The following is a 112,991-nucleotide window of genomic DNA, read 5'->3' as shown; positions in this document are numbered from 1 at the left end:
GACTTCGTATCTGATCGCCGAAATTCTCGTAATTCCGATGTCGGGCTGGCTCACGCGCGTGTTTTCCACACGCTGGGTGTTCGCGTTTTCCGCCCTGGGTTTCACTATCACGAGCATGTTGTGCGGCCTCGCGTGGGACATCAACTCGATGATCCTGTTTCGCGGCCTGCAGGGCGCACTCGGCGCCGCGATGATTCCGACCGTGTTTACCACGGCATTCGTGCTGTTTCCGGGCAAGCAACGGTTGATCGCATCGACGACGATCGGCGCGCTCGCTTCGCTTGCGCCGACCGTTGGCCCCGTCATCGGCGGCTGGATCACGTCGCAATGGTCCTGGCACTGGCTTTTCTATCTGAACCTCGTGCCCGGACTCGTCGTTGCGTTGATGGTGCCGAAATACGTGCACATCGATCGGCCCGATCTTTCGCTGCTGAAAAAAGGCGACTATATAGGCATTCTGCTGATGTCCGCATTTCTCGGCTGCCTCGAGTATGTGCTCGAAGAAGGGCCGCGCAAGAACTGGTTCGGCGACGACGCGATCATTCTGTGCACATGGATCTCGGCAATCTGCGGCTTTCTGTTCATCGTCCATGCGTTCACGGCCAAGGAGCCGATTGTCGATTTGCGTGCGTTGGCGGTTCGCAACTTCGGTATCGGCAGTCTGCTGTCGTTCATCACAGGCATCGGGATCTTCTGCACGGTGTTTCTGACGCCGGTGTTTCTGTCACGCGTGCGCGGCTTCGATTCGTTGCAGATCGGCTTGGCGTTGTTGTCGGTCGGCTGTTTCCAGTTGCTTGCGCTTGCCGCATATTCGACCCTCGCGCGCTTTATCGACATGCGTCTGCTGATGGTGTTCGGCCTCTTGCTGTTCGGCGCCGGTTGTTACCTGTATGTGCCGTTGACTCATGAGTGGGGCTGGCAGGAGTTGCTGATACCGCAGGCGCTGCGCGGCATCGGCCAGCAGTTCAGCATTGCCCCCATTGTCACGATGGCGCTCGGCTCGTTGCCGCCGTCGAGGCTTCGTTCCGCAAGCGGCCTTTTCAACCTGATGCGCAATCTGGGCGGCGCGATCGGCATTGCGGTGAGCAGCACGATGCTGAACGACCGCCTGAATCTGCACTATCAACGGCTCGACGAACATCTGACGGCGGGGCGTCCCATAGTCGAATCGATCTTGCAGCAGCAGACCGCGCATTTCGCGGCTGTCGGGGCAAACACGCTGAATGCGGCCAACGCGGGGCTCAGCGCATTGCACACGGTATTGATGCGCGAAGCATTGGTGCTGACTTTCTCCGACACTTTTCTCGCAGTGTCGCTCTGTTTTGTCGTGGGCTTGTTCAGCGTATTTTTCTCGCGCCCGTTCGGCAATACCGCGCCGCCGCCCGATGCTCATTGAGGACCTAAGATGAAAACGATTGCTATCAAGATGCTGGCAAGCGCTGCATTGCTGACGCTTGCCGCGTGCGCGGTCCAACCCGCTACGCACGCGGATTTGCCGCAAACGGTCGGGACACTGGCGCCCGATGCGTGGGGCGTCGACGCACCGCAAGACAGCGTCAACGCGAACGCGTGGTGGGACCAGTTCGGCGATCCTGTCATGCATCGACTGGTCGACTCGGTGCTGACCGGCAATCTCGACGTGCAGGCGGCAATGGAGCGCGTCAAGCAGGCGCAGGACCTCGTCACGCAGAATCGCGCGGCGTTGCTGCCCGAGTTGAATGCGAGCGCCCACGCATCGTATTCACGTCAGAACACGCCGCCGCCGCTGGGTTATGTGCGTCAAGCGGGCGCCGGCTTGTCGGCGAGCTGGACGCCGGATGTGTTTGGCGGGGAACGTCTGGCTGTGTTAGTGGCGCAAGCGCAAGTCACGGGCCGTCAGTCCGCGTTGAATGAAGTGCGGCTCGCGCTCGCCGCCAATGCGGCAGCCGCTTATGTCGATCTGCGCTGGGCGCAGACGCAATTGCAGATTCTCAGCGAGAACGAACAGATTCGCGCTCGCGCGTTGAAGCTCACGCAACAGCGTCTGCATTACGGACTGTCGACGCAACTCGATGTCGCGCGCGCACAGAACCAGTTGCAGGAATTGCAGGCGCAAATCCCACGTGTTCAGACGGCTGTGCAGCATCAGCTCAGTTTGATCGCGGTGTACTCGGGACGCGCGCCGGAGAGCGTGGATGGATTGCTGCTCGCCAACGCGCGCGAGATTCCCGTGCCCGCGCAACGCGTGCCGCAAGTGCTGCCTTCCGAAGCGCTATTGCAGCGACCCGACGTGCGCACGGCGTACGCAACGGTCGAACAGCGCGCGGCGGAAGTGGGCGTCTCGAAGGCGGAGCGCTATCCGAAGTTCAGGCTCAATCTCGCCGATGGCCTGCTGGCCTCGTCGTATCTTGGGCTGCCTACACTGACCGACAACCTGTTTAGCGCCGCACTGAACGCGACCAGCCCGATCTTCAACGCGGGCCGCATCACCGCGAATATCGATGCAAGCGAGAGCCGCATGCGCGAATCGCAGCTCGGCCTGCGGCAGACGATGCTTCAGGCGTTGAAGGAAATCGAGGACAACCGCAGTGAGCTGGTGAATGGCGCTGTGCAAGTGGAGCGTCTTGGCGGCGCGCTGGAGGCGTCGAACCATGCGTTGCGTCTGTCGAGCGAACTGTACAAGGGCGGCGCGTCGAGTTTCCTCGATGTACTGACCGCGCAAGAAGCATACTTGCGCGACGCCGAATCGTTGAATCAGGCCAAACGCGAACATGCGCTTGCCGCAGTCGCGTTGTATCGTGCGCTCGGCGGCGGCTGGGATGTTCCCGAAACGGTGGCGGAGGTCTCGGCGAGCAATTGATGCAGTGAGTTCGCAATGAGCCGCGGCTCCTGGGTCACGGATCGTGCAGGCACACGGAATGCGGGCGGACAATGCAGGCAGGAGGCTAGTCGATTAGCGCTTTCTGGAGATACTATCCGATGCATACCACCAAGCCGACGAGGTCACGATGACGCGGCCATTTTTCACGATCGGGCATTCCACGCGCGCGCTGTCAGAATTCATCGACTTGCTCAAAGCTTCGGAGATCGAAACGTTGGTCGATGTGCGCAGCATCCCACGCTCGCGCACCAATCCCCAATTCAACCGCGACACCCTGCCGGACTCGCTTTTGCCCGCGCATATCGACTATCTGCATCTCGCGGAACTCGGCGGACGGCGCAGCCGCCGCAAGGACGAGGGCCCCTCCGTGAATGCATACTGGACGCATCCCGCGTTCCGTAACTATGCCGATTACGCAATGACGAGCCCCTTTCAGAAGGGGCTTGCGGAACTTCGTGAACTTGGCCATCGCCACCGTTGCGCGATCATGTGTTCCGAAGCGGTGTGGTGGCGTTGCCACCGGCGCATCATCACGGATTACCTGCTGCTGCACGGCGAAACCGTATGGCACATCATGGACGCGCACCACGTCAACGCGGCAACCATCACGCCGGCGGCGCAAGCGCAGCGCCATGGCTTGCTCGTCTATCCGGCAGAATCCGCTTCACACTGAAACGGACAAAAGACACTATCCGGCTTTGCCAACGGGCGCAAATCGACGCTTGCCACGCGCGGGTGTCAGGCGACGGAATCGCTCCTTCTTGTGTTCTTCTTCGAAGTGACTGAGCGACGGCTTGACGAGATCGCTGCGCGAGACGATGCCGATAAGACGCATCGACTTTGCATCGGCCACTACGGGCAATCGTTCAAGGCCGTGCACGGCCAGTCTCGTCGCGACAAGGCGGCAGGTCTCGGACGGCAAAGCGAACGCCGGCTCCCGTTGATTGAAAACGTCGGTCACGCTCATGGCCGGGCGCAGGTTCGGGTCCTCGTCGCGGAACTGTTCGAGCAACGCGCGATCGGCCACCCCGACCACCATGCCTTCACGCACGACCGGATAGGCGCGGCGTGTTTGCTTCGCGCCGAAGAACTTGTCGAGTGCCGCGCCGACTGTGATGCTCGCGTCGATTGATTCGACTGAGGCGGTCATCACTTCGTCCACATGATGACGTTCGAGCGGATCGACGCCATATTCACGGTAGATGTGATAACCGCGCCGCGCGATTTTTTCGGTCATGATCGAGCGGCGCATCGTCACCGTGGCAAAGCCGTGAGCGACCAGCGTTGCGGTCAGCAGCGGCAACAGCGCGTTGCTGTCGTGCGTGAGGCCGAATGCGAACACGATTGCGGTTAGCGGCGCACCGAGCGTCGCGCCGAGCGTGGCGGCCATGCAGACGAGCGGCCACAACGCCGGCTGGTTGCCCGGCAGCCAGTGCGAAAGGACCGTGCCGAGTCCCGCGCCGAGCATCAACAGTGGCGCGAGCACGCCGCCCGATGTGCCGGAGCCTAGCGCGACGACCCATATGACGGCCTTCACAGCGAGCAGCACCAGTGCGATCTGCAAGGCAATGTGTTGATGCAGCAGATCGCCGATCACGTCATAGCCCACACCGAGCGCGCGCGGCTCGAGCCATCCGCCGATGCCTACGACGAGTCCGCCGAGCGCGGGCCACCACATCCAGTGGATCGGCAACTTGCCGAACAGGTCTTCCGTCTTGTACAGCGCAGCGGAAAGCCCCGACGCGAGCGCGCCCGACAATAACCCTGCAATCAGGCAGGAAAACAGCGACCAGCCATCGGGCGCGGCGGTTTCCAGCGGAAACAACGGACCTGTGCCGAAGAATGCCGCGCGAGAGAAACCGGCCACCGCACACGCGACGGCGACCGGCAGAAAACTGCGCGGGCGCCATTCGAACAGCAGCAATTCGACCGCCAGCAGCACCGCGGCTACGGGCGTGCCGAACACCGCGGTCATGCCCGCAGCGGCGCCGGCGACGAGAAGCGTCTTGCGTTCGGCCGACGTCACCTTGAAGCATTGCGCGATCAGCGAGCCGAGCGCGCCGCCGGTCATGATGATCGGTCCTTCAGCGCCGAACGGACCGCCACTGCCGATCACGATGCCCGACGACAGCGGCTTGAGCACGGCCACTTTCGGCGACATCCGGCTCTTGCCGAACAGGATTGCTTCAATAGCCTCGGGAATGCCGTGCCCGCGGATTTTCTCGGAGCCGAACCGCGCCATCATTCCGACGATGAGCCCGCCGGCCACCGGCACGCCAATGACCCAGACGCCGAGGTTGTTATGCGCGGGGGAATGTTCGACGAACGACAGCGTGCCGAAGAAGAACAGGTTCGTGAACAGATGAATCAGGTTCAGCAACACGTAGGCTGCGAGCGTGCTGACCGCGCCGATGCAGGCTGCCAGAGCGAAAATGCCTGGCAGCCGTGCGTTCGCGGAGAAGTCCCGCTTGTGGGAGTCAATGTGCATGATTACTCGAGGTCGATCTGTGGAACGCGGAATGCGCCTTCAAGCGATTTCAGCTCGGCGCGGTGAAGCTCCGCAAGTCTTGCGAGCACCCGTTCGCCCGCTTTTTCAATGTGGACTTCAACCTGGCGGCGATCGGTTTCGCTAGTCTGGCGGCGTACCAGCTCGAGCGCTTCGCAACGGGACACGAGCGCGACGACGCCGTGATGCTGGGCCTGGAGCCGCTCCGCCAGCTCGCCGACGGTCGCCCAGTCGCGCTCCGGATATCCCTTGATATGCAGCAGCAACAGATATTGCAGCGGCGTGATGCCTTCGCTCTGCGCGGCCTGTTCCGAGAAGCGCTCGAAGCGCCGCATCTGATAGCGAAACTCCGACAGCTGCTCAAAGTCGATTTTGCGTAGCCCGCGAGCCCGTTCTTTCATTGATCGTCCGCCAATGCGAATAAACGAGAATTATATCATTTGATGATACATTCAGCCGCATACCGTTTAGCCACGCGTAAAACGGAAGACGTGTTGCGCAATTCGATGCCGCGATCAGGCGGCCTGCTGCGCCTTGACCACGGTCTGCCGGTAAAGCCCGGAAATCAGATCCACCTGCGTAATCATTCCAACCGCGTGTCCGGCGGTATCCAGTACAGGGATATGGTGGTGACCGTAGTTGGCGAACATCGGCACGAGGTCGGTGATCGGCGCACTCGCCTTGACGGTGCAGACGTCGGTCGTCATTACGTTGCCGACTGTCGGCGCGCGTAGTGCATCGCCGCGTAACCAACCGTCGAAATAGGTAATGAACGGCGAGAACGAACCAAAGATTCTTTTATCGACGAGGTCGGCACGCGTCACGATGCCGATCAGACTGTGGTCGGCGTCGATCACGGGAAGGGCCTTCACCTTGTTGCGCTTTAACAGCGCCCATGCGGCCACGGCGCGCGTCGTAGCCGCGACAGACACGACGTGACGCGACATGATGTCTTCACAGGTCAGTTCATTGAAGCTGCGCGAGAACGCCTGAAGCTGCGTTTCCCGCAGCAATGATTCGAGATCGTCCGGGTCGATGTCGAGCATTTCGCTGCGGCGCTTCAGCACGGCTTCCAGATCGGCGCGTGTAAAGCCGGCACGCGAGCCGGCGTCCGCCGCGTTGCCCGCGCCGCGGGCTTGCCGCATGGAGTGCGGATAGCGGTGGCCGGTGGCCGCGTGATAGGCGATCGCGGCGGCGAGCAACGCGACGGACTGCACCGCGATCGGCTCGAGCACGAACCGGTAGCCCAGCGCATGAATGGCGGGACCGCCGAGTACCGCGGTCAACGCGACGGCGCCGGAGGGCGGGTGCACGCATCGAAGCGCGAACATTCCGCAGATGGCAAACGCCACGGCCAGCGCGGCCGCAAGCGTTGGGTCCGCAATGACGTTCGCGCACGTCACGCCAATGATCGCGGACACGAGATTCCCGCCGATGATCGACCATGGTTGCGCGAGCGGACTGGCGGGCACGGCAAACAGTAACACAGCCGAAGCGCCCATGGGCGCGACCAGCAGCGGAATGTTCGCGCCGGGTCCTAACAGCAGATACATCGAACCGCCGGTGAACGCGATGCCGAGCAGCGCTCCCAGACAGGAACGCGCGCGTTCCTGCCATTTAACGGTGACCGGTACGGGGAGGAAGCTGGAAAACCAGCGCAAAACGAGAGAGCGGGACAAAGTACGAACGGAGAGTTAGTCGATTGTGCTGGGTTGCGACGATACGGGGAAACCCCTGGCAACGCGAATATCGTCTCGTCATAATTATATTTCAATATGATATAAAACGCCGACGCTGCATGTTGCGGAGCGCAAATATGCAGCGGGCTTGCACACCCGAGCCACGCGAAAAACGCGAGATAGAGTCAGCCCGTCAAGGGTCCGTTGTGTGCATGTTGAACTTCGCCAACGCGATGAGCCGCGGCGTTCTCCGCATACATGTACGTGCGATTGAACGGATAGTCACTGCGGGCAGAGGCGATGCGACCGGCGGAACGGCCATCCGTCTTCGGCAATTCAGCAGGACGCGAGGCGAGGATCTGGAATAGCGACGTCCACCCGCGCTCGAATCCCATCGCCGATCCTGCCAGATACAGCCGGTACGCACGGATCACCTTCTCCGCGTCCTTACCCAGAATACGGCGCGCCTCGTCGAGGTGGGCTTCGAGCGCATCGGCCCAATGCCAGAGCGTTCGCGCGTAATGCGGACGCAGGCACTCGGCGTCTACCGGTTCGAGATTGCCGCGCGTCATGGCTTCCATCATCACGCTAACGTGCACGAGTTGACCGCCCGGAAAAATGTACCTGTCGATGAAATCGCCCATGCCGCCGCCGACTTCCGGGTTGTCGGCGCCGCCCGCGGTGATGCTGTGATTCATCATCAGACCGCCGGGTCGGAGCAAGCGCCGGATCTTTGCAAAGTACACAGGCAGATTCGGTCGGCCAACGTGTTCGCACATGCCGACTGAAGCAATCTTGTCGAAGGGCGCCGATTCGTCGACGTCGCGGTAGTCCTGCAAGAGCATTTTGACGCGACCCTGTAGCCCTTTTTGCTCAATGAGCCGGTTGACGTACGCGTGCTGGTTCTTCGACAGCGTGATGCCGGTGGCGGCCACGCCGTAATGTTCGGCAGCCCACAGCAGAAGCGCGCCCCAACCGGCGCCCACGTCGAGAAAGCGCTCGCCGGAACGCAGCATCAGTTTCTTGCAGATGTGGTCGAGCTTCGCCTGCTGAGCCTCGGCGAGCGACATATCCGGCGTCGAAAAATACCCGCACGAGTACACGCGCAACGGGTCGAGCCACAGCGCGTAGAAGTCGTCGGAGATATCGTAGTGATGCTGGATCTGTGCGGCGTCCTTCGCACGGCTATGATGCGTGTGCTCCCAGATTGTGCGGCGAGTGCGGCTGATCGGGCCCATCAGCCATCCCTGCGCTTCCTGTGTGGGATCGCTGCGGAGCAACGCCGGTGCGGCCGCCATCAGGTCGTGCATGTTCCCTTCGATTTCAAGCCGGCCTTCCACGTAGTCTTCCGCCAGCCGGCCGATCGCGCCTTGCGTCAGATGCAGCAGCGCCCGCATGTCGCGGATCACGAACGACAGACGCGGCTGCGGCGCTCCGATGCGCTGGCCGTCGGGCAGGGCCACGGAACAGGGCAGCGGCAGACCGGCGATCTGCTGTTCCGCAGGCGAACGCAAAAGGCTCGATAGCGTCATGGCGTGTACTCCTGGCAGCAACGTTCCCGTGTTTCTACCGAGCATCATTCATGCCGCACCGGCAAACCGTCTCGCGCGTTCGCGCGGGTCGCCGTCCGGCTGCAATAATGGAGCGCTTCCAAATCCGTTAGCTATCCGGAGCTTTTTGACCCATCCCATTCGAGTGGCGAAAAACACGCATTGCGGCTGCAGCTACTGCATTCGTTCCAGCCGAGGATTTCCTCATTGCAAAGCGTTCATGGTAGTGACAGCATACTTACATCAGCCGGGCGCCAACGGGGACGCTCGGACGCACTTCATTAGACGTCGATACATCATGCAGCGCAGGAGCTTCGTACTCGCGGCGTTGGGCGCGGCCGGCATGCTGCGCCGGGCGCATGCCGTGTCGATAGCCGATTTCCACATCGTGCATCCGCGAATCCGCCCCGGGGCGGAAGTCCATGCGGCGTTTGCGCTTGCGGTGCTGGACGTGGCCATGAAAGCGGCCAACGCTACCTATTCCATCCGTCAGGCCGATGTCGCGATGGAGCGCGGCCGTGCCTTGGCCGAACTCGCTGACGGCGGTTCGATCAACCTGCTTTGGACCAGCATGGACAGTCGGGCAGAAAGCGGCCTGAACGTGGTCCCGATTCCCGTGAATCGCGGCTTGATCGGCTATCGCGTTTTCGTCATAAGAAAAGACCGGCAAGCCGAGTTTGACCGCGTCGGAAATCTTGCCGATCTCCGGCGGTTGACCGCCGGCCAGGGGCTAGGCTGGGTCGATACGGATATCCTGGTGGACGCCGGTCTGAAGGTCGACACATCCACGACCGAGACGTTGTTCGCCATGACCCGCGCCGGACGGATCGATTATTACCCGAGAGGTGTCATCGAGGCGTTCCCCGAACTGGAGGCCCGGAGTCAGACCGAGCCGGATCTCACGGTCGAGAAACGTTTGCTGCTGAAGTACCGGTCGGACTTTCTGTTCTATGTGGCCCGCCACTCTCCGGCACTCGCCGGGACGATCGAGCGCGGCTTCACTGCGGCTTACAAAAACGGCTCGTATATGCGGCTGTTCAATTCGCATCCGTACATTCAGCAGGCGCTGGTGCAAGCCAATTTGCGCGAGAGGAAAGTCATTGAACTGGACAACCCGTATCTTTCCGCGGCGGACCGAAAGATTCCGGAGAAATACTGGGAGCAGTGGCCGATCGTGGCGCACGATCGTACTGCGTAGCGGAAAGCGAGCCCCCAACGCGGTTGGTGGCGCGACTAGCGAGCAGCGTCAGGATTTCCTTACCCCGGAATCGGGATACCCTTGGCGCATTCTCCGCGCTGCCTGACTGTCGTGCGATTACTGTCGCTCTATGATGGACAGGTCATAATGGCCCAGCCAGGTAAACAGCCATGATTCCCTATCTGTCGGAGCGTGAAAATGAGGTGGAGCATATCAACTCGATCTGCTTCCGGCTATTCGATATCTGGTGTGAACGGCGGAGCATCACGCCGTTGGGATATCTGATGCATTGCTGGCCGCTGCTCGACAGCGGACCGAAGGCAATCAGGCGGATTGGGGAGACGTTGCGCGAACTCAGAAAATCGCATCCGACGGAACTGGATGGCGACACCGCGGCGATGCTTCTGGAACTGGCCGATTGCGTCGACGACCTGCTGCTGCGCGCAGTCCATGAGCCAGCAGGCGCAATGGCAATCCGGCTGTCGTCCTGAGTCGAATGCAGCAGGTTGGAGCGAGGAATCGGGCGGTGCTCATGCATGGCGTCAAAACGCAGCAGCAACCGCTTTTTCAGAGCGGGCGCTGAAAAACCGCAGTCGCCGCACGAGCGCAGAACAGCAACTGACATCACCATGCTTGCGGGGGCAATATGGCTGTCAAGCCCATGGGGGAGTGGTGGTATCCGCTGAGGCGGTTCCGGCACAGTGTCGTGCTCCGGCTTCTTGCGATCGCGATACTGTTTAGCTGCGTTCTCACCCTGTTGCTGACCGCGCTGCAAATTCACCGCGATTACAGCGCGGGAATTGCGCGCATCGAGAACCGTCTCGCGGATATCGACAGAAGCTACCGCGATAGTCTTGGCGAGGCGCTGTGGCGGCTCGACGAAGCACAGCTGCGGCTGGAACTCGGCGGCATTGTGCGCCTTGCGGATATCAGCGTCGCTCAGGTGCGCCAGTCCGGAAGCGGCACCGCGCCGTTGCTGATCTCCGCCGGTAAACTTACGAGCGGGCCTGCGATAGCGCGCGAATACCCGCTGGTGTATCGCGTGCAAGGCAAGGAACAGCGTATCGGCACGCTGTACGTGCAGGCAACGTTGAGCGATCTGTACCACGACCTCACGCATACAGCGCTTCTCATTCTGGCGACTCAAGCCGCCAACATCTTCCTGGTTTCCCTTTTCACCATCTACATTCTGACGCGGCTCGTGACGCGCCACCTCGTGGTTCTTGCACGAACCGTCGATAGCTACGATTTTCGTCAGCCCGCTAGCCCGTTGATGCTGAATCGCCGCCCGCCGCGCGAGCCGGACGAACTCGAGCGAGTGGTCACGGCGTTCAATTCGATGGGCCCCCGGCTGCATCGCGCGTATCTCGACGAGCGTGAGGCCGCCGTCGAACGCGAAGCGCGCCGTTCAGCCGAAGCGGCCAATCGCGCGAAGGGCGAATTCCTCGCCAATATGAGTCACGAGTTGCGCACGCCGTTGAACGCGATTCTTGGTTATGCGCAGATCTTGCGGCGCGACGCGAGTCTGAGCGAGAGGCATCGCGAAGGCGTCGGCGTGATTCAACGCAGCGGCGACCACCTGCTTGCATTAATCGGCGATGCGCTCGATTTTGCGCGGATCGAAGCGGGCAGGCTGCGCGTGGAAATGGACGATGTGCCGCTTGCCGGCACGCTCGACGCCATCCGCGAGATCATTGAAGTGAAGGTCGCGCAACACCATGTCGAGTTTATCTGGCGCGTTGCGCCCGATGTGCCGGATGCCGTCCGCGCGGACGAACGGCGCTTGCGCCAGGTGCTGCTGAATCTGCTGGTGAATGCGTTCAACTTCACGGATCACGGCAGTGTAAGCCTGCTGATCGAAATGAGCGCCGCAGGCAGGGTCTGTTTCGAGGTTCGCGATACGGGCATAGGGATGGACGCCGATAAACTGCAGACCATTTTCGAGCCCTTCGAACAGATCGAGCAGGCCGAACGCGGCGCGGGTGGCACGGGCCTGGGTCTGACAATCAGTCAGCAGTTTCTTCGCGCGATGGGCAGTGAAATTCACGTGCAAAGCCAGCCGGGCCGCGGCAGTGTATTCTGGTTCGAACTGGAGCCGGCATCGGGCGCGCCGCCTGCGCCGGTCGCCGCGGATGTGCGCATGGTGTCGGGCTACAACGGACCGCGCCGCAAGGTGCTGGTGATCGACGACGTCGCCATGAACCGCGCGGTGATGGTCGAATTCCTCGGCCGGCTCGGCTTCGAGATCGTCGAGGCGACAGGCGGCCGGCAAGGACTCGCGAAAACGTTGAGCGAGCGCCCGGCGCTAATTGTGACTGACATTGTGATGGCTGACATGGACGGACTCGAAGCGACCCGCAGATTGCGCCAGATTCAGGGCTTCTCTGACGTGCCGGTCATTGCGACATCGGCGAGTCCTTCGGGCGCCGACGAACAGCGCAGCCTCGACGCCGGCGCCAATGCATTCCTCTCCAAACCGATCGACTTCGATCAACTGCTCGCGCACGTCGCGCGTTTGCTGCACCTCGAATGGATTTACGCACCGTCGGACAATCTGGCCGCTGCATTGGATGCCTCCGCTGCGCCGGTTTTCGCCGTACCCGACGACGAACTCGAAGAATTGCATCTGCTGGCGCGTCGCGGCGACATGCAGGAAATCGCGCTGTGGGCGGAACGCGTCGCGAAGCAGAACGCGCAATACACGCTGTTCACCGCGCGGATTCTCAATCTTGCGAAGGGCTACCAGTCGAAGGCGCTGCTGAATTTCGTCGAGGAACACCTCGAACGCAAGGCCGTCCCATGAACGACGCGTCTCTTCCCGCCGACCATCCGGCCACCGTATTGATTGCTGACGACAGCCCGGCCAATCTCGCCATCGTCGTCGAAAGCCTGGTAGCGCGCGGCTTCAGGGTGCTCGTCGCGCTCGACGGTCCCGAGGCGATCCAGCGCGCCCAGTTCTCGCAGCCCGATCTGATTCTGCTCGACGTGAGAATGCCCGGCATCGATGGTTTCGAAACCTGCCGGCGCCTGAAGTCCGACGAGCGCACGCGCGATATCGCCGTGATCTTCATGACGTCGCTCACCGGCAGCGAGGACATGGTCGAGGGATTCTCGGCGGGCGGTGTCGATTACCTGACGAAGCCCGTGCACGTCGACGAGATGATGGCGCGCATCAGCACGCATCTTGCGTTAAGGGGCATGCATCAGAAACTGATTGCGCAGAACCGGCAACTACAGGATGAAGTGCTTGTGCGTCAGCAAGCCGAAGCCGCATTGTCACGCGTGCGCGACGGGCTCGAAGCCAGCGTCGCGCAGCGTACCGACGAACTCGCGCGCGCGAATGCGACGCTCCAGTCGCAGATCGAGGAACGCCGACGCGCCGAAGCGCGGCTCCTCGCGAGCGAATTCCGTTTCCGCACGATTGCCGAGACAAGTCCGGTGCCGCTGTGCATCACGTCAATGCCGGAAGGCCACATCCTGTATACGAACAAGCCTTTGCGGGAACTGTTCGGCATTGACTATGTGAGGACCCACGTCGCCAATATCGTCGAGCTGTATGCGGACACCGCGGATCGCGACCGGCTTGTCGAACATTTGCGTCATGAAGGAAGTTTTCGCAATACCGAGGTTCATTTCAGGCGAGCGGACGGCACCACTTTCTGGGCCATCGCGACGGCACGTGTCGCTACCTACGACGACGCGCCCGCGATTTTCGTCGGCATCAACGACATCACGGAGCGCAAGCGGATCGAGCAGGAACTGGTGGAGTCGCGCGAGCAGTTGCGCGAATTGTCCGCGTATATGGAAGCCATTCGCGAAGAGGAGAGAAAGCGTATCGCGATGGAAATTCACGACGAATTGGGCCAACTGCTGACGGCGCTCAAGATGGATGTGTCGCTGCTTAAAATGCGTCTCTCAGGCGATCTGGAACTCGCCAAAAGAACCGACGATATGCGCGAACTGGTCGAAAGAACCATCTGGATGGTGCGCAATGTTGCGAGCCATTTGCGGCCGGCCGCGCTCAATTACGGTATTGTGTCGGCGCTCGAATGGCTCGTCGACGATTTCGGGCGGCGCAGCGGGTTAGCCTGCCAGTTCCGCCTGAACGGCAACGAGCCTGTGCTTTCGGATGCACACGCAACCGCGATGTTCCGCATCGTGCAAGCCTCGCTGACCAACGTCGCGCGCCATGCCTGCGCGACGCGAGCGGACGTCACGCTGACGAGCACTGCGACGGCACTCGATCTGCACGTGAGCGACGACGGCTGCGGTTTCGATCAGGACGCGGCGCGCAGAGACTATTCGTACGGATTGCTCGGCATGAGCGAGCGAGCGCGTCTGATTGGCGGCACATTGCTGATCGACAGTGCGCCGGGTACGGGCACCTCGGTTTCAATCCATATACCGCTTCAGGATGGGCCTTAGAATGATCAACCTTTTGATTGCCGACGATCATCCGCTGGTGCGCGGAGGTCTCAAGCAGATAATCGAAACGACGCCCGACATTGTAGTCGCCGGCGAAGCGGCTCAAGGCTCGGAAGTCATCGACAAACTGCGTACATGTCAGGTCGATCTGCTGCTGCTCGACATGACGATGCCCGGCATCAGCGGTGTCGATCTGATCCGCCGCGTGCGCGCAGAACGTCCGTCGCTGCCGGTGCTCGTGCTCAGTATCCATAACGAGGCACAGGTCGTCTCGCGCGCACTGCGTGCAGGTGCAACCGGTTATGTCACGAAGGACAGCAACCCCGACGTGCTGCTCGCTGCGATTCGCAAGCTCGCCGAAGGCGGGCGTTTCATCGACCCGAAACTGGTCGAGGGAATCGTCTTCGAAACCTATTCGGGCGATGCGCCGCCTCACGAAATTCTTTCCGACCGCGAGTTTCAGGTTCTGCAAATGCTCGCGCTCGGCAAGAGCCTGAACGAAATCGCCGACGCGTTTGCGCTGAGCGCGAAAACGATCAGCACGCACAAGATGCGGCTCATGCAGAAGCTCGGGCTCGCCAATAATGCGGACCTGATTCGCTACGCGATCAGGCACGGACTCGTTGCCGAATAGGCAGGATAAACATGTCAGGGAATCCTGAGACGCAAAACAGCCATTCCTGAGCCGACATTCCGCCGCCGCCGATGGAGGCGCTGCCAACGGGGGCCTACGATGCATTATGGGAACCGGCGGAGGGCATATGGCAGCGTCAGAGCGATCATTGCGCGAACTCATCGAAAAGTGGCTGGACGCAAGCGGCGCGGCCTCCGCCCGCGTGCAGTTGCAGCCGGGCCCGCGCCAGGGGCTGAGGCGCTGTATCTGCGTTGAAGCGCAACGCGAAGCGGGTATGCTGACGCTGTTCTTCTTTCGCCATGGCGACGGATTCTGGCACGTCTTTCCGCCCGACGAACGGCCGGCGATGAGGGTCAATACGATTGCCGCGTAGGCGGCGAGAACCGTGACGGAGACAGGATCATGACCCACCACGATTGGGGTTTCGTGTCACCGGAGGTGCTGGCCCTGCGCATGTGGATGAGCGTGTGGTACGACCATGCCGTCGATTCCGGCTTTATTCGCCCGCCTTTCACGCTCAAGGACGCCGATGCTGAGCGGCTCGAAGGCTACTTCAGCCTTGGCCTGACGCCGGAAGAAGGCGCGTTCGTGTTCTTTTCCAAATCCCACTGATTCCTTCTCCAAAGCATTTTCTCCCACATCAGTTTCGTTTAGCATCAGTGCCACTTTCATATGAAGAACACGATACATGGCACTCATCGCGCGGAACCTCCTCGGCATTGCCGTCCTACGGTTGATCGTTTTTCTCTTTTCGACTAACCGGCGCGACATTCGCTTACGGACTGTAAGTGGTGCACTGCTCGCGCAGATCTGTATCGGCGCGTTTATTCTGTTTGTGCCACTCGGCAAGACCGTCGCGGCCACGGCGGCCGGCCATCACCTTCGTGACCGCGCTGATTCCGTGGTGGACTACCTCGGCGTGATGCGCTCGATGGTGATCGGCACAATTGATTCGAGGATGTCGGCATGAACATGGAAGAACTACTGGCACGCGCGGGCGTCGCGCGAGAAAGGGCCTATGCGCCGTATTCGAAATTCAAGGTCGGCGCCGCATTGCTGACTAACGACGGCCGCGTGTTCGACGGCTGCAACGTCGAGAATGCGTCGTACGGTTTGTGCAATTGCGCGGAACGTACCGCGTTTTTCAGCGCTATCGCTGCCGGTTATCAGCGCGATCAGTTTGCCGCGCTGGCCGTGATCGGCGATACGGACGGCCCGATTGCACCATGTGGCGCGTGCCGTCAGGTGATCATCGAACTGGGCGGCCCTGAGTTGCCGATTCGTCTCGGCAATCTGCATGGCGCAACGCGCGATACGACCGCACGCGAGCAACTGCCCGACGCCTTCTATCTATGAGCAAGCACAAGCTGATCTACGACACCGATCCCGGCGTGGACGATGCAATGGCGCTCGTGTTTCAGGCGCTGCATCCGGACATCGAACTGCTTGGCCTGACGAGCGTATTCGGCAACGCGACCATCGAGACCACGACGCACAATGCGCGCTTTCTCGCGGGCCGATTTGCGCCGGGCGTGCCCGTCGCACAGGGCGCGGCGGCGCCGCTCAAACGCCTCGCGCCGCAGCCGCTTGCATCAATTCACGGCGACAACGGACTTGGCAACGTCGTGCTGGGCGACTCCGAACATGCGCCACTCGATGCGCGGCCCGCGCACCGGTTCATCATCGACACCGTGCGCGCGCATCCCGGCGAAGTCACGCTGCTTGCAGTCGGCCCGCTGACGAATCTCGCGCTCGCGCTTGCCGATGATCCGCAAATCGCGCCGCTCGTGAAGCAGGTGGTGGTGATGGGCGGCGCATTCGGCACGGACGGCGTACTCGGTAACGTCACACCCGCAGCCGAGGCCAACATTCTGGGCGACCCCGACGCCGCGGACATCGTGTTCGGCGCGCCGTGGCCCGTCGCGATTGTCGGGCTCGACGTCACCCAGCGCACCGTCATGAGCCAGGACTATCTGGCGTCGATCCGCGATCGCGGCGGCGCGGCGGGCCAGTTCGTGTGGGACGTGTCGCGGCATTACGAGGCGTTTCATCGGCAAAGCGCGCAGCTCAAGGGCATCTATGTGCACGACTCGTCGGCGGTGGCTTACGTGCTGGCGCCGCATCTCTATACGACGCGCAGTGGTCCGGTGCGTGTGCTGACAGACGGCATTGCGGTCGGCCAAACCATTCAGAAACCTTCGACGATGCCGGTGCCCGCGCCGGACTGGGACAAGCGGCCCGAGTGCAAGGTGTGTATCGGCGTCGACGCGGACGGCATGCTCGCGCTGTACGAGAACACCGTTTGCGCGAAGCGTTAGCCGTCTATACGCCTGCGAGCTTGTCCGATGCGTTTCGCCAATCTTTGCTACATTGCAGCGAGCGACGACACTCTCTGAAGAGGCCAAAGATGCGAATTCTAGTGGTAGGGGCGGGCGCCGTGGGCGGCTACTTCGGCGGACGACTCGCAGCGGCGGGACAGGACGTGACCTTCCTCGTGCGCGCGGGCCGGGCGGAAAAACTTCAGCGCGACGGGCTGGTTATTAGAAGCCCGCGCGGCGATCTTACGCAACACGGCGTCAAAACGATCCTTGCCGGCGTTAGCGCCGAACCGTTCGATGTCGTGCTGCTGAGTTGCAAGGCATACAGTCTCGACGACGCCATCGATTCGTTCGCACCGCTCGTCGGCGAGTCGACGTTGATTCTGCCGATGCTCAACGGCATGCGTCATATCGACGTGCTTATTGAGAAGTTCGGCGAATCGCGCGTGCTCGGCGGTCAATGCGTGATCGCCGCGACGCTCAACGCCGATCAGCAGATCGTGCATCTGAACGAGATGCATGCGGTCACTTTCGGCGAACTGGCCGGCGGCGTATCCGAGCGAGTTCAGACGATTGCCGACGCAATGGCCGACGCGAATTTCGACGTCACGGTCAGCGAGAACATCCTGCTGCGCATGTGGGAAAAGTGGGTGTTCCTCGCCACGCTCGCGGCGAGCACGTGTTTGATGCGCGGTTCGATCGGCGACATTCTCTCCGCGCCCGATGGTAAGCGCGTGATCGAAAACCTGCTCGGCGAGTGCCGCGCCGTTGCGGAAGACCAGGGCTTCACGATGGCGCCGGACTTCGACGCGCGCGCCATGCAAACGCTCTTCACGCCGTCGCCGCTCACGGCGTCGATGCTGCGCGACGTGGAAAACCACTCGCATACCGAGGCAGATCACATTCTCGGCGATCTGATCTCGCGCGGCGGTGATGCACAAAGCAGCGAGCATGGTTTGTCGCTGCTGCGCATCGCCTATAGTCATCTGAAGACGTATGAAGCGAGGCAAACACGCACCTCGTAAGTCGTGAGTCGTCAGAGTGATGGTTTGCCGTAACCGCTCAATGACCGGAGGTGAACATGCCGGCTCCAATCGGATCAGTGCCCGCGCTCAGTGCCGCGTCGGCCACGATCTTCTCGATCGGTATCGCGTTTCTCGGCTACTGGGGCATGTACGAACCGACCGGGTGGCGCGTTGCGGACGTCATCGTGTTCGTGCTCGCGCTGATCGGCTTCGGCTGCCTGGGGCTCGTCCCGTGGATGGCGACAAGTCCTGTCGAGCCCGAAACCAGCGACGTCAGGATACGCATTGCGCGACATCTGTTTCTGTCAGGCGTCATGGCGATCTGGTTTGCAGTGGCGATCTCGGTGATCTTCTAAACCGGCAGTCACATGAGGCAAAGAACGCGCGCCTTATAGCAGTTCAAGGCGCGCGTTTTCATTCAGGCGAAGCGCGAAACTTAACGTTCGATCTGCCGGTTCCAGCGCGTGTCCCATTGCGCGCGATGCGCGTTGATCGTGTCCCAATCCACCACCGTGACTTTGCGCACGAGGTCTTCCACGTTACCGAGGCTTTGCTGCATCGGCGGTGTCATCTTCGCGAGACGGTTGGTCGGAATCTGCTTGCCGGCTTCGGCGGCTTTGGTCTGCGCCGGCGCAGACAGCAGGAACTGCGCGAGCTTCTGCGCCAACTGCGGGTCGGGGTTGTTGTTGACCACGCACAGGTCGACGAGCAGCAGCACCGGACCTTCCTTCGGATTCACATAGCCAACCGGAATGCCCTTGTCAGCCAGATCGCCGACGGCGGTCGGCGTCAACGGAAAGAGGCCCGCTTCGCCGGTCTGCACCATTTCCGAAATCTTCGCCGAGTTCGGCACATACTCAACCACGTTCGGCCCCACCGTGCTCGCCCATTTCGTGAAGCCGGGTTCGACGTTCTGCTCGCTGCCGCCCATCAAGCGGTTGATCGCGAGAAAGCCGTGCAGGCCGAACGTGCTGCTCGACGCCGACTGGAACACCACCTTGCCCTTGTATTTCGGGTCGGCGAAATCCATCCAGGACGTAGGCGGCGCCCAGCCTTTCTCAGTGAACAGTTTCTTGTTGTACGCAATGCCGGTCATGCCGAGTTGCACGCCCGCGCCCATGTCGTCCTTCATGCGCGCGAACGGATAGAGCTCCTTGAGCACCGCCGAGTCGTCGAGCTTTTTGCACACGCCCATGCTGACCGCGCGCGCCATGACGCCGTCGTCGAGAAACACGACGTGAATCTGCGGACTCGCCTTGTTCGCAAGCAGCTTTGCGAGAATATCCGACGACGTGCCCGGCACCACGACCACTTTCACATTGTTCGCTTTCTCGAAGTCGGGCAGCACCTGGCTCGTATAGGCTTTTTCCATCGGACCGCCATTCATGCCGATGTAGATCGTCTTCGTTTCCGACCATGCCGGCGCGGCCGCGCCGAATGCACACAATGCGGCCAGCGCCGCGATGGTCCTGAACAGTTTCATTGAAGGGCTCCTGAGTTTCATTAAACGTGGGTTCTAAGCGACGGATGAGGTAGCAAGCTGCGCGAAGCGGCCAATCGAAAAAGCGTCCAGAGGTGTGGCCGTGGCGCCGTCGATGACGAGATCGGCGAGCACCTCGCCAACACCAGGCGCGAGCAGAAAGCCCCCGCCCGAAAAACCGAATGCATGCAACAGACGCGGCACCGAGCGGCTCGGCCCGATGATCGGATTGCTGTCGGGCGTCTCGCCCTCGACGCCGCTCCATGTGCGAATCAATAGCGCCTCGCGCAACGCGGGCAGCAGCGCGCACGCGTCGCGCATCACGGCCCGCGTGGTTTCCGTCGACGGTTGACCGTATTCGCCGTCGCCGTGTCCGCGTCCGCCGCCGATCACGCAATTGCCGCGCGCCACTTGCCGCGCGTAGATGCCGCCGCCGTACACGCCGAGGTTGTGCGTGATGAAAAGCGGCAGCGGCTCGGTGACCCACATGTTCGGATAGATCGGCTTCATCGGCGCTCGCTCGCCGAAGTAACCCGCGACGGTGTTCGCCCATGCGCCGGCGGAATTGATGAGCCAGTCGGCGCTGATCCGCGTATCGCCGGCGCGCATCTGGAAACGCTTGCCGTCGTGATGAATGCCGGTCAGTTCGGTCTGTTCGCGCACGTCCGCGCCTGCGGCATGTGCGGCGCGCGCGAATGCAGGCGAGACGAGACGCGGGTTCGCATGACCGTCGGTCGCACATACCGAGCCGCCGATAGCCGCGGCGCCGAGCCATGGATAGCGCTCGCGAAACTGCGCGCCGCTAATCAACTGCGCGTGCAGTCCGTAATCGCGCGCCATGTCGGCCCATTGCTGAAGTGCGGCAAGATCGCTCTCGCTGCGAGCAAGGCGCAAATGTCCCGACACGGTAAATTCACCGTCGATGCCGATCAACTCCGGCAAGCGGTCCCAGATGCGTCGTGCGCGCATCGCGAGCGGCATCTGTTCGACCGGACGGCCCTGGCAGCGTACGCCGCCGTAGTTCACGCCGCTCGCCTGTGCGCCGCAAAAGCGCCGCTCGAAGAGACCTACGCGCAAGCCGCGTTTCACAAGCGCGAGTGCCGCCGATGAACCGACGAGGCCACCGCCCGCAATCGCCACGTCGTAGTGCAGCGTGTCACTCATCGCGGGCCTCCACGGGAATCTCAGCGACGTTGTCGGCATACATGGCGGGGGACAACGGAATCGGCTTGACCGGCGGTTGGCTGCGCAGGCGGCCAACTGCCTCGAGCGGGCGGCCGGTCTCTTCGGCGAGCAATAGAAGCGCGGCTTCGCCGCACATGCGTCCCTGGCAACGGCCCATGCCGACGCGTGTGAGCGCCTTCAGACGGTTGATCTCATTCGCCTCGCCACCGCGGATGCAACGCCGCAACGTACCCGCGTCGACTTCCTCGCAGCGGCAGACGGTCATGTCGTCGGGCCATTGCGCGGCGCATTGTGCGGGTGGCGCGAAGGCGGTTTCAATGCCCGCGCGAAAAACGGCGATACGTTGCAGGCTGCGTTCCAGCGAGGCGGCATCGCGCATGCCGGGTCCGCGTGGATGCGGTATGGCCAGGTCGTCGAGCAACGCCAGCGCGGCACGGCGTCCGGCAAGTTCAGCGGCGTCGGCGCCCGCAATGCCGGCACCGTCGCCAGCCAGATAGAGGCCGCGCACGGAGCTGCGTCCGGCAGCGTCGAATTCGGGCAGCCAGCAACGGTTGAGTGCATCGAAGCGGAAACGGCATCCCGCGAGATCGGCGAGTTGCGTTTCGGGCCTCAGGCCGAAGCTGATGCCGACTGCGTCGCAGGAAATTGTTTCGGTTACCGAATCATTCTGCGAAGCGCGCCATTCGATTGCTTCGACGTTTTGCGCACCACGAATGCCAACCAGTTTCACACCACGCTCGATTCGTATGCGGTGAGCCTTGAGCCAACCGACGTAGTACAAGCCCTTGGCGAACGTCGACGGAACGCGTGCGAGCCTGGGTACGGCGGCGAGCTGTTGCGAAAGCGGGCTGGTGTCGAGCACGGCCACCACCTGGGCGCCGGCTTTCACGTACTGATATGCCACGAGATACAGCAACGGCCCGGTGCCCGCGAGCACCACGCGTCGGCCGATTGCACAGCCTTGCGCTTTTAACGCGACCTGTGCCGCGCCGAGCGTGTAGACGCCGGGCAAAGTCCAGCCTGGCATCGGCAGAACGCGGTCGGTCGCGCCGCTCGCGATGATCAGATGCGAGAACGGCACACTGATTTCGCGTCCCGCCTGAAGCGTGTCGAGGCGGTCCGCTTCGCAAGCCCATGCCAGTGTGTCGGGGCGATAGTCGATGTGAGGCAGCAGCGCGGCCATTGTCGTATGCAACGCGTCGGCCTTGCGCGCTTCGAAACCGTAGAGCGTTTTTTTCGAGCGCTGAAAACCGCCGTATGCCGGCGGCTGTCGATAAATCTGTCCGCCCCAGCGCGCATTCTCATCGATGACGATGGGGCGCACGCCTGCCGCGACCAACGTTTGTGCAGCGCGCACGCCGGCCGGTCCCGCTCCGACAATCACGACTCGGCGATCGTCGCTCATTGTGCATCTCCGCTTGGTGTTTGCGCTTGCTCGGCCACCGAGCCGATCCGCGTCAGCACCCGCAATCCTTCGGCGGCGAGCGTCGAGCAGGCGCGCAGACGCTTGCCGTCCTCGGTGCGCATCCAGCAGTCCTGGCATGCGCCGATCAGACAGAAGCCGGCACGCGGCGCGCCGCTGAATTCGCTGTCGCGCACGCGGCGCTGTTGCATCAGCACAGCCGTCAGCAACGTATCGCCTTGCAGTGCGGAGACCTCACGGCCGTCGAGATAAAAGCGCAGCGGTTCGCGCTGCGTTTCGGCGACGCGCACAAATTGCGGCTCGCGCGTGAGCGCAGCGGTTTCAAGTGACGGCAAGTTGGACGGCATGAGAGCGTGAACAGAAGATGACATCAGTGCTGGCCGATCAGAATGCGGTTGAGCCCATATACGCGATCGAGCAGCAGCATCGCGCCGGCGGTAATGAAGATCACCAGCGCGGAGACGGAGGCCATCATAGGATCGATGGATTCGGTCGCGTACATGTACATGCGAACCGGCAGGGTGACGGTTTGCGGCGACGTCACGAAGATCGACATCGTGAGTTCGTCGAAGCTGTTGATGAAGGCGAGCAGCCAGCCGCCCGTGATGCCCGGCAGAATCATCGGCAACGTGATGCGGCGAAACGCCGTCCATGGATCGGCGCCGAGCGAATGCGCCGCATGTTCGACGCTGCGGTCCAGGCCGCTTACCGAAGCCAGCACGAGCCGCATCACGAACGGCGTGATGATGATCATGTGCGCGACGATCAGCCATGTGAACGAGCCCGTCGCGCCGATCAGCGCGAAAAAACGCAGCAACGCAATGCCGAGCACGAGACCGGGGATCACGAGCGGCGACAACAGCAGGCCATTGAGAAATGCGCGGCCCGGAAAGCGCGCGCGGCCGATAGCGAGCGCGGCGGGCAGTGCCACGATCAGCGAGAGCGTCGCCGAAGCAAACGCGAGCTTCAGGCTGTTAGCGAACGCCGAGATGAAGTCGGGGTAATTGAGGATCGCTCGAAACCAGCGCAGCGATACACCGTGCGTAGGTAGCGTGAGCGTTTCGTCGGGCGTGAAGGCGACCAGCACGACGATCACGAGGGGCGCGAGCACGAACGCAATGACGAGCGTGTGGAAAATCAGCGCAATGGGACCGTTCTTTCTCATGTTGTTTTCGCGCGGAGCCGTGGTATCAACCCAGGCTTCTGGTGTACCTGCGCTCCAGAACCCGGTAGTAAGTGAGCATCACGATCAGGTTCGCGACCAGCAACAGCAGCGCGATGGTCGCACCGAGCGGCCAGTTCAGCGAACCAAGGAATTCGTCGTAGACGGCGGTTGCAGCGACTTTCAGGCGGCGTCCGCCGAGCAGGCCCGGAATCGCGAATGCGCTCGCCGACAAGCCGAACACCATCAGGCTGCCCGACAGAATGCCAGGCGTAAGTTGCGGCAGCACGATGCGGCGCAGCGTCGTGGCGGGCGAGGCCATCAGCGAAAGCGCCGCGTTTTCTGTTTGCGGATCGAGCTTTTGCAACGCGGTCCACACGGGAATCACCATGAAGGGCAGCATCACGTGCACGAGTGCGATGACGATGGCAAAGGTCGTGTATTCGAGCTTGTATGGTCCGAGCCCGACGAGGCCGAACGCCTGGTTCACGAGACCGTTGCTGTTGAGCAGCATGCTCCAGCCAAACGCGCGCACCACCACCGAGACGAGCAGCGGCGCGAGAATCACCAGCAGAAACATCGAACGATACGGATCGCGCATGCGCGACAGCACATACGCTTCGGGCGTGCCGATGGCGACGCACAGCAGCGTGACGAGAAACGCGATGCCGAACGTGCGCAGAAAGATTGTATGGAAATACGATGAACCCAACACTTCCGCGTAATTGCCGAACTGGATCGCGGCCAGCGGGCCGCTTGCCGGATCGAAGCGATAGAAACTGAGCACCAGCGTCATGACGAGCGGCACGAGCACGAGCGCGACGAACAGCAGGAACGCCGGCAGGCACATCAGCCACAGCGGCAGGAACGCGCGCCACGGCGCGCGCCGTGCGCCGGCAGACTGCACTTTGCCGTTCTCCGTTGCGGGCAGCGCGCTAGCCATGATGTGCGTCCCGTTGAATGAAGCGGATCGCTTCGCTATTCCAGTCGACGCCGACCGTCGCGCCTTCCGGTAGCGGCTCATTGCCTTCGTTCTGGCAACACACGAGCACTTCGCCGAGCCGGCTGTCGAGGCGATACAGCCATTGGCTGCCGAGGAAGAAGCGGCTCGACACGGTAGCGGGTACCCGTCCCGCGTTCGGCGCGCACAGGCGCAGTTTTTCCGGGCGAATGCAGAGCGTCACCGCATCGCCCACGTCGACCAGGCGCTCGCGCATCGGCAATTGCGCGGTGCGGCCGGTCTCGCAGAGATCGTGTCCGAGGTCGATGCGGATCGCGTCGCCGTCGCGCGCGATCACTGTGCCCGGCAGCATATTGGCCTTGCCGATGAACTGCGAGACGAAGCGATTCTCGGGCCGCTCATATGCCTCGTATGGCGTGTCGATCTGCGTGATGCGGCCGGCTTCCATCACCACGACGCGGTCGCTGATGGATAGCGCTTCCGATTGATCGTGCGTGACCATGATCGTCGTCGTGCCGATCTTGCGTTGAATGCCGCGCAGTTCGAACTGCATGTCTTCACGCAGCTTGGCGTCGAGATTCGACATCGGTTCGTCGAGCAGCAGCACGGGCGGCGCGATCACGATGGCGCGCGCAATCGCCACGCGTTGCCGCTGGCCGCCCGACAGTTCACGTGGAAAGCGATGCGCGAGTTGATCGAGCCGCACGAGCGAGAGTGCTTCGCGCACTCGCTCCTTGCGCTCCGCTTTGTCGATGTTGCGCATTTCGAGCCCGAAGCCGACGTTCTCCGCCACGCTCATATGTGGGAACAGCGCGTAGCTTTGGAACACCACGCCGAGGCCGCGTTTGTTCGGCTTCATATGCGTGATGTCGCGGCCGTCGAGCGTGATGCGTCCACGTGTCGTTTCGAGGAAGCCGGCGATCATCTGCAACGTCGTCGTCTTGCCGCAACCGGACGGCCCGAGCAACGAAACGAACTCGCCTTTTTCCACCGACAGGTTGACGTCCGCGACTGCCTGAAGCTCGCCGAACGATTTCGTGACGTCTGTGAGTGTGAGGAACGACATGATGTGGCCTTTGGATGCCTCGATGGAGCCGACTCTAGCCAGCCAAATTACGAGACGTCAATTTGAAATTCCGTTTGCCGGTATAAGATTAAAAAATATTCCAGAGAATGGAACGAACGGTGAATGCATGGGCCGGATCGTTCCGTCAGACGATGTCGGGAGAATCCCTATGAAATGCAGACATGAGGCCACACGCGTGTGAGGTCGTGCATCATTCCACTTGCGGACGAAACGCTTTATAGTGTTCCGGCCAATGGAATAAACACGAGCCTACGAGATGAATGCTGCCGCCAGACGAGATACTGCTAGCAACACTGCGGAAACCGGCGCGTTGCCCGGCACGGGAATGCTGGAACGCGCCTTCGCCGTGATTCGCGCATTGTCAGACGCGCAACCGGATGGTGGCCGCGTCACGCGTCTCGCGAAAGCGGTGGGGCTAACGCAAGGCACGGTGCATCGCATCCTGCACGCGTTGATCGCGGAAGGCATCGTCGAACAGGACGAAAGCTCGAAGCTTTACCGGCTGAGCGTCAATTTCTTCGCGCTCGCGGCGCAAGCCGGCAATCCGAGCGGCATGCGTACGCTATGCCGCCCTGCGTTGCTGAGGCTTTGCGCGAGTCTTGGCGACACCATCTTTTTGCTCGTCAAAAGCAGTTTCGATGCGGTGTGTCTCGACATCTGCGAAGGGCCGTTTCCCATTCGCTCGTTCACGGGCGATGTCGGCGGACGCGTGGCGTTGGGTGTGGGGCAGGGGAGTCTTGCGATTCTCGCGTTTCTGCCCGAGGCGGAGCGCGAGGAAATCATTCGCTTCAACGTGCCGCGCATTCGCGGCTACGGCGTGCTCGACGAAGTGTATTTGCGCACCGAAATCGAACGCGTGCGGCAGTTGGGTTACGCGGGCCGCAATAGCGGCGTGCTCGACGGCATGGCGGGCGTGGCCGTGCCGATTCTCGATCGTACCGGCGTGGCGGTCGCTGCATTGAGTGTCGGCACGCTGGCCGCGCGTTTGGGCGACGACCGCCTGCCGATGGTTGTCGAACTGCTGCGCCGTCAGGCCGAAGCGATCGGCCCGCAAACCAATCCGTTCGACGTCGCGTTGCGGCGGCCCATGCATGGTCTGTCGCGCGCGATGACAAGCGCGCGTATTGCCGGCTCGGTGCAGGAATAAGCCAACACCTTCACCGGCGCGTTCACGATTTCGCGGACATCTCAGGTTAGCCAGTCACAATGGAAATCCACATCGCCGTCGAAGGTCATCACGATCTGTCCGGACAGATTTATCGGCAGTTGCGAGCCGGCATACTCGAAGGACGTCTCGCGGGCGGCACGCGTCTGCCGTCCACGCGCGATCTCGCCACGCAGTTAGGCGTGTCGCGCAAGACCACGCTCGACGTGTTCGAGCGGCTTCTCTCCGAGGGTTATCTCACCGCGCGGGCCGGCTCTGGCACTTTCGTCGCCGATGGTCTCGAGCGTTTGCCGGTCGAGCGCTCGCCGCATGCGCGCGCCGCCGAGTCGTCGCGCGAACGTGCGAAGGCAAAGAAGGACGCCGCGCGCGCACAACCGCTGTGGGAACAGATGCCCGACAGCTTGCCGTTGCCGCGGCCTTCAGTGGCCTCGCCGTACGATTTTGTCGGCGGCGCGACCGACAAGACGCTGTTCCCATTCGACGTATGGCGTCGCTGCGTGAATCACGCGCTGCGTGCGCAGGCGCGCGGCTCTGGAACCTATCGCGACGCGGCCGGCGAACAGGAATTGCGGCTCGCGATTTCACGCTACCTGGCGTTCAATCGGGCGGTGTCGAGCAATTGGGAAGACGTGATCGTCACGCAAGGCGCGCAGCACGCGCTCGACCTGCTCGCGCGCATTACGCTCGGCCCCGGCGAAATCGCCGCTATCGAAGACCCTGGCTATCCGCCGGCGCATGCGTGCTTCATGGCGACCGGGGCACGCGTGGCGCACGTGCCGGTGGATAGCGAAGGTCTGATCGTGAGCAAGCTGCCGGATCATGCGCGGCTCGTCTACGTGACGCCCTCGCATCAGTTTCCGCTCGGTATGCCGATGAGTCTCGAGCGTCGTGTCGAACTGCTCGAATGGGCGCAGAAACGCGGCGCCGTAATCATCGAAGACGATTACGACTGTGAGTACCGTTTCGAAGGCCGGCCCATGGAGCCGCTGAAAAGCCTCGATCGCGCAGGACTGGTCGCATACGTGGGCACATTTTCGAAGACCATCTTTCCGGAGTTGCGGGTCGGCTATGTGGTGCCGCCCGCGTCGCTTTTCGGGCCGCTTTTCAAGGCACGGCAGATCGCGGACTGGCACGGCTGCACGCTGACGCAAACCGCGCTCGCGTCGTTCATGCTCAACGGCGATTTCGCCAAGCACTTACGGCGCATGCACAAAACGTACGCGGCGCGCCGCGGCAAACTGCTGGAACATCTGCAAGGCGGCCTCTCGCCATGGTTCGAGCCGATCGTGCCGACGGCCGGCATTCATGTGGCGGCGCGTCTGCGAGCGCCGCTTACCGAGCAGGCGGTGGTGATGGCCGCGCGTGAAGCGTCGATCGGTCTTTATGGGCTAGCGCCATTTCATCAGCGCGCGAAGCCGCAAGCCGGTCTGATTTTCGGCTACGGCAATATTGCCGAGGAACATATCGACACGGCGCTCACGAAACTCGCCGGCATACTGCCGCGCCTCGCTCGTCAACCGTCCAGTACAGGGCGATGAAAACGGCCCGGCAATGGAGGCAGCGGTGATGGGCGCCGCGCAGAATGTGCCGTTATTCATGCATTGAAACCGCTTGTAACGCACGTTACCTGTCCGTGTTGGCAGCGGCGCCGAAGCAGTTTACCCCCTGAAACAAGCATCAAAATGTGTTGTGCAGTCTGCGCCGCGCAACAAACCTGCGCTGTTATACATAAAAGAGTCGCGCAAATCGCATTAGCGCTTGTAGAATCCGGCGTTGAAGCGTGCACATACCGTATGCGCTTCGTGCAATTCACTGACCACAACAGGTAGGAGAAACATGCCGACTTCCGCAAAAAAGGTGGCCAAGAAGGCTGCTGCCCCGGTACCGACCAAGAAGGTTGCTGCAAAGAAAGTCCCTGCGAAGAAAGCTCCCGCAGCTAAGAAGGTCGCCGTGAAGGCTTCCAGCGCAACGTCGCCGATCAAGGACACCTTCACGAAGGCCTCGCTGGCTGCACACGTGGCTGAACGCGCCGCAGTGGAACCGAAGGCCGCCAAGGCCGTCCTGGCCGCGCTCGAAGACACGATCCTCGGCGCTGTTCACAAGAAGGGCGCCGGCGAATTCACGCTGTCGGGTCTTCTGAAGATCGTCGTGCAAGCTGTTCCGGCGAAGAAGAAGCGCTTCGGCAAAGACCCGTTCACGGGCGAAGAGCGTTGGTTCCCGGCCAAGCCGGCTAGCGTGCGCATCAAGGCACGCCCGCTGAAGAAGCTGAAGGACGCTGCAGCAGGCTGATCGCGTTCGTGCGTCGTTCAACGTAATTCAACGTGGCTCAACGTAGCTCACGTTAGTTGACGTTGAATCGATCGGCAGTGCAAGTCGTATGAATCCCCATGGATGCAGATCCATGGGGATTTTTTATGCGCTGCTCCCGCGTGTCATCTGCCGTAAAGCGCGGCGCGGTGCATGGGCGGTGCCGCGTGCACTGTACTGGCGCATCGTGTGCCGCCGCAGTACGATGGCAGCCAGGCGCTGCTCGCCGCGATGCGCTGTTCGTGTGCATGTCTCCGTATCCCGCACGCCAAAAGCTAAATGGCATAGCGCTTGCTTGAATGAATGTCGAACACCGAATGCGCAGCGCATTCGCCTTCTATCCGACAACAAGAGCGGGGCGTGACATGCGATGCTATGACGAGATGCGTCATCATGACGATGCCGTGCGGCCACACTACGCACGCTTCGAGCGGTGGCTCTCGAAGCAGGGTAATGAAGCAATCGCACGCAAGCGTGCGGAAGCCGACCTGCTGTTTCGCCGGGTCGGCATTACGTTCGCGGTGAACGGCGATCTGTCCGGCACCGAACGGCTGATTCCCTTCGATCTGATTCCACGCATCATTCCGCGCGGCGAGTGGACGACATTGGAAGCCGGCCTACGCCAGCGGGTCCAGGCGCTCAATCTGTTTATCCATGACGTCTATCACGATCGCAAGATCGTGCGCGCCGGTATCGTGCCGGCCGAGCAGGTGTACACCAACGCGCAATACCGGCCTGAAATGCAGGGCGTGAATGTGCCGCTCGGTGTTTACGCGCATATTGCCGGTGTCGACGTGGTGCGCGCGGGCGACGACGGCGAGTTCTACGTGCTCGAAGACAATCTGCGAGTGCCGTCGGGCGTGTCCTATATGCTCGAAAACCGCAAGATGATGATGCGGCTTTTCCCCGAGCTATTCGTACAGAACCGCATTGCGCCGGTCGCGCATTATCCCGATCTGTTGCTCGATACGCTGCGCTCGGTGGCGCCCGAAGGCGTCGACGACCCAGTCGTGGTCGTGCTCACGCCGGGCATGTACAACTCCGCGTATTTCGAGCACACGTTCCTCGCGCAGCAGATGGGCGTGGAACTGGTGGAAGGCAAAGACCTTTTCGTCGACGACAACTATGTGTTCATGCGCACGACGCAAGGACCGAAACGTGTCGACGTGATCTATCGCCGTGTCGACGACGACTTCCTCGATCCGCTCGCATTCCGTAACGATTCGGCGCTGGGCGTGCCGGGTTTGCTGACCGCGTATCGTGCGGGGCGCGTCGCGCTCGCGAACGCAATGGGCACCGGCATCGCCGACGACAAATCGATCTACCCGTACGTGCCGGAGATGATCGAGTTCTATCTCGGCGAAAAGCCGATCCTCAACAACGTCCCGACGTTCCAGTGCCGCAAGCCCGATGATCTCGCGTACACGCTCGCGCATCTGCCGGAACTGGTCGTGAAGGAAGTGCATGGCGCGGGCGGCTACGGCATGCTCGTCGGACCCGCTTCGACGAAGGCCGAAATCGAAGCATTCCGCGAGCGTCTGATCGCGCGACCGGCGGGTTATATCGCGCAGCCGACGTTGGCGCTTTCTGCGTGCCCGACTTTCGTCGAAGCCGGCATCGCGCCGCGCCATATCGATCTGCGTCCATTCGTGCTGTCGGGCAAAACCGTCACGATGGTCGCCGGCGGACTCACTCGCGTCGCGTTGCAGGAAGGTTCGCTCGTCGTCAATTCGTCGCAGGGAGGCGGGACCAAAGACACGTGGATGGTCGACTGACGCGGTTGCCGCGCGGTTGCCAACCACCGCGTCCGCAACCCAGCGCGCCGGGGCATCCAGCAGGACGCCGCCGGCGCATACGGATAACCAGCGCGAGCTTTTACCTCATAGAGCTTCGCGTCATCAGATACGGAATGCCGTCATGCTAAGCCGCACCGCCGATCACCTTTTCTGGATGGCCCGCTACATGGAGCGCGCGGAGAACACCGCCCGCATGCTCGACATCAATCTCAAGGCGCTGCTGTTGCCGCAGACGCCCGAGCAGGAGGCGCGCGCGCAACGTTCGGTACTGCGCATCTCCGAACTCGAAACGGCGTTTGCGCAACGCTACGACGAACCGACGCGCGAACACGTGCTCGACTTCATGGTGGCGGACGCGAACAATCCGTCGAGCATCCACTCGTGTCTGCATGCGGCGCGCGAAAACGCACGTGCAGTGCGCGGTACGTTGACGACCGAATGGTGGGAGACGATCAACGATACATGGCTCGAATTCAACGAGCGCATTTCGTCTGGCCAGGCCGCGGCGAATCCGGGCGCGTTGTTCGAGTGGGTGAAGTTCCGCTCGCACCTTTCGCGCGGCGTGACGATCGGCACCGCGTTGCAGGACGACGCGTTTTTCTTCACACAACTGGGCACTTTCCTCGAACGCGCCGACAACACCGCGCGGATTCTCGACGTGCGCTTTGCCGACGTGGAGCCCAATTCACGCGACGCCGCGCGTCAGCTCGAAGACTTCTATTACTGGACTTCGATACTGAGTTCGGTGTCGGCGCTGGAAATCTATCGCAAGGTTTATCGCGATGTCGTCACGCCGGCGCGCGTCGTCGAACTGATGATTCTGAACCAGCAGATGCCGCGTTCGCTGCTGGCGTCGCTCGAAGGCGTCTGCGCGAATCTGGCGATGCTGCGCACGTCGGGCTCGAACCAGTGCGAACGTTTCGCTGGCAAGCTGCGCGCCGAACTCCTGTACTCCGACATCCGGCAGATTTTCGAAGCCGGCCTGCACGCCTACCTGACGCAGTTCCTCGCTCGCGTGTTCGAGCTGGGCAATCTCGTCGCGCGTACCTATCTCATGTTGCCAGTCGCCTGACGGAGTTCTTATGTACCTGACGATCCGCCACGACACGTCCTATCGTTATGAAGCGACTGTCCATTATTCGATCCAGCAATTGCGCCTGACGCCTGCCAACGGCGCTTCGCAGATGGTGCGGCGCTGGAGCATCGACGCGCCGGGCAAGCTCGACGCGGCCTTTGACGCCTACGGCAACGCGCTGCATACGCTCGTCATCAACAAGCCGCATAGCGAGATTCGCCTGCAGGTGTCGGGAGAGGTCGATACGATTGCGCTGATCGACGGCCGTCTTCCCGACGATGTCGGCGCGATTCCGCTCGAGCATTTCACCTGCGCGACGCGTCTGACTGAAGCCGACGCGGCGATCCGCGAACTCGCCGAATCTGTTCCGAGCCTCGCGAGCTCGGCGAATCTGATTGCGCTGTCCGAACGGATTGTGGAGCGCGTGAAGTACCACCCCGGCATCACCGAGGTGACCAGCACGGCCGGGCAGGCGCTTGCGCTCGGCAACGGCGTCTGTCAGGATCATGCGCACCTGATGCTTGCGTGCTGCCGCGCGCGTGGGATTCCGGCGCGCTACGTAAGCGGCTATATCGAACCGGGCGACGTGCCACATGCGGCGAGCCACGCATGGGTGGACGTGTGGCTCGACGGCACAGGCTGGATTTCCGTCGACGTGACGCACGCGGCCTTTGCCAGCGATATCTATTGCCGGCTCGCGGTCGCGCGCGACTACGAGGCTGCCGCGCCGGTGCGCGGCCGCCGGATCGGCGGACGGGAAGAACAACTGGATGTGTCGGTCACCGTGAGTGCGCAGATGTCTCAGTAGTTCGTTTGTGCGATCGCCTGTCGAGCGCGTGCGCCGCGGCGCGCCTCACGCCCGCTGCGAGGCGCGCGACGGCTCTCTTGACGCGCGCCAGCGCTCACAACTATTCGGATCGGACCCGGCGAGGCGGTAATACGGCATAAAGGCGCGTCTGCGCCGCATTACAATAGCGCCGTTCAGTCGTTTTTCGCGGGTACCTTTTCTATGACTTACTGTGTAGCGATGTCCGTCGACGAAGGACTCGTGTTCCTTTCGGATACGCGAACCAATGCGGGCGTCGACCACATCAGCACCGCGCGCAAGATGTCGGTGTTCGAGCAGCCGGGCGAACGCATGCTCGTGCTGCTGGGCGCCGGCAACCTGTCGCTCACGCAAGCGGTGCTGCACGAGTTGTCCGAGCCGACCGATGCGTCGCTGCCCACGCTATGGAGCGCGCCCACCATGGCCGACGCAGCCCGTGTGATCGGCCGCGCGGTGCGCTCGGTGCATCAGCGGGAGGCGCAAGCGCTGCAGGAATTCGGCGTCGACTTCAATTGCAGCTTCATTCTCGGCGGGCAGATTGCCGGCAACCGGCCGCGCCTCTTCATGATCTATGCGGCGGGCAACTTCATTGAAGCGTCGGCGGTGAACCCGTATTTCCAGATCGGCGAAGCGAAGTACGGCAAGCCGATTATCGATCGCGTGCTGACGCCGTCCACGCCGCTCGACGAGGCGGCGAAGTGCGCGCTGATTTCGATGGACTCCACATTGCGCTCGAACCTGTCGGTCGGGCTGCCGCTCGATCTGCTGGTCTACGAAAAAGACGCGCTGCGCGTCACGCGCTTCGTTTCGATCGACCACGACAACGCTTACTTCGAGATGATTCATCGCACGTGGGGCGAGCGGCTGCGTCAGGTGTTCGGCGAGATTCCCGATCCCGACTGGCAGGAATCGCCGGACGTGCCGGTGTTGCAGCGCGAGCGGGCGCTGGTGCTGCATCGCGCGCCGGTGGGGGCGGACGGCATCGAGCATGAACTCGACGCAAAGCCCGTGCAGACGTTGGCGCAGGCGGAGAAGGGCAAGGCGCAGCGGCGGTAGGAGGGGTTCGCGGCGGTTCGTGCACCGAGACCGCTGAATCTATTTCAGTCCTGACAAAGGTCGTCACGGGCCCACTTTTGGGGTGCGTCGGCGGCCTTTTCTGTTTGCGTTTCTGCCCGGCGTTGCTGACTGCACGCGAAAACCGGAGGACGAAAAAAAACCAGCCACCGGCTTTCGCCCGTGGCTGGTTTTGAACTGCGTAAGCTTCAGCAGTCCGTCAAGCTCGATTAGAACTTGTGGCGGATGCCCAGGCTGACCACTTCTTGCGAGCTGGAAGCCGAGTTGTAGCCGTACGAACCGACTGCCGCGCCTGCAGTGACCAGTGCGCCGTTCGAAGCGCGCTGATCGCCACTTGCGTGCTGATATGCGCCGACCAGGTAGATGTCCGTGCGCTTCGACAGGTTATAGTCGCCGCCCAGGGAGACCTGGTGATACGTTGCGCTCGCGTCGCCGCTAGCCTTCGTGTAGATATAGCCCACGCCAACCAGCATTGCCGGCGTTGCCTGGTAGCCCAGGTACGCGCCTACGACGTTGTACTTCTCGGTCGAACCGAAGCCCGACTGTGCGTCCGGCTTGTACTGCGCATTGCTGTAACGCACGTTGCCCGTGAACGGCCCCGCGACGTACTGAACGGCAACCGAAGCGATGCCGATCGACTTGGCGCTCACGTACGGGTTGATCTGGTTGTCGCCTGCGGTGCCATCCGACGTGCCGGTCCAGCCCGTACGGGTCGGAACCGTCGTGTGCGGGTTGTCCGCGCGGAAGTAGCCGGCTGCAATGCTGAACGGACCCGTCGAATACGTTGCCGCGCCCGACCACGTTTGGCCGGCACCCGTCGAACCTGCGACGCCGCCGAATGCGTACATACCTTCGAACTGCAAGCCGCCCCACACCGGCGAGGTGTACTTGACAGCGTTGTTCGTGCGCGACGTGTTGTCGTTGTTGTCCACGTCGCCCGGCGTCGTGAACGTCGAACCGAAGTAGTTGTCTGCCGTCAGCGGCTGGACCAGGTCAACCACCGGATCGTACTGACGACCCAGCGTGACCGTGCCCCACTGATCGCCGCTCAAACCGACATACGCCTGACGACCGAACATGCGGCCACCCTGGTTGAGCCGACCGTTGTTCGGATCAAAGCCGTTTTCCAATTGGAAAAGCGCCTTCAGACCGCCGCCCAGATCTTCCGTGCCCTTCAAGCCCCAGCGGCTGCCTTGCAGGTTGCCTGCAACCAGACCGACCTGATTCTTGTTGGCGCCCGTCGCGTCAACGGTGTTGTGCGCGAACTGGATCGATTCGTCGATCAAGCCATACAGGGTCACGCTGCTTTGAGCGTGTGCGGCGCCGGTGGCGCTCAGGAGCGCCAGCGAGAGGGTAGACAGTGCGATTCGTTTCATCCATTTCTCCACGCAGATGATTAGTTTACTTGTTGCGGAAAGGAGAATAGCTCACCGCGTCAATCGGCAAGAACTGGAAAAAAAAGAGTGTCGCCAAAAACTGACAACCGCGCAAAGCCTTGAATTTAAAGCCCGTTCGGGATTGTTGCCATTTTTGCAATATTGATTCATTGCGTTCGCACTATTGTTGTTTTGTTGACAGTGACGGTGTCGACCCACCCTGTTTGCGCATTTGTTTGTAGGCGTATTGTAATGAAGTTGCCTACGTTCACGCTTCGGGTTTGGGAGTGTGTCGGAAGGCCGCAACGGGTCCTGGCCAAAAGCGGACTAGACAGGCTTGACCGATTGTGGTCAGCGTGCACAAGAAAGGGGCAGCCGCTAGCGCGACCGCCAGGACCGGCCTCACTCTTTCCGCTCGATGTCGCCCTGGTTGTGGCGCGCCATGGCCGCCGCCGCGAGACCCGCCGCCGCGGCGAACACCACCGATTTCCACGGATGCTGGCGCACATAGCGATCGGCCGCGACGGCTTTGCGGCCCGCTCGAAGCAGCGTGACCGCCGCGATATGGGTCGCCCGCGCTTCCGCTGACACCATCGAGCGTCCAACCTGAAGGGCCGTCGCTCGCGCGGACGCCTTTTTTCGGTGTTGCGATCGCCCGCCGACCTCAGCCGACGATGCCGCTCCCCCTACCGCGAACGCCATGCCGGCGGCAGTGGCTGGCTCGCTGCCGTCGAACGCGTGTTCGTGCGCGTGCAACGCCAGGTTCGCCGGTACCGTCGACGCCGCGAGCACCGACGCGAGTTTCGCGCGGCTTCCCGGTGGCGAATCGGCCTGCATGGCCCAGCCGCCGCGCGGATCGTGCAGACGGGCGCGCGCGGCTGAAAATTCTGCGCCGAGTAGCAGCACTGCGGCCGAGAAGTACAGCCACATCAGCAGCACGGCAAGCGAACCGGCCGCGCCGAATGAACTCGCCATGCCGGCATGCGCGAGATACAGCGCAAACAGCTTCTTGCCCGCCGAAAACAGCACGGCCGCGACGGCCCCGCCGACCAGCGCATCGCGCCAACGCACCCTGGCGTCCGGCAGAAACTTGAGCAAGCCGGCAAACGCAAACGCCAGCACCACCAGACCGACGCCGAGTTGCAGCAGATTGCCGATCACGACATACGGCGAGTCGCCCCACAGCCATTTGCCGATGAACGTAATCACTGTGTCGAGCACCAGCGAAACGATCAGCAGGAACGCGACGCCGAGCACGAGCCCGAACGAAATCAGCCGCACGCGCACCAGCGCGATCACGCTCGACGTGCGCGGTCCAGTGTTCGGCCATACGACGTTGAGCGCGCTGTTCAGCGACGAGAACGTGGCTGAAGCGCCGATCGCCAGCATCGTGAACGAGATGATGGCCGCGATGCCGCCCGCGCTGCCACTGTGATGCGCATTCTCCACGATGGTCTGTACGCCTGCCGCGGCCTGGTCGCCGAGCAGTCCGTGGATGTGGTCGAACAGTTCGCCGCGCGCGGCCTCCGCGCCGAAGAACCAGCCGGCCACCGCGATCACCATGACGAGCGTCGGCGCGAGCGAGAAGGCGGCGTAGAACGCGATGCTGGCCGCCATCGCGGTGCAGCGGTCGTCGGCGAACTGCTTGAGCGCTCCGATCGCCCAGTTCGCCTGCGTGCGAGCCACCTGCTGGAGGTGCTCGGCGGAAAGCGTGTCGATGTCCATGGTCGAAGTCTCGATGGGTATGGGCGCCGGATAAGGCGTGCGCGAGCCGTTCAGGCCGGCCCGACGCAGTCTTCGCATCACTGTCTTTCGCAAACCCTGTGCCTGTCACTATAGCAAGCGGGGTCCGGTCGTGGTCCGCGCGGCGACGTGCGCGTGCCGCTAGAATGCGAGAGCTTTCTTCGTCTACTTTTATTGAGCGCCATGCACTCGCACGAACCCATCAAGCAGTTGGACGTGATTCCGGCGGAAGACCTCGCCGCATGTTTGCCCGCGCATGTTCTCGCGCAGTTGCCATCGCCGGGCGTGACGGTATTCGCGGTGACCGACGACGCGTCGGACACGGCCGCCTTCAGCGCGCGCTACGGCTTCGGCCTGGCAGATTGCGCGAATACGATCGTGGTGCGCTACAGGAAAGATGGCGGCGAGCACCACGCAGCGCTGATTTCGCTGGGGTCGTTGCGGCTCGACATCAACGGTGCGGTGAAGGCGGCGCTCGGCGCGCAACGGCTGTCGTTCGCGAGGCGCGAGGACGCAGTCGAACTCAGCGGAATGGAGTTAAGCGGCATTACGGCATTTGGCTTGCCACCGGACTGGCGTGTTCTTGTCGATGCCGCTGTGATGGAGCGTGCGCAGATCGTGATGGGGGCGGGTATCCGCGCGGCCAAGCTTCTGCTTGCGCCGGACGTGTTGCGTCAGTGGCCCCGCTGCGAGGTGGCTAACATGACGCTCGCGGCTGAATAGCTCTCAGGCAAACCCGACGCCCGCGCGGCTCAGCAAGCGCTGGTTACGCTCCGACAGGTTTTTCACGCGCAATTGCTTGCCGGCTTTGCGGTAACGCTCGTCAAGACCTTGCAACGCCGCCAGCGCCGAATGGTCGGCAAGCAGCAAATGACTGCAGTCGATCGTGACGTGTCCGGGATCCTGCTGCGGATCGAAAAGCTCATGAAAACGCGTGGTCGACGCGAAAAACAGCGTGCCGCGCGGCACGTAGGTTTTGTCGCCGGCGCGGTCTTCGACATATGCGTGGATTTCGCGTGCGTGCTGCCACGCGAAGTTCAACGCGGCAATGACGATGCCACACAACACGGCAATCGCCAGATCCGAGAACACCGTGATGATGGTGACCGCGACGATCACCAGCGCGTCGTTGCGCGGCACCTTGCCGAGCACGCGCAGCGACCCCCATGCGAAAGTCTGCTGCGCGACGACTAACATCACGCCGACTAGCGCCGCCAATGGAATGCGCTCGATCAGCGGCGACAGAAAGAGGATATACATCAGGATCATCACGCCGCTTACGATGCCGGACAGGCGCGAGCGTCCACCTGAGTTCAGATTGATCATGGTCTGGCCGATCATCGCGCAACCGCCCATGCCGCCGAACAGACCCGAAGCGATATTCGCCGCGCCCAACGCGAGACACTCGCGATTCGGCTGACCGCGAGTCTCGGTGATTTCGTCGGTCAGATTGAAGGTCAGCAGCGTTTCTAGCAGCCCGACAATGGCTATCAGCACCGCGTAGGGCAACACCAGTTGCAGCGTCTGCCAGTTCAGCGGCACGTCCGGCATATTGAAGCTGGGCAGACCGCCGGCAATATGCGCCATGTCGCCGAGCGTGCGCGTGGGCAGATGCAGCAGTTGGGCGAATACGCCCACGCCGACAATAGCGACTAGCGCAGGCGGCGCGGCACGTGTGATACGCGGCAGCACATAAACGATCAGCATGGTCAGCGCGACGAGACCGCACATCATCGCCAAGGCACTGCCGTGCAGCCATTGTTCGCCTTGCGGCGAGCCTTGCCTGAAGTGCGCGAGCTGCGCCGTGGCGATCACAATCGCGAGTCCGTTGACGAAGCCGAGCATCACCGGATGCGGGACCATGCGGATCAGTTTGCCGAGCCGCAATGCGCCGAACAGCGTCATGAGAATGCCGCTCAGTATCACGGTAGCGAGCAGATATTGCGCGCCGTGCTGGACGACCAGCGCCACGATGACGACTGCCATCGAACCGGCTGCGCCCGAGATCATTCCCGGACGGCCGCCGAACAGCGCTGTGATCGTGCAGATAAAAAATGCGCCGTACAGGCCCATCAGCGGGTTGAGGTGCGCGACCAGCGCGAAGGCGATGCATTCGGGCACGAGCGCGAACGACGAGGTCAGACCCGCGAGCACATTGCCGCGGATGGCGGAAAGCCTGGCAGGCCAACCGTGAGTGGAGCTAGCGGTATTCATCTTGAACGGGTGAGTTGCCGCGGCAAACGCTGCATCTGAGGATGCGCAAGGCCGGGCAATATGAGCGTCCCCGCCTGAGGGTTTCGATGGCGGGGAGTTTGCGAAAGGGTGGATTTTACAGCAGGTCAGTCATTTCGACGGGCAGCGCAAGTAGCACTGCGCGCCATGTGTGCAGATGAATGATGCAAAGGCCGCGCCACGCAGTCCGCGAGGCGGCTGCGTGGCGGTCATCCTGAGAGATCAGATCATCAGGCGCGAAACCTTTGTGCCTTCGAGCGATACACCAGCCATCAGGCCGCCGTTCGTGAGCACGAATGCTTCGACGGGGCTCGTTGCAGTCGAAGTATCGATTGCGCCGTTTGCGCCGACCTTCAGCAAGGCGACGGTCGCGTCCGCGCCCGCTGCCCAACCCTGGCTGCTGAGGAATTTGTCGAGCGCTTCCTGCGTCATGAACAGGAAGATAAGCGCTTTCGACTGCGCGCCGATCTGCAAGCCGAACGAGCCGGCCACCGTGCTGTAGTAGCCGGTTGTTTTGCCGCCCACGCGCAGCGCGCCTTCGCCGTATTGGCCGCCGACCCAGAAGCCCGCCGATATCACCGATGGGAACACCAGCACCCCGCGCGCTTTCGCCACGAGTTCGCGCGAGCCGCCGACGTTCGCGTACAGACGCGAAAGCGTCGAGTCGATACCCGCATTGATCGTGTCGCGCTTGCTGGCGTTGGCGGACGCCGACCCGCTCGAAGACGGAGACGTGGTGGTGCAACCGGCGAGGCCGAGACCCGCGGTAGCGAAAGCCGCGCCGGCCGTCGTGATGAATTGTCGTCTGCGCATGATAGTTGTCCTTTTACGTTATGGAACTGGCTTCTTTATCGATGGAACGGGAATGCCGTGACGCCGGCCGCAAACCAGCGTCCATGATAGAGCAGCATTTGCCGTGCCTGACACACGCCGCCCGCGCAGAGGCAGCATGGGTGCCAGTGAGGCGAGGAATCCGCGCCGGCCAGTGCGCGAATTCCTCGCTATGCAAGCGTTACGTGGCCGGGCGAATGTTCTGGTTATGGCAGAACAGGTTGTGCGGATCGTAGCGGCTTTTCACCGCGACGAGCCGTTCGTAGTTCGGCCCATAAGCATCGGCGATGCGGCCGGCCTCTTCCTGCGTCATGAAGTTGACGTAGACGCTGCCTAGCGCGAACGGCGCCGCCGAATCGAAGAACGCGCGCGCCCACGCGATACAACGTTCGTCGTCGGCCGGATCTTCCCAGCGGCCATGCACGTTCATCGCGTAGAGCGTGTCGCGGCTCGAATAAGCGGTTGCGTCGACGGCAACGCGCTGCGTTTGTCCGCCAATCTGCCCGAAAAAGATCTCGCATTGCGGAGAAGGCAGATTCTGGATCGACTGAAGGAGCGCCTCGATCAGGCCATCGTCGATGCCGGCGAGATTGTGCGATTTCCAGTAATTGCGCGATCCCGGCGCGAGCAGCGGATCGAAAGCCTGTTGCCACATCGCGTAGGGCATTTCGCCGAGATGTTCGCCGACCGGCGTGCCGAACGTTTTGACTTGCGCCACCGCGGACGGACCGTTCGCGGTCGGCCCCGTGTAGCACATCGCGAAGATGACTACCGGCTTTCCATGCACCTCCGCAGGGAGGAACGGTAGTGGCGGCGCGAGCCGCAGAACCGCCCATACGCTCAGATCGTCCGGCATGTCATTGGCCGCGACGCGATATTTGACGAGGGCGTCCCTTGCCTGATCGAGCGGCATGACGACAAGGCCGCCATACACCATCGGGCCTATCGGATGCAGCGCGAACTCGAATGATGTGACGACGCCGAAATTGCCGCCGCCACCACGAATCGCCCAGAACAGATCTTCATTCGATTCGGCGCTGGCGCGGAGCAACTCGCCGTCGGCGGTGACGACGTCCGCTGAAATCAGATTGTCCACCGTCATGCCGTATTTGCGGCTGAGCCAGCCGAATCCGCCGCCGAGCGTCAAGCCCGCGACTCCTGTAGTCGAATTGATGCCGAGCGGCGTGGCGAGTCCGAAGGCTTGCGCTTCATGATCGAAATCCGCGAGCGTTGAGCCGGGTTCCACGTATGCACGCCTCGCGACAGGATCGATACGCACGGATTTCATCAACGAAAAATCCAGCACCAGACCGTCGTCGCACAGCGCGCTGCCGGCGATGTTATGACCGCCGCCGCGCATCGCCAGAGGCAAATTGTTATCGCGCGCGAATGCCACGGCGCGACGCACGTCGGCGACACCGGCGCAACGCAGGATCATCGCCGGACGGCGGTCGATCATTGCATTCCAGATGCTGCGCGCGTCGTTGAAATTCGAATCCTCGGGCAGAACGAGCTGCCCACGTATAGCGTTTTTTAGTTCTTCGATGACGCTGCTCGACACTTGAGCCATGGCTTGTCTCCAGGGTTTTGTGAGGGCGCTCTTTGAGCACCGTTGGCTGACCAACGCAAACCGAAAGAATGCTGACAGGTTTGTTCTGCGTCCAGTAAACGGGGCTGTCTGGCTCAGTCAAACACAGGTATACCCGCGCTCGGCGCGCTGTTGTCGCGCAAGGCCGCACGGCGGGCGTGTGTGGGAATCTTTTCGGCTGCCAACGGCATGAGCGCCGAAAATGGTGCATGTGCTTGCGAAAAAGATCGCGTGAGGAAGTGTTGGGTATGGGTTTATTTGAGCGTTTTGCTACGACACGTATGAGGAAAGGATCGGCCGTGGTGCGCACGAAGCTTCAGCGCGGCACTTCGATTACCTTATCCTGTGCCACGACAAAAACCTTCTCGTCGCCAACTTGACCATCGTCGCGCGCACCCCCGGTAAAGCTGCCAAACGCAGGCAACACCCCGCATTGCGCTCCGAATCGAAAGCACGGCATGCGAACCGAATCGTTGCGCGTCGCGATTCGATAGACGGGATGCAAATGACCGGCGAGTGCATAAGCACCGTCGACCGTCTGCGGGTGGTGACACAGCGCCCAAGGTCCAATGCGCCACGGCTCCTGCACATACTCGACGCTCAGCAACTCCGGCAATGCGCCTGCATGCCGGTCATGGTTGCCTTCGACCAGCACGACCTGCAAATCCGCGTGCCGCGCGCGCCACACATGCAGCGCGTCGAGTGTCTCTTCAGCGTGAGCTTCGCGCGCGTGCAGCAGATCGCCGAGAAACACGAGCATGGCCGGTTCGAATCCGGCGATCAGGATATCGAGGCGCATCAGGTTGTCGGCAGTCGAACCGATCGGCACGGGAATGCCGCGCGCGCGGAACACGGCGTCCTTGCCAAAATGGGCATCGGCGACGAACAGACAACGCAGCGCGGGATCGAAGGCTGCGCGCAAGCTCGACAGCACGAGCGGGTGTCCGGCAATTTCAACTGGCAACGAGGCAGGTTTCATGTGCGAGCCGCCCTCTCGAGTTCCGCCAGCATCCGTTCAACGCGATCTGCGAGCTTTTCGGTGCTGACTTTTTCGCGCAAGCGTCCCACGATTAGCGGAAACGCGAACGGCGTCGCTTTCTTTGGGCGTGTGAGCACGAGGCGGCTGTCATTCATACGTTCGAGGGCGGCGCGAATGCGTTTGGCGTCGAGTTCCTGCAAGAGCACTTCGGCGTCGGCCTGATCGAGTAACAGATTACCGCTGTCGTGATTGCGAAATACCTCGTAGAACAGGCCACTGGAAGCCTGCAATTGCCGCGCGCTTTTTTGCTGTCCCGGATGTCCCTGAAACACGAGTCCCGAAACACGTGCAATTTCGCGGAAACGCCGCCGGGACAGTTCCGACGAATTCAGGCTCGCGAGAATGTCGTGATCCAGTTCTTCCGGCGACAGTAAACCGCTCTCGAATTCCGCGGCCCAATCGAATGGTTGCGCGGACAACAGCTCGAAACCATAGTCGTTCATCGAAATAGAAAAGGTGCCCGGTTTCTCGCGGGCAACCCGCCATGCCAGCAACGCGCCCAGGCCGATATGTGCGATGCGCCCCGCAAACGGATAACAAAAAAAGTGATGCCCTTCGCGCGATCTGAGTACTTCGGCGACGAGCACGCCAGGCTCCGGCAACGCCGACCACTTCTGCTGCAATTCCAGCAGCGGCCGAACGGCGCGCATTTCCGGCTCATCATAGATGCCGTTGGCGGCGCGCGCGAGCATGGTCAGTGTGGCGTCGGCGAGTTCCGACGAGAGCGGCATGCGGCTGCCCGCCCATTGCGGCATCGCTCCACGCGAGGACGTGGCGCGCTTGACCCACGCGGTCATGTCCTGCACGCGAATCAGTTCGAGCGCGCGTCCGCCGAAGGTGAAGATATCGCCCGGTTTGAGCCGCGAAATAAATGACTCTTCTATTGCGCCGATACGTCCGCCCCCGAGATAAGCGACATTCAACGTGCCGTTCGCGACGATCGTCCCGACGTTGTTACGATGCCGCCGCACCAGATCTTCGCGCGGCACACGGTAGAGTCCGTCGCTTTCGCGCACCACGCGATGATAGTCCGGGTACGCGCGCAGCGCGGTGCCGCCGCCTTCGACGAAACCTAACGCCCAATCGAATTCGCTCTGCGTCAGATGCCGGTAGGCATAGGTGCTGCGAATTTCAACATACAGTTCGTGCGCGTCGAAGCCGCCGCCTATCGCCACGGTCACGAGATGCTGCACCAGCACGTCGAACGGCTTTTCGGGCGTTTCCCGGCCTTCTATTTGCCGCTTGTCAACGGCCTCGCGTGCAGCGGCCGCTTCGACGAGTTCGAGCGCATGCGTGGGCACGATCGTCACGCGCGACGGACGCCCCGGCGCGTGGCCCGAGCGGCCGGCGCGCTGCATCAAACGCGCGACGCCTTTTGGCGAGCCGATCTGGAACACGCGCTCAACGGGCAGAAAGTCGACGCCGAGATCAAGGCTCGATGTGCATACAACCACTTTCAGCAGGCCACTCTTCAAGCCGCGCTCAACCCATTCGCGCACTTCCTGATCGAGCGAACCATGATGCAATGCAATGGCGCCGGCCCATTGGGGCCGCGCTTCGAGCAGCGCCTGATACCAGACTTCGCATTGCGAACGCGTGTTGGTGAATACAAGCGATGTGTGCGCCTCGCCGATTGCATCGGCCACCGCTTGCACCTGGCGCATGCCCATATGACCGCCCCACGGAAATCGCTCGATGGTCTCGGGAATAACCGTATCGACGATCAACGCCTTGGGCAAATTACCGTGCACGCTGACGCGTGGCGTGTTGACCGGCGCGAGCAAGACATCGGCTGCGAAGGGAAGGTTGCCGAGCGTTGCCGACAAACCCCACACCTGCAATTCGGGCCGCCAATGCGCGAGGCGCGCCACGGCCAGTTGCGTTTGCGTGCCGCGCTTGTTGCCGAGCAGCTCATGCCATTCGTCGACGATCACAAGTCTCACGTGCGAAAGTACTTCGCGCGCGTCGGGCCTTGTGAGCATGAGCGACAGGCTTTCGGGCGTCGTCACCAGCGCGGACGGCATGCGCCGGTTTTGCCGTGCGCGTTCGGCGGTGGACGTGTCGCCGGTTCGCAAGCCCACGGTCCATGGCACGGCGAGTTCGACCGCCGAGCTTTGCAATGCGCGGGCGGTGTCGGCGGCGAGCGCACGCATTGGCGTGATCCAGAGAACCGTGAGCGGCTCGGGTTGCGTGCTCGTGCGTTTGCGTGTGGATGCGGACTTCGATACGGATGGCGTGCCCGGCGCGAATGCTGCGAGCGCGCCGAACCAGACGGCCCACGTCTTGCCCGCGCCGGTGGTCGCATGCAGCAAACCACTGGCGCCTCGTCCTATTTCGCGCCAGACGTCGCGCTGAAAATCGAACGGTTGCCAGCGGCGTGCTTCAAACCACGCGTGAAGTTTGTCCGCGAAAGGGCGGCGCGCCGCATCTTCGTCGATGGCGAACGGCAGCGGCTCGAACGCGGGTTCGCGCGCGTCGAGACGCGCCTGCTGCTCGCGGCTGCGCGGAATGCGCCGTGGGCGGGGCGCGCGGCGCTGCGCCGGCATGACCGAAGGCGACGGCACGTCGTGTTTGTCGGGATCGACCGGCTCGTTCATCGAAAGCGCTCGTTAGCATCGGGTCGCACGGCGGCGATTGCTCGCAGTGCATCTTCTATGTGGACCGTGCGGGCACGTCGCCGGTTCACGACATCCTGGCACTGACACGCGCATGCCGTCCGTGTTTAAATGCCGTGGCTTCACGCGCGCCGGATTTCAGGCCGTCGGCAATCGCGTCGGCGCTCAACCCGCGTTTGATTCAATAACGGAGTTTACGGTGGACAACAACACGGCATCGTTGCCTCAAGTGTCATTGCAAATCGCGGCCGCGCAGGCACAACCGGTTTGCGGAGACGTGACGGCGAACATCGCCAAAACGGTCGAATTGACCGGCCTTGCCGCTGACCGCGGCGCGAGACTGGTGGTTTTTCCCGAGAAGTTCCTGAGCGGCTACGAACCCGGCCTGATTGCCGGCGACCCTGGCCGATATGCGTTCGAGGTGTCCGATGCGCGCCTCGATCCAATCCGCGAAGTTTGCCGCGAGCGCGGCATTGCGGCGATTGTCGGCGCGGCCACTCGCGGTGTGGACGGTTTGCATATTTCGTCGCTCGTATTCGATCGTCGCGGCGAAGATGTTAAGCCGTATCACAAGCAGTATCTGTATAGCGGCGAAACGGAAATGTACCGGCCAGGCACGCGAGGCTGCATCCTCGAACTCGACGGATGGCGGCTCGCACTCGGCGTCTGCTACGACTCGGGCTTTCCCGAGCACGCGCGCCTTGCGGCGGTCAATGGAGCGCACGCCTATCTGGTGAGTGGGTTATTCAGCGTCAAGTCCGGCTATCACCAGTCGCGCATCTGGTTTCCCGCACGCGCTTTCGACAACACACTGTACGTGCTCCTGTCGAATCATATCGGCACTACCGGCGGCTGGGACACGTGCGGTGCTAGCGCGATCTGGGGTCCCTACGGCGATGCGATAGCGCAAGCGAGCCGCGACCGCGAAGAAGTGATTACCGCGCTACTTGACCCCGCGTCGCTCGCGAATGTCCGCGAACGGGAAACGGCACTCGCGGACTTTATCGCGCGTGGCGATGCGCCTGCGGGCAACTATGAAGTACTGCGTCTGGATTGACTGCGCGCTGCATTCGTTGCGCTAGAATGAGCTGTACTACCCATCTGGAGATTCGTTTTGAAATCTATCGTTGCACTGCTCGCCGCTACTGTTCTTTCTTCCACGGCAATGGCTGCCGCTCCCACTACCGAAAAGCTGCCTTCAGGCGTGGTTGTCGAGCACCTGGTGCAGGGCACCGGCGCCCAACCGGCTGCCGCCGATGTCGTTAAGGTCAACTATCGCGGCACGCTCGCCAACGGCGCCGAATTCGACAGCTCCGCGAAGCATGGCGGCCCCGCAACGTTCCCGCTCAATCGCGTGATTCCCTGCTGGACGCAAGGCGTCCAGACTATGAAAGTGGGCGGCAAAGCCAAACTGACTTGCCCGGCCGCTACCGCTTACGGCAGCCGTGGCGTCGGCACCATTCCGCCGAACAGCGACCTGACGTTCGAAGTCGAACTGGTCGACGTCGTGAAATAAGGCGGCGTGAAGTGCGCTGAAATCGAGCCCCGCTATCACACAGCGGGGCTTTTTTTGTGGCTATCGCAGTGGCCAACGGCCGGCGCTCACTGTACCGCTGCCACCGGCGGCTTGCGGTCGAGTACCTGAATTTGCAGTGGAATGGGCGCATGAAAGTGACCGATCTGTCTTTACGCGCTTTGACCAAGCTTGAAAGACGAAACAGCGGCATCTATTTTTAAAGTCCCGGCACACTCGCTCGTTTACCAATGCCGCTGTCATTCATCGTGCATCAGGAGCGTCTGCCATGAATATCGACTTTCACTACGGCGTGATCTATATCGTCGCCCGGATTGGCGGAATGACTCCCAGCCAGGCGCTCACCGTCGCTCATGCCTGCCAGTATGTCGACGACGCAACCACGTCGGGCATCCTTCGTTTTCACGGTGGGGAAACGTTCGAACGCTTCGCCACCGCACACAAGATGTTCGACTACGCCAACACCGTCAGCGATCAGAACCGGCTCGTGTGGGCGCCGTTTCATTTTCTGCCGGCAGGACAGGGCGAAACGCTCGAGGAAAAGGCCGTGTGCCGAGCGGACAGCGCAGTTGCGCGCGAGGTCGTGCGGCGCGCAATCCGGCAGCGCGACACGGAGACCGGCTTGCATCGTCTCGGCGTCACGCTTCATACGTATGTCGACACGTGGGCGCATCAGGGATTCGCGGGCATAGAAAGTCCGGGGAATCGGGTTCATTCGCTGGAGGCGCAAGACTGCACGCCCATGGGCTGGCTTGCCAACCTCACGCTCGCGATGCAGCACCTGATCCAGCATGTCGAGGAAGACGTACTGACTCTGGCTCTGCCGGTCGGCCACGGCGCTGCTTTGCACTACCCCGATCAGCCGTGGGCTAAATGGCATTACATCGACGGCAGGAACATGTTGGTAAAGAGACACAACTTGCCCGAATTCGTCCAGGCAGCCGAAATGGCGTGTCGGGCGGTGCGCGCGTATGTGGCCGGGCGGGAAGACTTCGAAAACGAGGAGGGAATGCCGGCAAACGTGAAAGAGGCGCTCACCGAATTGCTCGATACTAACCGTATCATGGATGACAACCAGCGGCTCCGCGCAATCTGCGAGGTGATAAAGACGGGTGGCATTCCCGGCTTGAAAGAGCCGATCCCTGACTATGTGCCCAAAGGAATCGGCTCGTGGAAGTACAAAGCCACCGGTCTGCGCTCTGACGACGACACCGGCGATAAGCCACTATGGACCGAGGCGTTTGAGAAGAGCGATTACCGGCTCTTTCACGACGCGGTAAAAGAGCACCGCTTCGTGACGACCCAGGAAGTCTTGCCGGCTTACGGCTTACGAATTGCATGACGCATTGGCGTGAGAGACAGCAGCGTTCCCGTGCCGACCGCCGCCCAGGCGAGCGCGGCCGCCCCGAGGGCGGCCATCATATGACTGACTTCAGCTAGAAGTACAGTTCCTTGAGTCGCTCAAAGTGGCGCGAATCCCGTGTCGTTTCAATAGCCCCAGCGGTCACGTTCGCGCCATCCGTGTTCGCGCCAATGTTCGCGACGCCATTCGCGTTCCCGCCATTCGCGGCGTTCGCGCCACTCGCGTTCCCGCCAGCCGTCGCGCTCGCCGTAATTGCCGTAGCCCACTACAACCGGAGCGGGACCATAGGCAACCGGCGGCGCCGCATAGACAGACGGCGGCGCATAGACGCCGACCGGAATGCCGACGCCGACGGCCAGATTCACCTGTGCCGAAGCGGCCGACGATGCCGCCAGAACTGCCAGACCGAGTGCCGCGCCAACGATCTTCCTGTTCATTTCCCTTCTCCTTGCACTTGAAGTGCGGTGCCAAAGCTTTGTCTCGATGGACGGTTCGAAGTGTAGAAGCGCTCCACGGACACAGGTGAAACAGCGCTGCGAGATTGGTAACGCACGGTTACCGGCCAAAGCGGCGTCAAAAAATGAATCCGGAGGCTTTGAATCTCCGAATGCCTGGCTATAGTAGAAGCGGCTATTGCGGCAACGCACAGTGGCCGCCTTTCTGATCTGTATTGGCCACGGGGAACCGACATGACGCCATCGAATGCTGCGATCTATCAGTCCCAGACTTGCACGCCCGAGTCATTGCGAACGCTGGCGGGCTACCTCGAACTGGCGCTCGACGAGGGCGAAAGCGTCGTCCTGATGAGGATCGGCACACACGTGCGAAGCGTGTACATCGGCGATCCGTCTGGCGCTCTGGAAGATTTGCACGACGAGGGTGTCGTGCCGGCGCAGCAGGCAGACGAGATGCTGGCCTTGACGAGAATAGGGCTTAACCGGATCACCGCCGATGACCAGCAGTACCGCTTTTTGCGCAGCGTCAGATATATTGCCGACCGTCAGGTGGTGGTTTTTACGCCAACCTGAGCAGTGCGGAAACAATTGGAAAGATTGAAGAGAAAGCGACTAAAGCGAAAAAGAAGAGAGCCGGAATACGAAAAGGCAAAAAAGATCAAGAGAGCGCGGAGAACGAAGGCATGCAAAAGGCGTCTATCGAGTACGTCAAAGAAAGTTTCGTACTCCGGTACGCGCAGCGGAAATAGACTGGGGGTTTTTACGGTCACGCGACTATGCCTTTCTGACGCTATTCATGGCATAGTTCGATCGATTACCACATAAGGAGCAATCAAATGCCCACGTTAGAGCAAATCCAGGCAAAACTTAAGAAGCTCCAGGCGCAAGCTGACATCCTTATTGCAAGGAAAGCACAAGTCGCAATCGACCAGATTCGCGACTTGATGCTCAAGCACGGCCTGACCACCGCGGATATCGAAGCCAAAGCGAAAGCGAAGCGGGCTGCCAATAGCCTCAATGGCCATGCAGCAAGCGGTATGGAAAAGACCGCCGCAGCCGGCGCGAAGGTGCCCAAGTATCGCGATCATAAAACCGGCGCGACCTGGACTGGCCACGGCCGCGCGCCTGGTTGGATTGCCGGCGCGAAAGACCGGACTGCGTTCCTGATCGACGGCGCGAGCGAATCAAAGTCATCGGCTAAGGTTGTCGCCAGTGGCGCGAAAAGCAAAGGTCAGCCGAAAGGCGCGCAGCCGCCCAAGTATCGCCATCCGACCACCGGCGCGACCTGGAGCGGACGCGGTCCGGCGCCCGCATGGCTCGCGGCCGTGAAGGACCGTACCAGGTTTCTGATCGACAGCGGCGCAACGCCGACGGCGAGCGGCGTGGGCCAGAAAGCAGCGGGTAAGGCCGGCAAGGTGAAATCCGCGGCGACGAGCGGCGCGGTCAGCAAGAAGGCCGTGGCGAGAAAGGTCGTGGCGAAAAAGGCCAAGGCGGGCACGCAATCGGTAGTGGCAAAGAAAGCCGCCGCAAAGCCGGGAGCGAACAAAACCACTGCGCGAAAGACCGCCGCGAAAAAAGCAGCAACGAAAGTGGCAAGCAAAGCGCCGGGTCGCAAGCGGGCCTCGAAAACGGAAGCCCCGGCAGTGAGCGCGGTAGCCCCGCAAGCTTCGACCGTACAAGCGAACGCGTGAGCGCACTGGACTAGCGAAGTACATGACCAGCGCGCTTGAATCATCCCGGCAGGAGGACCAGGTCGTCCTGCTGGAGTCTGTTCCTCACCCCGCAGCCGATGCGGCCGAACCGTTCATCGTCGCCAGCGATCGGCGGGTGATTCTCGCTTATCCGATTGCGGAATCCGACTTTGAGCGGTTTGGTCCGTTCGATTCGGACGACGACCCTTTCTGTGCAGTGCTATTTCCCGACACGGTGTTTCATCGGCTAGGGCCGCCGGGCGACCGCGATCTCGACGTTCATCCGCTCGCGTCGCAAGGTCTTGTCGCCTATTCGGTTCACGAAGTCATTAATTCGTCTCTTGCCGACGAGCTTTCGGCAGTCGCATCGGCGGGATTCGCTCAACGCCATTTCGTCATCACGTTTCAGGAGTCGACTTTCGAGTGCGTGGCGTCCGACTACACCGTGGTCGGCGTATACGGCGCGGCCGAAATTGCGAGCCGCGAAGCGTTTTCGCTGGTACGGTAGGCCGATCAGCTCGATTACGCCGGAAGGGCGATAGAACAGCTGGGGCGTTCTGCTTTTAGTCGGACGCTAATTGCCCGGATCGAGTACTGGCTGATCCGGCGCCGCGAGCGTTTTATAGGGCAATTGCGCGGCATGCGGGTTCGTCGTCGTATCGTCGATAACCCGTTCGACGTCTGCCGTTTTAGCGAGTTCGGTCAGAAACGCCGGCTTATCGAAACCCGCTGCCACGCAGCCTTGCACATAGATGAAGCGCCGTTGCAGCGTAAGCCACAGCGTCGACTGTTCGCGCCAGTGCGTCGCGGCATTGATGTTGGCAAGACGCCGCTGCACGGCATCGGCGATTTCCGCGTCGTATAGATAGGAATTCGATAGACGGCAGCGGCCTTCTATCCAGCAATTGTTGCCGCGTTCAATGCGGTAATGGCTGTCGCCAAGCCATTCCTGTTCTGTTTCTAGCGGTCCCAACGGCACCGGACATCCGGTAATCGCTTTCGATATCTGAAAGAACGGATCATGCCCGCGATTGATGCGTTGTTCATCGGCGTAAGCGCGAGGCGGCAATGGACCGAAAGACAGCCATAGACATAAAGTCGCGCAATTCAATACGCCCGCTGGCCTCGGCATTAATCGTCTCATCGTCGTTGTCTCCACGTGGTGCGCAGCGACACGTTCTTTCGTATTAGCGGCTCGTGCGCCGGTTCTCAACCGCGAATTTGATCAACTCGGCCTGACCTTCAATATCGAGCTTGCGCTTCAGATTCAGACGATGCGTCTCGACTGTACGCACCGACAAATCGTTGCGTTGAGCGATCTGCTTGCTCGACAAGCCCTCGGCGAGCGCATCGAGAATATCGCGCTCGCGCGGCGTGAGCCGTTCTATCGGCGATTGCATGGCCGACGCCTGAATTAGCCTCGCGCCGAGTCCGGCGCTGAAATATGTCTTGCCGTCGAGTACCGCGCCAATCGCCTGAATGATTTCGGTCGCCGGCGAATCTTTGAGCACGTAACCGCTGGCGCCGGCGCGCACTGCCTGAGTAACGTATTCGAGGTTGTCGTGCATCGACAGCATCAGTACCCGGATTGCTGGAAAGCGCTCATGAAACATGCCGGCCAGCGCAATGCCGTTCATCCCGTTCATGCCCACGTCCATCAGCACCAGGTGAGGCTCGTGGTTCGCCGCGAGCGCGAGTGCTTCCTGCGCATTGCCCGCTTCGCCCACGACCTCGATATTACGCACCGCTTCGAGCCGCGCACGCAAACCGTCGCGAACAAGCGGGTGATCGTCGACGAGAATCAGGCGGGCAGTAGCATGTGAGATGTCGTTCATGAAGAGCTTTCCTGCAGACTCTGCGTATGGAGCGCCGTCGCGCCGGGCGACGCTTGGCCGAGCGGCACGCGTACGGTGACGAGCGTGTGGCCGGGTTGTGAACTGAGCGCGAGCGTACCGCCTAGCGCCTCCACGCGCTCGCGCATGTTGCGCAGGCCAACGCCCGAGCGACGGCCGACAAACGCGTGCGTCACGTCGAAACCGCATCCATTGTCGGCGATTGTGAGCGTGACCGCATCGTTGGAGACTTCGAGTGCGAGTGCCGCATTCGACGCGCGCGCGTGGCGCACGATGTTGGTCAGCGCTTCCTGCGCGATACGAAACAGCACGGTGTTGACCGCATCGGGCAAAGACGCGGCGTGAGTGTGCGCAATCTGCGTGAAGCCAATTTCGATGCCCGACTGTTCGCTGAGTTCGCGCGTAAGTTGTTCGAGCGCTGCCGCGACGCCGAGATCGTCGAGCATCGACGGACGCAGCGCGTGAGAAATGCGGCGCACTTCGCGCAGCGTATCGCCGAGACGCGTGAGGCTCGTGGAGAGCGCGGCTTCGGCGGCAGGCACGCGGGTTTCACTGCGCTCGAAGCGGGCCAGCGCGGATTCGAGAAGCAGTTTCACTGACACCATCATCTGACTGATGCCGTCGTGCAATTCTCGCGACAGCCGCGCGCGTTCGTTCTCCTGCGATTCAACCACCTGTTGCGCGAGCCGCTTCAGTTTTGCGTCCGCACTGCGATATTCGGTGACGTTGAGCACCAGCGCACACAGCGCGATCGCGGCAAGTCCGGCCAGTGCAATCGCGTCGATCCACATCATCGTGCGGTCGATATTAATTGCCGCCCGTTCGTCGATATGCGCGAGCGTCGTGTCCACGTCGTCGAGATAAATCCCTGTGCCGATCATCCAGCCCCAGCGCTGGAGCGGCACGACATAGCCCAGTTTCGAAGCGAGCTTGCCTGTGGACGGACGGTGCCAGAGGTATCGCACATAACCGCCGCCTTGCGAGGCCGCGGCGAGCAGCTTCTGAATAGTGGGCACGCCTTGCGGATCGCGCAGCTCCGATAGATCGCGTCCCACCAGATCCGGCTCCCGCGGATGCATCAGCGAGCGGCCATGCATGTCGTATACAAAGAAATAACCATCCTGGCCGAAGTCCATCTTTTCGAGGATGTCGAGCGCGCGGGTGCGGCGCAGCGCGTCGTCGCGCGCATTGTCGTGGCCCGCATCGTAGAGCGGAGCGATGGCGGAAGTGGCGAGCTCGACGTAATGCTTCAGTTCGATCTCCTTGCTCGCCATATACGCAGCCTGGGTGGTCGCGTGCTGCGTTTGCGCGAGCGCGGTCGCTTCCCGGCGCACGCCGATTTCGATGCTCGCGATAGCAGCGAGGAAAGGCACGATCGCCAGCAAAACAATCTTGGCTTTGAGTTTCATCGTTGAAAAGTCGGCCGGTGGGCTACGTAGTAATACGTAGCCGGCTTACGTAGTTGCGCGCTTGTGAGGACGCTTACGAAGGCGAATACTACATCCCCGCGGCGTAGTGCGTCTTGCGGGCCGCTTTCGCCGCCATGCCGGTGCGCAATTCGTATGAACGTTCTGGGCTGGGGCTTGTTAATGCTCGGGCTCATTGGACCTTAGCACTGCGCAAAAGCAGCTTCCGGTGTTGCATCAGGTATTGCAACTGATACCAGGTACCGGGTTTCCGCGTGCCGGACCACGAGTCCGGACGCGCGGTGTCAATAATAGACCTAGGAGAAGTACATGGAGACCTCCCCATCCGCCGGCCGGTCATGGCTATGGCTCATTCTTTTGCTCCCGTATATCGCGCTTTTATGGTTGCCGTTCTATAACGACACACGTCCGTCGTTCGCTGGTTTTCCGTTCTTCTACTGGTATCAGTTCTTGTGGGTGCCGTTGACCTCGCTACTGATTTACGTCGTGTACCGAGGTGTCAAATGAGCGATCTGAATCCCGTCAATCCGGTGGCGATGACCGTCTTCATCGCGTTCTTTGTTCTTGTCACGGTGATCGGTTTCTTTGCCGCGCGCTGGAAACGTGGCGACCTCACGCAATTGCACGAGTGGGGCCTCGGCGGCCGGCAGTTCGGTACGGTCATTTCGTGGTTCCTCGTTGGCGGCGACTTCTACACGGCCTATACGGTGATCGCGGTGCCCGCGCTCGTGTATTCCGTGGGCGCTTATGGTTTCTTCGCGCTGCCGTACACGATCATCGTTTACCCGTTCGTGTTCGCTGTAATGCCAAAACTGTGGAAGGTCGCGCATGCGAAGAACCACATTACGGCAGCAGACTACGTGCAGGGCGAATACGGCGGCAAGTGGTTCCCGGCAGCGGTCGCGATAACCGGCATTGTCGCGACGATGCCGTATATCGCGCTGCAACTGGTCGGCATGCAAGTGGTGATCAAGGGTCTCGGCGTGACTGGCGAACTGCCGTTGATCGTCGCCTTCGTGATTCTCGCGCTCTATACGTATGCAAGCGGCTTGCGCGCTCCGGCCATGATCGCGTTCGTGAAGGACATCATGATCTATATCGTCGTGATCGCGGCGGTGTGGCTGATTCCGGCGAAGCTCGGCGGCTACGCGCATGTGTTCGACGCAGCCGATACGTATTTCAAGGCGAAGGGCGGCGCAACCGGCATCATCCTGAAGCCGACGCAATTCACCGCTTATGCATCGCTCGCCTTGGGGTCGGCGCTCGCGGCTTTCATGTATCCGCATACGATGACGGCAGTGCTGTCGTCATCGTCCGCAACGACGGTGCGCAAGAATGCGATCTTCCTGCCGGCTTATACGCTGCTGCTAGGTCTGATCGCGTTGCTCGGCTATATGGCGATTGCGGCCGGCGTGCATGTCAAGTCGGCTTCGGATATGGTGCCGGCGCTTTTCAACACGCTGTTCCCGTCGTGGTTCGTCGGCTTTGCGGCGGCGGCGATCGCAATTAGCGCGTTGGTCCCGGCAGCCATCATGTCGATCGGCGCGGCCAATCTGTTCACGCGCAATTTGTGGCGTCCGTTGGTGTCGCCGAATATCACGCCTGAAGCCGAAGCGGCGAACGCGAAAATCGTGTCGCTGGTGGTGAAGTTCGGCGCGTTGCTGTTTATCGTGTTCCTGCCGACGCAATATGCGATCGACCTGCAATTGCTCGGTGGCGTGTGGATCCTGCAGATCTTCCCGGCTATCGTGTTCTCGCTGTACACGCGGCGCCTCAACACGCCGGGTCTGTTCATCGGCTGGCTCGTCGGCATCGTGCTCGGCACCGGCCTCGCGATTTCGCAAGGGCTCAAGCCAGTGTTCGCGTTGCATCTCGGCGACGCGGTGTATCCGGTTTATATCGGCCTGATCGCACTGGTGGTGAATGTCGCCGTGACGTTTGCGGTATCCGCCGTGTCGCCGCGACGAGTGGCTGCTGCCGTCTGATCGCGTTCTGACTCACCGGCGCCGCGAGCTGTTGCGCTCGCGGCGCTCGCTTTGCTGAAGCGGATCTATCCTCTATACGAGTACTTCTACCGATTGCATTGCCCGGCGAATTTCCAATGTCCGGGCCCACGATTCGTCGCGGATCGTCTCGATCAGACAATCGATAAAGCAACGCGAAGCGGTGTCCGACGGCTCGCCTGTGCGCCTGATGATGCCCACCGTGGAATCTTCGAGTTCTTCCCGCAGCGGAATCGCGCATAGGCCGTCACGCGCCGCGCATAGTTCTATGAGCGGCCACGGAAAATTGCTGATCATGTCCGTGCGCTTCAACAGCGCGATAGCGACGGTCAGCGAGTGCAGAAAGTGAATGCTGCCCGCATCCGTAATCGCGGTGAGAGTGCGTAGTTGATGAATCTTCATGTGTGGCCTGCAACTTCGCGACGGCATGCGGTAAGGCGTTTGCCTTTGCTTTACGCGTTCATCAACGCGAGCCGTTCTCAAGCGGGCTATGCCGGAATATTGTGGAGGCACGCTCACAACGTTGCAGTGCCTGATCGTTCATCTCATCGTGCTGCAAGTTCTGCCCTCGGTAGTCCTGACGGTTATGCGGTTCGCTAAGTGTATAAAACAGGTTATCCAGATTGAATGTCCGGGCTGCGTCAGCGCCTCGAACACCGCGCGCCGGTCTTGAATGTTATTAGCATAGGAGGGTAAAGATGACTGAGCAAGCCCTCATGCCCGCGGCAACTTCTGCCGGTGTTGTAAAGCGCCTCTCTTGCGGGGATACATCATCGGCGCATTATCCGCACGACATTGACGTGGCGGCTGCGGTATCTGGGGGACACGCCGGCTGCTCGTCGTTTGTCGATTCCCTCACCGGTGTGCACAACCGGGCGTACGCAGTCGGGCGCGCTCAGCAGTTGCTGAAATCGGCGCACGCCGCGCGCGTGGCGGTGTTGATCGTCAATCTCGATGGCTTCAGCAAGATCAACGATATTGCCGGCTACGATCTCGGCGACCGCGTCTTGCGCAGCGTCGCGCAGCGGCTCGCGGGCTCGATCGATCAGGACGACCTGCTCGCGCGTATCGGCGGCGACGAGTTCGTGATCGTCGCCGATGATCATGGCGATGCTTCGACGCTGACCGCGTTCGCGCAACACGTGCTTGCATTGTTCAGGGAGCCGTTTGTGATCGGGGGCCATGAGTACCGCGTGAGCGCGTCGGTGGGCGTTGCGCTTTCCAACGGCGAGCCTCGCGATGCCGCCGCGTTGATGCGCGATGCCGGCTCGGCGATGCGTCGCGGGAAGCTGTGCGGCCCTGGCAGGCTGCGCATTTTCACGGGCGACGTGCAAGAGGATGTGCAACGCCGCTTCCGGATAGAAGAACTGTTGCACCATGCGTTGAGCGCCGGCGAACTGAAGCTTGCGTATCAGGCCGTGATCGACGCTGCGTCGCGCGAAACGATAGGCGCTGAAGTCTTGCTGCGTTGGAGCAGCAGCGAGCTTGGCGACGTTGCGCCCGCCGAGTTCATACCGGTCGCAGAAGAAGCGGGATTGATGGAAAGCATCGGCGATTGGGTGCTGGAACAAGCGTGTGCCCAGGCCGCGGATTGGCGCTGGAGTATCGCGCCGAGCTTTGCGGTGTCGGTGAACATCTCTCCGGTCCAGTTCAACGAGCGCCTCGTGCGGCAGGTCGCTGCCTGTCTCGCGAACAGCGGCCTCGAAGCATCGGCGCTGCAACTCGAAATCACCGAGGGCATGCTGATGCCGGATGATGCTGCCGTGCGTGCAACCACCGCGGCGCTTGCGACGCTTGGCGTCAAGCTTGCGGTCGACGACTTCGGCACCGGCTACGCATCGCTGTCGTATCTCAAGCGTTTCCCGCTGCATAGCCTGAAGATCGATCGCTCGTTTGTTGCTGGCTTGCCGCGCGATACGGATTCGCTCGCCATCACGCATGCGCTCGTAAAGATGGCCCACGCGTGCGGTATGTGCGTGACGGCGGAAGGCGTGGAAACCGAAGAGCAGGCTACGGCGCTATGCGAGATGGGCTGCGACATGCTGCAAGGCTATCTGTTCAATCGCCCGGGCAGCGCAGCCGACCTTGCCGGCGTGTTGTCGCGCGCCAGTCGCTTAAATAGACGACGTCGTTTGTCAAAATAAGGTATCCGAAATAAAAATAGAGTTTTTGGCCGTGCCTTCTAGAATGACTCCATAAAGAAGACGAGCCTGTGTGCCGCCAGATCGAGCGGCGTTGTATAAGTCAGGAGAGAGACCATGTGTGATGCGGAAATCGCTGCAGTGCTGTTGAACCGTTGCGCAGTTCAGCCAGTCGACGAAGGCGAGCCGATTTATCTCGGCGTATTGCGTGAAGGAAATCTGTCGTTCAAGCGCGAGCTAGGCTTCGTGGGTGCGCGCGATGTTCCCGATATCAAGGCATGCCGTACCGAGTCGCTGATTTTCGACGACGGTTCGCGTGCGTTGCGTATCAGTGTCGAAGAGAGTGAAGGCGGTTGGACGCGATGGACTGCGCTACAACCGCTTCATTGAAGGGAGCGGCACGATGCCGGCACGAGCCGGCATCCGTACAACAATGCGACCCAACAAAGCGGCAAGGCCACTCACGTTTATGTCCTGCGCTAGAACCTGTCTACTCTGAATGGACGCGGGTCCACGAGCGTTTCTTCACCTGTCATCATTTCTGCGATCAGGCGCCCCGTCACCGGGCCTAACGTGAGTCCGTGATGCGCGTGGCCGAATGCGAACCATAAGCCCCGATGTTTTTCAGCTCGGCCGATGACCGGCATCATGTCGGGCGTGCAAGGACGCGCGCCCATCCACGGCTGAGCGTCCAGACGTTTATCCAATGGGAACAGTGTGCGTGCAATCGGTTCGACGGCGGCCAGTTGCGTAGGCGTTTCCGGCGCATCGAGCAGTGCGATTTCCGCGCCGGTCGTCAAGCGAATGCCGCGCGCCATGGGAGCGAGCAGATAGCCCTTTTCAACGTCCAGTACCGGATGATTGAGGCGCGCTCCTGCCCGCGGCGCATAGTGCATGTGATAGCCGCGCTTGACGCCGAGCGGCAGCCGATAGCCGAGCCGCGAGCTCACGCCGTCGGACCACGGCCCCAATGCCACCACCACCGATGAAGCCGCGATCGTGCCCGCGTCCGTGGTGACTTCCCAGCCATCGCGAAGCGTGTTGGCATCGCCGGTGAAAAAGCGTCCGCCCAGTGTCTCGAAGTATTTCGCATAGGCCGTGACGAGCGCGTTCGGGTCGCTCACCGAATCGGATTGCGTATAACGCAGGCCGCCTTGCAATGCCGTGTCGAGATCGGGTTCCGCCTGCTGCAAGCGAGCGGCGTCGAGCAATTCGAACTCGACGCCATATTCGCGGCGCCACTGCTCCGCGAGCCGTGTTTCGGCGTCTTGAGCCGCGCTGCTACGAAACACCTTGATCCAGCCGGTGGGGCGCAGCAACGCGCTCGCTTGCGCACCGGCAGCCAATGCGCAGTGCTCGGTCACACAGTGTTCGATTAGCGTCGAATACGACTTCGCGATTGCGGCGTGTTTCGCCGGGTCGGAATTGCGCCAGTATTTCCACAGGAACGGCGCGGCATGGAAGAGCGCATCGGCGTGATAACGCACGTCGAGCGACTGGTTGCGCGCATAGCGAAGAAGGGCACCGAGTCCGCGCGGAAATGCATATGGATAGACGCCTTCGCGCTGGATCAATCCGGCGTTGCCGAACGATGTCTCGTTGCCGGGCGGCTTGCGGTCCACAAGCGCGACCTGGCGGCCGCGTTTTTGCAGATGCACGGCCACGCACACGCCGACAATGCCGGCGCCTAGGACCACGGTATCGAATTTGATTGCAGTCATCTGTTAAACCGCTGAGAGTCCGGAGCCGTTGGAGCCGGACTCATTCAGAATAGGAGGCGAGGTCACGATCGATTTCAGCGATGCATCCGGCTTCGTGAGCTTCGACAGGTCGGGACGCGGCCGTCGCAACACCGGCGACTGCGCGAAGACCTGTTCCATTGCGTGCGCGACAGCGAGCGTTTTGCGGTCGCCATGAAACGGCCCGACGATCTGCAACCCGAATGGCATGCCCGCATCATCCAGGCCGCATGGCAGCGATACGGCCGGATGCGTCGTCAGCGTGACGACATAGGTGAGCGCGAGCCAGCGGTAATAGTTGTCCTGCTCGCGTCCATCGATTTGCGCGGCGTATAACTGCTGCCATGGAAACGGCGACACCGGCGTAGTCGGCGACAGGATCACGTCGTATTCCTGGAATGCGTTCTGAAAGCGTTTGAAGATGCGCGTCTGTTCAGCTTGCGCCCACGCGCTATCCGTGAGGCTCATGCTTGCGCCGAGTTCATAGTTGGCGCGCGTGTTCGGACCAAGCTGCTTCGGGTCGCGCGCATAGGCATCGTGCAAACCGGCGACGAAGCTCTCCGCGCGGATCACGTCGAAACAGCGGTGCACGTCGCCGAGATCGAAGCTCACTTCTTCGCATGAACGGAACGACGGCGCGATGAGCGCAATGCGCTCGCGGAACACCTGGCGGATGGATGCGTCGACGTCGCAACTGCCGAAGTCTTCGGTCCAGCCCACCCGCAGAGAGCCGGGATCGACGTCGGCGGGTGTTGCGAAGCTGAGCGGATCGACGGTAAAACTTAGCGGATCGCCCGCGGATAGGCCGGCCGTGGCAGCAAGCTGCAGGCACGCTTCGGCGACGGTGCGGCCCATTGGACCCACCACCGAGATCGGCGTCCAGCCCAGCACTTTGCGGGAGTTCGGCACGAGCCCCGGCGTCGGACGAAAGCCCACCACGCCACATTTCGAAGCCGGAATGCGCAACGATCCGCCGGTGTCCGAGCCGGTGCAGACGGGCAGCATGTCGCACGCCAGCGCGGCGGCAGACCCGCCCGACGAGCCGCCCGCATTCAACGCGGTATTGAATGGATTGCCGGTCGCACCCCATACCGGATTGCGGGTGTTGGCACCCGCGCCGAGTTCCGGCACATTGGTCTTGGCGGTGACGATTGCGCCGGCGGCGCGCAGGCGCTCGACAAGCACCACGTCGTGCGTGGGGACGTTGCCGCGCGACATCGGCGAGCCGTAGGTCGTTAGTAGTCCGGCTGTGTTTTCCAGATCCTTGACGCCTAGCGGCAAGCCGTGGAGCAGGCCCAACATTTCGCCGTCGAGCACCTGTTTTTCGGCGCGCTTCGCGGCAGCTCGCGCGGCCGGAAAATCCGTCGCGGTGATCGCGTTGACTGCGGGATTCACGGCTTCGATTCGCGCGATGCACGCCTCGAGTAATTCAACCGGCGAGATCTCTTTCGCGCCGATCATCCGGCGCAATTGCACCGCGCTGCGGCCGGGCAATTCGTTGTCTTGACTCATTGCATTCTCGCTCATTGCTTCGTCCTCATCAGGCGAGCGCTTCGCCCGTACGGTCTTTTAGCCAGATCACCGGCACGAGAGAAATCGCGCACGCGGCGGCGACATACCAGGCTGGCGCAAGCGGATTGCCCGTGCGCACGATCAGCCAGCTTGCGACAAACGGCGAGAACCCGCCAAAGAACGATGCGCTCACCACGTAGGTCAACGCAATCCCCGTGGCGCGCACATGCTTGGGGAACAGCTCGGGAATCATCACCAGTACCGGCACGATCTGCCCTGACACGAACACGGCCAGCAACGCGGATACGATGCACAGCGCGGCCATCGACGGATGCGCGCTCAGAAACGCGAACGCCGGATAGACGAGCAACAGCATCACCACGCGCGAAATCACGAGTACGCGCTTGCGGGTGAAGCGATCCGCGAGCATGCCCGTAAGCGGCGCCGCGACGAACAGGGCAAGCGAACTGACGATACCCGAGATGACCGCGGCCGTGGAAGAAAGATGCAGTGCGCGCACCGCATGGCTCGGCAGAAAAAACGCGGTGATGTAGACGGAAACCGAGCCACCCAATTCGGCGAAGGTGCCGAGAATCGTCAGCTTCAGATGCGTGGTCAGCGCGGCCTTCAGCGCGCCCCGCGGCGCGGCTTCGCCAGGCTTGCGCCCCGGCAGGGTTTCTTCGAGCCGCCTGCGGATCAGCATGCCGGCCGGCGCCGCGACGATGCCGAGCACGAACGGAATGCGCCAGCCCCATTCGAGCACCGCTTGCTTGGGCAACAACACGTTGACGAGCGTCGCCACCAGTGCGCCGAGCACGAGCCCCGCAGCGGTCGCCGCGAAGTTCCAGCTTGCGAAGAAGGCGCGGGTGTCGTCGGTTGCGTACTCAACCAGCAATGTGGTGCCGGGTCCGAACTCGCCGCCCGCCGCGAAGCCCTGAATCAGGCGCGCCACGAGCACGATCAGCGGCGCGACGAAACCCGCGACCGCGTAAGTAGGTGCGCACGCGATCATCGCGCAACTGAGCGCCATCAGCATGATAGTGAGGACCATCGCGTTCTTGCGACCCGCGCGGTCCGCGTACGCACCGATCACGACGCCGCCGAGCGGCCGGACGATGAAGCCGACGCCGAATACACCGATCGAAAGCAGGAACTGGTTGACTGGCGACGCGCCCGGAAAGAACAACTGGCCGATCTGGATCGCGAAAAAGCTGTAGATCGTGAAGTCGTAGAATTCGAGCGCCGTGCCGATGGTCGTGGCGGTGATGACGCGGGTTTTCGTCAAACCGGACTTACTGAGAGCAAGGGTGGACACGATAGGGTTCCCACAGGAAAGGTGGAATCGACGTGAGTTATCATATATGAGAAAAAATAAATTTCTCATATCCGAGAAATTTTCATGGCAAGTGGAAGCGGATCAGATGGCCAAAGCCGTAATGGAACAACAGAAAGCGGCCGTGCACGAAGCGCCGCCTTTGCTCGATCACAAGCTGGTGGGCGGGCATTTGCGGCAGGCGCGCAAAGCGCGCGGGCTGACGCTGGCCGAGTTGTCGGAGCGCTCGGGCATAGCGGTATCGACGATCTCGAAGGCTGAGCGCGGCGATATCGCGCTGACGTACGACAAGTTCGCGGCGCTCGCGCATTCGTTGGAACTCGAGTTCGACGCGATTTTCGGCCGGCGCCGCAAGCCGGGCGCCGGCGCGATGAAGCCGTCGTTTACGGCGGCGGGCAAGCAGCAGATCTACGACACGCCGAACTACGAGTACGGCATGCTCGCGAACAGTCTGACCGGCAAACGCATGATGCCGATGCGCGCACACATCCACGCGCGCGCCGTGTCGGACTTCCCCGAGTACATCCGGCACTCGGGCGAGGAGTTCGTCTTTCTGCTGAGCGGCAAGCTCGAATTGCGCTTTGAAAACGGCAAGTCGTTCAAGCTGATGCCGGGCGACAGCCTCTATTTCGACAGCTCGGTTGGGCATATCTATCTGAGCGTGGGCGACGAGGACGCCGACGCGCTGGTGTGTTGCGTCGATGCGGACGAACATCGTCCGCGCGGCGCTATTTGAGCGCAGGTGGGACGCGGTTCTTGAGGCGTCATCGAGCGTCTCTACAACGCCGGAACGCGGCTGTGTTGCCGACCAATCTTCACGCGGCGGAAGCCGTTGCCTGCGTCTGCGTGTAAACTGCTCACTTTTTTGCATTCGGTGGTATGTTGCAAGCCCCCCAGCGCACAGCTCTCAGCGGCCCGGCGCTTGTCCGCCTGCTGGCGCGTCTCGCCGATGTCGACGTTCCCGAATTCCGGCAATCGCTGTCTGACCGGTTGAGCGACTGGCTCGGCTGGACGGACGCGATCGCACTGTCGTCGGCGCTCACCGGCGCGCCGCTCGCGGTGCCCGCGGGCGCGCGAGCGTTCGGCAGCGCCGAAGAAGCGGAATGCGCGCGCGTGCGTGCGTCGCTGGTGAAAACCATCGCGGGCGACAGCATGTTTGCCGCCGACAAGCGGCGCCGTTTCGTGCACGTCGCACAGCAGCGCGCGTCCGCGGAAATGCAGGCCGCGCCGGCCGTACCGGTCGACTACGCGCAGTTTCGTCAACGCTACGTGGCCCTGCAGCAATCGATGGAAACGGGCGTCGGCAATTTGCGCGGCCGGCTGCGCGCGTTGCTGGCCGCGAAGTCGCCCGCCATGGGCCGTCTAGCGGTGCTGGATGCTGTGATGGAGCGCGCACTGAGCGAGCGCGAGCGGAACCTGCTCGCCACCGTGCCCGTGTTGCTCGCGGGGCACTTCGAGCGCTTACGCGACGCCGCACGGCAGGCGCAGGCCGTCGAGCAAACGGCGGACGATGCCGCGCAAGCCGCGCGAGCCGAGGAAGGCGCAAAGATCGCAAGCCTCACCGTCCACTCCGCCGCAGCGGCCCAAGCCGCCGACGCCGCAAAAGCATCGCCGAAGCACGCTCAATTGGTCGCGCCCGGCGCCTGGCTCGACGTATTCCGCAAAGACATGCAGAGCGTGTTGCTTGCCGAGCTGGATGTTCGTTTACAACCGGTCGAAGGGCTGCTCGCCGCCCTTCGTACTCGCTAACCGGGACACCATGTCCAGATATCGTATTGATCTCGTTTTGTTCGCGGCAGGTCTCGCCGCGGTGGGCGGCATTGCCATCGGCTATGTCGGTTCGAACTGGCTGGCGCTGGCTGTCACGCTGCTGATCGGCGCCTGCTATCTGACGGGCGCGCTCGAATTGCGGCGCTACAGCCAGGCCACGTCGACGCTCACGCGCGCCGTCGCGGACCTGTCTGAGCCGCCGCCGCGGCTTGGCGCCTGGCTCGAACTGCTGCATCCGAGCCTGCGCAATGCGGTGCGCCTTCGCATCGAAGGAGAGCGAGTCGCGCTGCCGGGGCCCGCGCTTACGCCTTACCTCGTCGGCTTGCTGGTGTTGCTCGGCATGCTCGGCACACTGCTCGGCATGGTGGTGACGCTGCGCGGCACCGGCATGGCGCTCGAAGGCGCGACCGATCTCGCGGCGATCCGCGCTTCGCTGGCCGCGCCGGTCAAGGGGCTCGGATTCGCGTTCGGGACGTCGATTGCGGGCGTGGCGAGCTCGGCGATGCTCGGCCTGCTGTCCGCGTTGTGCCGCCGCGAGCGGCTGGAAGCGGCGCAACGGCTCGACGTCAAGATCGCGACGAGCTTGCGCATCTACTCGCAGGCTCATCAGCGCGACGAAAGCTTCCGGCTTTTGCAGCGGCAAGCCGAGCTCATGCCGACACTGGTCGACCGTCTACAGACGATGATGGCCGCGATGGAGCAGCACAGCCTCGCGTTCAACGAGCGGCAACTCGCGAGCCAGGAAGCATTTCACGGCAAGGCTCAGGCCGCGTACACGTGCCTCGCGGCATCGGTCGAGCAGTCGCTCAAGCAGAGCGTCGCCGACAGCACGCGCGCCGCTGGCGAGGCTTTGGAACCCGTCATGCAGGCGACGATGGCCGGCCTCGCGCGCGAAAGCTCGGCCTTGCACGAGAGCGTGTCGCAGGCGGTGCAGCGGCAACTCGACGGGTTGTCGAGCGGTTTCGAATTGGCCACCGCGACGGTCGCCGACATCTGGAACAAGGCGCTCGCCGGACATCAGCGTTCGAGCGAGGAACTGACGCAGCAGTTGCGCTTGTCGCTGGATCACTTTACGCAGACCTTCGAACAGCGTTCGGCCGGTTTGATCGACAGCGTGTCCGCGCGGCTGGAAACCGCAGCGGGCAACGTATCGCAAGCATGGAACGAGGCGCTGTCGCGTCAGGAGCAAGCCGGCGCGACGCTGGCGGCGCGTCACGAACAGGCGCTGACTGCCGCGGCCGCGACCTTCGGACAGCACTCGGCGTCGTTGCTGCACACCGTCGGACAGTCGCACGCGGACTTGCAGACCGAACTCGCGTCGCGCGACGAACAGCGGCTCGCGGCCTGGACCGCGACGCTCGGTTCGATGGCGGCCACGCTCGGCAAGCAATGGGAGCAAACGGGCGAGCGCACCGAAGAGCGGCTCGCGGCGTGGACGGCGAAGCTCGGTTCGACGGCTGCCACCCTCGGCAAGGAATGGGAGCAGGCAGGCGAGCGCAGCGAAGAGCGCCTCGCGGCGTGGACCGCGAAGCTCGATTCGATGGCGGTCACGCTCGGCAAGGAATGGCAGCAAGCGGGCGAGCGCACGGCGAGCCGTCAGCAGGAGATTTGCGACACGCTCGCGCAGACCGCGCGCGACATCTCGGCGCAGACGCAGGCGCATGCAAGAGAGACCATCGTCGAAATTTCGCGACTCGTGCAAGCGGCGTCCGAGGCGCCGAAGGCCGCGGCCGAGGTGGTCGCCGAACTGCGCCAGAAGCTCTCCGACAGCATGGTGCGCGACACCGCGATGCTGGAAGAACGCAGCCGCCTGCTGGAGACGCTCGAAACGCTGCTCGATGCGGTGAATCATGCATCGACGGAACAACGCACGGCAGTCGACGCGCTTGTCGCGACGTCGGCGGATTTACTGGAGCGCGTCGGCACGCGCTTCACTGACAAGGTCGAGGCCGAAGCGGACAGGATCGGCACCATTGCCGCGCAGATCACCGGCGGCGCCGTCGAGGTGGCGAGCCTCGGCGAAGCGTTCGGTGCGGCCGTGCAGTCGTTCGGCGAGTCCAACGACAAGCTCGTCGCGCATCTGGAACGGATCGAAACCGCGCTCGACAAGTCGCTCACGCGCAGCGATGAACAGCTCGCCTACTACGTGGCGCAGGCGCGCGAGGTTGTCGATCTGAGCGTGATGTCGCAGAAGCAGATCGTCGAAGACTTGCAGCAGCTCGCGGCGCGGCGCGCAACGGATGGAGTTGAAGCGGCATGAGCGGGATGAGCGAGGACATCGACGGCGGCGTGGAGCCTGGCGCACCGATATGGGCTGCGTTCGGCGACCTGATGTCCGTGCTGCTCGGCGCGTTCATGCTGATTCTGGTGGCCGTCATCGGCGTGCAGCTGGAACTGTCGAACAAGCTCGAGCAGGAGGTCAAACAGCGCCAGCTGGAAACGCAGCGCCGCAAGACGCTGGAACAGGCGCTGGCCGGACCGCTTGCGGCGGGCCGCGTGACGCTGGTCAATGGGCGTATCGGCATCAGCGGCAATGTGCTGTTCGCGCTCAACTCCGACCAGTTGCAGCCGCAAGGGCGTGATCTGTTGAAGAGCCTGGCGGGGCCGTTGTCCGCCTATCTGCGCGCCAACGACGAGATCCTGATGGTGAGCGGCTTTACCGACGACCAGCGGCTGCGCGAAGGCAACCGCCGTTTCGCGGATAACTGGGAACTGTCGGCGCAGCGCGCGCTGACGGTGACACGTGCGTTGATCGATGCGGGTGTGCCGGCGTCGTCGGTGTTCGCGGCGGCGTTCGGCTCGGCTCAACCCGTGAGTTCGAATACCGACGAGCAGGGGCGGGCGCGCAACCGCCGCGTGGAAATTGCGCCGGTTCCGAGGCTGTCGGCGGCGGCGGGAAAGCCCCATGAGTGACAGCGTGAGCGTCCCCGTGACTGAGACGACACGGACGCCGCGGGCCACGCTCGACGCCTGGCGCGAGCGCGGCGCCGATCGCCTCGACCCGATGCGTTTTCGTTTCATCGACGCGTTGGAGCGGCGTGTCGCCGCGCAGAGCGGCAAGACGCGGCGTGTGCTCGACGAAAAGCTGTCCGGCCTGCTCGAAGCGTATGCGCGGGACATGGAACGAACAACATCCACGCCAGCGGATACCCATGCGGCTACCCATCCTGCTGCATCCGAAGGCGAGCCGACACCCGGCGCGCTCGCGCAACTGGTCGACTACATGCACACCGAGGCGCAGCAATACGAACCCGGTCACGCCCCGTACCCTGAACTGCCCGCGCTCGATTACTTCAGACAGACGTGGGCCCAGGTCCGCACCGAAAAGCAGTTGCGGCAGTCGTTGCAACCGGCGCCCGGCAACGCCGGTCCGCTGAACTCGCGCAGCCTCGTGCATCGCTCGCTTTCGCTGATGCGCGAGTTGTCGCCGGGTTATCTGAAACAGTTCCTGTCGTATGTCGACGCGTTGTCGTGGATGGAGCAGTTGAGCGGCGGCGCCCCGGCCAGCAAGGATGCGCCGCGCGCGGGGACCGCCGGCAAGGGCGCTCGCGGCAAAACGCGCTGATGCCGGACGGCTTCGGCCGTGGCATATTGGGGGGAGTAGCCATCAAGGAGCCCACCATGCGAATCCAGACCTCATTTCTGTTCGATCTCGACGGCACGCTCGTCGACAGTGTCTATCAGCACGTGCTGGCCTGGAAAGAAGCACTCGACAGAGAGGGCATCCCGCTGTCGGTCTGGCGGATTCATCGAAAGATCGGCATGAGCGGCGGGCTCTTCACCAATCAGCTTTTGCGTGAGACGCACGGCGATATCAGCGCCGAGCGCAGTGAGCGTCTGCGTCATGCGCACGCGGCGGCTTATCAACGGTTGCGCGCGCAAGTATGTCCGCTGCCCGGCGCGCGGGAATTGCTCGATGCGCTGACGCAAGCCGGAACGCCTTGGGCGGTGGCCACCAGCGGCCGCATGGAAACAGCGGCGCTGAATCTGGAAGCGCTCGGCGTCGATCCGGCGAAAGCGGTGGTCGTCACGCGCGACGACGTCAAATACGCGAAGCCCGACCCGGACCTTTTCATCGCGGCGGCGGAACGCCTCGGCGTTGCGATCGAGCACTCGGTCGTGGTCGGCGACAGCATCTGGGACATGCTCGCGGCGCGACGCTGCCGTGCGCTCGGCGTGGGATTGCTGTCGGGCGGCTACGGCACGGAAGAGCTCGAACGCGCGGGCGCACTGCGGGTGTATGACGATCCCGCGGATCTGCTGGATCATCTGGACGAAGTGGCCGCACGGCCATGATCGCCGGCATCGGATGCACGCAAAATAGCGCGCTCCCAGCGACTCGTTTCAGCATCGCTTATTCGCTTTATTCAACGCGCATACGCTGCGGCAAAAGCACGTAAGTTTGTACTTTTGATGCCAAGAGCCCTGTACTATATGGCTCAACGGGAACCGGCCAGGCAACCAGCGATAGAAAGACCGGCGTGCACGCAGGGTGCGGCGCGCCGGCATGTTCCACGTGAGCGCATGCGGTGACCGGGGAGCCTGTCACGGTAATCTTCCTGCGGCCGCCTGACGAAACACGTGAAAATATGAACAAGTTTATTCGACCACCCGTCTCCTATCCGACAACGGTTGTCTTCGTAGATGACAACGACAGCTACCTCGACGCGCTGCGCCGTTTCTTTCCGGATGTGTCCACCAATCTTTTTTTCTCGCGCCCTCAAACGGGACTCGCTTTCATCCGCCAACACGCGCGTGAGAATTCGCTGGAATTTGCGCCGGCTTCCGCGTGCCTGAGCGAGACGGGTTTTGAGCGCTTTGTCGAAACGTCGCCGCAGCGCGATGTGCTGGCCCGCGATTCCCGCTTCTCCGAAGTGGCGGCGGTCGTCGTGGATTACGACATGCCCGGCGTGAGCGGCGTCGAGTTCCTTTCGTCGATCTCAAACCTGCATTGCGCGAAGATTCTGCTGACCGGCGTCGCCGACGAAACAGTCGCGGTGAAAGCCTTCAACGCCGGTATCGTCGATTTATATCTGCGCAAGACCGACGCGGATTCCGCGAACCGTCTCGTTCATTTCGTCAACGACGCCAAGAGCCGCCACTGCTCCGAAACGGGCTGGCTCGCGTTGGGCGAGAACGGCATGACGTATTGCGATCCGCGCACGAGAAAGGTGATCGACGAACTGGTGGCGGACAAAGGTATTGTCGAGTATTACTGGCGTCCCGAGCAGAATGCGATTCTTATGTTCGATCGTGAGGGAAGGGCAAGCGTATTCGTCGCGTGGGCCGAGCACGACTGGATCTCCCAGGGCGAAATCGTCGCGGACGAAAGCGGCCCCGCCGAGTTGCTCAAACAGATGGCGGTGCGCGAGGTCATGCCGCTCTTCTGGCCGTATCTGGCCTATCGGTCGGGCGTCGAATTCAGGATGCTGAAGCCGCAAGCGGTCCCCGGTTGGGGCGACGCTTTCTACTGCTGGAGCCCGATCGAGGCGTCCGAAGTCGCCGAAGGGGGCGTCAAGCCCTTGACGTTTGCGCAATGGCGGAGCGACCGGACACGCTAACGCCTGCCTGCCGACACGTCGAGCCCATGTACGCCATTCCAACTGCCTCGCGGCGCTCGGGCTTACTCGTTTGCAGCGGTCGATTACGCGGTTAACTACGGCTATCCCTGACCGCTTAAGCTGTGCCGGCTTTTGCGCACAGAAAGCGGCACACTTCCTCATGCATGGCTTGCACGCCGGGGCTCGATTCGATGGCGCGCCAGCAGCCATGCACGAGCCCCGCGCCGATCCACAGCCGCGCTTCGCCACCGGCGGCCTCAACACGTTCGGCGAATACGCGCGCATCGTCTCTGAGCGGATCGTGTTCAGCGCCGATCGCCAGCGTCCGCGGCAGGCCGTCATAACGCGTGGCGTCGAGCGGCACGGTCCACGCGGGGTAGGGCGGCGATTCCCCCCAGTACATGTCGCGAAACGCGTGAACATCGGTGAGGGTTAGCATCGGCGCTTGCGCTTCGGTATCGCGCGCGGGTGGCTGAGGATCGGTGCCGAGCATCGGATAAACCAGCGCAAGGCCGTGAATGCCTTTTATGCCGTCGTCGCGCAATCGCATCGCCACGCCGGCCGCAAGCGTGCCGCCCGCACTATCGCCCGCCAGTTGCAACGTGCCGTCGGCAGGCGAATCGAATGGCAGCCGACGTTGCAGCGCGGCGAGCGTGACCTCCATGCAATCCTCATGCGCGGCCGGTGCGCAATATTCGGGCGCGAGCCGGTAATCGACTGCGATCACATCGAGCCCGGTATCAGCGGCGAGGCGTGCCGTGATGAGCTGATGACTGTCCAGCGATCCAAGCACGAAGCCGCCGCCGTGGAAGTACAGCACGGTGCCGCGCGGCATTGCGCCGGTCTTTGCACGGTTGCGGTAAAGCCGCAAGGCAACTGAATGGCCCGCGGCGGCCTTGAATTGCGCGTCGTGCGTGATGACTTCTTGCGGCAACGGCGGAGTCAGTGCCGCCGCATAACGGTCGTAGGCTTCGCGCTGCTCGCGCGGCGTCAATGAAGTCGTATGCCCCGGGTAGATTGCAGCGGCTCTCGCGATGAACGCAGCCATTTGCGGCTCAAGCATGCTCGCTCCGGTTGCGCGGTGCGCTTGCGGGCAGGCTGATCACGCGACCTGCATAGGTTGCCGCAGCAAGCGCGGCATGCGCGTGGGCCAGTTCTTGCACGCGAGCGGCGACGTCGGCATCGAACGGAACAGATCGTGGCCCGCTCGTGTCCACATGCAGCAGCATCTGCTCGCCGGCGGCGACCGGTTGCTCGCCGTCGTCAGCGAACATCTCCAGATAGAGATGCAGCCGCTTGGCGTCATGTCCGAGCACGCGCATATCGACACGCACCCGCGCGCCTTCCTTGATCTCATGCAGATAGTTGATATGCGCTTCGAGCGTGTAGATCGAGCGGCCGCGTTGCTTGCGCACGGCGTCGGGCAAACCGATCCGGTCGATGAGTTCGTCGGTCGCGAAACTGAAGATCAAAATGTAGAACGCGTCGCGCAAATGGCCGTTGTAGTCGACCCATTCCGCGCGCACCGTATCGCGATAGCTCGGCAGAGAAGCGGTTTGCGGCATGGTGCGGGGTCTCCTTGTTTCGTGTAGGACGCGTAGTTTTCAACGCGGGTAAGGGCAAGGGCAAGGGCAAGGGCAAGGGCGGCGGCAGCGTGCCGCGTGTGGCTGCGCTGACGCTAATCCGCGGGCGTCAGTCCGTGCCGCGCCTTGGCTTCGCCGATCGCCGCCAGCACGCTTGTAATGCAGTCGTCACGGTAGCGCTCCAACTGTTTGATCGAGCGCGGGCCGACCTGTTCAGCGGTGCCGTCAACCACGCGGTCGATCAGCTCGTCCGTCAACTTCGGCGCTATTAGTTTAGTCCACGGCAGTTCCAGCGCGGGGCCGAACTGTTGCATGAAATGGCGCATGCCCGCGTCGCCGCCTGCCAGCGTGTAGGTGAGGAAGGTGCCCATGAACGACCAGCGGATGCCCGCGCCAAAGCGGATTGCGTCGTCGATCTCGCCTGTAGTCGCCACGCCTTCGTTGACCAGATGCAGCGCCTCGCGCCACAGCGCTTCGAGCAGCCGGTCGGCGATAAAGCCCGGCACTTCCTTGCGGACTCGCAGCGGCCGCATCGAAAGCGAGCGATAGATGTGCAGCGCGGCGTCGATGGTTTCGGCAGCCGTGCACTCGCCGCCGAGCACTTCGACGAGCGGCAGCAGATACACCGGATTGAACGGATGCCCGACGACGCAACGCTGCGGGTTCACCGCCCGCGCGTAGAAGTCGCTCGGCAATAGCCCGGACGTCGACGAAGCGATGATGGCGTCCGGTTTCGCCGCGCGGCTAATCTGCTCGTGCAGCGCGAGTTTCAGTTCCTCGCGTTCGGGCGCGCTTTCCTGGATGAAGTCCGCGTGCGCGACGCACGCTTCGATCGTATCGACAAAGCGCAGCCTTGTCGGCGACGCCCCCTCGGCGAGACCCACGCGTTCCAGCGCGGGCCACGCATTGGCCACGTTCTCGCGCAACTGTTTTTCCGCGCCGGGAGCGGGGTCCCACGCGATCACATCGAGCCCGTGCGCGAGCGCGCGCGCCACCCAGCCGCTGCCGATCACGCCCGCGCCAATTGCGGCGAATGTTTTGATATCGACGATCACTGCCATTGCTGACGTTTCCTTGTTTGCCTATCAGTTCTTCGATGCCGTAGCCGTTCGCAAGCGCATGCAATGCCGCACGCTCAAGCGTATGCCCCGGCCACACGCCGTTCCAGTTGCCGTTCGCCACGCGCGGGCAGGCCGAGCTTGCGCCGCCCTTCGGCGGGTGTCAGCGCACGTCCGCCCAGGCGTTCGATAATTTCCACCGCGCGCTGCACCAGCGTGCCGTTCGTTGCAGGCACGCCCTTATCGAGCCAGATGTTGTCTTCGAGGCCGACGCGCACGTGGCCGCCGAGCAGCATCGCCTGCGCGACCATCGGCATCTGCATGCGGCCTATGCCGAAGCCGGCCCATTGCGCGCCGGGCGGCAGGTTGTCGGCCATCGCTTTCATCGTCGTCGTATCGGCGGGCGCGCCCCACGGAATGCCGAGGCAGAGCTGAAACAGCGGCGGCGCGTCGAGCAGGCCTTCCTTGAGCAATTGCTTCGCGAACCACAAATGGCCCGTATCGAAGATTTCCAGCTCGGGCTTCACGCCGAGTTCCTGGATACGCGCCGCGCCCGCCCGCAATTGCGCGGGCGTCGACACATAGATGTAGTCGCCGTCGCCGAAATTGAGCGTGCCGCAATCGAGCGTGCAGATTTCCGGCAGCAACTCCTCGACGTGCGCAAGGCGCGTCAGGCCGCCTACCAGATCCGTGTTCGCGCCGAAGCGCATCGGGTCCTCGCCCGGACCGATTTCAAGATCGCCGCCCATGCCCGCGGTCAGATTGACGATGACGTCGGTGCCAGACGAGCGGATCCGGTCGACCACCTCGCGGTACAACTGCGGATCGCGGCTGCCGCGCCCGGTTTTCGGATCGCGCACATGGCAATGCGCAACGGTGGCGCCCGCTTTCGCGGCTTCGATCGCGGCCTCGGCGATCTGCTTCGGCGTCACGGGAATGGCCGGGTGTTTGCCGACAGTGTCGCCCGCGCCGGTGACCGCGCAGGTCACAATGACTTCATGGTTCATGCGTGCTAGTTCCTGTAAATGAAAGTGTCACGAGTCGCGCACTCAATCAAAGCCCGAGATAGGCCTTGACCGCGGGCAAGCCGTCCTTGCCGTCATAGGTCTTCACGCCGGCGAGCCATGCGTCGAGTACTTGCGGGTTCTTCTTCAGATAGGCCTTGGCGGCATCGGCGGGCTTTTCCTTGCTCATGACCGACTGCATCACCAGATTTTCAAGTTGCGTCGAAAAACGCAGGTTGCTTACGAGCTTGCCCGCGTTGGGGCAACGCGCCAGATAGTCGGGCGACGTCAGCGTATAAACGCGCGCTTCGCCGTCGTTCGGACCGAATACCCCCTCGCTGCCTGAGAGATATTTCATGTCGATCTGAATGTTCATCGGATGTGGTTCCCAGCCGAGAAACACCACCCATTTCTTCTCGCGGATCGCGCGATCCACCGAAACGAGCATGCCCGCTTCGCTCGACTCGATCAGCTTGAACCCGCCCAGACCGAACTTGTTCGTGGCGATCATCTTCTGGATCGCCGCGTTGGCGCTGCTGCCGGGTTCTATGCCGTAGATCTTGCCGTCGAGTTGATCGCGATGTTTGGCGATGTCGGCGAAAGTTTTCAGGCCCGCATCGTAGGCATAGGCCGGCACCGCGAAGGTCGCCTTTGCGCCGGTCAGATTGGGCGGTTGCAACACCTGGATCGACTTCGATTCGACAAACGGCGCGATCGCTTTCTCCTGCACGGGCCACCAGTAGCCGAGCGACACGTCGAGCTGTTTGCTCTTCAGGCCCGCGAAGGAAATCGGCACCGAGGCGACGGTCGTCACGGGCTGATAACCGAGCCCTTCGAAGACGGTCGACGCAAGCGCGGTCGTCGACGTGATGTCGGTCCAGCCGATGTCCGCGAAACGCACGGCGCGGCACGCGGGTGGGTCCTGTGCGAAGGCGGGTAGCGTGGTAACGGCGGCGGCGAAAGCGGCCGCGAGGCACGCAAGATGGGCAAGCAGGGCTTTAATGCGTAACTTCATGACAATTCCCCTAATGACGCTTATGCACGTTTGACAGCGCGTTTAGAAGGGCCGCGTTGATGCTGTGAAGCGGTGAAGCGCGGCCCACGGACAAGTGGTGCGTGAGGTGCTACGTTGACTGATGCCTGAACTGCACGAATGCCCTAAAGTTAATGCCCCATATTCCGGCCAAAGCGACCGTCAGCGACCCGTTCTTGCTCCCACGCGACAACGAGGGAAAACCAGCATGCGTTATGGAGCCGCGCGTTGCGGCGCAGCATCCACGGAAAGGGAATTTTGGCGCGTCTTGCCCGCTCGCGACGCGCTTGCTACGCTCGCCGGGAACCCCGCGTTCGCCTGCGCTTTGCTTTCGTTTTGTGACTGAGCCCCCGCCAGATGCCTGAAGAGATATCGTTCCTGCTGCTGCCGGGCTTTTCGGCGATCGGCTTCATGTCGGCGGTCGAGCCGCTGCGCGTGGCGAATCGCTTTCAGGGCGAGTTGTACCGATGGCGCATTCTGAGTCTCGACGGCGCGCCGGTCGCGGCCAGCAACGGCATTTCGATCAACGCGGATGCGGCAATCGCTGCAGTGAACGACGCGCGCACGCTGTTCGTCGTGGCGGGCTTCGAGCCGCTTGCGTGCTACTCGCGCGAGCTCGCCGGCTGGCTCAAGAGCCTCGAACGCACCGGCGCGACGCTCGGTGGCATCGACACTGGCAGCTTCATTCTCGCGGAAGCCGGGCTGCTTCGCGGTGCGGACAACGTGACCGTGCATTGGGAAGCGCTGTCGGCGTTTCGCGAGCGCTATCCGTCGCTGGAGGCGAGCCAGGAACTGTTCGAGATCGGCGCGCGGCGTATCACGTGCGCGGGCGGCACGGCGTCGATCGACATGATGCTCGACCTGATCGGCCGCAAGCACGGCGCGGCGCTGGCGTCGGCGGTCTCGGAACAGTTCGTGGTGAGCCGCATCCGCCAGCGCTCGGACCATCAACGCATGGAGATCGCCGCGCGCTACGGCGTGCATAACCGCAAGCTGATTCAGGTGATCGGCACGATGGAGCAGCATATGGAAGAGCCGTTGACGCCCGATCGGCTCGCGCAGGAAATCGGCGTGACGCGCCGGCAGCTAGAACGGCTCTTTTGCGCGTCCCTCAAGGACACGCCGACGCATTTCTATCTGCAACTGCGGCTTTCTCGCGCGCGCGAGTTGCTGCAACAGACGGACATGTCGATCACGTCGATTTGCGTCGCATGCGGGTTCGAGTCGCCGTCGCATTTCTCGCGGACGTATCGCGCGCGATTCGGCGCAAGTCCGAGAAGCGACCGGCAGGTGAGCGGCGGCTTGATGCCGTCGAAAGCGCTAATCAACGCCCATGCCGGCGAATTATCACGTCAGCAGCAACAGTGAATTCACGGATTCGGGGTTTGCCCTAGGTCATTGGCCTCCTAGACTGTGTCCATCTGCTGAAGACAAACCGCCTTCAGCACCGCACAAAACAATCTCTGGAGGTAGTAGTCATGAAATCGCTGATCGAAGCTGCTGTTATCGCTGCTCTTATTTCCGCACCGCTCGCTGCTTTCGCCCAATCGAACCAGTCGGTGACCCGCGCGCAGGTTCGCGCCGAGTTGATCCAGTTGGAAAAGGCCGGCTACAACCCGGGCACGTCGAACGACTTCGATTACCCGGCGAACATTCAGGCCGCCGAAGCGCGCGTCGCCGCGCAAAACGGCACGGCTCAAACGAGCGGCTATGGCTCGGCCACCAACGGTTCGTCGCAGTCAGGCAGCCGCGTTGAGACGACGTCGAGCTCGTATTCGGCTCCTGTGTACGTCGGTCATTAATCAGGTTTCAGCGCGGCGGTGTTGAGCCGCGCAAGCGAAAAAAACCGGTACGTCGCAACGTGCCGGTTTTTTCACATTCAGATCCCACCCACACACATGTACTTGATGACCACGTAGTCGTCGATGCCATAGTGCGAGCCTTCACGTCCTAGGCCTGACTGCTTGACGCCGCCGAACGGCGCGACTTCGTTCGAAATCAGTCCCGTGTTGATGCCCACCATGCCGTATTCGAGCGCTTCCGCGACGCGCCATACGCGTCCGATGTCGCGGCTATAGAAGTACGACGCAAGACCGAACTCGGTGTCGTTCGCGAGACGGATCACTTCCTCGTCCGATGAAAAACGGAACAGCGGCGCAAGCGGCCCGAATGTTTCGTCGCGCGCCACTTTCATGTCGGGCGTGACATCCGCGAGCACGGTCGGCTCGAAGAAGCCGTGGCCGAGCGCATGACGCTTGCCGCCGGTGACAATGCGCGCGCCTTTGGCAAGCGCGTCTTCGATATGCGACTCCACTTTGAGCACCGCCGCGTCGTTGATCAGCGGACCTTGCGTCACGCCTTCGTCGGTGCCTTGGCCTACTTTCAATTGTTCGACGGCGACGCGCAGTTTTTCGGCGAACGCGTCGTACACCTTGTCGTGCACGTAGAAGCGGTTCGTGCATACACAGGTCTGGCCGCTATTGCGATACTTCGATGCAATCGCGCCCGCCACTGCGGCGTCGAGATCGGCGTCGTCGAAAACGATGAACGGCGCGTTGCCGCCCAGTTCGAGCGACACTTTCTTCACCGTCGGCGCGCACTGCGCCATCAGCAGACGGCCCACCGGCGTCGAGCCGGTGAACGACAGCTTTCGCACGATCGGATTGCCGGTCATTTCCGCGCCGATCGTTTTAGGCTCGCCCGTCACCACATTGAAAACACCGCGCGGCACGCCCGCGCGTTCGGCCAGCACGGCGAGCGCGAGCGCCGTGAGCGGCGTCGCCTCCGCCGGTTTGACGATGATCGGGCAGCCCGCCGCCAACGCCGGACCGACCTTGCGGGTGATCATCGCGGCCGGGAAATTCCACGGCGTGATGGCCGCGCAGACGCCGACCGGCTCCTTGGTCACGACAATGCGCTTGTCGCTTGCCGGCGTGGGAATCGTGTCGCCGTTCACGCGCTTGCCTTCTTCCGCGAACCATTCGAGGAACGCGGCCGCGTACTGAATTTCGCCTTTGGCCTCGGCAAGCGGCTTGCCTTGTTCCGTGGTCAGGATGAGCGCGAGATCGTCGGCGTTCTGGAGCATCAGGTCATGCCACTTGCGCAGGATCACCGAGCGCTGTTTGGCCGTCGTCGTGCGCCATGCGGGCCATGCGGCGTTGGCGGCGTCGATCGCGCGGCGCGTTTCCGCTGTGCCCATGCGCGGCACCGTCGCGACGAGTTCGCCCGTCGCGGGGTTCACAACTTCGAAAGTTGCGCCGTCGTCAGCGCCTTGCCATTCGCCGGCGAGATAGGCGTGGGTTTTCAGCAGAGCTGGGTCTTTCAGACTGAGCGTGGTCATTGATCGTTGTCCTCAAGCCGTTACGGCAACGCTGTCTTTGATGACGTCTTCGAGAATCGCGAGCGCTTCCTCAAAGACCGCCTCCTGAATCGTCAGCGGGAACAGGAAGCGCACCACGTTCGAATAGACGCCGCACACGAGGAGCAGCAAGCCGCGTTCGAGCGCGCGCGACTGCACGCGCTTCGTGAATTCCGGATCCGGCTCCGTGCCGCCCGGCTTGCAGAACTCGACCGCCACCATGCCGCCGGGGCCGCGTACGTCTGCGATTTGCGGCGCATCCTTTTGCAGCGCGATCAGTTTGGCCTTGACGCGGTCGCCCAGAGTCGTGGCCCGCTCGCAGAGCTTTTCTTCGTCGATGATGTCGAGCACCGCAAGCGCGGCGGCGACAGCCAGCGGATTGCCCGCATACGTTCCGCCGAGCCCGCCGGGCGCCGCAGCATCCATCACGTCAGCGCGGCCGATCACGCCCGACAGCGGCATGCCGCCCGCGAGGCTCTTGGCGACCGTCATCAGATCGGGCACCACGTCGTAGTGATGCATTGCGAACAGCTTGCCGGTGCGGGCGAAGCCGGTTTGCACTTCGTCGGCGATCAGCAGAATGCCGTGCTCGTTGCACAGCTTGCGCAGCGCGCGCACGAACTCGGCCGGCGCGGGATAGAAACCACCTTCGCCTTGAACCGGTTCGAAGATAATCGCGGCCACGCGCTTCGGATCGACGTCGGCCTTGAACAGGAACTCGATAGCCTTTAATGAATCCGCCGTGCTCACGCCATGCAGCGGATTCGGGAACGGCGCATGGAACACGTCGGACGGGAACGGACCGAAGCCGGCCTTATACGGCGCGACCTTGCCGGTCAGCGCCATGCCCATCAGTGTGCGGCCATGAAAGCCGCCGGTGAAGGCAATCACGCCCGGACGGCCCGTCGCGGCGCGCGCGATCTTGATCGCGTTTTCGACGGCTTCAGCGCCGGTCGTGAAGAACGCGGTCTTCTTCGGATGATCGCCGGGCGCGCGCTCGTTGAGCTTTTCGGCGAGTTCAACATACGACGCGTAGGGCACGATCTGATACGCCGTGTGCGTGAAACGGTCCAACTGGTCGCGAATCGCGGCAACGATCTTCGGATGACGATGACCCGTGTTGCACACCGCAATCCCCGCAGCGAAGTCGATGAAGCGGCGGCCTTCGACATCCCACAGTTCCGCGTTTTCGGCGCGCTCCGCGTAGAAATCGCACATCACGCCGACGCCGCGCGGCGTGGCTGCGTCCTTGCGGCTCTTCAGTTCTGCGTTGTTCAGGTTCATCTCCGTGGCTCCTCGGTGTCGGCGGACGCCGCGCGTATGGCGCGGCCCATGCAGCGACTATAGTGAGATTTGGCTCTTAGCTTCAGAGCCATTTAAATAAAAACGTAGGAGCCAATTTGATGTGCGTCGCCGGCGCAGCCGCTTCAAATCCGGATCAGCACCGCCCCGAGCGTGACGAGCACGCATGCAACGATGCGCCGCGCGGTGAGCTTTTCGCGCATGAACAGCCAGCCGATCACCACCGCGAAGATCGAGCTCAATTCGCGCAGCGCGGAGACCATCGCGATAGGCAGATAACGGTATGCCTCGATGATCAGGCAATACGCGACGAGTGCGAGCGCGCCCGACGCCATGCCCTTGAGCACCACCGAGCGGCCGATGAAAAGCCCTTTGGCGCCGCCGCGCCAATGCCACGCGAGCAGAAACTGCGGCACGTTCCAGATCAGATAGACCCACATGATGTAGCTGAGACCATTGCCTGCGAGACGCGCGCCGATTCCGTCGACGACTGAATAGGTCGCTATGAAAAAGCCCGTTAGCAGCGCGAACGGCACGCTCTCGCCGGAGAAGCGCATGCCGCGGCGAAACGCCAGGGAGACGATTCCGATCGACACCAGCGCGATGCCGATGGCGGCGAGCGGTTTCAGCGATTCATGCGCGAACACGAGCGCGCCGACGAACACGAGCATCGGCGACAGGCCTCGGGCAATTGGATAGATCTGCCCGAAGTCGCCGCTCCGGTAGGCGCGGATCAGCGCGAGCAGATAGCCGAATTCGAGCACCACCGACGCGAAGATATAGGGCCACGCGGCGGACGCGGGCATCGGCAGGACGATCACGCCGACCGCGCTCACGGCGATATACGGAATCGCCATCATGCCGAGCAGCCAGACGCGGTCTTCCGACAGATGCAGGAACGCATTCCACGTGGCGTGAAGGAGCGCGGACACCAGGACCAGCAGGACGACAAGGGTTTCCATCGAAGGCCGGGATAGGACTGGATTGGCAGGCCTGACTGCCGGCCGCAAGCCCGTGATTATTCCAGCAGAACGCTGGAATCGATGAGTGGATGACTAAAGTGGAGGGGTTTTATGGGTAGAAAAGAGGTGATTTGTGGCGCGAGGGGTGATACTCCAATGACGCTGCAATGACGCATCAATGACGCCCCAATGACGCCCCAATGACGCCTCAATGACGCCCGTATGACAGGCTTTCGCCTGCATGCAGCCGTCATGCATGCCGACTCGCAGACAGGCTATATTGCGTCATTCGCCGTGCCGTCTCCGACATCCCGCATTACTCGCGACGCTCCCATGCAGCCTTTGAGCTTCCTTCCCGACACCTTTGCGGAGTACGAAGATCTCAAGTCGATCCTCGATCAAGGCAGCGCGAGCTTCGCAATCCGCACGGTCTGCGAGACGACCGTGCGCGGCCGGCGCTTCGGCGTGCATACGGCGAGCATCGGCTCGACCGATCCACAAGCGCCGGCCATCGGTTTCTTCGGCGGCATTCATGGGCTCGAGCGCATCGGCTCGCAACTCGTGCTGGACTACATGCGCGCGCTGCTTGCTCGGCTCGAATGGGACGAACTGCTGGTCCGGCAACTCCAGTCGATCCGCCTCGTCTTCATGCCGATCGTCAACCCTGGCGGGATGTGGGCGGCCACGCGAGCCAATCCGAACGGCGTCGATCTGATGCGAAACGCGCCGCAAAACGCCGACGAGCGCGTGCCGCTGCTGGCCGGCGGGCAGCGCGTCGGCGCATGGCTGCCGTGGTATCGCGGACGCCGCGGCGCTCCGATGGAAGCCGAGGCCGCCGCGCTGCTGCAAGTGGTCGAAGCGGAACTGGCGGCGCGACCGCTGAGCATTGCGCTCGATTGCCATTCGGGTTACGGCTGGACCGACAGCATCTGGTTTCCGTACGCGCGCACGCGCAAGCTGATGCCGCATCTGCCGGAAATGTACGTGCTGAAAACCATGTTCGAGCGCTCCCATCCGCATCACGGGTACACGTTCGAGCCGCAAAGCCATCAATATCTACTGCACGGCGATCTCTGGGACTTCGCATACGACCGCGCGCCCGCACCCAACGTCTTTCTGCCGATGACGCTCGAGCTTGGCTCGTGGCTGTGGATCAAGAAGAATCCGCGCCAGTTGTTTTCGCGTCAAGGTTTCTTCAATCCGGTCAAGGCGCATCGCACGGCGCGCGTGCTACGGCGTCACGCGAATCTGCTCGATTTTCTGGCGCGCGCGGTTTTTTCGTCGCAGCGCTGGCTGCCGCAAGGCAATCGTCGAGAGCAATTGCTGCAAAGCGCGATCGATCACTGGTACACGCCGGACACCGCATGAGCACCTGGATTCTGTTGCGCGGACTGACACGCGAGACACGTCATTGGGGCAGCTTGCCGGATACGTTACGGCAAGCCACCGGGGCCACGCGCGTGCTGTTGCCCGACTTGCCGGGCAACGGCGACTTCGCACATTTGCGCGCGCCCGCCACGGTCGCCGACATGGTCGACTTCATACGCATTGCTGCGCAAGGAGGCGCGGTCGGCACAGACGCGGTCGGCACAGACGCGGATGGGAGAGAAGCGGCCGGTAGAAACGCGCTGCGCAACAGTGCGACCGACATAAGCGCGCGCGGCCCGTTCAACGTGCTCGCGATGTCGCTCGGCGGCATGGTCGCGACCAACTGGGCGCAACGGCATCCCGACGAAATCGGGCGGCTTGTGCTGATCAACACCAGCATGCGCCCCTTCAGCAGCGTGCACGAGCGGCTGCGCCCGTCGGCATGGCCGGGCCTTTTGACCATCGCCACGCATTGGCGCGATGCGATGCGCGCCGAGCGCGCCATTCACCGATTGACGTGCAATAACGTCGACACGCTCAACGCCGACCTCGACGCATGGAGCGCCATTCGCCGCCGCGCGCCGGTGAGCCGAGGCAATGCGTTGCGGCAACTGGCGGCGGCGGCGCGCTTTACAGCGGCCGCCGCGAAACCGGCTTGCCCGCTGCTGGTTCTTTCTTCGCGCGCTGACCGGCTCGTCGACCCTGTGTGTTCCGCGAAGCTCGCGGCGGCGTGGGGCGCGCTGCATCGCGAGCATCCATGGGCCGGTCACGACTTGCCGCACGATGACCCCGCGTGGATCGGCGAACAACTGCGCGCATGGCTCGCGCAGCCAGCCGTCGAAACAGAACACGTACGCTGAGCAGCGTTTGCGCATTTGCAGCACGATAGCGGCCAGCGGGTATAACCTTAGTCGGGGCCTCGGTCGCATTGGGACAGGCAGGTGCATAATTCCCCTGCAGACGATGCATGCGATCCGGGCGATACTCGCCATTGCCGCCAGCCGGGGGAGTCCATCATGCAAGCAAAGAACGAAGAAGCCGTCACGCACTTGCTGAACGATGTCGTCGAATTTGCACGGGGGCGCTTGCCTGAGCCGACCTTCCACATCGTCGAGCCCTTTCTGCGGCACTACTACGATTTCGTCGACGCCGACGATCTGCAAAGCCGCTCCATCGCCGATCTGTATGGCGCCGCACTCGCGCACTGGCAGACCGCGCAGCGCTTCGTGCCCGGCAAGGAAAGGCTGCGCGTCTATAACCCGATTCTCGAACAGCATGGTTGGCACTCCGATCACACGGTGATCGAGATCGTCAACGACGACATGCCGTTTCTGGTCGACTCCGTCTCGATGGCGGTCAACCGGCAAGGGCTCGCGCTGCATTCGGTCGTGCATCCGGTGTTTCGCATCTGGCGCGGCGCCGATGGCGACATCGTGCGCGTCACGCAAGGCGCGGAAGAAGCCGCTGACACACGCTCGCAACTGGCGTCGTTCATTCACTTCGAAGTCGACCGTTGCGGCGACGCGGCAAAGCTCGACGCGCTGCGCGATGACATCGCCAAAGTGCTGCGCGACGTGCGCGCTTCGGTCGAAGACTGGCCGAAGATCGTCGAACTCGCGCGCGTCACGATCAAGGCCATGAAGGTCGGCGAGAGCGGCCCGGATGCCATGGAAGCGCGTGCGTTTCTCGAATGGATGGTGGCCGATCATTTCACCTTTCTCGGCCAGCGCGACTATGAACTGGTGCAGCAGGGCACGGGCTATGGCTTGCGCGCGGTGCCGGGCTCGGGCCTCGGCATCATGCGAGACGAATTGCGTGCAGCGGGTGCGCCTGCGGTTACGTCAGCAGCTACGTCCGAGGTTACCTCACTACCTCCGGCCGCTGCCGAAATCATTTCGAGTGCCTCGCCGATCTTTCTCACGAAGGCCAACTCGCGCGCAACTGTGCACCGCCCCGGCTATCTGGACTACGTCGGCATCAAGCTGGCGGGCGCGGACGGCAAGATAGTCGGCGAGCGGCGCTTCATCGGGCTGTACACGTCGACCGCGTATTTTCTGTCGGCGGCCGAAATTCCGATCGTTCGGCGCAAATGCGCAAACATCGTGAGACGAGCCGGATTCTTGCCGAAAGGTCATCTCGCGAAATCACTGGTGACGGTGCTCGAAACGTATCCGCGCGACGAACTCTTCCAGGCCGACGAAAACCAGCTCTACGACATCGCGCTCGGCGTTTTGCGCTTGCAGGAACATCAGCGCACGCGTCTCTTTGTGCGGCGTGATCGCTTCGACCGCTTCGTGTCGTGCCTCGTGTTCGTGCCGCGCGACAAGTACAACACCGATCTGCGGCAGCGCATCGCCAATCTGCTGGCCGACGCGTTCAACGGAGCGAGTGTCGAATTCACGCCGCTGCTTTCCGAATCGACGCTCGCGCGCATTCACTTTGTCGTGCATGCGAAGCCGGGCGGCATGCCCGAGGTCGATACACGCGAACTCGAAGCGCGCCTCGTGCAGGTCGCGCGCCGCTGGCAGGACGATCTCGCCGATGCGCTGCTCGACGCGTTCGGAGAAGAGCAGGGCAACCGTCTGCTGCAACACTATGCGGATTCGTTTCCGCCCGGCTATCGCGACGACTATCCCGCGCGCACGGCAGTTCGCGACATCGAACTGATCGAGCGCGTGCAGGGCAGCGAGCGCCTCGCGATGAACCTGTATCGTCCGATCGAAGCGGGACCGCGTGCGTTCCGCTTCAAGGTCTATCGCGCGGGAATGCCGATCGCGTTGTCGCGCAGTTTGCCGATGCTCGAACATCTCGGCGTGCGTGTCGATGAAGAGCGGCCTTACCTGATCGAGGCGCTTGGCGCGACGCCGGCGTGGATTCACGACTTCGGCCTCGAACTTGCCGACGACGCCGAGTTCGACATCGAGCGCGTCAAGGATCTCTTCGAAGATGCGTTCGAGCAGGTGTGGACCGGCGCGATAGAAAGCGACGACTTCAACCGCCTCGTTCTGCGCGCGCAGTTGAGTGCACGCGAACTGACGATACTGCGTGCGTATGCGAAGTATCTGCGCCAGGTAGGCTCGACATTTAGCGACGCGTATATCGAGCGCGCGGTGACCGGCAATCCCGCCATTGCGCGCATGCTGGTCGAACTCTTTGTCGCGCGCTTCGATCCTTCGCTCGCCGACACGCGCGAGGCTCGCGTCGAGAGCTTGTTGAAAACGATCGACGGCGCGCTCGACCAGGTGCCCAATCTCGACGAGGACCGCATACTGCGGCAGTTCCTCGGCGTCATAAAAGCCACGCAGCGCACCAACTATTATCGCTTCGACGCCGACGGAAAGCCGAAGCCGTATCTGTCGTTCAAGTTCAATCCTGCGCAGGTGCCCGGCTTGCCCGAGCCCAAGCCGATGTTCGAAATATGGGTTTACTCGCCGCGCGTGGAAGGCGTGCATTTGCGCGGTGGACGCGTGGCACGCGGCGGCTTGCGCTGGTCCGACCGTCGCGAGGATTTCCGCACTGAAGTGCTGGGCCTGATGAAGGCGCAAATGGTGAAGAACGTCGTGATCGTGCCGGTGGGTTCGAAGGGCGGCTTCGTTGTCAAGAACCCGCCGCCGCAAACGGAACGCGACGCATGGATGCGCGAAGGCATTGCGTGCTATCAAACGTTCCTGCGCGGTTTGCTCGATCTGACCGACAATCTCGCGGGCACGACAGTCGTGCCGCCGCGCGACGTGGTGCGGCATGACCCCGACGATCCCTATCTGGTGGTCGCCGCCGACAAAGGCACGGCCACTTTCTCCGACTACGCGAACGCGATTTCGCAGGAATACGGCTTCTGGCTCGACGACGCATTTGCGTCGGGCGGCTCGGTCGGCTACGACCACAAGAAAATGGCGATCACCGCGCGCGGCGCGTGGGAGTCCGTCAAACGGCACTTCCGCGAAATGAGCGTCGACACGCAGACGATGGACTTCACGGTGGTTGGTATCGGCGATATGTCCGGAGACGTGTTCGGCAACGGCATGCTGCTGTCGCCGCATATCAGGCTCGTGGCCGCGTTCGATCACCGGCATATTTTTCTGGACCCGAATCCGGATCCGGCGGTGAGTCTTGCCGAGCGTGGACGTCTCTTTCTTCTCGACCGTTCGAGCTGGGCCGACTACGACCCTTCGCTGATTTCAGCGGGCGGCGGCGTGTTTCCGCGCACCGCCAAGACCATCCCGCTGTCGCCGGCGGTGCAGTCCGTGCTTGGCATCAGCGCAGCAGCCCTCGCGCCAGCCGAGCTGATGCGCGCGATTTTGCAGGCGCCGGTGGATCTGCTTTATAACGGCGGCATCGGCACCTATGTGAAGGCCAGTCGCGAAACACACCTGCAAGTCGGCGACCGTGCGAACGATACGATCCGCGTGAACGGCGCCGATCTGCGTTGCAAGGTCGTGGCCGAAGGCGGCAATCTCGGACTGACGCAACTCAGCCGCATCGAATTCGCGCAGCGCGGCGGGCGCATCAATACCGATGCGATCGACAACTCCGCGGGTGTCGACTGCTCGGACCACGAGGTGAACATCAAGATTCTGCTGGGACTGGTAGTGGCCGATGGCGAGATGACCGACAAGCAGCGCAACGCGTTGCTCGCCGAAATGACCGATGAAGTCGGCCTGCTCGTGTTGAGGGACAACTATTACCAGACCCAGGCGCTCTCGATTGCCGGCCGATACGGCACGGAACTGCTCGACGCGGAAACACGCCTGATGCGCTATCTCGAACGAGCTGGGCGCCTGAATCGCGTGATCGAGTTTCTCCCGAGCGACGAAGAAGTGGCTGAACGGCAGGCCGCGAAACAAGGGCTTACCACGCCGGAGCGTGCGGTGCTGCTTGCCTACAGCAAGATGTGGCTGTACGACGCGCTGCTGGATTCTTCGGTGCCGGAAGACCCGCTCGTCAGCGACATGTTGATCGAATATTTTCCGAAGCCGTTGCGTCAGCGTTTTAGCGAGCCGATGCAGCGTCACCCGTTGCGCCGCGAAATCCTCGCAACGCATTTGACCAATGCGCTGGTGAACCGCGTCGGCTGCGAGTTCGTGCATCGGCTGATGGAAGAAACCGACGCGCAACCGGGCGACATCGTGCGGGCCTGCATCATGGCGCGCGATGTGTTCGATCTCGACGACGTATGGCGCAGCATTGACGCGCTCGATAACCGTGTCGCCGACGATGTGCAGGCGCGCATGTTCGTCGAAGTTGCGCGGCTCGTCGAACGTTCGGCGCTGTGGTTCTTGCGGCATCTGTCGTCGTCCGCAGCGAATAGCGCCGATGTGAGCGGGCTGCTCGGGCGCTGCCGCGATGCCGCGCAGCGTCTCGCGCCGCAATGGCCCGCGCTGTTGCCCGCTGCCGATCTCGAAGCGCTGTCCGAGCGCCAGCGTGTGCTCGTCGACGCGGGCGTCGACAGCGACCTCGCGGTGCGGATTGCAAGCGGCGAGATTTCGGCGGCGCTGCTCGATATTGCCGAAGTGGCCTCCACGTGCGAGCGCAGTCTCGAACTCGTGGCTGGCGTCTACTTCGCGCTCGGTACGCTGCTCAACTACAACTGGATCAGCGAGCGCGCGGCCGCGTTGCCCGCGCCTTCGCATTGGGACATGCTGGCGCGCGCCTCCGCATTGGCCGAACTCGCGCGGCTCAAGCGCGCGTTGACGATGAGTGCGCTGGCCGGCGCCGATGACGCATCTACGCCGGATGCGATGGTTCAGGCCTGGCGCGACAAGCGGGCCGCACAACTCGAGCGTTACGCACGTCTGCTTGCGGATCTGCGGGCCACGGGTGGAGCGAGTCTGTCGATGCTGCTGGTGATCGTGCGGGAAATGGCGGCGCTCGAAAGGGCATGAGCATTGGGCGGCGGGAACGGTAAAGAAAGGCCGAAGAGGGTTCAAGCGGGTTCAAGCGGGTTCAAGCGCGGCGCGAATAACGCCGCCGTTGGACTCATGCCGCCGGGCATGGCCATAATACGAACTCTTGCCAACCGAAAGCCTTCTGCAAACTTACCGACGCCCCCCACGACGATGAAAGAAGAATCGCCGAAAGCCATTATTTACGCGCTTGCCGCCAACTTTGGCATTGCCATCTGCAAGTTTGCCGCCGCCTCGTTCACCGGTTCCGGTTCGATGTTCGCCGAAGCCATTCACTCCACCGCCGACTGCGGCAATCAATTGCTCCTGCTATTCGGTCTGCGTCAGGCGCGCAGACCGGCGAGCCCCTTGCATCCGATGGGCGGCGGCCGCGAGATCAATTTCTATTCGCTACTCGTCGCGTTGCTGCTGTTCTTTGTCGGCGGCGCGTTTTCCGTGTATGAAGGCGTGCATCGTCTGATAGCGCGAGAGCCTTTGCAGTATGCGTATGTCGCGCTCGTGGTGCTCGGCGTCTCGGTGGTGCTCGAAGCGCTTTCGCTGTGGGGCGCGATGAAGGAGATCCGCCGGGTGTACCCCGAGAAAAACATATGGCGCTGGTTCAGGGAAACGCGCGAGTCGGAGTTGCTGGTGGTCGCGGGCGAGGATATCGCCGCGTTGGCCGGCCTTGCAATGGCCTTCGCCGCCGTGCTGCTCACGATGATGACCGGCAATCCCATCTATGACGCATTCGGCTCCATCGCCGTCGGTTTGCTGCTGATGGTGATCGCGGGACTGGTGGCGCGCGAGGTGAAGTCGATGATCGTCGGCGAATCGGCAAGCCCCGAAGTGCGCCGCGCGATCGAAGCCCACTTGCGCGCGCGGGTCGAAATCCGCAGCATCATCAATATGATCACGCTGCAATGGGGGCGTCATGTGGTCGTGGCCGTGCAGGCCGAAATGATCGACTACGCGAGCGGCCGCGCAATGGTCGACGCGATCAACGTCATCGAGGCCGATTTGCAGGCCGCGTTTCCGCAGGTGCGCTGGGTGTTTTTCGAGCCGGACGTGCCGCGCGTCTAACGCTGGTCTCCGTGCCACGCACTTATGAGAGCTTCCCGTGAGCTTGGCGCGAGTGACGGAAATAGCGTGTTACGTAGTGGAAAATAATTTCTTCGCATCTATACTTCTTCCGGCTTGAAGCGGCACTCTCCCAAACTGCATCACAAGCAAAAGGAAGATCACGATGCTGACTCGCACATTAGGCGCGCTATCCGTCATTGCACTCGCGGCATGCGCAGCCTTTACTTCCGCAACCGCAAACGCGGACGACAATGACGACGGCGGCTCGCGCGGCCGGCCCGTCAAGGTAATGATCATTTCCATGTTCGGACCGGAGGGCCAGGTGTGGCTCGACAAGCTCGGGCCGTGGCGCGACATTCCGGTCGATGGTTTATCGCCCGATTATCCGGCCGTGCATTGCAACCGTCAGGACGTCTGCGTGATGACGACCGGCATGGGGCACACCAATGCCGCCGCATCGATCATGGCGTTGACGTTCTCGCCGCGTTTCGATTTGCGGCATACGTACTTTATGGTCGCGGGCATTGCGGGCATCGATCCTCAACAGGGCACAGTCGGCTCGGCCGCGTGGGCGAAGTACCTGGTGGACTTCGGCATTCAATGGGAGATCGACGGGCGCGAAATTCCGGCCGGCTGGAATACCGGCTATCTTGGGATCAATACGAAGAGCCCCGCAGAAAAGCCGCCGCTCGATTATCGGACCGAGGTATTCCAGCTCAATACCCAACTCGCCGACACGGCGTTTGCCTTGTCGCGCAATGTCGTACTGTCCGACAACGCGCAGGCGCAAGCGGCGCGTGCGAAGTATTCGTACGCGCCGGCTAATCGTCCGCCGACTGTCATTCAATGCGACACGCTGGCCGGCGATACATGGTGGTCGGGCACGCTGCTCGGGCAACGCGCTCGCGACTGGATCAAAATTTTGACCGATGGGAAAGGCGTCTACTGCACCACGCAGCAAGAAGACAATGCGACGTACGAAGCGCTAAAACGCGCGGCCGCGGTGCATAAGGTCGATCTGAATCGCGTTGCCGTAGTGCGTGCGGGCTCCGATTTCGATCGCCCTTACGACGGACAAACCAGCGCGGACAACTTGCTGAATTACGCCGCGCAAGGCGGCTTCACCATTGCTCTGGAGAACCTGTACCGCTCAGGTAATCCGCTCGTCCAGGACATCGTTACGCATTGGGGTGAATGGCGCGACGGTGTGCCAAAGCGCTAGGCGAGTGATTGCAGACGCGGGCCGAGTCAAGCGTGTTAGACGCTAAACGGCCCGCGCTGCAATGGCGCACAACAGTTATCGTTGCGGTGCGCGATACGGTGTCCAGACTGCGGCGTCCGTGTCCCAATTGTCGAGTTCCGATGGTGTCATGATGTGCTCCTTTCTGAAGAGTGCTCAATCGCCGCCATAATCATGGTTATTACGGAAACCTAATGATTACGGCATGCTCGCATTACTGTCCATTCGCCACGCGCGTGACATCGCCACTCGTGCCTTCCTGCAGTGCGATACGCGCAGCCTGCGTCTGACCGATCAACCCCTTGTTCGGATACGTGGTGCGATTCAGCGAAGGCAGCGAGCCGTCACGATAAGCCGCAACGAGTTCGGCCTGCACTTCGGCGCGCGTTTTGCCGTTCGTCGTAGGCGCGGGTTGAGTTTGATAAGAGCCTGCGTGTCCGATGCCGCCGCCGCTGCTTTGCGCAAACACCGGTGCGCTGACGAGCAGCGAAATAACGAGGCCTGCCAAAAGATTGCGTTTCATGATTCACTCCTGTCGATTCCTTTGCAGCACAAGCGGCGCTGCGACAGGGTGAAATGTAGACTTCGAGCCGGCGGCGATAAATCACACTTTCGCGAAATGAATTGTCGAGTTTCCGGAACAATCGCGTTGAAGGCCCTATAAACATGGGCATTAAGAACAACCGCGGCATTAGCGCCGCGGCTGGAATTCACTGTTTCAGTTTCTGCACTTCAGTTCAAATGAATCACGCGACCCATTCCGAAATCACCGGAGTATCGAGTGCGGGAGCGGACTCGCGTTCTTCCAGCGTGCGTTTCGAGCAGGTTGCGTCGAGTGTGCCGCGACCGCTCAACAACGGGCAACGGTCGAACACTTCCGCGATCCAGTCTACGAAAACACGGACTTTAGGCGACAGATGCCGACTGTGGGGATAGACTGCGGAGATCGGCATGGGTAAGGGCTTTAGTTCGGGCAGTACTTCAACGAGCTGGCCGGAACGCAGATGCGGCAGCACCATGAAAAGCGCCGGCTGAATCAGGCCAAAACCCTCCAGCCCGCAGGTCACGTAGGCATCCGCGTCGTTGACCGAAACGATGCTCTTCATTTTTACTTCAACCTCTTTGCCATCAACCATGAACGCCCAATCGAGCGTGCGTCCCGTACGGCTCGAGAAGTAATTGACTGCTTTGTGATTTTCCAGGTCTTCGAGGGAGGCAGGCATGCCGGCGCGCTGGATGTATTCCGGAGCCGCGCACGTCACGCCCTCGAAGAGGCCAATGCGCCGCGCCACCAGCGAGGAATCCTGTAGCGCGCCGACACGTACCACGCAGTCCACGCCTTCCTGCAGCAGATCCACCGGCCGGTCCGACAAGCCGAGTTGCAGGTCGATATCCGGATAGCGCTCGTGGAATTCACACAGCGAGGGAATCACCAGCAAGCGGCCGATCGACCCCGGCATGTCGATACGCAGCTTGCCGTGCGGCTTTTTATTGCCGCTCTGAAAACTGGCCTCGGTCTCTTCGACGTCCGCAAGGATGCGCACGCAGCGCTCGTAATACGCGGCGCCGTCCGGCGTGAGCGACAAACGCCGGGTGGTGCGGTGCATGAGTCGCGTGCCGAGGAACGCTTCGAGGTTCTGAATGATTGTGGTAACCGATGCGCGCGGCAGGTCGAGCGTTTCCGCTGCGCGGGTAAAGCTGTTGGTGTCGACGACACGCGTGAACACTTGCATGGCCTGAAGCCGGTCCATTGCAAACCTCCAGAAGGGGCAGGCGTACTGAGCAGGATTCGATCCCACAGAGCAATCGCATTGGATTGTTCAGGGGCGCCGAATTGTGTTGCCGGATTATAGGCATTTATTTACGAGTCTGCCGAACCCACAATTCGCACCATTGAAGTTCTTTGCGCATTGCGCGGCTCGACATGGAAGCATTTAAACCGCCGTACTCCTTTGTGCCTGCAGGCAGTGCGCCAGCGGACCCTGATAGCACGGCGCTGGAAATCACCGAGGTGCGGATCGAAGGGCACGCGCAGGAGATCACGTTGCGTTTGTACCGGCAGCCGAAAAAGACCGCACTGCCTGTACTGCTTTATTTTCACGGCGGCGGCTTTACGAAGGGATGCGTCGATCAGGCCGACTTCGCCTCGCGTTATTTCGCAGATCATTTACCGGCATTGGTCGTGTCGGTCGGCTATTCGCTCGCGCCGGAGTTTCCGTTTCCCGCGGCGCCCGAGGACGCGCATCGCGCGGCATTGTGGGTGCAGACACGGGCGCGTGCATTTGGCGGCAATAGCAGGAAAGTTGGCGTAGCCGGCCATGATGCGGGCGGCCAATTGGCCAACTGCCTCGCTTTTATCGCGCGTGATCGCGGCGACGTGCAGATTGCCGCCCAAGCATTGTTCGGGCCGATGCTGGACCCGAGCCTCACACGCCTTGGCGATGAAAAGCGCCTGGGTTCGGACATCACGGCCAGAGAGTGCGCGGCCTGTTATCGCGCGTATCTGCCGCAAGCGTCGCAACGCATGCATCCGTATGCGGCGCCGCTCGAATCGTCGCGGCTCGCGGGCCTGCCGGCCACGCTGATCGCGACGGCGCAAAACGATGTGCTGCATGTGGAAGCGGAGAAATACGCGAGCAGTCTGATCGACGCGGGCGTGCTGACCCAGGTGGTCCGCTATCCGGCCGTCTCGCATGCGGCGTTGGCGGATCATCCGCCTGCCCTGCAGGAAGCGGTGCGATTTTTTCAGTGGCGCTTCGATGCGCGCGCCCATCGCTGAAAACAGAAACAAGCAGAACTTTAATTAACGATACTGGGAGCTTTTCATGACCATCCTTCCTCTTTCCCGTCGCCGTGTGGCGATTGCCGCGCTAGCCGTGATCGTCGTTGCCGGACTGGGCACGTTCGGCGCGATTCGTGTGGACGCGAGTTCGCCTGCCGCGCCGACCATCGTGCCGGAAGTCGATGTCGCGACCGTGGTGCAAAAAACGATCACCGACTGGCAGAGCTATTCGGGCCGCCTTGAAGCCGTCGAAAAAGTGGATGTCCGTCCGCAGGTGTCGGGCACCATCGTGTCGGTCAACTTCAAGGACGGCGCGCTCGTGAAAAAAGGCGACACGCTGTTCGTGATCGACCCGCGCCCGTACGCGGCGGAAGTGGATCGCGCGCAAGCGCAACTCGCGGCCGCGCAGGCGCGCACCGGCTATACGCAAAGCGACTGGGAGCGCGCGCAACGCCTGATCGCCGACAACGCAATCGCCAAGCGCGATTACGACGAGAAGCAGAACGCCGCGCGCGAAGCGAGCGCGAACCTGAAGGCCGCGCAAGCCGCACTCGAAACCGCGCGCATCAATCTCGGCTACACGAAGATTGTCGCGCCGGTGTCGGGCCGCGTGTCGCGCGCGGAAATCACGGTGGGCAACGTGGTGTCGGCGGGCGCAAGCTCGACGCCGCTCACCACGCTCGTCTCGGTGTCGCCGATCTACGCGTCGTTCGACGCGGACGAACAGACCTACCTGCAATACCTGCGACGTGCGAAAGACGGCGGCAAGGTGCCGGTGGAACTCGGTCTGGCGGATGAAAGCGGCTACTCGCGCAGCGGCACGATCGAGTCGGTGGATAACCGCCTTGATACGTCGTCGGGCACGATCCGCGTTCGCGCGCGTTTCGATAACCAGGACGGCACGTTGATTCCAGGTCTCTATGCACGTGTCAAAGTGGGCGGCAGCGAACCGCATCCCGCGCTGCTGATCGATGATGCCGCCGTAGGCACGGACCAGGACAAGAAGTTCGTGCTGGTGGTCGACCAGAACAATCACGTGGTGTATCGCGAGATTTCGGTGGGCGATATGCAAGGCAATCTGCGCGTCGTGAAGGGCGGCCTGAAAGCGGGCGACCGGATCGTCGTCAACGGTATTCAGCGTGTGCGTCCCGGCGATTCAGTGCGCGCGCATATGGTGCCCATGACGACCGACCAGGATCCGAACAGCGCGCCGCTCGCACAGGCACGCGCGAAGGCGGACAAGAATTCGTGAGCGTCGCCGCCGCGGCATGACACGCGCGGCGCCTGGCTCCAACCGCTTGCTTCAACATCAAGAGCTTCCAATGAACATATCCAAATTCTTCATCGATCGGCCGATCTTTGCGGGCGTGCTATCGGTATTGGTTCTGCTGGCAGGCGTCATTTCGCTCTTCAAGCTGCCGATCTCCGAGTACCCCGAAGTCGTGCCGCCGTCGGTCGTCGTGCACGCGCAGTATCCGGGCGCGAATCCGAAAGTGATCGCGGAAGCCGTCGCTTCGCCGCTCGAAGAGCAGATCAACGGCGTCGAGAACATGCTGTACATGCAGTCGCAAGCAAATAGCGACGGCAATCTCACGCTGACGGTGACCTTCAAGCTCGGCACGAATCCCGATCTTGCCACGCAACTCGTGCAGAACCGCGTGAATCAGGCGCTGCCGCGTTTGCCGGAAGACGTGCAACGGCTCGGCGTGACGACCATCAAGAGTTCGCCCACGCTGACCATGGTGGTCCACCTGATCTCGCCGAATAACCGCTACGACATGACGTATCTGCGCAACTACGCGCTGCTTAACGTCAAGGACCGGCTCGCGCGCATTCAGGGCGTCGGCCAGGTGCAGTTGTGGGGTTCGGGCGACTACGCAATGCGCGTGTGGCTGGATCCGCAGAAAGTCGCGCAACGCGGTTTGACGGCGACCGAAGTGGTGAACGCGATTCGCGAGCAGAACGTTCAGGTGGCGGCCGGTGTCATCGGCGCATCGCCTTCGGTGCCGGGCACGCAATTGCAGTTGTCGGTGAATGCGCGTGGCCGTTTGAAGACCGAGGGCGAATTCGGCGACATCATCGTGAAGACCGCGCCCGATGGCGGCGTTACCTATCTGCGTGACATCGCGCGTGTGGAGCTGGCCGCGTCGGAATACGGCCTGCGTTCGCTGCTCGATAACAAGCCGGCGGTTGCGCTTGCGATCAACCAGGCGCCGGGTGCGAACTCGCTCGCGATCTCCGACGAAGTGCGCTCCGCGATGAAGGACCTCGCGCAAGACATGCCGGCGGGCGTCGAATACAAGATCGTCTATGACCCGACGCAGTTCGTGCGTTCGAGTATCGAGGCGGTCGTGCATACGCTGCTCGAAGCCATCGCGCTCGTGGTGATCGTCGTGATCGTGTTCCTGCAGACGTGGCGCGCGTCGATCATTCCATTGATCGCCGTGCCGGTGTCGATTGTCGGCACGTTCTCGCTGCTGCTTGCATTCGGCTTCTCGATCAATGCGTTGTCGTTGTTCGGCATGGTGCTCGCCATTGGTATCGTGGTGGACGATGCGATCGTGGTGGTGGAGAACGTCGAACGGAATATCGAAAGCGGGCTGAGTGCGCGCGATGCCACGTATAAGGCGATGCAGGAAGTGAGCGGGCCGATTATCGCCATTGCGCTTACGCTCGTTGCCGTGTTCGTGCCGCTCGCGTTCATGACCGGCCTCACGGGACAGTTCTACAAGCAGTTCGCGATGACCATCGCAATCTCGACCGTGATCTCGGCGTTCAACTCGCTGACGCTGTCGCCGGCGTTGTCTGCCATGCTGTTGCGCAGCCACGGCGCGAAGGAAGATTTCCTGACGCGCGTGATGAACCGCGTGCTGGGCCGCTTCTTCAAGGGCTTCAACAAGGTGTTTCGTCGCGGCTCGACGGAATACGGCCGCGGCGTGACCGGCGTGCTGCGCCGCAAGGGCGCAATGCTCGCGGTGTACGCGATTCTGCTCGGCGCAACCGTGCTGATCTCGCGTGTCGTGCCGGGCGGCTTCGTGCCCGCGCAGGACAAGGAGTATCTGATTGCGTTCGCGCAGTTGCCGAATGGCGCGTCGCTGGATCGCACCGAAAAAGTGATCCGCGATATGAGCGCGATTGCGCTGAAGCAGAAGGGCGTGGAAAGCGCGGTGGCGTTCCCGGGTTTGTCGGTGAACGGCTTCACGAATAGTTCGAGCGCGGGCATCGTGTTCGTCACGCTCAAGCCGTTCAAGGAGCGCGGTGACAAAAAGCTCTCGGCCGGTGCGATTGCGGGCGCGTTGAACCAGCAATACGGCGCGATCAAGGATTCGTTCGTCGCGGTGTTTCCGCCGCCACCCGTGCTCGGTCTCGGCACGCTCGGCGGCTTCAAGATGCAACTGGAGGATCACGGCGCGCTCGGCTATGCAGAGTTGAACAAGGCCGCGGAGGCATTCGTGAAGAAGGCATCGCAAACGCCCGAACTCGGCCCGACCTTCTCGAGCTATCAGATCAACGTGCCGCAATTGAACGTGGATCTCGATCGCGTGAAGGCCAAGCAACTCGGTGTGCCGGTCACGGACGTGTTCAACACGATGCAGGTCTATCTGGGCTCGCTGTATGTGAACGACTTCAACCGTTTTGGCCGCGTGTATCAGGTGCGGGTGCAGGCGGATGCGCCGTTCCGTCAACGTGCCGACGACATCCTGCAACTGAAGACGCGCAATGCCGCGGGCGATATGGTGCCATTGTCGTCGCTGGTGACGGTGACGCCGACGTACGGTCCCGAAATGGTGGTGCGTTACAACGGCTATACGGCAGCCGACATCAACGGTGGGCCGGCGCCGGGCTTCTCGTCGGGTCAGGCGCAAGCCGCGGCTGAACGCGTGGCGGCCGAAGTTCTGCCGCACGGCGTGAAGCTCGAATGGACCGACCTGACCTATCAGCAGATTCTCGCCGGCAATGCGGGCTTGTGGGTGTTCCCGATCAGCGTGCTGCTCGTGTTCCTGGTGCTCGCCGCACTGTATGAAAGTTTGACGCTGCCGCTCGCGGTGATCCTGATCGTGCCGATGAGCGTGCTGTCCGCGCTGACCGGCGTATGGCTTACGGGCGGTGACAACAACATCTTCACGCAGATCGGTTTGATGGTGCTGGTGGGCTTGTCGGCGAAGAACGCGATTCTGATCGTGGAGTTCGCCCGCGAACTCGAACACGACGGACATACGCCGCTCTCTGCAGCCATTGAAGCGAGCCGCTTGCGTCTGCGGCCGATTCTGATGACGTCGATCGCGTTCATCATGGGTGTGGTGCCGCTGGTGTTGTCGACCGGAGCCGGTTCGGAAATGCGTCACGCAATGGGTGTCGCGGTGTTCTTCGGCATGCTCGGCGTCACGCTGTTCGGGTTGATGCTCACGCCGGTGTTCTATGTGGTGCTGCGTACGTTGGCCGGCGGGACGATTCATGTCGCGCAGAAAGATTCGCCGCGCATTGGCGCACCGGTCACGGACGCCTGAGGAGAAAACAACAATGAAACGCTTTGACAGTTTGAGTGGATGGGGCCGCGCGGCCGCCAGCGGTCTGCTGGTCGCGCTGCTCGCCGCCTGCTCGGTGGAGCCCACGTATAAGCGGCCGGAAGTCGATACGCCGGCCGCGTTCAAGGAAGCGCCGGTAGCGGCCTCGGGCGCGTCGGCTCAGGACACGGGCACGTGGAAGACGGCGCAGCCCGCCGACGACGCGCATCGTGGGGAATGGTGGAAGATTTTCGGCGACCAGCAGCTCGACGCGCTCGAAGAGCAGGCGGCCGCCGCGAATCAGGACCTGAAGGCGGCAGCGGCGCGTGTGCAGCAGGCGCGTGCGGTGACGCGCGCAGCGAAGTCGGACTGGTTCCCGAAGTTCGATGCGGGCTTCGGTCCGACTCGCGAACGGGCCTCGGCGGCCTCGCAATTGCAGCCGGATAGCGTGGGCGGTACGACGGGCACGATCTGGCGTGCGCAAGTCGGCGCGTCGTATGAGGCCGATCTGTTCGGACGCGTCGGTTCGAACGTGAACGCCTCGCGTGCGGACGAGCAGCAGAGCGAAGCGCTGTTCCGGTCGGTGCAGTTGTCGTTGCAGGCCGACGTCGCGCAAAACTACTTCCAGTTGCGCGAGCTCGACTCCGATCAGGACTTGTATCGCCGCACGGTGACGTTGCGCGAGGACACGCTGAAGCTCGTCGAGCGGCGTTTCAAGGAAGGCGATATCGGTGAGCTCGATGTGTCGCGGGCTCGCAATGAACTGGCGAGCGCGCGTGCCGATGCTGTGGGCGTGGCGCGTCAACGCGCGGCGTCGGAGCATAGTCTCGCGATTCTGCTCGGCAAGCCGCCGGCGGAGTTCTCGTTCGCACAAGCGCCGCTTGCGCCGGTCACGGTGCGTGTGCCGCCCGGTTTGCCCTCGGCGCTGCTGGAACGCCGGCCCGATGTTTCCGCAGCCGAGCGTGCAATGGCGGCGGCGAACGCGCGCGTCGGTCTCGCGAAGTCGGCGTTCTTCCCGAAGCTCGATATCACCGGCGCATTCGGCTATGAGTCGGCTACGTTGGGCGATCTGTTCATGTGGTCGAGCCGCGCGTTCATTCTCGGGCCGCTCGCCGGCACGGCGTTGACGGTGCCGCTCTTCGACGGTGGCCGTCGCAAGGCGAATCTCGCGCAGGCTCGTGCGAGATATGACGAGGATGTGGCGCAGTATCGTCAGCAGGTGCTGGTAGCGTTCCGTGAAGTCGAGGACAACCTGGCCGATCTGCGTCTGCTCGACGATCAGATGCGTGAGCAGAACAATGCGGTGCAGGCCTCGCAGCGCGCCGCGCATCTGTCGCGTACGCAGTACACCGAAGGCGCGGTCAGTTATCTGGACGTGATCGACGGCGAGCGGCAGGTGCTGACTTCGCAATTGCAGGCGAGCCACTTGCAGGGCACGCAGGCGGTGGCGACGGTGAACCTGATTCGTGCGCTCGGCGGCGGCTGGAGCGAGGTGCCGGCGGCGGATACCGCAGTGGGCTCGGCTGCTCCGGCTACGGCGCCGGTTTCTGCGGCGGCTTCCACGGCGGCGTCTGCTGAACACGTGGCGAAGCGGTAAGCGCTTCTCTCGTTGAGTGCTTGAGAAAAGCCGGATCGCGCAACAAGCGCGGTCCGGTTTTTTTTCGTGCAAATCTTTTTTCGCGCTTTCCTTTCGAAAATCCGTTCGTAGACCGGCAGATAGGGCGGCCTCTATGATGATTCGCACCTCAGCGTGGGCCGTTGATCAGGCTTGCCGCGAACAACATCATGTCTTAACCCTAAGAGTCCACCATGCGCATTTTCCTCTCCAACGTGCGGCGCTTTTTTCATGCGCCGACACTCGCACTTCTTGGCGCCTTCGGCATTGCTCTCGCGTTGCCCTCCGTGCCAGCATTCGCAGCCGATGCCTTTACGCTGAAGATCGGCACCGCCACGAGTCCGCAAATCGAGGCACTCAAAGTCGCGGTGCGCGAGGCGAAAGAGCAGGGACTGGATGTGAAGATCATCGAGTTCACCGACTGGAACACGCCGAATGCCGCGCTCGCGAACAAGGACATCGACGTTAATTACTTCCAGCACATTCCGTTTCTCGAGAACGCGAAGAAGCAAGGCGGTTATCACTTCGTCGCGATTGCGCCGGGCACGATCATGAAGATCGGTCTCTACTCGAAGAAGATCAAACGCTTTGACGAGTTGAAAGACGGCGCGACCGTGGCTATCGCCAACGATCCCGTCAACGGTGGACGCGGTTTGTTGCTGCTGCAACGCGCGGGGCTGATCAAGTTGACGCCGGGCATCGACTATCGTGCGACCACGCTCGACATTATCGACAACCCGAAGCATTTGAAGATCATTCAGCTCGAAGCATCGCAACTAGCCCGTTCGCTCGACGACGTCGACCTTGCACAAGGCTACCCGAGCTTCATCAAACTTGCGGGTACCACTGACCCGAATAGCGCGCTGCTGTTCGACGGCCTCGAGAACAAGAACTACGCGATCCAATGGGTCGTGCGTCCGGAAAGCGCGAACGATCCACGCATCCGCAAGTTCATTTCGATCTATCAGCATTCGCCCGCCGTGCGTGCCGCGCTCGACAAGGCATTCGGCAATCTATACGCGGTGGCGTGGTAAGCGGCGCTATGCGCCCTTGCGGGAAATAACAGGAGTCACGCGATGCCGAAGAAAAAGATCCTGCTGAACGCGTTCAACATGAATGCGGTCGGCCACATCAATCATGGTTTGTGGACGCATCCGCGGGATCGTTCGGCGCACTACACCGATCTCGACTACTGGACGAGTCTTGCGCAAACGCTGGAACGCGGGAAATTCGACGGAATCTTTCTCGCGGATATTGTGGGCGTATACGACGTTTATGAGGGCGGCCCCGAAACACCGTTGCGCGAAGCGGTGCAGATTCCAATCAACGATCCTGCACTGGTCGTTCCCGCCATGGCGCACGTGACGCGGCATATCGGCTTCGGCGTCACGTCGAATCTGACGTACGAGCCGCCGTATCTGTTCGCGCGGCGCATGTCGACGCTCGATCATCTGACCAGGGGGCGCGTGGGCTGGAACATCGTCACCGGCTATCTGGACAGTGCCGCGCGCGGCATGGGCCTCGCGCAGCAGATCGGCCACGACGACCGCTATGAGCGCGCCGACGACTACATGGACGTGGTCTACAAATTGTGGGAGCAAAGCTGGGAAGACGGCGCGGTGGTGCGCGACCGCGCGGCGCGCATCTTCTCGCAGTCCGGCAAGGTGCATCGTGTAAAGCATGACGGTCCTTACTATTCGATCGACGCGATTCACTTGAGCGAGCCTTCGCCGCAACGCACGCCCGTGTTGTATCAGGCGGGCTCGTCGAGCCGCGGCGTGGATTTCGCGGCGCGTCATGCGGAGTGCGTGTTTGTCGGCGGACAGAATAAGCAGTTGACGCGTTCCATCGTCGAGGACATTCGCGCGCGAGCGGTGAGCTTTGGGCGCGCGCCGGACGACATCAAAATCTTCGCGGGCATTACGGTCGTGGTCGGCGAAACAGAACGTGCCGCACAGGAAAAATTCGAAGAGTACCGGCGTTATGCGAGTGCCGAAGGCGGCATCGCGCATTTTTCCAGTTCGACAGGTATCGACTTTTCGCAATACGAGTTGGACGAACCGATCTCGTACGTCAAGACGGAGTCGATGCAATCGGCGGTAGAAGCCATTTCGAAGAAGAGCGTGAGCGGCGTGTGGACCAAGCGCAAGGTGCTCGAACAGATGACGCTCGGCGGTCGCGCGAAGCCGGTGGTCGGCTCGCCGCAGCAGATCGCGGACGAACTGGTGTCGTGGATCGACGAAGCGGGCGTGGACGGTTTCAATCTGACGCGCACTGTGATGCCCGAATCGTTCGAGGACTTTGTGAACCTCGTCGTGCCCGAGTTGCAGAATCGCGGCGTTTACAAGGAAGACTACGACCCCGCGCCGACCTTGCGCGAGAAGCTGTTCGGCGGCGGGCGCGCACGTTTGCCCGATGTGCATGTCGGCGCGCAGCATCGGCGCTGGCAAGAAAACGGCGCGAAGCAAACCGTGGAAGCCTGAGAGGAGCGAAAGCAATGGCCAATCTTTTCGACGTGCCGCAATTCATTGAAGACGCGCCGTCTCTCATTGCCGATCCTGATTCGAACGCAACGTCGACGCAGGGCGCTGTCGTATTCGACAACGTGGGCAAAGTATTTTCAGGTGCGCGTGGCGTACCGACCGCGGCCCTCGCCAATGTGACGTTGAACGTCGCGCACGGCGAAGTGTTCGGCATTATCGGCCGCAGCGGTGCGGGCAAGTCGACGTTGCTGCGCCTCGTCAACGGCCTCGAAAAACCCAGTTCAGGCGCGGTGCGTGTGAACGGGGTGAGCGTCGGCAAACTCGACGAGCGCGGGCTCGTGACGCTGCGCCGGCGCATCGGCATGGTGTTTCAGCACTTCAATCTGCTGTCCGCGAAGACAGTGCGCGAGAACATTGCGTTGCCGCTGAAAATTGCGGGCGTGCCCAAAGCGGCAATCGATAAAAAGGTCGATGCGCTGCTCGAACTCGTCGGCCTCGCGGCGAAGCGCGACGCTTATCCGGCGAGCCTCTCGGGCGGACAGAAGCAGCGGGTCGGCATTGCGCGCGCGCTCGTCACGGACCCGGACATTCTGCTTTGCGACGAAGCCACCTCGGCTCTCGATCCCGAAACGACGCAGGCTATTCTCGCGCTACTGCGCGACATTAATCGGCGGCTGAATCTGACCGTTGTACTGATCACACATGAAATGCAGGTGATTCGTGAAGTTTGCGATACGGTCGCGGTAATCGAGCGCGGCGAGGTCGTCGAAACGGGACCCGTGTGGCGTGTATTCGGCGATCCGCAACACGACGCCACGCGAGCGCTGCTGCGTACGCTCGTCCACGATTTGCCCGCTGACCTCGCTGATCGCGTCAAGCCGCTGCGCGATATTGCGCAAGCAGACGCGCGGATTCTGCTGGACGTGCGCTTTACGGGCGACGATGCGCGCGACCCCGATCTCGCCGGTCTCACGTCGGCATTGAGTATTGACGGAAGCAGCGTGCGTTTCGTGCATGGCGGCATCGACCGGATTCAGGGGCATGCGCAAGGACGCCTCGTGGTGTCCGCGCAGGTTCGTGCGAGCGGAGGCATCACGGTGCATGCGCAGATCGCCGCATTGCTCGAACGCGCGCGCGGTCATGCGAATCATGTCGAGGTATTGGGCTATGTCTGATCTCTGGCTGTCCGAACTCGCCGGTGCGATACGCGATACGGTGGTGATGGTCGGCGTGTCGGCTGTGATCGCGGCACTGGCCGGCATTCCGTTGGCGCTGGTGCTGGTCACGACGACGCGCGGCGGCATCTTCGAAAAGCGCGCGGTGAACAGCACGCTTGGCGCGCTCGTGAATGCATTTCGCTCGACGACCTTCATCATTCTGCTGGTTGCATTGCTGCCGCTCACGCGCTTGCTGATCGGTACGACCATCGGCGTATGGGCGGCGATCGTGCCGCTCAGCATTGCCGCGATTCCGTTCCTCGCTCGCGTGGCCGAAGTGAGCTTGCGGGAGGTGGACCGCGGACTGATCGAAGCGGCGCAGGCAATGGGCGCGCAACGCAGGCACATCATTCGGCATGTGTTGTTGCCCGAAGCGCTGCCGGGCATTGTCGGCGGCTTCACGATTACCGTAGTCGCGATGATCGGCTCCTCGGCGATGGCGGGCGCGGTCGGCGCGGGCGGACTCGGCGATCTTGCGATCCGCTACGGCTATCAGCGTTTCGATACGACGGTGATGGTGACGGTGATCGTGTTGCTGATCGCAATCGTGACGACGGTGCAGTTCGTGGGTGATCGCTTCGTGCGGCGGCTCGCGCAGCGCGCGTGAGGATGCATGACGGTGCATGAGGTGAGCGATTTTGCGCGCTTATCACCAGCGCTCGCTGCTAACTGCATGCAGCGCATTTGCATGATGAATCAAGCTGCTCTACCCGTCGCCGGCTTCACCGCCTATGATGAAATGCGCTGGCACGATGCCGCGAGCCTCTCATCAACCCGATCGCACCTGCTCCGCAGGTTCGGCCCAAAACATCATCACGGGAACTAGCATGAACGATGCTGCTCACGCCGCGGCGCTGCAAACGCGCCCGGTGTCCGCCGCGCCGGCGGTATGCGATCTCGCCGGCTTGCTCGATGCCTTGCATGCGAGCGCTGCGCAGCGCGATCTTGCCGGGGGTCATGCCGCGCAGGAAAAGCAATGGATCGCCGATGCCGGCTTGCTCACGCTCGCCGTGCCGCGCGAATTCGGCGGCGAGGGCGCTTCGTGGCCCGACATCTACGAGACTATCCGAAAGATCGCCCAGGTCGACAGCGCGCTCGCGCATCTGCTCGGCTTCACCTTCTTGCAGGTGGTCAGCGTTTATGTATGGGGCAATCCCGAACAACGCGCCCGCTATCTAAGCGGCACCGTGAAAGAGCGCTGGTGGTGGGGCAACGCGGTGAATCCGCTCGACACACGGCTCGTTGCGAGCGCAACCGGTGACGGCGGCTATCGTCTGAATGGCGAAAAAGGCTTTTGCTCGGGCACGCGCGGCTCGCAGATGATGACGGTTTCCGGGCACGACCCGCAGACCGGCACCACCATGTTCGCAGTGGTGCCGACCACGCGCGCGGGCATCACCGTCAACGAAGACTGGAATCCGATCGGGCAGCGGCAGACCGACAGCGGCAGCGTTTCTTTTGCGGAGGTGCGGGTCGAGCCGGACGAAGTACTGCAACGCGCCGACACGCCGTACGCGAGTTTGCGAACGCTGGTATCGCAGCAGGTCATGACCAATCTGTTCGTGGGCATTGCACAAGGCGCGCTCGATGAAGCGCGCGCCTATGTCACGCAATACGGCAAGCCGTGGATGACTTCCGGCGTAACGAAAGCCACCGACGATCCGTATCTGATCCAGCGCTTCGGTGAAATGCGTCTACAGGCAGTGAGCGCCGAGGCGATGGCCGTACGCGCCGCGTATGCACTCGATGCCGCGTGGCAGGAAGGTCCGTCGCTTTCCGCCGAAGCGCGAGCCCATGTTGCGCTCGCCACGTCGGAAGCGAAAATCGTCGCGCACCGTGCGGCGCTCGATGTCAGCGAAAAACTGTTCGACGCTTGCGGCGCGCGGGCCACGCATGCGCCGCTCGCGTTCGACCGTTTCTGGCGCAACGCTCGCGTGCACACGCTGCATGATCCGCTCGACTATCGCGTGCGCGACGTCGGCCGTTATGCGCTAAGCGGGACATTGCCGGAAGTTTCTTTGTACACTTGAGGCGGTTCGCGGCGCAGCCAGTCTGGGCCGTGCTTTATTCCTCTCAAGAGATTCCCTGATTGCAGTTCAAACTACCGACCACGGCAACGGCGCCGTTTTGCCCATCCGAAGTGCAAGGCTCGGTCGCCGTCTCTCAAGGCGCGCCTTTCTGGAAGAAGATCCTGCAGTTCGCGGGCCCCGGCTTGCTGGTGTCGATCGGCTATATGGACCCGGGCAACTGGGCGACCGACATTGAAGCCGGCTCGCGTTATGGCTACAGCCTGCTGTTCGTCGTCATGCTGTCGAGTCTCGCAGCGATGGCGCTGCAATGTCTGAGCATGCGCCTCGGCATCGTCACTGGGCGCGATCTCGCTGAGTTATCGAGGGCGCGTTATTCGCCGGCGGTCGCGCGCGGGCAATGGTTGCTGGCCGAGTTGTCGATCATTGCGTGCGATCTCGCGGAAGTGCTCGGCGGCGCGCTTGCTTTTCATCTGCTGTTCAAATGCTCGCTAACCACGGGCGTGTTGCTGACCGCATTCGATACGCTGATCGTGCTCGGCCTGAAGGGCAAGAATTTCCGCGATCTCGAAGCGATCATGCTCGGCCTGATCGCGACCATCGGCGTTGGGTATGTCGTCGAACTGGCGCTCGTGAAACCGCATTGGCCGTCGGTCGCGCAAGGGCTCATTCCGTCGTGGCAGGCTTTGAACTCGCGTGAGCCGATGTATCTCGCGATCGGCATTCTCGGCGCGACCGTGATGCCGCATAACCTGTATCTGCATTCGTCGATCGTGCAGACGCGCGCGGTGAAACGCGATCCGGCGAGCATTGGGTCCGCGATCGGCATGTCGCGCATCGATACCATCGTCGCGCTGTTGCTCGCGCTGATGATCAACATGGCGATTCTGATTCTCGCTGCGGCCGCGTTTCATGCGACCGGCCACAAGGAAGTCACCGAAATCGAAGACGCCTACAAGCTGCTCGCGCCGGTTGTCGGCACTGGTTTTGCAGCGGTGCTGTTCGCGATCACACTGCTGGCGTCGGGACAAAGCTCGACATTCACCGGCACCGTGGCGGGACAGGTCATCATGGAAGGCTTTCTGAAGCTGAAGATTCCGTGCTGGCAGCGGCGCTTCATCACGCGCGCGCTTGCGTTGATCCCCGCACTGATCGGCGTACAGATGATGGGCAACGGCGCGGTCGGCAAGCTGCTCGTCGCAAGCCAGGTTGTATTGAGTCTGCAATTGCCGTTCGCGCTTTATCCGCTGATCCGCATGACCGGCGACAGTTCGCTGATGGGCGAGTTCGCGAATACGCTGCTGACGCGGATTGTCTCGTGGACGCTGTTTGCGGTGATTACCGCGGCGAATCTCTGGCTGGTGGTGCAGACGGTGGGACTCGTCGCGGACTGAACCGCGCATGGCATCGCTGGGCGCATCGTATCGCCGCGCGGCGCAAAAAATAAACGTTCAAGAAAAAAGGTCCGCGCAAAAAATGGCGGACCTATTCATTTTGAGGCTTCGGTTCGAATCGGGCGGACCAGCCGTCATCGAGTTGAATCATCGATCCAGCTCATGGAGCTGAACCGAATCAGGCGGCTTCAGCGACCTGTGCGGCTTCGATTGCTTCCTGACGAGCGGCTGCGGCTTTCTTCGTCTTGCCGGCGCGCGACGGCGGCTGGCATGCGCCGCACACCACGTTGTGCTGCAAGTCGTGCTTGTGCGCGACGAACTTGCCGGTGCAGCGGCAGCACTTCGTCAACTGAAGAATGTTCGCGTCGAAGAAACGCACCAGCGTCCAGGCGCGCGTCAAATCCAGCACTGGTTCGGTTTCGCTGTGCCTGCAGTGTTCAAGATAGAGCCGATAGCCCTTGGTCAGCGCATCGAGATGTGAGCACCGGGCTTCGTTCTTCAGGAACAGGTACGTGTTATAGAACAGCGACGCGTGGATGTTCGCGAGCCACGTCATGTACCAGTCCGCCGAGAAAGGCAGCATGCCCTTGGGCGGCGATACGCCCTTCACCTCGCGGTACAGGCGGATCATGCGGTCACGTGAGAGCGTCAACTCGCTCTCGAGCACCTGCATGCGTGCGCCGAGTTCGATCAGCGCGATGGCGCGAAACACTTCTTGTGCGTCTTCAGTCAGGCTACGCTTGAGCATCGCAGTCACCTCGATCAGGCAAATTGCTCGGCGGGCTGGCCTGCAAGCAGGATCGCCGCGTGAGTCGGTGCAACTGCGGTGTGCTTCGTCGTTTGCGTCAACGCCGACAGCATTGAGTGGTCGTTGAAGCGGAAGAAACACAAAAGCTGATCGGAAGAGGCCAGCTTGACGATCTGCGCGAGCGAGAGCCCGCCAAGCAGATCAGCCAGTTCCGACGACAGTCCCAGACGGAACATTCCGACCGGTTTGTCCTCACGCAACATGCGTTGCGCAAGCATGATGTACGACAGGTTAATCTCGCGGATTGAGTCCAGCGTCTCGCTGCTACGGTCCATTTTTTCTGTTTCCGAAGCCCCGAATTACTAAGTCGGCTTTTTGCCGTTATGTCTTTTGTGCCTCGCCGAAAACGTTGTCCTTCGGCTACGGGTCACCTCCTTGATACAGATGGCGACCTTTTGATACATCGCGTTACATTTCGTAACAGCTTGGGTCGAATTGTATGAAGTGCAAAACAAGAAATCAATCCCTTCTTGAAAAAATATCCGGAAAAGATGCATCAAATTTCGGTAAGAATTTCACGCGCCCGTAATAGACCACACGACACGCGTTTTTCGACGTTGCCGGCATTCGTCTTATCCATGAAAACCCTTGTTGCACGGGCCACAAGCCGTATCGTTAGCGCCACACGCGAACTGCCGGCACGGAACCGGTAATTTAGACTCGAATGAAAGAAAAGCGGAAAGGCCAGAGCGAGACGTGTAATAAATGCCGCTCTAATAGCGGATTAGGGACTGACTGAACTTGTAACGGACTGATGTCGCCCCAGTTACAAACTGAGCGACTTTGTAACTTCGTCGGTAAGGTTTTGCAGGAGGTCGCGCGGACTCGCTCGACTTCCAGCCCGAAAGCCGGACGCAGGCGCGTGCCGAGAATGTTTCCGGCGAATGCGGCGACCAGCCAGAGCCAGCCGTGCAGGCTGCCGGAGACGATGCCGCTAAAGTAGGCACCGATGTTACAACCATAGGCGAGGCGGGCGCCGTAGCCGAGCATCAGGCCTCCTACCACCGCCGCGATCAGCGAGCGCGCGGGCACTTTCCACACCGGCGCGTAACGCCCGGCGAGCGCGGCAGCCGCCATGGCGCCGAGAATGATGCCCACGTCCATCACCGTGGTGACGTCATGAGTAACCGGCGCTGCGAGCGCGCCCGCGTTGGCGCGAGTGGCCCAGTACGGCCAATGGGCCACGTCGATGCCGAGCGCGGCAAAGAGCTTGGCGCCCCACAATGCGAACGCCGACGTCACGCCCCATGGGCGGCCCGACAGCGCGAGGGTCGCGAAATTGAGCAGTACCAGCGCGATAGCGCCGACGAATAGCGGCCACGGCCCTTGCAGCCACGGCGACGCGCGCGGCGCACGCGCCGGCTCGTTGACAAGCCGCCCATGAAGGCGCCGTTCGACGAACACAGTGAGCGCCGCGATCGCTGCGAAAATCACCAGATTCAGCGCGATTGCGCCGGCCGCGCCGAGCATGTTCACCATCGACAGTGGTTTGAGCGCGGGCAGCGCGGTCCAGAAAGGCATGTGCGCGGTCGCCACTATGGAGCCGGTTACAAATGCCGCGAGCGTGACGATCATCCGCGTGCTGCCGCCGCCAACCGTGTATAGCGTGCCAGACGCGCAGCCGCCGCCCAGTTGCATACCGACGCCGAACAGGAAAGCCCCGACCAGCACGGAGGTGCCCGCCGGCGCGACCAGCCCCACGACCGGATGGCCGAACAGGCTGCCCGACGCCAGCGCCGGGAAAAACAGGACGACGCCGACCGCGAGCATCAGCATTTGCGCGCGAAGGCCGGCGCCGCGGCCGTCGGCGATAAATACCCGCCAGGCCGACGTGAAGCCGAATGCCGCGTGATAGAGCGACATGCCGAGCAACGCGCCGACTACATACAGCGCGGCCTGGCGGCCACTGACCGTTTGCGCGAGATAGACAGCGCCGAGCGCGATCAGCAAAAGCGCCGCGCCCAACGGTTTCGGATTGACGTCGAAACGGCGGGGCGCGCGTGGAAGAGAAGTAGAGAGATCGGACATGATGAATTGAGAGGCAACGGACTCACCCGCGGCCCGGCGGGCGGCTGACGAGCGTTGTTTTGAGGTGAGTTATTGCGGAATGCCGATCGAAAAAGATAGCACGTAGCGTCGGTTCATGCAGGCGGCCGCTGCGCCGCCGCCGGTGTTTATTTGCCGTGCGGGCGTCCGCTCAGGCGCCCTTGGCGGCCTCGTGCGCGGCGCCGTCGGCTCGCTGTTGATCCGCGAACTCGCGCAAGGCGGTCGCGGTTTGCTGATCGGCGGGGAAGAACGCTTCGATGGCGAGTTCGGACAGCGTCACGTCCACGGGCGTACCGAACACCGTGGTCGTGCTGAAAAACGACAGCACGCCAAGCGGCGTGCGCAGTCGCAGCGGCACGGCAATCTGATTGAGCGCGCTGTCGGCGGAATCGGTCGGGTCCGCTTCGGGCGGCGCGGGATAGCCCGCCAGTTCGTCGCGCAATGCGCTCAACGTCTCGTCGGCGCTGACGTCGATTTGCCGTTGCAGCCGCGCCAGCACGTGTTCCCGCCACGCGTGCCAATTGACTATCGACGACGCAATGCCGTGCGGATGCAGACTCAGGCGCAACGCGTTCACGGGGGGCTTCAGCAGATCGGGACTGGCGCCCGACAGCAGCGGCGCGAGCGCATTGTTCGTGGCGACGATGGTCCAGTGACGATCGATGGCGAGCGCCGGATACGGCTCATGGCCTTTCAGCACGAGTTCGACGGCCTCGCGCGCCGCGCTCAGTTGCGGGTCCGACAGCGCACGCTCGCGAAACAGCGGTGCGTAACCCGCCGCGATCAGCAGCGCGTTGCGCGCGCGCAGCGGCACGTCGAGGCGCTCGGCAAGATGCATGACCATCTCCCGGCTCGGCATCGCGCGTCCCGATTCGACGAAGCTCAGATGCCGCGTCGATATATCGGCTTCGGCGGCGAGCAGCAACTGGCTCATCCGCCGCCTTTGCCGCCATTCGCGCAGCAGGTCGCCGACGGTGCGGCTGGCGGAGGGCTTCGTCGAAGGCGCGCTTTGCGCAAGAGAAAGTGTGTTCATGCCACCGATGATAGCCAAAGCGCCGCCGCCATCCATTACCTGCGAGGTAATGCGCTCGCCACGTGACACGACTTGACGCCACTTCATGCGACTTCATGCGACATGATGGCCGGCGCCGACACCGAACGCTTACCTCCCAGGTAATCGACCCGCCGCGCCCAAACCGCGAATCTTCACTCCGGGCCCGCCGCATACAACGTGTGTGCCGAGCGTAGCGCTCAGTCATGCCAATCAAGGAGCTGAAGATGAATGCGCATACCGACCTCGTCGACCGTTATTTCGACGCCTGGAACGAGACCGATGGCGCGCGCCGTCGCGAGTTGATCGCCGCGACCTGGGCCGCCGACGCCGACTATCGCGATCCGCTGATGGCCGGCACGGGCCATGACGGCATCGACGCGATGATCCGTGTGGTGCAGGAGCGCTTTGCGCATCACACGTTTCGCCGCTCGACCGATGTCGACGGTTTCGGCAATCGCCTGCGTTTTTCATGGGAACTGGTCACGCCCGCCGGCGAGGCGATCGCCAAGGGCTCCGATTTCGGCGTGCTCGACGCACACGGCCGCCTTCAGACGCTGACTGGCTTCCTCGACCAGGAGCCCGCAGGCGTTTGATCGCATAGCGCACGCGGCTGTGCCACCGCCCATTTTTTCCACGGAGACGATCATGCAAGAGCCCGTTGCCGCCACGGCTCCTTCACCTGTCATCGGATTAGCGCGATTTGCGAACGCCATCCATGCGCTCCGCGGCGCCATCGCCGGCTTCGCACTGCTCGCCGGCACGCGTGCGTTCATGTTCGCCGCGTTGCTCGGCTGGCGCGAACCGGTGCTGGGCGGCGCGGGGCTCATGCTGCTTGCGGTGGTCGGATGGTTGCGGTGGCGCTGCAGCGGCGAACTGCGGCGCGAGCCTGTCACGTCTCGCGCTGCGCATTGAATCTCGCCGAACCGCGCAACGTTGCTTGCTACAATCGATTGCGGCAATGTGACTCATTCGAATAACCGCAAGCAACCTGCATGGAGACACTGTGCTTAAGAATCTCGATCCGCTGCTGAATGCCGACATACTGCATGCGCTACGCTCAATGGGCCATGGCGACGAACTCGTCATTTGCGACGCCAACTTCCCTGGCAGCTCCGTCGCGCAAAGCTCCGCGCTCGGCAAGCTGCTTCATCTCGATGGCGTAAGCGCGCCCCGTGCGATCCGCGCGGTGCTGTCGGTGATGCCGCTCGACACGTTCATCGACCAGCCGGCGTCGCGGATGGAAGTCGTCGGCGAGCCGCATACCATGCCGGCCGTCCAGCGCGAAGCACAGATCGAGGTCAACGCCGCCGAAGGCCGCGACGTGCCGTTTGCATCCATCGAACGGTTCGCTTTTTATGAGCGCGCGCGCAAAGCGTATTGCGTGATCGCCACCGGCGAAGAGCGGGGTTATGGCTGCTTCGTCTTCACGAAAGGCGTTTTGCTTGCCCCGGACGCGCCCCGTCCATAGTCCCCCAGGCGGCCCTCGCGTCATGCAAATGCCTGCGCGCCTTGGAAAGCGCCGGCAATGCACATATGCTCAGAGGCAAAGTAGGGAACTGCGGCCTCCCAGCCGGGTCTGCTGCTTATTCATTTACAGGAGCCCCTCATGACGCGTCCCGTCGATTCCGGCGTTATTCTCATCGCACGCATTGCCCTTTCGGTGCTCTTTTTGTGGAGCGGTGTGATGAAACTGCTGGGCTATGCGGGCTTTGTCGGCTATCTGCATTCGAAGGGCGTGCCGTTTGTTCAGATCGCCGCGCCGGTTGCCACGGCGGTCGAGGTATTGGGCGGGCTGCTGCTGATCGTCGGCTTCAAGATCCGCCCGCTCGCGCTCATCATGGCAGTCTATACGGTGGCGACAGCGGTGCTGGGGCATGACTTCTGGAACGTGACGGACGCCGCCTTGCAGCGCGACATGGTGATTCATTTCTGGAAGAACATCGGTATCGCCGGGGGTTTTCTGCTGCTGTTCGTCACGGGCGCGGGGCGCATCAGTATCGACGGTGCGCGCGCGCCGCGCGGCGGCTTGAGTCTATGAGCGTGCTGTTTTCAGGGACTCCGCTGGTTTCGCCTCGCTGTCGATTCCGGCTGCAATCAAGGGAGCAAATATGATTCAAAGTTTCGAGCAAACCATTGGTGGCACGGTCATGCACTTATGCGCGAGTCTCGGAGAAGGGCCCACGCCGCATCGCGTGATCATCAGCGTCGCCGATTCCGCGAAAACGCTGGTGGTTCTGGATGCGTCCGGATTCCTGGGCGCCATCAAGGCCGAGATCGAGGAGCCGGAAAAGCTGATCGCCGACGCAATCAGCAAGGCGCAAAGCGAAGGCCTGATCGAAGCCGCCATCAATACCGGCACGATTCAGGAAGCGTCGCTATAGCGCTCGCGCCTGGTTCATGGGCGCGGCCCTGATCGACCGCTGACGACCCTCACGGCGCTTCAAGCCGCGGGGGTCTTTTTTTGCCCGATCCGCGAGGCCAGGCCAGACCAGGCAGGCGAAGCGCAACGTTAGCGCGAGTTGCCGACCCGCGCGGAATCCGCTTCGCGCCGTGTCGATGTCGACGAATGCGGCTGCGGATGCACGAGGCAGCTCATTACGCCGCCGAACACCAGCAGGCCGACCGAAATCGCGGTCGCCGTTTGCATCCCCGAGACGATTTGGGTGGCGGCCGAGCCGCTGGCGAGCGCGCCGAACGCCGCCACGCCCACCGCGCCGCCCGCCTGCCGCGCCGTATTCAGGACCGCCGACGCGGTGCCCGCGCGCCTCGCTTCAACCGACGCAAGCACGGCGGTGGTCATCGCCGGGACGGCCAGACCCATGCCCGACGGAATCAGGAGGAACGGCAGCAGCAAGCCGATGAGCGGCGTGCTCGCATCGACCAGGTGCAGCAGACCGTAGCCGAGCCCCGCCGTGACCGCGCCGGCGATCATCGGCACACGCACGCCGAAGCGGCCGACCACCCAGCCGCTCGCCACATTCGAGATCAGAAAGCCGCCCGTCAACGGCAGAAACGCGAGACCGGCCTGCAGCGGCGTGTAGCCGCGCACACGCTGCAAGTAAAGACTCAGCACGAACACCATGCCGTAGTACGTCATGTTCACGCAGATGCCGAACAGGACGGCGGCGCTAAAGCTGCGCTTGCTGAAGAGCGAGAGCGGCAGCATCGGCGCGGGTGTACGCCCTTCCACCACGACGAACGCGCTCCCAGCGAGCGCTGCGAGCACGAAGCCGCCGGCCACCAGCGGATGACTCAATCCGAGCGGCCGCCATTCGATCACCGCGGCGACGAACGCGGTCAGTGCGACGATCGCGAGCGACTGGCCGCCCAGATCGATGCCACGTGGACTGGCATCTGTTTTCGCCGCATTTTGCGACGCCGGGCGCGCGGCATCGGAACGCGGCACCCATAGCAAGGTCGCCAGAAAGCCGGCCGCGCAGATCGGCAGATTGACGAGGAAAATGCTGCGCCAACCAAAGGCGGCGATCAGGAGGCCGCCGGCCACCGGTCCCGCGGCGATGGAAATTGCGCCCGCCGCCGTCCACAGCCCGACCGCGCGCGCCCGCAGTTTCGGATCGTGTCCGTACGACTGATTGAGCAACGCCAGAGAATTGGGCAGCATCGCCGCGGCGCCGATCCCTTGCAGCG

General features: G+C 62.3%; 102 protein-coding genes and 1 pseudogene (2 of these 103 only partly in view). 62 read left to right on the top strand and 41 right to left on the bottom strand.

Annotation, left to right across the window (positions count from 1 at the left end):
• The 3 genes from C0Z16_RS14400 to C0Z16_RS14390 all read left to right on the top strand — a co-directional run.
• On the top strand, window positions 1-1,396 hold the 3' portion of the coding sequence (locus C0Z16_RS14400) for a DHA2 family efflux MFS transporter permease subunit (protein WP_102632816.1). Its footprint begins 176 nt before the window's first position; 1,396 of the gene's 1,572 nt are visible here — the last part of the coding sequence; its start codon lies off the left edge, out of view; its stop codon occupies window positions 1,394-1,396.
• A 9-nt stretch (window positions 1,397-1,405) separates the two neighbouring features.
• On the top strand, window positions 1,406-2,839 hold the full coding sequence (locus C0Z16_RS14395; protein WP_102632815.1) for an efflux transporter outer membrane subunit: 1,434 nt from the start codon (window positions 1,406-1,408) through the stop codon (window positions 2,837-2,839).
• 148 nt (window positions 2,840-2,987) lie between these two features.
• On the top strand, window positions 2,988-3,533 hold the full coding sequence (locus C0Z16_RS14390) for a DUF488 domain-containing protein (RefSeq protein ID WP_102632814.1): 546 nt from the start codon (window positions 2,988-2,990) through the stop codon (window positions 3,531-3,533).
• 15 nt (window positions 3,534-3,548) lie between these two features.
• Here C0Z16_RS14390 and C0Z16_RS14385 read toward each other — a convergent pair whose 3' ends face one another.
• The 4 genes from C0Z16_RS14385 to C0Z16_RS14370 all read right to left on the bottom strand — a co-directional run bounded on the left by C0Z16_RS14385 (window position 3,549) and on the right by C0Z16_RS14370 (window position 8,577).
• On the bottom strand, window positions 3,549-5,348 hold the full coding sequence (locus C0Z16_RS14385) for a chloride channel protein (RefSeq protein ID WP_102632813.1): 1,800 nt from the start codon (window positions 5,346-5,348) through the stop codon (window positions 3,549-3,551).
• A 2-nt stretch (window positions 5,349-5,350) separates the two neighbouring features.
• Entirely contained in the window at window positions 5,351-5,767 is a 417-nt protein-coding gene (locus C0Z16_RS14380; RefSeq protein ID WP_102632812.1) for a MarR family winged helix-turn-helix transcriptional regulator, read from the bottom strand.
• A 114-nt stretch (window positions 5,768-5,881) separates the two neighbouring features.
• The gene (locus tag C0Z16_RS14375) at window positions 5,882-7,045 is read right to left on the bottom strand and encodes an HPP family protein (protein ID WP_102632811.1); all 1,164 of its coding nucleotides are present in this window, start codon (window positions 7,043-7,045) and stop codon (window positions 5,882-5,884) included.
• Between the two features lie 185 nt (window positions 7,046-7,230).
• Window positions 7,231-8,577, bottom strand: coding sequence for a class I SAM-dependent methyltransferase (locus C0Z16_RS14370; RefSeq protein ID WP_102632810.1), 1,347 nt, complete (start codon window positions 8,575-8,577; stop codon window positions 7,231-7,233).
• Between the two features lie 316 nt (window positions 8,578-8,893).
• On the opposite strand from C0Z16_RS14370, the gene C0Z16_RS14365 reads away from it, so the two are divergent.
• The 12 genes from C0Z16_RS14365 (at window position 8,894) to C0Z16_RS14310 (ending at window position 18,551) form a co-directional block, all read left to right on the top strand.
• Window positions 8,894-9,793, top strand: a complete 900-nt coding sequence (locus C0Z16_RS14365; protein ID WP_102632809.1) for a hypothetical protein — start codon at window positions 8,894-8,896, stop codon at window positions 9,791-9,793.
• Window positions 9,794-9,963: 170 nt separating this feature from the next.
• Window positions 9,964-10,284: a hypothetical protein gene (locus C0Z16_RS14360; protein ID WP_102632808.1), complete on the top strand. Its 321-nt coding sequence runs from the start codon at window positions 9,964-9,966 to the stop codon at window positions 10,282-10,284.
• 155 nt (window positions 10,285-10,439) lie between these two features.
• Window positions 10,440-12,596 carry a hybrid sensor histidine kinase/response regulator gene (locus C0Z16_RS14355; protein ID WP_102632807.1) on the top strand — a complete coding sequence of 719 codons (2,157 nt, stop codon included), beginning with the start codon at window positions 10,440-10,442 and terminating at the stop codon, window positions 12,594-12,596.
• Window positions 12,593-14,218, top strand: a complete 1,626-nt coding sequence (locus C0Z16_RS14350; protein WP_102632806.1) for a hybrid sensor histidine kinase/response regulator — start codon at window positions 12,593-12,595, stop codon at window positions 14,216-14,218. Before C0Z16_RS14355 ends, C0Z16_RS14350 begins: the two co-directional genes overlap by 4 nt.
• Before the next feature lies 1 nt (window position 14,219).
• Window positions 14,220-14,852, top strand: a complete 633-nt coding sequence (locus C0Z16_RS14345; protein ID WP_102632805.1) for a response regulator — start codon at window positions 14,220-14,222, stop codon at window positions 14,850-14,852.
• A 127-nt stretch (window positions 14,853-14,979) separates the two neighbouring features.
• Entirely contained in the window at window positions 14,980-15,225 is a 246-nt protein-coding gene (locus C0Z16_RS14340; protein ID WP_102632804.1) for a hypothetical protein, read from the top strand.
• 29 nt (window positions 15,226-15,254) lie between these two features.
• The gene (locus C0Z16_RS14335) at window positions 15,255-15,464 is read left to right on the top strand and encodes a hypothetical protein (RefSeq protein ID WP_102632803.1); all 210 of its coding nucleotides are present in this window, start codon (window positions 15,255-15,257) and stop codon (window positions 15,462-15,464) included.
• 76 nt (window positions 15,465-15,540) lie between these two features.
• Complete coding sequence (locus C0Z16_RS14330) at window positions 15,541-15,822, top strand: Na+ dependent nucleoside transporter N-terminal domain-containing protein (RefSeq protein WP_102632802.1); 282 nt, start codon at window positions 15,541-15,543, stop codon at window positions 15,820-15,822.
• Window positions 15,819-16,208: a cytidine deaminase gene (locus C0Z16_RS14325; protein ID WP_102632801.1), complete on the top strand. Its 390-nt coding sequence runs from the start codon at window positions 15,819-15,821 to the stop codon at window positions 16,206-16,208. The genes C0Z16_RS14330 and C0Z16_RS14325 overlap by 4 nt, the downstream gene beginning before the upstream one ends.
• Entirely contained in the window at window positions 16,205-17,170 is a 966-nt protein-coding gene (locus tag C0Z16_RS14320) for a nucleoside hydrolase (protein ID WP_102632800.1), read from the top strand. The genes C0Z16_RS14325 and C0Z16_RS14320 overlap by 4 nt, the downstream gene beginning before the upstream one ends.
• Before the next feature lie 89 nt (window positions 17,171-17,259).
• Window positions 17,260-18,195 carry a 2-dehydropantoate 2-reductase gene (gene panE / locus C0Z16_RS14315; RefSeq protein WP_102632799.1) on the top strand — a complete coding sequence of 312 codons (936 nt, stop codon included), beginning with the start codon at window positions 17,260-17,262 and terminating at the stop codon, window positions 18,193-18,195.
• A 56-nt stretch (window positions 18,196-18,251) separates the two neighbouring features.
• A complete protein-coding gene (locus C0Z16_RS14310) occupies window positions 18,252-18,551 on the top strand; it encodes a hypothetical protein (protein WP_102632798.1) in 300 nt (99 codons plus the stop codon).
• An 80-nt stretch (window positions 18,552-18,631) separates the two neighbouring features.
• On the opposite strand, the gene C0Z16_RS14305 is transcribed toward C0Z16_RS14310, so the two are convergent.
• From C0Z16_RS14305 to C0Z16_RS14275, 7 genes are read right to left on the bottom strand one after another with little or no spacing between them, the layout of a single operon-like run.
• Window positions 18,632-19,678, bottom strand: coding sequence for an ABC transporter substrate-binding protein (locus C0Z16_RS14305; RefSeq protein ID WP_102632797.1), 1,047 nt, complete (start codon window positions 19,676-19,678; stop codon window positions 18,632-18,634).
• Between the two features lie 33 nt (window positions 19,679-19,711).
• Window positions 19,712-20,839, bottom strand: coding sequence for an NAD(P)/FAD-dependent oxidoreductase (locus tag C0Z16_RS14300; RefSeq protein ID WP_102632796.1), 1,128 nt, complete (start codon window positions 20,837-20,839; stop codon window positions 19,712-19,714).
• Window positions 20,832-22,265 (bottom strand): FAD/NAD(P)-dependent oxidoreductase, encoded by a 1,434-nt coding sequence (locus C0Z16_RS14295; protein ID WP_102632795.1) that lies wholly within the window; start codon window positions 22,263-22,265, stop codon window positions 20,832-20,834. Before C0Z16_RS14295 ends, C0Z16_RS14300 begins: the two co-directional genes overlap by 8 nt.
• Entirely contained in the window at window positions 22,262-22,630 is a 369-nt protein-coding gene (locus C0Z16_RS14290) for a (2Fe-2S)-binding protein (protein WP_244201240.1), read from the bottom strand. The genes C0Z16_RS14295 and C0Z16_RS14290 overlap by 4 nt, the downstream gene beginning before the upstream one ends.
• Window positions 22,631-22,653: 23 nt before the next feature.
• Entirely contained in the window at window positions 22,654-23,448 is a 795-nt protein-coding gene (locus C0Z16_RS14285) for an ABC transporter permease (RefSeq protein WP_102632793.1), read from the bottom strand.
• Window positions 23,449-23,473: 25 nt separating this feature from the next.
• Window positions 23,474-24,388: an ABC transporter permease gene (locus C0Z16_RS14280; protein WP_102632792.1), complete on the bottom strand. Its 915-nt coding sequence runs from the start codon at window positions 24,386-24,388 to the stop codon at window positions 23,474-23,476.
• A complete protein-coding gene (locus C0Z16_RS14275) occupies window positions 24,381-25,472 on the bottom strand; it encodes an ABC transporter ATP-binding protein (protein ID WP_102632791.1) in 1,092 nt (363 codons plus the stop codon). The genes C0Z16_RS14280 and C0Z16_RS14275 overlap by 8 nt, the downstream gene beginning before the upstream one ends.
• A 277-nt stretch (window positions 25,473-25,749) precedes the next feature.
• Between C0Z16_RS14275 and C0Z16_RS14270 the strand changes: the two genes are divergently transcribed.
• From C0Z16_RS14270 to C0Z16_RS14240, 7 genes are all read left to right on the top strand, one after another.
• Window positions 25,750-26,640 (top strand): IclR family transcriptional regulator, encoded by an 891-nt coding sequence (locus tag C0Z16_RS14270; RefSeq protein WP_102632790.1) that lies wholly within the window; start codon window positions 25,750-25,752, stop codon window positions 26,638-26,640.
• A 59-nt stretch (window positions 26,641-26,699) separates the two neighbouring features.
• A complete protein-coding gene (pdxR, locus tag C0Z16_RS14265; protein WP_102632789.1) occupies window positions 26,700-28,196 on the top strand; it encodes a MocR-like pyridoxine biosynthesis transcription factor PdxR in 1,497 nt (498 codons plus the stop codon).
• Window positions 28,197-28,494: 298 nt separating this feature from the next.
• Window positions 28,495-28,947 (top strand): HU family DNA-binding protein, encoded by a 453-nt coding sequence (locus C0Z16_RS14260; RefSeq protein WP_102632788.1) that lies wholly within the window; start codon window positions 28,495-28,497, stop codon window positions 28,945-28,947.
• A gap of 383 nt (window positions 28,948-29,330) precedes the next feature.
• Complete coding sequence (locus tag C0Z16_RS14255; protein ID WP_102632845.1) at window positions 29,331-30,740, top strand: circularly permuted type 2 ATP-grasp protein; 1,410 nt, start codon at window positions 29,331-29,333, stop codon at window positions 30,738-30,740.
• Between the two features lie 142 nt (window positions 30,741-30,882).
• Window positions 30,883-31,833, top strand: a complete 951-nt coding sequence (locus C0Z16_RS14250; protein WP_102632787.1) for an alpha-E domain-containing protein — start codon at window positions 30,883-30,885, stop codon at window positions 31,831-31,833.
• 10 nt (window positions 31,834-31,843) lie between these two features.
• Window positions 31,844-32,644, top strand: a complete 801-nt coding sequence (locus C0Z16_RS14245; RefSeq protein WP_102632786.1) for a transglutaminase family protein — start codon at window positions 31,844-31,846, stop codon at window positions 32,642-32,644.
• Window positions 32,645-32,845: 201 nt separating this feature from the next.
• Window positions 32,846-33,718 (top strand): proteasome-type protease, encoded by an 873-nt coding sequence (locus C0Z16_RS14240; RefSeq protein ID WP_102632785.1) that lies wholly within the window; start codon window positions 32,846-32,848, stop codon window positions 33,716-33,718.
• Window positions 33,719-33,945: 227 nt separating this feature from the next.
• Here the strand turns inward: C0Z16_RS14240 and C0Z16_RS14235 are convergent, their stop codons facing one another.
• Window positions 33,946-35,112 carry a porin gene (locus tag C0Z16_RS14235; RefSeq protein WP_102632784.1) on the bottom strand — a complete coding sequence of 389 codons (1,167 nt, stop codon included), beginning with the start codon at window positions 35,110-35,112 and terminating at the stop codon, window positions 33,946-33,948.
• 402 nt (window positions 35,113-35,514) lie between these two features.
• A complete protein-coding gene (locus C0Z16_RS14230; RefSeq protein ID WP_102632783.1) occupies window positions 35,515-36,837 on the bottom strand; it encodes a YihY/virulence factor BrkB family protein in 1,323 nt (440 codons plus the stop codon).
• A 201-nt stretch (window positions 36,838-37,038) separates the two neighbouring features.
• On the opposite strand from C0Z16_RS14230, the gene C0Z16_RS14225 reads away from it, so the two are divergent.
• Window positions 37,039-37,578 (top strand): YbaK/EbsC family protein, encoded by a 540-nt coding sequence (locus tag C0Z16_RS14225; protein ID WP_102632782.1) that lies wholly within the window; start codon window positions 37,039-37,041, stop codon window positions 37,576-37,578.
• A 3-nt stretch (window positions 37,579-37,581) separates the two neighbouring features.
• On the opposite strand, the gene C0Z16_RS14220 is transcribed toward C0Z16_RS14225, so the two are convergent.
• The 5 genes from C0Z16_RS14220 to C0Z16_RS14200 form a co-directional block, all read right to left on the bottom strand.
• Window positions 37,582-39,069, bottom strand: a complete 1,488-nt coding sequence (locus C0Z16_RS14220) for a SulP family inorganic anion transporter (protein ID WP_102632781.1) — start codon at window positions 39,067-39,069, stop codon at window positions 37,582-37,584.
• Window positions 39,070-39,309: 240 nt separating this feature from the next.
• Window positions 39,310-39,900 (bottom strand): BPSL1445 family SYLF domain-containing lipoprotein, encoded by a 591-nt coding sequence (locus C0Z16_RS14215; protein WP_102632780.1) that lies wholly within the window; start codon window positions 39,898-39,900, stop codon window positions 39,310-39,312.
• Between the two features lie 199 nt (window positions 39,901-40,099).
• Window positions 40,100-41,488 (bottom strand): FAD-binding oxidoreductase, encoded by a 1,389-nt coding sequence (locus tag C0Z16_RS14210; RefSeq protein WP_102632779.1) that lies wholly within the window; start codon window positions 41,486-41,488, stop codon window positions 40,100-40,102.
• Window positions 41,489-41,822: 334 nt separating this feature from the next.
• On the bottom strand, window positions 41,823-42,485 hold the full coding sequence (gene pdeM / locus C0Z16_RS14205; RefSeq protein ID WP_102632778.1) for a ligase-associated DNA damage response endonuclease PdeM: 663 nt from the start codon (window positions 42,483-42,485) through the stop codon (window positions 41,823-41,825).
• Window positions 42,482-45,142, bottom strand: coding sequence for a ligase-associated DNA damage response DEXH box helicase (locus C0Z16_RS14200; RefSeq protein WP_102632777.1), 2,661 nt, complete (start codon window positions 45,140-45,142; stop codon window positions 42,482-42,484). The genes pdeM and C0Z16_RS14200 overlap by 4 nt, the downstream gene beginning before the upstream one ends.
• Window positions 45,143-45,359: 217 nt before the next feature.
• On the opposite strand from C0Z16_RS14200, the gene C0Z16_RS14195 reads away from it, so the two are divergent.
• From C0Z16_RS14195 to C0Z16_RS14185, 3 genes are all read left to right on the top strand, one after another.
• Window positions 45,360-46,217, top strand: coding sequence for a carbon-nitrogen hydrolase family protein (locus tag C0Z16_RS14195; protein ID WP_102632844.1), 858 nt, complete (start codon window positions 45,360-45,362; stop codon window positions 46,215-46,217).
• 57 nt (window positions 46,218-46,274) lie between these two features.
• Window positions 46,275-46,676 (top strand): FKBP-type peptidyl-prolyl cis-trans isomerase, encoded by a 402-nt coding sequence (locus C0Z16_RS14190; protein ID WP_102632776.1) that lies wholly within the window; start codon window positions 46,275-46,277, stop codon window positions 46,674-46,676.
• A gap of 286 nt (window positions 46,677-46,962) precedes the next feature.
• Window positions 46,963-48,036, top strand: coding sequence for a DUF6765 family protein (locus tag C0Z16_RS14185; RefSeq protein ID WP_102632775.1), 1,074 nt, complete (start codon window positions 46,963-46,965; stop codon window positions 48,034-48,036).
• A gap of 146 nt (window positions 48,037-48,182) precedes the next feature.
• On the opposite strand, the gene C0Z16_RS14180 is transcribed toward C0Z16_RS14185, so the two are convergent.
• Window positions 48,183-48,494: a hypothetical protein gene (locus C0Z16_RS14180; protein WP_102632774.1), complete on the bottom strand. Its 312-nt coding sequence runs from the start codon at window positions 48,492-48,494 to the stop codon at window positions 48,183-48,185.
• Window positions 48,495-48,746: 252 nt separating this feature from the next.
• Between C0Z16_RS14180 and C0Z16_RS14175 the strand changes: the two genes are divergently transcribed.
• From C0Z16_RS14175 to C0Z16_RS14165, 3 genes are all read left to right on the top strand, one after another.
• Window positions 48,747-49,085 carry a hypothetical protein gene (locus tag C0Z16_RS14175; protein ID WP_102632773.1) on the top strand — a complete coding sequence of 113 codons (339 nt, stop codon included), beginning with the start codon at window positions 48,747-48,749 and terminating at the stop codon, window positions 49,083-49,085.
• Window positions 49,086-49,348: 263 nt separating this feature from the next.
• Window positions 49,349-50,203, top strand: coding sequence for an H-NS family nucleoid-associated regulatory protein (locus C0Z16_RS14170; protein WP_102632772.1), 855 nt, complete (start codon window positions 49,349-49,351; stop codon window positions 50,201-50,203).
• 22 nt (window positions 50,204-50,225) lie between these two features.
• Entirely contained in the window at window positions 50,226-50,711 is a 486-nt protein-coding gene (locus C0Z16_RS14165; RefSeq protein WP_102632771.1) for a hypothetical protein, read from the top strand.
• Between the two features lie 66 nt (window positions 50,712-50,777).
• Here the strand turns inward: C0Z16_RS14165 and C0Z16_RS14160 are convergent, their stop codons facing one another.
• The 3 genes from C0Z16_RS14160 to C0Z16_RS14150 are packed head-to-tail and all read right to left on the bottom strand — an operon-like array spanning window position 50,778 to window position 53,465.
• A complete protein-coding gene (locus C0Z16_RS14160; RefSeq protein ID WP_244201237.1) occupies window positions 50,778-51,335 on the bottom strand; it encodes a hypothetical protein in 558 nt (185 codons plus the stop codon).
• Between the two features lie 55 nt (window positions 51,336-51,390).
• The gene (locus C0Z16_RS14155; protein ID WP_102632770.1) at window positions 51,391-52,038 is read right to left on the bottom strand and encodes a response regulator; all 648 of its coding nucleotides are present in this window, start codon (window positions 52,036-52,038) and stop codon (window positions 51,391-51,393) included.
• Window positions 52,035-53,465, bottom strand: a complete 1,431-nt coding sequence (locus C0Z16_RS14150) for a cache domain-containing protein (protein WP_102632769.1) — start codon at window positions 53,463-53,465, stop codon at window positions 52,035-52,037. Before C0Z16_RS14150 ends, C0Z16_RS14155 begins: the two co-directional genes overlap by 4 nt.
• Window positions 53,466-53,792: 327 nt before the next feature.
• Between C0Z16_RS14150 and C0Z16_RS14145 the strand changes: the two genes are divergently transcribed.
• Both C0Z16_RS14145 and mctP read left to right on the top strand, forming a co-directional pair.
• Window positions 53,793-53,990: a DUF3311 domain-containing protein gene (locus C0Z16_RS14145; RefSeq protein WP_006049469.1), complete on the top strand. Its 198-nt coding sequence runs from the start codon at window positions 53,793-53,795 to the stop codon at window positions 53,988-53,990.
• The gene (mctP, locus tag C0Z16_RS14140) at window positions 53,987-55,468 is read left to right on the top strand and encodes a monocarboxylate uptake permease MctP (RefSeq protein WP_102632768.1); all 1,482 of its coding nucleotides are present in this window, start codon (window positions 53,987-53,989) and stop codon (window positions 55,466-55,468) included. Before C0Z16_RS14145 ends, mctP begins: the two co-directional genes overlap by 4 nt.
• 72 nt (window positions 55,469-55,540) lie before the next feature.
• Here mctP and C0Z16_RS14135 read toward each other — a convergent pair.
• Window positions 55,541-55,840, bottom strand: a pseudogene (locus tag C0Z16_RS14135) (LysR family transcriptional regulator); the annotation flags it as partial.
• A gap of 344 nt (window positions 55,841-56,184) precedes the next feature.
• Here C0Z16_RS14135 and C0Z16_RS14130 point away from each other — a divergent pair.
• Both C0Z16_RS14130 and C0Z16_RS14125 read left to right on the top strand, forming a co-directional pair.
• Window positions 56,185-57,630 carry a putative bifunctional diguanylate cyclase/phosphodiesterase gene (locus C0Z16_RS14130; RefSeq protein ID WP_102632767.1) on the top strand — a complete coding sequence of 482 codons (1,446 nt, stop codon included), beginning with the start codon at window positions 56,185-56,187 and terminating at the stop codon, window positions 57,628-57,630.
• Window positions 57,631-57,744: 114 nt separating this feature from the next.
• Complete coding sequence (locus C0Z16_RS14125; protein ID WP_102632766.1) at window positions 57,745-58,017, top strand: hypothetical protein; 273 nt, start codon at window positions 57,745-57,747, stop codon at window positions 58,015-58,017.
• An 89-nt stretch (window positions 58,018-58,106) separates the two neighbouring features.
• Here C0Z16_RS14125 and C0Z16_RS14120 read toward each other — a convergent pair whose 3' ends face one another.
• Genes C0Z16_RS14120 through C0Z16_RS14110 form a run of 3 tightly spaced genes read right to left on the bottom strand, consistent with a single transcriptional unit; the run spans window position 58,107 to window position 62,193 of the window.
• On the bottom strand, window positions 58,107-59,348 hold the full coding sequence (locus tag C0Z16_RS14120; RefSeq protein WP_175130672.1) for an NAD(P)/FAD-dependent oxidoreductase: 1,242 nt from the start codon (window positions 59,346-59,348) through the stop codon (window positions 58,107-58,109).
• A 3-nt stretch (window positions 59,349-59,351) separates the two neighbouring features.
• Window positions 59,352-60,878: an amidase gene (locus C0Z16_RS14115; RefSeq protein ID WP_102632841.1), complete on the bottom strand. Its 1,527-nt coding sequence runs from the start codon at window positions 60,876-60,878 to the stop codon at window positions 59,352-59,354.
• Window positions 60,879-60,906: 28 nt separating this feature from the next.
• Complete coding sequence (locus C0Z16_RS14110; RefSeq protein WP_102632765.1) at window positions 60,907-62,193, bottom strand: MFS transporter; 1,287 nt, start codon at window positions 62,191-62,193, stop codon at window positions 60,907-60,909.
• A 106-nt stretch (window positions 62,194-62,299) separates the two neighbouring features.
• On the opposite strand from C0Z16_RS14110, the gene C0Z16_RS14105 reads away from it, so the two are divergent.
• The 7 genes from C0Z16_RS14105 to C0Z16_RS14075 all read left to right on the top strand — a co-directional run bounded on the left by C0Z16_RS14105 (window position 62,300) and on the right by C0Z16_RS14075 (window position 69,542).
• On the top strand, window positions 62,300-62,947 hold the full coding sequence (locus C0Z16_RS14105; protein WP_102632840.1) for a helix-turn-helix domain-containing protein: 648 nt from the start codon (window positions 62,300-62,302) through the stop codon (window positions 62,945-62,947).
• Window positions 62,948-63,090: 143 nt separating this feature from the next.
• Window positions 63,091-63,960 carry a DUF3348 domain-containing protein gene (locus C0Z16_RS14100; RefSeq protein WP_102632764.1) on the top strand — a complete coding sequence of 290 codons (870 nt, stop codon included), beginning with the start codon at window positions 63,091-63,093 and terminating at the stop codon, window positions 63,958-63,960.
• 10 nt (window positions 63,961-63,970) lie between these two features.
• A complete protein-coding gene (locus C0Z16_RS14095) occupies window positions 63,971-66,241 on the top strand; it encodes a DUF802 domain-containing protein (protein WP_102632763.1) in 2,271 nt (756 codons plus the stop codon).
• 5 nt (window positions 66,242-66,246) lie between these two features.
• Window positions 66,247-66,894, top strand: coding sequence for an OmpA family protein (locus C0Z16_RS14090; RefSeq protein ID WP_102632839.1), 648 nt, complete (start codon window positions 66,247-66,249; stop codon window positions 66,892-66,894).
• Entirely contained in the window at window positions 66,887-67,546 is a 660-nt protein-coding gene (locus tag C0Z16_RS14085) for a DUF2894 domain-containing protein (protein WP_102632762.1), read from the top strand. Before C0Z16_RS14090 ends, C0Z16_RS14085 begins: the two co-directional genes overlap by 8 nt.
• A 56-nt stretch (window positions 67,547-67,602) precedes the next feature.
• The gene (locus C0Z16_RS14080; RefSeq protein WP_102632761.1) at window positions 67,603-68,277 is read left to right on the top strand and encodes an HAD family hydrolase; all 675 of its coding nucleotides are present in this window, start codon (window positions 67,603-67,605) and stop codon (window positions 68,275-68,277) included.
• A gap of 293 nt (window positions 68,278-68,570) precedes the next feature.
• Window positions 68,571-69,542, top strand: coding sequence for a response regulator (locus tag C0Z16_RS14075; protein WP_102632760.1), 972 nt, complete (start codon window positions 68,571-68,573; stop codon window positions 69,540-69,542).
• A 115-nt stretch (window positions 69,543-69,657) separates the two neighbouring features.
• Here the strand turns inward: C0Z16_RS14075 and C0Z16_RS14070 are convergent, their stop codons facing one another.
• The 5 genes from C0Z16_RS14070 to C0Z16_RS14050 form a co-directional block, all read right to left on the bottom strand.
• Complete coding sequence (locus tag C0Z16_RS14070; protein ID WP_102632759.1) at window positions 69,658-70,605, bottom strand: alpha/beta hydrolase; 948 nt, start codon at window positions 70,603-70,605, stop codon at window positions 69,658-69,660.
• A complete protein-coding gene (locus C0Z16_RS14065) occupies window positions 70,598-71,107 on the bottom strand; it encodes a thioesterase family protein (RefSeq protein WP_102632758.1) in 510 nt (169 codons plus the stop codon). The genes C0Z16_RS14070 and C0Z16_RS14065 overlap by 8 nt, the downstream gene beginning before the upstream one ends.
• A gap of 113 nt (window positions 71,108-71,220) precedes the next feature.
• A complete protein-coding gene (locus tag C0Z16_RS14060; RefSeq protein ID WP_102632757.1) occupies window positions 71,221-72,186 on the bottom strand; it encodes an L-carnitine dehydrogenase in 966 nt (321 codons plus the stop codon).
• Window positions 72,187-72,260: 74 nt separating this feature from the next.
• Window positions 72,261-73,190 (bottom strand): BKACE family enzyme, encoded by a 930-nt coding sequence (locus C0Z16_RS14055; protein WP_102632756.1) that lies wholly within the window; start codon window positions 73,188-73,190, stop codon window positions 72,261-72,263.
• Between the two features lie 46 nt (window positions 73,191-73,236).
• Window positions 73,237-74,202 (bottom strand): choline ABC transporter substrate-binding protein, encoded by a 966-nt coding sequence (locus C0Z16_RS14050; RefSeq protein WP_102632755.1) that lies wholly within the window; start codon window positions 74,200-74,202, stop codon window positions 73,237-73,239.
• Between the two features lie 375 nt (window positions 74,203-74,577).
• Here C0Z16_RS14050 and C0Z16_RS14045 point away from each other — a divergent pair, with 375 nt between their 5' ends.
• Together C0Z16_RS14045 and C0Z16_RS14040 are read left to right on the top strand one after the other, a co-directional pair.
• The gene (locus C0Z16_RS14045) at window positions 74,578-75,588 is read left to right on the top strand and encodes a GlxA family transcriptional regulator (protein WP_102632754.1); all 1,011 of its coding nucleotides are present in this window, start codon (window positions 74,578-74,580) and stop codon (window positions 75,586-75,588) included.
• A 110-nt stretch (window positions 75,589-75,698) separates the two neighbouring features.
• Entirely contained in the window at window positions 75,699-76,022 is a 324-nt protein-coding gene (locus C0Z16_RS14040; RefSeq protein ID WP_102632753.1) for a DUF4148 domain-containing protein, read from the top strand.
• A 77-nt stretch (window positions 76,023-76,099) separates the two neighbouring features.
• On the opposite strand, the gene C0Z16_RS14035 is transcribed toward C0Z16_RS14040, so the two are convergent.
• The 3 genes from C0Z16_RS14035 to C0Z16_RS14025 all read right to left on the bottom strand — a co-directional run bounded on the left by C0Z16_RS14035 (window position 76,100) and on the right by C0Z16_RS14025 (window position 79,842).
• A complete protein-coding gene (locus C0Z16_RS14035) occupies window positions 76,100-77,560 on the bottom strand; it encodes an NAD-dependent succinate-semialdehyde dehydrogenase (protein WP_102632752.1) in 1,461 nt (486 codons plus the stop codon).
• Window positions 77,561-77,572: 12 nt separating this feature from the next.
• Entirely contained in the window at window positions 77,573-78,862 is a 1,290-nt protein-coding gene (locus C0Z16_RS14030; protein WP_102632751.1) for a 4-aminobutyrate--2-oxoglutarate transaminase, read from the bottom strand.
• A gap of 143 nt (window positions 78,863-79,005) precedes the next feature.
• Complete coding sequence (locus C0Z16_RS14025; RefSeq protein ID WP_102632750.1) at window positions 79,006-79,842, bottom strand: DMT family transporter; 837 nt, start codon at window positions 79,840-79,842, stop codon at window positions 79,006-79,008.
• Between the two features lie 333 nt (window positions 79,843-80,175).
• Here C0Z16_RS14025 and C0Z16_RS14020 point away from each other — a divergent pair, with 333 nt between their 5' ends.
• From C0Z16_RS14020 to C0Z16_RS14000, 5 genes are all read left to right on the top strand, one after another.
• Window positions 80,176-81,210 carry a M14 family zinc carboxypeptidase gene (locus C0Z16_RS14020; RefSeq protein ID WP_102632838.1) on the top strand — a complete coding sequence of 345 codons (1,035 nt, stop codon included), beginning with the start codon at window positions 80,176-80,178 and terminating at the stop codon, window positions 81,208-81,210.
• On the top strand, window positions 81,207-82,070 hold the full coding sequence (locus C0Z16_RS14015; RefSeq protein WP_102632749.1) for an alpha/beta fold hydrolase: 864 nt from the start codon (window positions 81,207-81,209) through the stop codon (window positions 82,068-82,070). The genes C0Z16_RS14020 and C0Z16_RS14015 overlap by 4 nt, the downstream gene beginning before the upstream one ends.
• A gap of 156 nt (window positions 82,071-82,226) precedes the next feature.
• Window positions 82,227-87,092 (top strand): NAD-glutamate dehydrogenase, encoded by a 4,866-nt coding sequence (locus C0Z16_RS14010; RefSeq protein ID WP_102632748.1) that lies wholly within the window; start codon window positions 82,227-82,229, stop codon window positions 87,090-87,092.
• 174 nt (window positions 87,093-87,266) lie between these two features.
• Window positions 87,267-88,172, top strand: coding sequence for a cation diffusion facilitator family transporter (locus tag C0Z16_RS14005; RefSeq protein WP_102632747.1), 906 nt, complete (start codon window positions 87,267-87,269; stop codon window positions 88,170-88,172).
• Window positions 88,173-88,335: 163 nt separating this feature from the next.
• A complete protein-coding gene (locus C0Z16_RS14000) occupies window positions 88,336-89,394 on the top strand; it encodes a purine-nucleoside phosphorylase (RefSeq protein ID WP_102632746.1) in 1,059 nt (352 codons plus the stop codon).
• A 232-nt stretch (window positions 89,395-89,626) separates the two neighbouring features.
• Here C0Z16_RS14000 and C0Z16_RS13995 read toward each other — a convergent pair whose 3' ends face one another.
• The gene (locus C0Z16_RS13995; protein WP_102632745.1) at window positions 89,627-89,935 is read right to left on the bottom strand and encodes a DUF4148 domain-containing protein; all 309 of its coding nucleotides are present in this window, start codon (window positions 89,933-89,935) and stop codon (window positions 89,627-89,629) included.
• Between the two features lie 223 nt (window positions 89,936-90,158).
• Window positions 90,159-91,163: a LysR family transcriptional regulator gene (locus C0Z16_RS13990; protein WP_102632744.1), complete on the bottom strand. Its 1,005-nt coding sequence runs from the start codon at window positions 91,161-91,163 to the stop codon at window positions 90,159-90,161.
• 173 nt (window positions 91,164-91,336) lie between these two features.
• Between C0Z16_RS13990 and C0Z16_RS13985 the strand changes: the two genes are divergently transcribed.
• The 10 genes from C0Z16_RS13985 (at window position 91,337) to C0Z16_RS13940 (ending at window position 105,435) form a co-directional block, all read left to right on the top strand.
• A complete protein-coding gene (locus C0Z16_RS13985) occupies window positions 91,337-92,191 on the top strand; it encodes an alpha/beta hydrolase (protein WP_102632837.1) in 855 nt (284 codons plus the stop codon).
• A 46-nt stretch (window positions 92,192-92,237) separates the two neighbouring features.
• Window positions 92,238-93,446 carry an efflux RND transporter periplasmic adaptor subunit gene (locus tag C0Z16_RS13980; RefSeq protein ID WP_102632743.1) on the top strand — a complete coding sequence of 403 codons (1,209 nt, stop codon included), beginning with the start codon at window positions 92,238-92,240 and terminating at the stop codon, window positions 93,444-93,446.
• A gap of 70 nt (window positions 93,447-93,516) precedes the next feature.
• Window positions 93,517-96,702 carry an efflux RND transporter permease subunit gene (locus tag C0Z16_RS13975; protein WP_102632836.1) on the top strand — a complete coding sequence of 1,062 codons (3,186 nt, stop codon included), beginning with the start codon at window positions 93,517-93,519 and terminating at the stop codon, window positions 96,700-96,702.
• 13 nt (window positions 96,703-96,715) lie between these two features.
• The gene (locus tag C0Z16_RS13970; RefSeq protein WP_102632742.1) at window positions 96,716-98,296 is read left to right on the top strand and encodes an efflux transporter outer membrane subunit; all 1,581 of its coding nucleotides are present in this window, start codon (window positions 96,716-96,718) and stop codon (window positions 98,294-98,296) included.
• A 212-nt stretch (window positions 98,297-98,508) separates the two neighbouring features.
• Window positions 98,509-99,348, top strand: coding sequence for a MetQ/NlpA family ABC transporter substrate-binding protein (locus tag C0Z16_RS13965; RefSeq protein WP_167403518.1), 840 nt, complete (start codon window positions 98,509-98,511; stop codon window positions 99,346-99,348).
• Between the two features lie 42 nt (window positions 99,349-99,390).
• Window positions 99,391-100,797: an LLM class flavin-dependent oxidoreductase gene (locus tag C0Z16_RS13960; protein WP_102632741.1), complete on the top strand. Its 1,407-nt coding sequence runs from the start codon at window positions 99,391-99,393 to the stop codon at window positions 100,795-100,797.
• A 14-nt stretch (window positions 100,798-100,811) separates the two neighbouring features.
• Window positions 100,812-101,972: a methionine ABC transporter ATP-binding protein gene (locus C0Z16_RS13955; protein WP_102632740.1), complete on the top strand. Its 1,161-nt coding sequence runs from the start codon at window positions 100,812-100,814 to the stop codon at window positions 101,970-101,972.
• Window positions 101,965-102,621: a methionine ABC transporter permease gene (locus C0Z16_RS13950; protein WP_102632739.1), complete on the top strand. Its 657-nt coding sequence runs from the start codon at window positions 101,965-101,967 to the stop codon at window positions 102,619-102,621. Before C0Z16_RS13955 ends, C0Z16_RS13950 begins: the two co-directional genes overlap by 8 nt.
• 220 nt (window positions 102,622-102,841) lie before the next feature.
• Complete coding sequence (locus tag C0Z16_RS13945) at window positions 102,842-104,044, top strand: acyl-CoA dehydrogenase family protein (protein WP_102632738.1); 1,203 nt, start codon at window positions 102,842-102,844, stop codon at window positions 104,042-104,044.
• A 59-nt stretch (window positions 104,045-104,103) separates the two neighbouring features.
• The gene (locus tag C0Z16_RS13940) at window positions 104,104-105,435 is read left to right on the top strand and encodes an Nramp family divalent metal transporter (protein WP_102632737.1); all 1,332 of its coding nucleotides are present in this window, start codon (window positions 104,104-104,106) and stop codon (window positions 105,433-105,435) included.
• A 178-nt stretch (window positions 105,436-105,613) separates the two neighbouring features.
• Here C0Z16_RS13940 and flhC read toward each other — a convergent pair whose 3' ends face one another.
• From flhC to C0Z16_RS13920, 4 genes are all read right to left on the bottom strand, one after another.
• Complete coding sequence (gene flhC / locus C0Z16_RS13935; RefSeq protein ID WP_102632736.1) at window positions 105,614-106,183, bottom strand: flagellar transcriptional regulator FlhC; 570 nt, start codon at window positions 106,181-106,183, stop codon at window positions 105,614-105,616.
• Window positions 106,184-106,197: 14 nt separating this feature from the next.
• Window positions 106,198-106,518 (bottom strand): flagellar transcriptional regulator FlhD, encoded by a 321-nt coding sequence (flhD, locus tag C0Z16_RS13930; protein ID WP_102632735.1) that lies wholly within the window; start codon window positions 106,516-106,518, stop codon window positions 106,198-106,200.
• Window positions 106,519-106,897: 379 nt separating this feature from the next.
• Window positions 106,898-108,271, bottom strand: a complete 1,374-nt coding sequence (locus C0Z16_RS13925) for a YeeE/YedE family protein (protein ID WP_244201235.1) — start codon at window positions 108,269-108,271, stop codon at window positions 106,898-106,900.
• A gap of 169 nt (window positions 108,272-108,440) precedes the next feature.
• On the bottom strand, window positions 108,441-109,322 hold the full coding sequence (locus tag C0Z16_RS13920; protein ID WP_455430264.1) for a helix-turn-helix domain-containing protein: 882 nt from the start codon (window positions 109,320-109,322) through the stop codon (window positions 108,441-108,443).
• Between the two features lie 245 nt (window positions 109,323-109,567).
• Between C0Z16_RS13920 and C0Z16_RS13915 the strand changes: the two genes are divergently transcribed.
• From C0Z16_RS13915 to C0Z16_RS13895, 5 genes are all read left to right on the top strand, one after another.
• Window positions 109,568-109,936, top strand: a complete 369-nt coding sequence (locus tag C0Z16_RS13915) for a nuclear transport factor 2 family protein (protein WP_102632734.1) — start codon at window positions 109,568-109,570, stop codon at window positions 109,934-109,936.
• 52 nt (window positions 109,937-109,988) lie between these two features.
• Window positions 109,989-110,255 carry a hypothetical protein gene (locus tag C0Z16_RS13910; RefSeq protein ID WP_102632733.1) on the top strand — a complete coding sequence of 89 codons (267 nt, stop codon included), beginning with the start codon at window positions 109,989-109,991 and terminating at the stop codon, window positions 110,253-110,255.
• A 91-nt stretch (window positions 110,256-110,346) separates the two neighbouring features.
• Window positions 110,347-110,811: an RbsD/FucU family protein gene (locus C0Z16_RS13905; protein WP_102632732.1), complete on the top strand. Its 465-nt coding sequence runs from the start codon at window positions 110,347-110,349 to the stop codon at window positions 110,809-110,811.
• A gap of 138 nt (window positions 110,812-110,949) precedes the next feature.
• Entirely contained in the window at window positions 110,950-111,381 is a 432-nt protein-coding gene (locus C0Z16_RS13900) for a DoxX family protein (RefSeq protein ID WP_102632731.1), read from the top strand.
• Window positions 111,382-111,451: 70 nt separating this feature from the next.
• A complete protein-coding gene (locus C0Z16_RS13895) occupies window positions 111,452-111,724 on the top strand; it encodes a hypothetical protein (protein ID WP_102632730.1) in 273 nt (90 codons plus the stop codon).
• Window positions 111,725-111,852: 128 nt separating this feature from the next.
• Here the strand turns inward: C0Z16_RS13895 and C0Z16_RS13890 are convergent, their stop codons facing one another.
• Window positions 111,853-112,991 carry the 3' portion of an MFS transporter gene (locus tag C0Z16_RS13890; RefSeq protein WP_102632729.1) on the bottom strand. 328 nt of this gene lie beyond the right edge of the window, so the window shows 1,139 of its 1,467 coding nt (coding positions 329-1,467); its start codon lies off the right edge, out of view; the stop codon is at window positions 111,853-111,855.

The organism is Paraburkholderia rhynchosiae (assembly GCF_002879865.1).
Taxonomy (GTDB): domain Bacteria; phylum Pseudomonadota; class Gammaproteobacteria; order Burkholderiales; family Burkholderiaceae; genus Paraburkholderia; species Paraburkholderia rhynchosiae.
The sequence above is the reverse complement of the archived record's forward strand: the minus strand, read 5'-3'. Positions and strand labels throughout refer to the sequence as shown.

Excerpts from the sequence above, each read along its gene's own strand:
- C0Z16_RS14395 (WP_102632815.1), top strand. The coding sequence starts at position 1,406 with ATGAAAACGATTGCTATCAAGATGCTGGCAAGCGCTGCATTGCTGACG.
- C0Z16_RS14390 (WP_102632814.1), top strand. The coding sequence starts at position 2,988 with ATGACGCGGCCATTTTTCACGATCGGGCATTCCACGCGCGCGCTGTCA.
- C0Z16_RS14385 (WP_102632813.1), bottom strand. The coding sequence starts at position 5,348 with ATGCACATTGACTCCCACAAGCGGGACTTCTCCGCGAACGCACGGCTG.
- C0Z16_RS14380 (WP_102632812.1), bottom strand. The coding sequence starts at position 5,767 with ATGAAAGAACGGGCTCGCGGGCTACGCAAAATCGACTTTGAGCAGCTG.
- C0Z16_RS14370 (WP_102632810.1), bottom strand. The coding sequence starts at position 8,577 with ATGACGCTATCGAGCCTTTTGCGTTCGCCTGCGGAACAGCAGATCGCC.
- C0Z16_RS14365 (WP_102632809.1), top strand. The coding sequence starts at position 8,894 with ATGCAGCGCAGGAGCTTCGTACTCGCGGCGTTGGGCGCGGCCGGCATG.
- C0Z16_RS14360 (WP_102632808.1), top strand. The coding sequence starts at position 9,964 with ATGATTCCCTATCTGTCGGAGCGTGAAAATGAGGTGGAGCATATCAAC.
- C0Z16_RS14355 (WP_102632807.1), top strand. The coding sequence starts at position 10,440 with ATGGCTGTCAAGCCCATGGGGGAGTGGTGGTATCCGCTGAGGCGGTTC.
- C0Z16_RS14350 (WP_102632806.1), top strand. The coding sequence starts at position 12,593 with ATGAACGACGCGTCTCTTCCCGCCGACCATCCGGCCACCGTATTGATT.
- C0Z16_RS14345 (WP_102632805.1), top strand. The coding sequence starts at position 14,220 with ATGATCAACCTTTTGATTGCCGACGATCATCCGCTGGTGCGCGGAGGT.
- C0Z16_RS14340 (WP_102632804.1), top strand. The coding sequence starts at position 14,980 with ATGGCAGCGTCAGAGCGATCATTGCGCGAACTCATCGAAAAGTGGCTG.
- C0Z16_RS14335 (WP_102632803.1), top strand. The coding sequence starts at position 15,255 with ATGACCCACCACGATTGGGGTTTCGTGTCACCGGAGGTGCTGGCCCTG.
- C0Z16_RS14330 (WP_102632802.1), top strand. The coding sequence starts at position 15,541 with ATGGCACTCATCGCGCGGAACCTCCTCGGCATTGCCGTCCTACGGTTG.
- C0Z16_RS14325 (WP_102632801.1), top strand. The coding sequence starts at position 15,819 with ATGAACATGGAAGAACTACTGGCACGCGCGGGCGTCGCGCGAGAAAGG.
- C0Z16_RS14320 (WP_102632800.1), top strand. The coding sequence starts at position 16,205 with ATGAGCAAGCACAAGCTGATCTACGACACCGATCCCGGCGTGGACGAT.
- panE (WP_102632799.1), top strand. The coding sequence starts at position 17,260 with ATGCGAATTCTAGTGGTAGGGGCGGGCGCCGTGGGCGGCTACTTCGGC.
- C0Z16_RS14310 (WP_102632798.1), top strand. The coding sequence starts at position 18,252 with ATGCCGGCTCCAATCGGATCAGTGCCCGCGCTCAGTGCCGCGTCGGCC.
- C0Z16_RS14305 (WP_102632797.1), bottom strand. The coding sequence starts at position 19,678 with ATGAAACTGTTCAGGACCATCGCGGCGCTGGCCGCATTGTGTGCATTC.
- C0Z16_RS14300 (WP_102632796.1), bottom strand. The coding sequence starts at position 20,839 with ATGAGTGACACGCTGCACTACGACGTGGCGATTGCGGGCGGTGGCCTC.
- C0Z16_RS14295 (WP_102632795.1), bottom strand. The coding sequence starts at position 22,265 with ATGAGCGACGATCGCCGAGTCGTGATTGTCGGAGCGGGACCGGCCGGC.
- C0Z16_RS14290 (WP_244201240.1), bottom strand. The coding sequence starts at position 22,630 with ATGCCGTCCAACTTGCCGTCACTTGAAACCGCTGCGCTCACGCGCGAG.
- C0Z16_RS14285 (WP_102632793.1), bottom strand. The coding sequence starts at position 23,448 with ATGAGAAAGAACGGTCCCATTGCGCTGATTTTCCACACGCTCGTCATT.
- C0Z16_RS14280 (WP_102632792.1), bottom strand. The coding sequence starts at position 24,388 with ATGGCTAGCGCGCTGCCCGCAACGGAGAACGGCAAAGTGCAGTCTGCC.
- C0Z16_RS14275 (WP_102632791.1), bottom strand. The coding sequence starts at position 25,472 with ATGTCGTTCCTCACACTCACAGACGTCACGAAATCGTTCGGCGAGCTT.
- C0Z16_RS14270 (WP_102632790.1), top strand. The coding sequence starts at position 25,750 with ATGAATGCTGCCGCCAGACGAGATACTGCTAGCAACACTGCGGAAACC.
- pdxR (WP_102632789.1), top strand. The coding sequence starts at position 26,700 with ATGGAAATCCACATCGCCGTCGAAGGTCATCACGATCTGTCCGGACAG.
- C0Z16_RS14260 (WP_102632788.1), top strand. The coding sequence starts at position 28,495 with ATGCCGACTTCCGCAAAAAAGGTGGCCAAGAAGGCTGCTGCCCCGGTA.
- C0Z16_RS14255 (WP_102632845.1), top strand. The coding sequence starts at position 29,331 with ATGCGATGCTATGACGAGATGCGTCATCATGACGATGCCGTGCGGCCA.
- C0Z16_RS14250 (WP_102632787.1), top strand. The coding sequence starts at position 30,883 with ATGCTAAGCCGCACCGCCGATCACCTTTTCTGGATGGCCCGCTACATG.
- C0Z16_RS14245 (WP_102632786.1), top strand. The coding sequence starts at position 31,844 with ATGTACCTGACGATCCGCCACGACACGTCCTATCGTTATGAAGCGACT.
- C0Z16_RS14240 (WP_102632785.1), top strand. The coding sequence starts at position 32,846 with ATGACTTACTGTGTAGCGATGTCCGTCGACGAAGGACTCGTGTTCCTT.
- C0Z16_RS14235 (WP_102632784.1), bottom strand. The coding sequence starts at position 35,112 with ATGAAACGAATCGCACTGTCTACCCTCTCGCTGGCGCTCCTGAGCGCC.
- C0Z16_RS14230 (WP_102632783.1), bottom strand. The coding sequence starts at position 36,837 with ATGGACATCGACACGCTTTCCGCCGAGCACCTCCAGCAGGTGGCTCGC.
- C0Z16_RS14225 (WP_102632782.1), top strand. The coding sequence starts at position 37,039 with ATGCACTCGCACGAACCCATCAAGCAGTTGGACGTGATTCCGGCGGAA.
- C0Z16_RS14220 (WP_102632781.1), bottom strand. The coding sequence starts at position 39,069 with ATGAATACCGCTAGCTCCACTCACGGTTGGCCTGCCAGGCTTTCCGCC.
- C0Z16_RS14215 (WP_102632780.1), bottom strand. The coding sequence starts at position 39,900 with ATGCGCAGACGACAATTCATCACGACGGCCGGCGCGGCTTTCGCTACC.
- C0Z16_RS14210 (WP_102632779.1), bottom strand. The coding sequence starts at position 41,488 with ATGGCTCAAGTGTCGAGCAGCGTCATCGAAGAACTAAAAAACGCTATA.
- pdeM (WP_102632778.1), bottom strand. The coding sequence starts at position 42,485 with ATGAAACCTGCCTCGTTGCCAGTTGAAATTGCCGGACACCCGCTCGTG.
- C0Z16_RS14200 (WP_102632777.1), bottom strand. The coding sequence starts at position 45,142 with ATGAACGAGCCGGTCGATCCCGACAAACACGACGTGCCGTCGCCTTCG.
- C0Z16_RS14185 (WP_102632775.1), top strand. The coding sequence starts at position 46,963 with ATGAATATCGACTTTCACTACGGCGTGATCTATATCGTCGCCCGGATT.
- C0Z16_RS14180 (WP_102632774.1), bottom strand. The coding sequence starts at position 48,494 with ATGAACAGGAAGATCGTTGGCGCGGCACTCGGTCTGGCAGTTCTGGCG.
- C0Z16_RS14175 (WP_102632773.1), top strand. The coding sequence starts at position 48,747 with ATGACGCCATCGAATGCTGCGATCTATCAGTCCCAGACTTGCACGCCC.
- C0Z16_RS14170 (WP_102632772.1), top strand. The coding sequence starts at position 49,349 with ATGCCCACGTTAGAGCAAATCCAGGCAAAACTTAAGAAGCTCCAGGCG.
- C0Z16_RS14165 (WP_102632771.1), top strand. The coding sequence starts at position 50,226 with ATGACCAGCGCGCTTGAATCATCCCGGCAGGAGGACCAGGTCGTCCTG.
- C0Z16_RS14160 (WP_244201237.1), bottom strand. The coding sequence starts at position 51,335 with ATGCCGAGGCCAGCGGGCGTATTGAATTGCGCGACTTTATGTCTATGG.
- C0Z16_RS14155 (WP_102632770.1), bottom strand. The coding sequence starts at position 52,038 with ATGAACGACATCTCACATGCTACTGCCCGCCTGATTCTCGTCGACGAT.
- C0Z16_RS14150 (WP_102632769.1), bottom strand. The coding sequence starts at position 53,465 with ATGAAACTCAAAGCCAAGATTGTTTTGCTGGCGATCGTGCCTTTCCTC.
- C0Z16_RS14145 (WP_006049469.1), top strand. The coding sequence starts at position 53,793 with ATGGAGACCTCCCCATCCGCCGGCCGGTCATGGCTATGGCTCATTCTT.
- mctP (WP_102632768.1), top strand. The coding sequence starts at position 53,987 with ATGAGCGATCTGAATCCCGTCAATCCGGTGGCGATGACCGTCTTCATC.
- C0Z16_RS14130 (WP_102632767.1), top strand. The coding sequence starts at position 56,185 with ATGACTGAGCAAGCCCTCATGCCCGCGGCAACTTCTGCCGGTGTTGTA.
- C0Z16_RS14125 (WP_102632766.1), top strand. The coding sequence starts at position 57,745 with ATGTGTGATGCGGAAATCGCTGCAGTGCTGTTGAACCGTTGCGCAGTT.
- C0Z16_RS14120 (WP_175130672.1), bottom strand. The coding sequence starts at position 59,348 with ATGACTGCAATCAAATTCGATACCGTGGTCCTAGGCGCCGGCATTGTC.
- C0Z16_RS14115 (WP_102632841.1), bottom strand. The coding sequence starts at position 60,878 with ATGAGTCAAGACAACGAATTGCCCGGCCGCAGCGCGGTGCAATTGCGC.
- C0Z16_RS14105 (WP_102632840.1), top strand. The coding sequence starts at position 62,300 with ATGGCCAAAGCCGTAATGGAACAACAGAAAGCGGCCGTGCACGAAGCG.
- C0Z16_RS14100 (WP_102632764.1), top strand. The coding sequence starts at position 63,091 with ATGTTGCAAGCCCCCCAGCGCACAGCTCTCAGCGGCCCGGCGCTTGTC.
- C0Z16_RS14095 (WP_102632763.1), top strand. The coding sequence starts at position 63,971 with ATGTCCAGATATCGTATTGATCTCGTTTTGTTCGCGGCAGGTCTCGCC.
- C0Z16_RS14090 (WP_102632839.1), top strand. The coding sequence starts at position 66,247 with ATGAGCGAGGACATCGACGGCGGCGTGGAGCCTGGCGCACCGATATGG.
- C0Z16_RS14085 (WP_102632762.1), top strand. The coding sequence starts at position 66,887 with ATGAGTGACAGCGTGAGCGTCCCCGTGACTGAGACGACACGGACGCCG.
- C0Z16_RS14080 (WP_102632761.1), top strand. The coding sequence starts at position 67,603 with ATGCGAATCCAGACCTCATTTCTGTTCGATCTCGACGGCACGCTCGTC.
- C0Z16_RS14075 (WP_102632760.1), top strand. The coding sequence starts at position 68,571 with ATGAACAAGTTTATTCGACCACCCGTCTCCTATCCGACAACGGTTGTC.
- C0Z16_RS14070 (WP_102632759.1), bottom strand. The coding sequence starts at position 70,605 with ATGCTTGAGCCGCAAATGGCTGCGTTCATCGCGAGAGCCGCTGCAATC.
- C0Z16_RS14065 (WP_102632758.1), bottom strand. The coding sequence starts at position 71,107 with ATGCCGCAAACCGCTTCTCTGCCGAGCTATCGCGATACGGTGCGCGCG.
- C0Z16_RS14060 (WP_102632757.1), bottom strand. The coding sequence starts at position 72,186 with ATGGCAGTGATCGTCGATATCAAAACATTCGCCGCAATTGGCGCGGGC.
- C0Z16_RS14055 (WP_102632756.1), bottom strand. The coding sequence starts at position 73,190 with ATGAACCATGAAGTCATTGTGACCTGCGCGGTCACCGGCGCGGGCGAC.
- C0Z16_RS14050 (WP_102632755.1), bottom strand. The coding sequence starts at position 74,202 with ATGAAGTTACGCATTAAAGCCCTGCTTGCCCATCTTGCGTGCCTCGCG.
- C0Z16_RS14045 (WP_102632754.1), top strand. The coding sequence starts at position 74,578 with ATGCCTGAAGAGATATCGTTCCTGCTGCTGCCGGGCTTTTCGGCGATC.
- C0Z16_RS14040 (WP_102632753.1), top strand. The coding sequence starts at position 75,699 with ATGAAATCGCTGATCGAAGCTGCTGTTATCGCTGCTCTTATTTCCGCA.
- C0Z16_RS14035 (WP_102632752.1), bottom strand. The coding sequence starts at position 77,560 with ATGACCACGCTCAGTCTGAAAGACCCAGCTCTGCTGAAAACCCACGCC.
- C0Z16_RS14030 (WP_102632751.1), bottom strand. The coding sequence starts at position 78,862 with ATGAACCTGAACAACGCAGAACTGAAGAGCCGCAAGGACGCAGCCACG.
- C0Z16_RS14025 (WP_102632750.1), bottom strand. The coding sequence starts at position 79,842 with ATGGAAACCCTTGTCGTCCTGCTGGTCCTGGTGTCCGCGCTCCTTCAC.
- C0Z16_RS14020 (WP_102632838.1), top strand. The coding sequence starts at position 80,176 with ATGCAGCCTTTGAGCTTCCTTCCCGACACCTTTGCGGAGTACGAAGAT.
- C0Z16_RS14015 (WP_102632749.1), top strand. The coding sequence starts at position 81,207 with ATGAGCACCTGGATTCTGTTGCGCGGACTGACACGCGAGACACGTCAT.
- C0Z16_RS14010 (WP_102632748.1), top strand. The coding sequence starts at position 82,227 with ATGCAAGCAAAGAACGAAGAAGCCGTCACGCACTTGCTGAACGATGTC.
- C0Z16_RS14005 (WP_102632747.1), top strand. The coding sequence starts at position 87,267 with ATGAAAGAAGAATCGCCGAAAGCCATTATTTACGCGCTTGCCGCCAAC.
- C0Z16_RS14000 (WP_102632746.1), top strand. The coding sequence starts at position 88,336 with ATGCTGACTCGCACATTAGGCGCGCTATCCGTCATTGCACTCGCGGCA.
- C0Z16_RS13995 (WP_102632745.1), bottom strand. The coding sequence starts at position 89,935 with ATGAAACGCAATCTTTTGGCAGGCCTCGTTATTTCGCTGCTCGTCAGC.
- C0Z16_RS13990 (WP_102632744.1), bottom strand. The coding sequence starts at position 91,163 with ATGGACCGGCTTCAGGCCATGCAAGTGTTCACGCGTGTCGTCGACACC.
- C0Z16_RS13985 (WP_102632837.1), top strand. The coding sequence starts at position 91,337 with ATGGAAGCATTTAAACCGCCGTACTCCTTTGTGCCTGCAGGCAGTGCG.
- C0Z16_RS13980 (WP_102632743.1), top strand. The coding sequence starts at position 92,238 with ATGACCATCCTTCCTCTTTCCCGTCGCCGTGTGGCGATTGCCGCGCTA.
- C0Z16_RS13975 (WP_102632836.1), top strand. The coding sequence starts at position 93,517 with ATGAACATATCCAAATTCTTCATCGATCGGCCGATCTTTGCGGGCGTG.
- C0Z16_RS13970 (WP_102632742.1), top strand. The coding sequence starts at position 96,716 with ATGAAACGCTTTGACAGTTTGAGTGGATGGGGCCGCGCGGCCGCCAGC.
- C0Z16_RS13965 (WP_167403518.1), top strand. The coding sequence starts at position 98,509 with ATGCGCATTTTCCTCTCCAACGTGCGGCGCTTTTTTCATGCGCCGACA.
- C0Z16_RS13960 (WP_102632741.1), top strand. The coding sequence starts at position 99,391 with ATGCCGAAGAAAAAGATCCTGCTGAACGCGTTCAACATGAATGCGGTC.
- C0Z16_RS13955 (WP_102632740.1), top strand. The coding sequence starts at position 100,812 with ATGGCCAATCTTTTCGACGTGCCGCAATTCATTGAAGACGCGCCGTCT.
- C0Z16_RS13950 (WP_102632739.1), top strand. The coding sequence starts at position 101,965 with ATGTCTGATCTCTGGCTGTCCGAACTCGCCGGTGCGATACGCGATACG.
- C0Z16_RS13945 (WP_102632738.1), top strand. The coding sequence starts at position 102,842 with ATGAACGATGCTGCTCACGCCGCGGCGCTGCAAACGCGCCCGGTGTCC.
- flhC (WP_102632736.1), bottom strand. The coding sequence starts at position 106,183 with ATGCTCAAGCGTAGCCTGACTGAAGACGCACAAGAAGTGTTTCGCGCC.
- flhD (WP_102632735.1), bottom strand. The coding sequence starts at position 106,518 with ATGGACCGTAGCAGCGAGACGCTGGACTCAATCCGCGAGATTAACCTG.
- C0Z16_RS13925 (WP_244201235.1), bottom strand. The coding sequence starts at position 108,271 with ATGTCCGATCTCTCTACTTCTCTTCCACGCGCGCCCCGCCGTTTCGAC.
- C0Z16_RS13920 (WP_455430264.1), bottom strand. The coding sequence starts at position 109,322 with ATGAACACACTTTCTCTTGCGCAAAGCGCGCCTTCGACGAAGCCCTCC.
- C0Z16_RS13915 (WP_102632734.1), top strand. The coding sequence starts at position 109,568 with ATGAATGCGCATACCGACCTCGTCGACCGTTATTTCGACGCCTGGAAC.
- C0Z16_RS13910 (WP_102632733.1), top strand. The coding sequence starts at position 109,989 with ATGCAAGAGCCCGTTGCCGCCACGGCTCCTTCACCTGTCATCGGATTA.
- C0Z16_RS13900 (WP_102632731.1), top strand. The coding sequence starts at position 110,950 with ATGACGCGTCCCGTCGATTCCGGCGTTATTCTCATCGCACGCATTGCC.
- C0Z16_RS13895 (WP_102632730.1), top strand. The coding sequence starts at position 111,452 with ATGATTCAAAGTTTCGAGCAAACCATTGGTGGCACGGTCATGCACTTA.